Source organism: uncultured Bradyrhizobium sp., from assembly GCF_947648125.1.
Lineage (GTDB): Bacteria > Pseudomonadota > Alphaproteobacteria > Rhizobiales > Xanthobacteraceae > Bradyrhizobium.
On record NZ_CANSMR010000002.1, the window covers coordinates 224,122 to 339,464 of the forward strand.

Sequence of the window (115,343 nt, forward strand, 5' to 3'; positions counted from 1 at the left end):
GATGCCGACGCGCAGGCCGACGATCTCGGAATCGGCGCGCTTGGTCAGCTCGGTGATCCGCTCCGCCGCGGCATCGGTCAGTCTCATGACCTGCGGGCGCGGCCGCTTCGGCTTGGCTGGGGTCGGTGAGGCTTGTGTCATGTCACTCATGTGGTCAGTCCCAGCGGCAATTCAATCTCGAGCTTAGGCTCAATCCCCTGACGCATCACCACATATTGAGGACGAGGCGAGCCTCGTCCGACATCCGGTCCGGCGTCCAGGCCGGATCCCACACCAGATTGACGTTGATGACGCCGACGCCGGGGACGCTGGCAACCGCGTTCTCGACCATCTGCGGCAATTCGCCGGCGGCCGGGCAGTTCGGGGTGGTCAGCGTCATCAGGATGTCGACCGAGCGATCATCCTTGAGATCGACCTTGTAGATCAGGCCGAGCTCGTAGATGTCGGCCGGGATTTCCGGGTCGAACACCGTCTTCAGCGCCGCGACGATCTCGCCGCTCATGCGCTCGGTCTCCTCCGCCGGCAGTGCCGAGGTGGTTTCCATGGTGGCCGTCTTGACTTCGGCTGTATCGGTCATGCGAACAATTCCCGCGCCTTGATCAGCGCCTGCGCCAGATGGTCGACTTCTTCCCTTGTATTATACATCCCGAAGGATGCGCGGCAGGTGGCCGTGACGTTGAACCGCTCTAAAAGCGGCATCACGCAATGGGTGCCGGCGCGCACGGCGATGCCCTGGCGGTCGATCACGGTCGCGACGTCGTGGGGATGCGCCCCCTTCATCTCGAACGAGATCACCGGGCCCTTGTTGCGGGCGGTTCCGATCACCCGCAGCGAGTTGATCTCGCGCAAACGGTCCTGCGCGTAGGTCAGCAGCTCGTGCTCATGCGCGGCGATGCGCTCCTTGCCGATCGAATTGACGTAGTCGATCGCAGCACCGAGCCCGATCGCCTCGACGATCGGCGGCGTCCCGGCCTCGAATTTGTGCGGCGGATCGCCATAGGTGACCCAGTCCTTGGCCACTTCGCGGATCATCTCGCCGCCGCCGTTGAACGGCCGCATCGCCACCAGATGCTCGTGCTTGGCGTAGAGCGCGCCGATCCCGGTCGGCCCGTACACCTTGTGGCCGGTGAAGGCGTAGAAATCGCAATCGAGGTCCTGGACGTCAACAGGCAGATGCACCGCGCCTTGCGCGCCATCGACCAGCACCGGAATGCCGCGGGCGTGCGCCAGCCGAACCACTTCCTTGACCGGAACCAGGGTGCCGAGCGCGTTCGACATCTGGGTGATCGCGACGATCTTGGTGCGCGCCGTCAGGAGCTTCTCGAACTCCTCGATCAGGAAATTGCCCTCGTCGTCGACCGGCGCCCACTTGATCACGGCACCATGGCGTTCCCGGAGGAAGTGCCACGGCACGATGTTGGAGTGGTGCTCCATGATCGAGAGGACGATCTCGTCGCCCTCCTTGATGTTCACCCCGCCCCAGGACGACGCCACCAGGTTGATCGCCTCGGTGACGTTGCGGGTGAAGACGATCTCTTCGCTGCGGCGGGCGTTGATGAACTGCGCGACCTTGCCGCGGGCGCCCTCATAGGCCTCCGTCGCCGCATTGGCGAGGTAATGCAGGCCGCGATGCACGTTGGCGTACTCGCTCTTGTAGGCCTCGGTCATGCGGTCGAGCACCGCATTCGGCTTCTGCGCCGAGGCCGCGTTGTCGAGATAGACCAGTGGCTTGCCGTAGATCTGCATGGCGAGCGCCGGGAAATCCTGCCGCACCAGGGCGACGTCGTAAGAACCGTTGGCGACCGCCCTGTGCATGCTCACGCCCTCGCCTGAAGCCAGCGCTGCGCGGCGGCAATTGCGACCTCGCGCAACGCGTCGCTGGCAATCGTCTCGATCGCCTCGCCGACAAAGGCCTGGATCAGAAGCGCCTGCGCTTCCTTCTCGGGCAGTCCGCGGGCGCGCATGTAGAACAGCAGGCTCTCGTCGAGCGCACCGGTGGTCGCACCGTGACCGCAGGTGACGTCGTCGGCGAAGATCTCGAGCTCCGGCTTGTTGTCGGCTTCCGCGTCGTCGGACAGTAGCAGAGCGCGGGTCATCATCTTGGCGTCGGTCTTCTGGGCGTCCGGACGGACGATGATGCGGCCCTGGAACACGGAATGGGCACGGTCGTCGACGACGGCACGGAAGATCTCGCGGCTCGCGCAGTGCGGCACCGCGTGATCCATGAACAGCGTGGTGTCGGCGTGCTGCTTGCCGTTGATCAGATTGACGCCGTTGGTCTCGACCTTCGAGCCCTCACCGGCGCACGTGATCGTCAGCTGATAGCGGCTGACATGACCGCCCGAGGTCAGACCAAATGTGTTGAAATGGGCGTGCGCGCCGAGCGAAATCGTCGCCGAGGAAATGTTGAAGGCATCGGCGCTGTCTTCGACCAGACGCACGTGATCGAACCGTGCATTGTCGCCGATCGCGACAACCAGCCCATCATGGGTCTGGTAGGCCTTGGCGCCTTCGCCGGCAAGATAGCTCTCCACCAGCGTCACGCTGGTATCGCGGCCGAGCCGGAGCAGCGAACGCGTGAACATCGCAGCCGGCGCCGTGCCGGACGCGACATGCACGATGTGCAGCGGCTGGGCCAGCACCGCACCGTTGGCAACGTCGATGACGACGCCATCGGTCGCCATCGCGCCGTTCAGCGCGATCATGGGATTGGAGATGTCGGAGGCAAAGGCCTGCACGGAGAGCGCGCCGTCGCCGGCGTCGAGCACCTCGCGCAGCGGGCGGATGCTCAGCCCCTTTTCGAGATTGCCGAGATCGGACAGATCGGGCGCAAACGCGCCATCGACCAGCACCAGACGGCGCACGCCTTCGATCGCCCGCAGCTTGACCGCATCAGCGGCGCGATTCAGTGCCGCTGCATCCGGGGCCGGTGCCAGCGGCAGCACCTCGCGCATCAGCGCGCGCAGGTCGGTGTATTTCCAGTCCTCGATCCGGCGATGCGGCAGGCCAAGGCGCTCATAGGCATCGAATGCCTCGCGGCGCTGATCGGCGATCTTGCCCTTGCCCGGCAGACGGTCACGCACCACGGCGAATGCATCGCCCAGCGCGCGCCCGGTCTCGGTCTTTGCAACAACGTTCATCTGAGAACCCGCATTTGTCAGGCAGCGTCTTCGAACTGCGCGTAGCCGGACTCTTCCAGCTCCAGCGCCAGTTCCTTGCCGCCGCTCTTCACCACCCGGCCCTTCGACATCACGTGCACGACGTCGGGCACGATGTAGTTGAGCAGCCGCTGATAGTGGGTGATGACGACCATCGCGCGCTCCGGCGAGCGCAACGCATTGACGCCGTCCGCGGCGATCCGCAGCGCGTCGATGTCGAGGCCGGAATCCATTTCGTCGAGGATGCAGACGGCCGGCTCGAACAGCGCCATCTGCAGGATCTCGTTGCGCTTCTTCTCGCCGCCGGAGAAGCCGACATTGACGCCGCGCTTCAGCATGTCCTGCGGAATGTTGAGCGACTTGGCGACCTCGCGGACCTTCTTGAGGAAGGCCGGCGACGAGATCTCGTCCTCGCCGCGCGCCTTGCGCTGGGCGTTGAGCGCTGCGTGCAGGAAATTCCAGGTGGTCACGCCGGGGATCTCGACCGGATACTGGAACGCCAGGAACACGCCCTTGGCGGCGCGCTCGTTGGGCGCCATCTCCAGGAGGTCCTCGCCCTTGTACAAGATCTGGCCGCCGGTGACTTCATAACCGGGCTTGCCGGCGATGACGTGGGAGAGCGTCGACTTGCCGGAACCGTTCGGCCCCATGATCGCGTGCACCTCGCCCGGATTCACCGTGAGCGACAGCCCGTGGAGGATTTCGCGCTCCTCGACACGGACCTTCAGATCTTTCACTTCAAGCAGAGACATCTAATTTTTCCTGAGCATCATGCGCCAGGCGCGTCGGCCGCGCCGTTAGCGGGATGGATTAGCCAACCGAACCTTCAAGGCTGATCGAAATCAGCTTCTGCGCTTCCACCGCGAACTCCATCGGCAGTTGCTGCAGCACGTCCTTCACGAAGCCGTTGACGACGAGGCCGACGGCTTCTTCCTGCGAGAGCCCGCGCTGGATGCAGTAGAACAGCACGTCCTCGGAAATCTTCGACGTCGTCGCCTCATGCTCGAACGTCGCCGAGGAATTCTTGGCCTCGACATAGGGCACGGTGTGCGCGCCGCATTTGTCGCCGATCAGGAGCGAGTCGCAGGCGGTGTAGTTGCGCGCGCCGGTGGCTTTGCGATGCGCGCTGACGAGGCCGCGATAGGTGTTCTGCGACTTGCCGGCGGCAATGCCCTTGGAGATGATGCGGCTCGACGTGTTCTTGCCGAGGTGGATCATCTTGGTGCCGCTATCGACCTGCTGGAAGCCGTTCGAGATCGCGATCGAGTAGAACTCGCCGCTCGAATTGTCGCCGCGCAGGATGCAGCTCGGGTACTTCCAGGTGATCGCAGATCCCGTCTCGACCTGGGTCCAGGAGATCTTGGAGTTCTTGCCGCGGCAGTCGCCACGCTTGGTGACGAAATTGTAGATGCCGCCCTTGCCTTCCGAATTGCCGGGGTACCAGTTCTGCACCGTCGAATACTTGATCTCGGCGTCATCGAGCGTGACGAGCTCGACCACGGCAGCGTGCAGCTGGTTCTCATCGCGCTGCGGCGCGGTGCAGCCTTCGAGATAGGAAACGTAGGAGCCCTTGTCGGCGATGATCAGCGTGCGCTCGAACTGGCCGGTGTTACGCTCGTTGATCCGGAAATAGGTCGACAGCTCCATCGGGCAGCGCACGCCCGGCGGCACGTAGACGAACGAGCCGTCGGAGAACACCGCCGAGTTCAGCGTCGCGAAGTAATTGTCCGAGGTCGGCACCACGGTGCCGAGATATTTCTGCACCAGCTCGGGATGCTCGCGGATCGCCTCCGAGATCGGCATGAAGATCACGCCGGCCGCCTTCAGCTCCTTCTGGAAGGTCGTCGCGACCGAAACCGAATCGAACACGGCATCGACCGCGATCTTGCGGCTCGGCGACGGCGGTCCGCCGGGCGGCGGCTCGACGCCTTCGAGGATCGCGACCTCACGCAGGGGAATGCCGAGCTTCTCATAGGTCTTGAGGATTTCCGGATCGATCTCGTCGATCGAGGACAGCGTCTTCTTCGGCTTCGGCGCCGAGTAATAGTAGATGTCCTGATAGTCAATCTTCGGATAGTCGACGCGCGCCCAGGTCGGCTCGGTCATGGTCAGCCAGCGGCGATACGCCTCGAGGCGCCATTCCAGCATCCAGGCCGGCTCATTCTTCTTTGCGGAGATGAAGCGGACGGTATCTTCCGACAGCCCCTTCGGGGCCTTTTCGGACTCGATCTGAGTCTCAAACCCATATCGATACTGGTCGACGTCGATGCGCCGGACGCGCTCGACCGTCTCTTGTACAGCAGGCATTCAATCCTCCGCTCGCGGTTTCAAGGACCGCGGTGGATCTCAAGTTCAGAAAATCTCTTACGATGCTTTGAACACGAAATCACTGGCTTAGAACAGTTCAAGCTGTGTTTCGTCGTCCCCCCTTAACTAGGGTATCGGCGAGCTTTCGCCAAGCCTTGAGGGTGAAATCCACGTCTGTCTCGGTGGTAGACCAGCCAAGACTGAGCCGCACCGCTCCCTGGGACACCTCTGAACGGTATCCCATTGCCTCCAACACGTGGGACGGCTGAACCTTGCCCGAAGAGCAGGCGGAACCGGAGGACACCGCTACCCCCGCCAGGTCGAAGCCGATCACCGCCGTTTCGGCCTTCATGCCGGGCACCGTGAACAGAACGGTATTCGGCAACCGCTTCACGTCGTCGGAGAAGACCAGCACGTCCGGCGTCTGGCGAAGCCCGTGCTCGAGGCGGTCGCGCAGTCCCCTGACGCGGGCGGCGTCGGCCTTCAGCGCCACCATCGCGGCCTTTGCGGCCGCACCAAAGCCTGCAATCCCTGCGACGTTCTCGGTCCCTGCCCGCCGCCCGAGTTCCTGCCCGCCGCCGCGCAAAGACGCCTCCAGTCCTTCGATGCCTTCGGCAAGCACCAGTGCCCCTGCGCCCTTCGGTCCACCGATCTTGTGCGCCGACAGCGTCACGAGATCGGCCTGGGTCGAAGCGAGATCGAACGAGATCTTCCCGAACGCCTGGATCGCATCGACATGCAGCAGGCCACCGGCCGCGTGGACAATCTCGGCGACATCAGCCACCGGCTGGACGGCACCGGTCTCGTTGTTCGCCAGCATCACCGAGACCAAAGCGGGCGGACCGTCCGCCAGCAGCGCACGCAGATGATCGAGATCGGTCACCCCGGTGCGCGTGACATTGATGGCGAAGGTCGCCTCACGCGCAAACCGCCCGCCCGCGAGGACGGACGCATGCTCGATCGCGGACACCAACAGCCGCCTGACCGGCGCGCCGGCACCGCGGCGCAATCCCGGCGTCAATGCGAGCGCATTGGCTTCGGTCCCGCCGGAGAGAAACACGACGTCCTGCGGCCGGCCACCGACCGCCTTGGCCACCGCATTGCGGGCATCCTCGACCAGCCGGCGCGCGCGGCGTCCCTCGCTGTGCACCGAGGACGGGTTGCCGCTCAAGTCCCACGCCGCAGCCATCGCCGCCTTCGCCTCCTGGCGAAGCGGCGTGGTGGCATTCCAGTCGAGATAGACGCGATCGGCCATCGAGCTTGTCCGCAGCAACCATCGTGGTTGCGGCCTTCCAATGCGACATAACGACAGTCGGGCAGCGAGACCAGATCAGAGTCGCCGATGCCTGAGATTTTTCACGCTCGCCGGGAGCCCCGTCGTGTTGCCAGGCAAGACATCGCGCGCGATAGCAATATGACAAAGCAAAACTTCAGGTAGCCGAAGAACAGTTCGGCGTGCGCTGATCCGGATCGCCGCCGACGCACCGGCTGCGCGCGCGTCGCGTAGCGGATTAGCCTCCGCCAAGCGGCACAATTTCCTTGATTTTTGCCCCTTGCGTCATGCTAGAAGGCCCTCCAGCGTGCCGCCCGGCGGCGCCTATGCCGATTTCATCACGAGCCGCTCTGCTCGCGCCCGTCGCCGAAGATGGCTCCAACCGGTTGATTGATCGACGTCAATCAAGGGAACGCGTCAATCAAGGGAACACAATGCCTGAAGTCATTTTCACCGGCCCTGCTGGCCGTCTCGAAGGCCGCTACCATCCGGCCAAGCAGAAGAACGCGCCGATTGCGATGATCCTGCATCCGCATCCGCAGTTCCACGGCACGATGAACCACCAGATCGTCTACCAGTGCTACTACGCGTTCGCGCATCGCGGCTTCTCGGTGCTGCGCTTCAACTTCCGTGGCGTCGGCCGCAGCCAGGGCTCGTTCGATCACGGCACCGGCGAATTGTCCGACGCCGCGAGCGCGCTCGACTGGGCGCAGGCGATCAATCCGGAGGCGCGCGCCTGCTGGGTTGCGGGCTTCTCGTTCGGCGCATGGATCGGCATGCAGCTTTTGATGCGTCGGCCGGAAGTCGAGGGCTTCATCTCGATCGCGCCGCCCGCCAATCTCTACGACTTCTCGTTCCTCGCGCCCTGCCCGTCGTCGGGCCTGATCGTGCACGGTGACAAGGATGCCGTGGTGCCGCCCAAGGACGTCAACACGCTGGTCGAGAAGCTGAAGACGCAGAAGGGCATCGTGATCGACCAGCAGGTCATCCCCGGCGCCAACCATTTCTTCGACGGCAAGCTCGAGCCGCTGATGGAGACGGTGACCGGCTATCTCGACATGCGCCTCGCCAACGTGCGGTGAGCCGAGATCGCTCTTGTAGCCCGGATGGAGCGCAGCGAAATCCGGGACCACCCTCACCGCGGATAGTATTCCCCGGATTGCGCGGAGCCTGTCATCGGGCGCGCGTTCGCGCGACCCGTTGGCTCCATCCGGGCTACGGCACTGGCCTACTCCGGCGCGAATTTTAGCGCGGCGATGCCGACCAGCACCAGCGCAATCCCGGCGACTTTCATCGGGTTCACGGCTTCGTTGAACAACAGCACGCCCATGGTCAGCGTGCCGACCGCGCCGATGCCGGTCCATACCGTGTAGGCGACGCCGACCCCGAGCACCTGCAACGCGCGCCCGAGCAGGAACACGAACGCCGCGAGCAGCGCCAGCGAGATCAGCGTCCAGCCGAGGCGCGTATAGCCTTCGGCATATTTCATCGAGATGGCCCAGCCGACGTCGAGAAGACCGGCGACGACGAGCGCGATCCAGGCAATGGAATGCGACATGCTTACGCGGCAAGCTTCAGCATATGCGCGCGGTGGCCGACCAGGAACGCATGCAGCAGCGCGGGATATTCAGGTGAAACGGCGCTGCGCACGCTCGGCCGCTGCGCCAGCGCGCTACGCCACGCACGGAGCTTTGGCGTGTGGGTGAAAACTGCCAGATCGGTCAGCTGGTCGAACAGATCGAAATAGCGGAAGACCGGCGCGAACACCGCATCCACCAAACTGAATCTGTCGCCCGCGAAGAACGGGCCCGCGCCGAGCGCAGCCTCCACGCGCGCGAATTTCGCGGCGACCGCCTGCCGCTTGCTCTCGAAGGTCGCGGCATCGGTCGCAGTCTCGAGCCCCCAGAGATCGCCGAGAATGGCCGAGCCGAACTCCATCCAGGCGCGATGCTCGGCGCGCGTGAGCGCATTCTCGGGATGCAGCTTCGCGCCGCCCTGCGTCTCCTCGATGTACTCGCAGATCACGTTGCTCTCGAACAGCGCGACCTCCTTGCCGTCGTCGCCGGTCACGACCAGCACCGGCACCTTGCCGAGCGGCGAGATCTTCAGGAACCAGTCCGGCTTGTTGGCGAGATCGATGTCGATCCGCTCGAACGGCACGCCCTTCTCATGCAGCGCGATCACCGCGCGTTGCACGTAGGGACAGAGCTTGTGGCTGATCAGCTTCAGGGCGGCCATGACGAACCTCGCGTTCAATGCAACTGCATCGAATTAAATGCAGCGGCATGGAACTGTCAAGGTAGATGCATTTGCATCTAAATCACGGTCGCGCGATGATGCCCCCGGTCATCGGGATCGGCACCCCCGTGGTGGCGGGGTAGCTCAGCGGCAGCCCCTTCATGCCGCGCGCGGCCAGGAAACCGAAGGCCTGCGCCTCGATCGCATCCGCCGCCCAGCCGAGCGCCTCGGCGGGTTCGACGGTTGCCGGCGCCAGGCGCTCGCGCAGCATCCGCAGCATCGTGAGGTTGGAGGCGCCGCCGCCGCAGATGATCCAGCTCTTCGGGCGTTTCGGCAGCAGCGGCACCACGCGGGCGATCGCCGCCGCCGTGAAGGCGGTCAGCGTCGCCGCGCCGTCGGCCGGCGCCACGGCGCCGAGCTTCAGGCTGGCAAAGTCGTTGCGGTCGAGCGATTTCGGCGGCGGCAGTGCGAAGAACGGCAGCTTGAGCGCCTGTGCGATCCAACCCTCGTCGGGCCTCCCCAGCGCGGCGAACTTCCCGCCGGTGTCGAACGGCTGATGCATCTGGCGGAACATGAAGTCGTCGAGCAACGCGTTGCCGGGTCCGGTGTCGCAGGCGATCAGCGTGTCGGTGCCGTCGATATAGGTAATGTTGGAGACGCCGCCGATATTCGCCACGACGGTCGGCCCCTCGCGGTTCAGCGATTGCGCCAGCGCGCGGTGGTAGACCGGCACGAGCGGCGCGCCCTGCCCGCCGGCTTCGACGTCGGCGGCACGGAAATCATACATCACCGGAATGTGGATCGCTTTGGCGAGCGCCAGGGCATCGCCGATCTGCACGGTCAACTTCCGCTCGGGGCGATGCAGCACCGTCTGGCCATGGAACCCGACGATGTCGATGTCCTGGGCGGAGATCCGGGTCTGCGCCGTGAAGCTGGCGACCGCCTCGGCATGGGCGGTCGTGATGGCCTGCTCGGCCTGCCGCAAGACCCCCGGCCGGGCGTCGCGCCGCGACAGATGAACGGCCTCGGTCAGCGCCCGGCGCAGCAGGCTGCGCTCGCCGTCGGTATAGGGGCGATAGCCCGTCGGTCCGAAGGCCTTGATCTGGCGGCCGTCGGTCTCGATCAGTGCCACGTCGACCCCGTCGAGCGAGGTACCGCTCATCAGACCGAGTGCCATTAACATCATCGTGGAAGCGCCCCAGCCGGGAACCCCCGGCTTGTCTCAAACAAGTACATCCTATAATGCCACTGCGCGTCCGCCTGCGGCAGCCTCAAGCGTCAAGGTTCCGCAAATAGATGCAAAAACCGTAAAACAAGAATGATCTGGCTCGCCGACAAATGACTGCATTTAAATCGGATTTCCTGAACACTCTACAGGAACGCGGCTTCGTCCACCAGTGCTCCGATTTCGAGGGCCTCGACGCGCTTGCCGCGAAGGGCGAGGCGACCGCCTATGTCGGCTATGACTGCACCGCGCCGTCGCTGCACATCGGCAACTTCCTCACCATGATGATGCTGTACTGGCTGCAACGGAGCGGCAACAAGCCGATAACATTGATGGGCGGTGGCACCACGATGGTCGGCGACCCCTCCGGCAAGGACGAGACGCGCGCGATGCGCACCGTCGCGGAGATTGAATCCAACAAGGCGAGCATCCGCGGCGTGTTCGCCAAGGTGCTGCGCTATGGCAATGGGCCTTCCGACGCCATCATGCTCGACAACGCGGAGTGGCTGACGAAGCTGAACTGGATCGAGATGCTGCGCGACATCGGCCGGCACTTCTCGGTCAACCGCATGCTCACGATGGACTCGGTGCGGCTCCGGCTCGAGCGCGAGCAGGAGATGAGTTTCATCGAATTCAACTACATGGTCTGCCAGGCCTACGACTTCGTCGAGCTGTCGCGCCGCGCCGGCTGCCGGCTGCAGATGGGCGGCTCCGACCAGTGGGGCAACATCGTCAACGGCGTCGATCTCGGCCGTCGCATGGGCTCGCCGCAACTGTTCGCGCTGACCACGCCGCTGCTGACCACCGCCTCCGGCGACAAGATGGGCAAGACCGCCAAAGGCGCGGTGTGGCTCAACGCCGACCAGTTCTCGCCGTACGACTTCTGGCAGTACTGGCGCAACGTCGAGGACGCCGACGTCGTCAAGTTTCTCAAGCTGTTCACGATCCTGCCGATGAGCGAGATCAACAAGCTTGCAGCGCTCGGTGGCAGCGAGATCAACGAAGCCAAGAAGGTGCTGGCGACCGAGGCAACCGCCCTGCTCCATGGCCGCGATGCGGCCAATGAGGCTGCCGAGACAGCGCGCCGCACCTTCGAGGAAGGTGCGCTGGCCGAAACCCTGCCGACGGTGGAAATTCCGCGCGGCGAATTTGAAGCCGGCGTCGGCGTGCTCGCTGCCTTCGTCAAGGCCGAGCTCGTCGCGTCCAACGGCGAAGCGCGGCGGCAGATCAAGGGCGGCGGCCTGCGCGTCAACGATGTTGCGGTCACCGATGAGAAGATGCTGCTGACGCCGGCCAATCTGACGCCGGAAGGCGTCGTCAAGCTGTCGCTCGGCAAGAAGCGCCACATCCTGCTGAAGCCTGCATAGGCGCATTCGCATTTGTCGGTTGTAGGGAGCGCGGAAAACGCGCTCCCATCCTTTCCGATGGACCAGACCACACCTCCGAACGACAAGCTTGCGGCGCCCGCGAAACACTCGCGCATCGCACTGAACGTGCTGGCGCTCTGCTTCGTGCTGTCGGTGCTCGGGCGCGGCCTCAGCGACAGCTTCACGGTGTTCCTCAAACCGATCTCGGAAAATTTCGGCTGGGATCGCGCCTCCGTCGTGTCGGTCTATTCGCTGACCTGGCTCGCCAGCGGCCTCACCGCACCCCTGGTCGGACGCCTGTTCGACCGCTCGGGTCCGCGCGTGGTCTATGCGCTCGGCCTGTCGCTGCTCGGCTGCGCATTTCTGATCGCCTCACACGCCGAGCAGCTCTGGCAATTCCAGCTCAGCGTCGGCCTCTGCGTCGGCTTCGGCACCGCGCTGATCGGCAACGTCTCGAACTCGATCCTGCTCGGCCGCTGGTTCGGACCAAAGCTGCCGACCGCGATGGCCGTGATGTATTCGGCGACCGGCGCCGGCCTCCTCTTGCTGCTGCCGCTGTCGCAGGTGCTGATCGACCGGATCGGCTGGCGCGAGGCCTATCAGGTGTTCGGCGTCGGTGCGCTCTGCCTTCTCGTTCCACTCGTTTTCCTGCCATGGCGGCTGCTCGCCGGCGGATCGCCGCACATCGTCAGGAAGGCGCAAGCTGGCCTTGCCGAAGAAGGCTGGACGCTACTGGCCGCGATGCGCCACCACGCCTTCTGGGCGCTGTTCTCCACCTTCTTCTTCACGGCGGTTGCGATGTATGCGCTGACGGCGCAGATCGTTGCTTACCTGATCGATGTCGGATTCCCGCCGCTGCAGGCCGCCACCGCCTGGGGCTTCTCCGGCGTCGCGCTGTTCGTCGGCATGCTCGGCGTATCCACGCTGGACGGCATCATCGGCCGCCGTCCCAGCGTGCTGTTCAGCTACGGCGTTTCGATCCTCGGCATCATCCTGCTCTGGCTGTTGCAGTGGTATCCGAACTACTGGCTGCTGACCGGTTTCATCATCTGCTTCGGCAGCATGATCGGTTCGCGCGGCCCGCTGATCACCGCGACCGCGCTGAAAATCTTCCGCGGCGAGCGCGTCGGCACGATCTACGGCACCATTATGATCGGAAGCGGCCTCGGCTCGGCGCTCGGCTCCTGGGGCGGCGGCCTGATCCATGACTGGACCCACAGCTACAATCCGCTGATCGCCTTCGCGCTGGTCAACGTGGTGCTCGGCCTGATCCCGTTCCTGGTGGTGCCGGCGCTGCGGCGCTGACAAACGTTATTGGCTTCATAGCGCGAACAACGCCGGTTCACGCCCGGACGCGCCGTCGGATGTACACAGCGCGTCCGGGCTTTTTATTTTGAGACCAATTCCCGTGACGACTAGCGTGCGAACTCATAAACCAGGACACCCGCTTTCAGGGGCGAAGCGGACACGCGACCTGACGTCAGGGACATCGCCTTGTGACCCAAGGGCGACACTGCCCGAGAGCGGTGTAATCCTTCCTTGGAACGCCTTGTCCGAACGCAAGTCACTCCGGTTGGTCGGCGGCCAAGCGTAAGCCTTGCAGGTAGAACTCTCGATACCCAGGGTCGCGCCAGTGCGTAGCACTTGGCACCACGACCGGCGTAATGTCGCGCAGCCTTTTGACAATGGATCGTGCCTCGTCAAGGCGCCCCATGTGAGCATAGCAGGACGCAAGAAAGCGATATGTCGGCGCCCAGCTCGGTCTTTCTCGCAAGGCAAGAAGCAACATCGCTTCGGCTTCCTCAAAACGTCGAGCGAAAAGGTGCCCGATACCTATGCCGACGTGAGCTCCTGCCCCGGCAGTGCCTTCGCGCGGGCTGAGGCGAATGGCAGTCTTGAAATGCTCGATTGCGAGCTCGGGTTTTCCCGCAAACAGTCTGACCCAGCCGCTCCATATCCATCCGTAAGCGAAGCTCGGGTTGAGATGCAGGGCTCGATCGATCAACGTGGTGGCCGTGGCGAGGTCATCACCGAACTGAGCGAGAGCGTAGGCGCCTCTTGCAACAAGGGATGGATCGTCAACGATCAGGAGCACCCGTCGAGCAAGATCAAAGCCCTCCCGGCGCGTCAACTCCAGATCATCGGTCCAGTTGTTGACGTAGAGATTAGCATGGCAGGTTGCTGCCAGCGCGAGAGCGGGGCCATAGTTGGGGTCGCGATCAAGTGCTTGCTTGAGCAGATCAAGCGCGCGCAATATCCGGACCTTTTCCCACGATTGGGCCTCCGCTAATGCGCGAAGATATAAGTCATAGGCAGTAAGATCATCGGTCGGCTTTCGAAGAGACCGGCGCTGCTCTGCGGCTTCCAGCGCTGTGCCAATGATGCCGCAGACCTCGACGGCCACCCTATCCTGAAGGTCGAATATATCGTCGAGCGCGCCGTCGAAGTGATCGGCCCAAAGATGCGCTCCAGTCGCTGCATTGATGAGCTGCCCAGTTATGCGGACTCGGTTTGCCGATTTGCGCACGCTGCCTTCGAGCACGTAACGCACTCCAAGTTCACGTCCGACCTGCTTTATGTCCACAGCGCGGCCCTTGTAGGTGAAACTCGAATTGCGGGCTATCACGAACAGCTGGCGCACGCGCGATAGCGTCGTAATGATTTCTTCCACCATGCCGTCGGCGAAATACTCCTGCTCGGGGTCACCGCTCATGTTCTGAAACGGCAGGACCGCGATCGACGGCTTGTCGGGCAACGCGAGCGCCGGGACCTCACCTCTGGACGTCGCAGGCCACCCGTTGGGATCGATCATGATACGGTAAACGTGAACCGGCCGCGCGATATTCTTCAGAGTTTGCTCGCCCGCATCCTCAACGTTGAAAAGCACCTTGTCGCGTGAGTGATTGAGGACTGCCTGAGAAATACAGATGCCACCGGGTTCTGCGATGCTCTCAAGCCGCGCGGCGATGTTGACGTCGTCTCCAAAGATGTCGTGGGCCTCGATGATTACGTCGCCAATATTGACGCCCACGCGAAAGGCAATGCGCTTGTCCTCGGCTTCGCCGCTTGTGATTTCCTTGATGCGGGCCTGGAACTGCATGGCAGCGCGAACCGCTTCGACCGCACTCGGAAACTCCGCCAAAAACCCGTCGCCAGTGCTCTTCACGATGCGGCCACGATGTTCGGCAATCGCCGGATCGACGGCATCCGTCAAGAGCGCCGCCAGTTTGGCATGCGTCCCCTCTTCGTCGCCATGCATGAGCCGCGAATAGCCCGCTACGTCGGCGGCCAATATCGCCGACAACCTGCGCTCGACCCGGACTGGCCGCTCCTGCACCATCGCCGGCAATCCAATCAAATATATATTGTACGACGAATCGGACGGCCGGGCCAAATGGGTTTTCGGGGATGCCGCTAGGCGAATGTGTCGGCAACTGGCCCGTAGCCGACATGACGAAGCCCGTCTCCTTGGTCCGCTTCTGACGATAATGCGGACGTGCCGTCTAAATGGCGCTAGCGTTTTTGGCAGATGGGATAGCCGTCAGTCTATAAATGCAGATGATTAGCCAATAACATCAATGCGATTGTGTTGTTGCAGTGGTATCCGAACTACTGGCTTCTCCCCACAGGCACGTGGGGAGAGGCCGAAGGCTGCGACGTCTTTCGCTCAGTCGGTGTCGCGGCAATCGTCGCCGCGGTGGTCGCGGCCGCAGGAGCCGCGGTCATGGGCTTCTTCCTGGCCATCGCCGGTGCCCGGCGTGAACGACACGCCGCGCAGCGCCTCGCCGGAGTTCGCGGTCCGCAGCGTGACAAAACGCTCGCCGGCCGGCAGCGTGGCCGCGGAAAGCTTGTCGGTGATCATCACGAGCTTGTTCGGATCGGCACCCTGGTCGCCGCTGCCGCTCACCGTGGAGGTGATCGCCCAGATCGACACGCTGCCGTCGCGATTGACGCGGCCGGTGATGTTGCGCAGGCCGTCGGTCGCCGGCGACCACGGCTTGCCGGTCGCGGCATTGTTGCCGGTCGGATAGCCCTGCACCGTGTAGGGCACACCGAGGTCAAGTCCCGCCTGCAAGGTGTAGGCCTGCTTCCACGCGCCGGCGGTGCTGTCGAACACCCACTTCTGCAATCCGGCTGATGTCTGCGCCTTGGCAGCGGTATAGCTGTTCGATGTCGGATCGAACGTTGCGGTGCCGTTGCCTTCGTCGGCGACGTAGAGCGTGTTCGCGTCGGCGAACCAGATGCCGAACGGGAACGAGGTCGTGCTCTTGAGCGCAGTCGGGAAACCGCTCAGCACGCACATGTTGTACGGCGTGACGCCTTGCCCCGCCAACTTCGAGCCATCGTAGAAGATCTGCGTCGTCGGCAGCGACGCAGACGGAACCGGCAGGCCGACGCCGTTCGGGCACGCCTTCGGACTGCCGTTGGCGGCGTTGCCGGTGGTGTCGATGAAGTACACGGTGTTGATGCCGTTACCGCCGCTGCCCTTGGTCGTGTAGATCACGTTGTTGAACACGGTGAGACCGCGGAAATTGGTGTCCTTGCCGATCTTGTCGGCTTTCTGGCCGAGCTCGGTGATGTTGAAGCTGCCGAGCGGGAAAGGTCCGCCCGGGTCCGCTTGGCGAGCGAGCGGCGCGTCGGCCTCTCTCGCGATCTGCATGCCGGCGCCGGTGATGACCCCGGCAGGCTGCGGGTTGCCGCCATTGCCCGCGTTGCCGGCGGTGTAGAACACACCGGCACCATGCCGATCGTTGAAGACCGCAGCGCGGCCGTTGTTGCCGCTATAGCCATTCACCTTGGTGAAGTGGAAGCGACCGTTCTCGTCGACTTCAGCGACCAGGCGATAATAGGCGCCGGGCACCGGATTGGTCGGATCGATGACGTCAGGCGTATTGGAGTTCGATACGTCGATGGTGCCGATCGGAGCGAGATAGCCCATGAAGGTCACGCTGCGGTGATCGAGCGACAGATTGAGCGCCAGCTCGGATTTTGACGAGAAGCTGGTGACCATCTGGTCCTTGTTTTGGGAAACGCCGCGCTGGGCGCTGTTCGGGACCTCGAGCGACTGCACGTGTCTGCCGTCGAGATGCAGTTCGTCGAGCAAGATCTTCGCAGTCAGGCCGAACGAGCCGTCGACGCCGTCGTTGTTGAACACCGTCGGATAGGTGCCGTCCGCCGTGGCGGTCACGCAATTGGGCGACACGCAGTTCGGCGGCAATTGTGTCACGCCGGGCGTGATGGTGACGGCGTTGTTGACGAACACCGCGCGGCTCAACAACAGATGACCCGGCCGGAAATGAACGTCGTCGCCGTCGGCGTGCGCGAGACTGCCGGCGAGCGCCGTGGAGGCGAGCAGCGTCAACGCAAAAACCGGCCGAGACAGCGGAAGCCCCACAGGCGGGCGCAATCCTTTGGCGATCATTGCTTTTCTCCCAATGTAAGATTTTTTCAGAAAGTGAGGGTCGCGTAACCGCCCGCCGTGCCGGCGGTCGGCGCGCACAATCTGCGGGCGGACTGTTACCGGCGTGCGAACAAGATGCGACGGCCGTGGACAGCGCGGCTCATCATGACGGGATTCATGACGCCATCATGCCGGCTTCACACCTCCGAGTTTCCGCCCCAAGGCGGTAGAGGAATGGGGCCAACTCGGTGAAGCAGCCGAACGGTAGATCGTTTACGGCGATCTTCCTTCCTGCGCGCGTCGTGTCGTCAGAGCTTGAACAGGGGTGTTGAAGGAAATTCAGCGCTCGGCAACTTTTGTTTCGCTCCGTTGCTGAGGCACAAACTGCACTGGTAGGACGAGTTCCAGCGGGCGTAGGTTCAACCCCCAATGGAGGGTTTGTGCCGTGGGCAGGGACGTACTTGAAAGCGTTTGCCTTGTATTGCTCGGGCTGAGCCCGCTCGTGATCATCGGGATTGCGTTGTACGCAGAGTAATCGCAACCTGGCCCGCAACTCCAACCGGGCCCGGTAGATGGCCCCAGCAGCCAGCCTCCCTCAATGCACAGGCCCCCAAAGGTTGCTGGGGTCGCTCGTACTCGATCGCGTGGCGTTTGCGCGGCCGCTGCCGAGTGAGTGTATCGACGGCTAATTATTCGTCGTCGGCAGATCGTTCGGGCCGTACTGCTTGAACTCGAAGATTTTTCGCGTCAGGCCGGGCGCCAGTGCCGAGATCGGGTTGACGCGTAGTACTGGCTGGCTGGGCGTGCCGACCACTTCATAGGTCACGCCGATCAGGCCTTCGTTGCTGCCGGCGCCGAGGAAAATCCCGAAGAACGGGATCTGGCCGAACATGTTGTTCAACCCGTACATCGGAATGAAGGTGCCGTTCATCCGCACCTGATTGCCGAGATAATCGATGCTGCCTTCGATGGTCGCGCCGATGCTCGGTCCCTTGACCACGCCGTTGCGGATCGAAAGCTGGCCGCTCTGGCGCGTGAACTCGGCGCGCAACGCGTCGAACCCGATGCCGTTCTGGGTGCTGACCGGCCCGCCGGCGACGGCGCGGTCGAGCTGGGTTTCGCCCTTCACCGAGAAGCCGGTGATATTGATGAGTCCTTCCCTCGGGCTCGGCTCGGGGATCGGCGGCTCCATCGCCAGCGTGAGCTGGCCGCCCACCACCTTCGAATAGGTGTCGATGAAGCGCAGGAACGCGCCGGCGTCGCTGGTCTGCAGGTAGATCACCTCGCGGCCCTGCTGGCGTCCGCGCATGTCGACGCTGACGGGGGTGTCGCGGCCGACCCTGCCGCTCAGCGTGAACGCCTTGAAGAACCCGTTGCGCCGCGAGATCTTGGCGTCGACGCCGCGCAGCGCCTCACCGTTGAACCCGGCCACCGCGCCGAGCTTCAGATCGACATCGAAATCGGTGGTCTTGGTCTTGCTCTTGGGATCGCTGTCGCGGCCCGAGATCGCCGATTTCAGGAAGCCGCGGCCATCGAACACGTCGCCGCGCATCGTCACCTTGATCACGCCGTCGGGACCGCGATCGGCCCGCAACGATGTCTTGTCGCCGTCCGACGGCGCATAGGTCGGGAAGTTCGCATTCATCAGGTCGCCGTTCTGGTCGACCTCGAGCGCGCCCTTGATCGAGACGCCGCTGCCTTCGATCGAGATATCCTCGAACCGCGTCGACTGCCCCTTCGGCACCACGTTGAAGGTCGCCTTGCCGGCCCTGCCCTGCGCCTTGACCCATCCGGGCAGGACGTTGTCGAGCTTGAGCTGGGTCAGGTCGGCCTCGACGCCCATCTTGGTGGTGGGATTGTCGCCGCTGCCGATCTTGCCGCTCAGCTTGATCGGGATCGCGCCAGACACCGCCGGCCCCAGATCGAGCCCGAGGCGCGCGCGGCTCGCGTCGTCCAGCGTCGCCTGCAGCTTGACGTCAGCATCGCCGTCGGCCGGCTTGCGGTAGTCGAGCGAGGCCGCCTGCCCGTTGATCTTGACGTCGCCCTTGACCTGGAAGCCGGCGTTGCTCGCAATCACCTTCAGCGTGTTGGCCTCGAGCTTCTGGTTCATGACCAGCTTGTCGACGGCAACGCCGGAGATGTCGGCGGTGACGGAATATTGCGTGTCGGCCTTGGTCAGCCCGCCCGTCACCGGCATGCCGAGATTGATCGTGGCCGTGACGTTGCCCTTGCTGGCGTTGGGATCGATCGGTGGACCGGAGAGATCGCTGAGCCGGTCGGATGCGAGGATCTCTGCGGCGGCCGGCACCGGACAGTCGACCCGGAATTTGACCTTCGACGGCGATGGCTTCGGCGCCATGTCGGGCACCTCGAAGGTGAAATCCGACAGCGTGATCTTGCGGCCGGCCGGCGTGTCGGCAATGCCCTGGTTGATGGTCACGGTCGCGGTGCGGCCGGTCACCCTGGCCTTCAGATCCGCATCATGCACCGCGGGCATCTTGTCCACCGGACGCACCGTGACACCCGAAGCGACGATGTTAACCGAGAGGCCGTCATCCGGGATCGGCGGTCCCTTGCGCGACAGATTGTGCACCGGCGAGTTGACGCCGACATCGATGCGCTGGAGCGTGCCGCGGTCAATCCGCTCGAGCACCCATTCGCGCACCTCGGGAACGATGATGATCGGCCACATCCGCTTCAGGGCGGAGGCCGACATCGGCGTGCCGGCGAAGCCGAGCTGCAACCGCGGCTCGCCCGAATAGTCGATGCTGCCGGTGCCGGCGACCCCGATCTCGCCATTGCTGATATCGGCCTGGGTCAGCAGCACCCGCTTCTTCTCGGTGTCGAACCGGAAGCCGATGTTGATGCGATTGAAGATCAGCGGCGGTTCGTCCTTGTCGGCGCCGGCCAGCACGATGGTGCCGCCGGACAGGCCCGCCTGCCAGTCGGTGACGTTGTCGTTTGGCGGCTCGAGATGGCCGAGCAGCGTGATGCGGTTGGCGCCCGAGACGATCTTGATCGGCGCCAGCAGCACGCGGCGCCCCGAATCCCATTCGACGCTCATCTCGGCCGAATCGACCGGCATCGGATAGTCGGGCGTGTCGGTGTCGATGATGTTGCCGGCGCCGACATTGAGCTTGCCGCGGAAATAGGTCGGCAGGCCGTCGCGGCCGAGCTCGCCCTTCATCTCGCCCGAGAGCGGCAGGTCGGCGGTGTAGGTGAGGTCCTTGGTCCGCATCGCGAGCAGGATGTTGCGGGTGGAGACCTTGTCGGCCTTGATGTCGACCGAGCGCACGCCGTTCTGCTGCGGTCCAACCAGGACGCGCACCGACCAGGGCCTTGCGCCGTCCTCGCCGAAGCTGAGCGCAACCCCGCCGCCGCTCGGGCGCCGCAGGCTCAGGCTGATATTCTCAAAGCTCCATTTGTTGCCGCGCTGCTGGTCGTCGACGACGAGATTGCCGTTCTTCAGGCCGATCTCGTTGAGGTTCTGACCGTCGAGGCCGGTCATGCTGAGGCTGTCGAGCCAGTCGAGGCCGGCGAGCAGCCCGCTCTGGGCCGAATCGGGTGCGGCCGCCGGGGGCCCGGAGGCAACCGGAGGCAGGGCAACTGGAGGCAAGGCAACCGGCGGCGGCGGCGCAGCGGTCGCCGGCCGCGGGAATGTCGGCGGCAGCCCCGCCTCCCGCTTGGATGCAACGCCGGTGGCGAGCGGTTTTGCGGTGTCGCCGGCGGACACGGTGACATTGCCGTCGGGCGTGATGCGCACCGACAGCTCCGCATCGACCAGGTTGAGGCTCTCCGCCCGCAACTGGCCCATCAACAATGCCGTTCCGGACAAGCGCACTTCGGCTTTCGGCGCGCTGGCGACGACCGCATGGTCGCGATCGCGGACAATGATGTCGCGGATGCGCACCGCGATCCTGACGCGGCCGGCGCGCTCGATCTGCGTTCCGCCGACCTCGACCGTGTTGCCGTGGCCGATATTCTCCTCGATCGCCGCCGCAAGCCATGGCGTCGCCAAATCGAGATTGATCGGACCGGCGCCGAGCCGCCACCACAATGCGCCGAAGCAGGTCGCGAACAGCACGACCAGCACCACGAGGACCAGTCCGATGCGACGGATCCAGCGTTCGCCGTTCAGCCAGCGCTGCATGCCGGAGCAGAAGTCGGTGAATCGATGCAGGTTGGTATTGGAACGCGCCAGCAATTGCCGCGCACGGTTGCCCGCCGCCTCATCCTGCTCGTCCCACGCGTCGTCGTCTTCCCATTGCGAGAAGTCAGCCCCGGCGCGCGGATTTGGACCCTGCGGCGACGTGTTCCTTGCCATTGCCTCTCGGTGCTGACGGCGAAGCTGATCACCGCCATCGGGACGCCCGTCGACTGTTATCGAGCGCTCCCTTGCCGGCATCGCCGCCTATCCTCGCCTAATCATGTTACTCGCCGATGGCCCCCGGAACGGACCAAACCAACCAATCGAAAGCCAATTCAGCAAGCGGACGGGTAATGCGTCGAATTCCTTGTCACCATACTCCGTGGCCATCAAACTTGCCCAGCGGCCGATGCGAATCCGGCCGCTGCGAATGAGACCCGCAATACCCCAATGGTTGATCTGCGGAAAGCGACGAAAGGAAGGCGTATGTCCAAGAAAACGCGCAAGAAATCCTCCAACACAACCGGAAAGCGGGTCGCAACAAAGGTTGCGCGCGCCGCAAGCGCAAGCACTGGGAAGTCCGCGACGAAAACCCGCACAACGGTTGCGAAGAAGGCAGCGGCCAAAACCGCAAAGACCAAGAGCGCGGCGGGTGTTCGAGGCAAAGCCTCGCACAAAGCCGCATCGAAACCGTTAAAGCCGAAGGCGGCCGCGACCGTGACCAAGTCGTCCGCCGTCACACTCACTGAGGGCGCCGCGGCGCCTGACTTCGACCTGCCGCGCGACGGCGGAGGCAGCGTTTCACTGACGGATTTTGCCGGCAAGAAGCTGGTGCTGTTCTTCTATCCCCGCGCCGACACCCCCGGCTGCACAAGGGAGGCGATCGACTTCACCCGGCTCAAGAATGAGTTCGCGGCTTCAGGTGCCGAGGTGGTCGGCATTTCCGCCGATACGGTTAAGGCGCAGGAGTCATTTCGAAACAAACACCAGCTGTCGGTGCCGCTGGTCTCGGATCCTGCTCATCAGATGCTGGAGGCGTATGGCGCCTGGGGCGAAAAATCCATGTATGGCAGGACCTTCATGGGAATTATTCGCACCACGGTTCTGGTCGATTCCAGTGGAAAAGTCGCTCGTATCTGGCGCCATGTGAAGGTCGACGGCCATGCCGAAGCGGTATTGGAGGCCGTCCGATCGCTCTGACCGGAGGGTTCCGTTTCCTGAAAATTAACCATGGCGAGCTCAAATCGGCCCCGCAAATTAGCCGTACGGAGCTTGGTCCGACCGGCCGTGGGAGTACCGATGTCGAGCCGGTCCGGTCATCACCAGGAATACCAGAAACACCATCATCCTCAGGACCATGGCCGGACGCCGGCGCGCCGCCCGGTGGCCCAGCACGCCGCACCGGCGGCTGCCGTTACCGGCTCCGCCGAGGGCTATACGCTGGTCCATGCCGGCAAGCAGGTCCGGTTCGGGCCGGTGGTGTTCTGGATCGCGGTCGGCACCGTCGTCCTGCTCGGCATGTGGTCCGCTGCGACTGCGACCTATTTCGCGTTCCGTGACGACGTCCTGACCCGGCTGATCGCGCGCCAGGCCGAGATGCAATACGCCTATGAAGACCGCATCTCGGAGCTGCGCGCCAAGGTCGACCGCACCACCAGCCGCCAGCTGCTCGACCAGGAGCAGTTCGACCAGAAGCTCGATCAGATCATGAAGCGGCAGTCGGCGCTGGAATCGCGCGCCACCGCGCTCGGCGCGATGCCTGATGTTGCGACCACCGGATCGATCAAGCCGCAGGGCCGCGCCGACGCTGCGCCGTCATCCGGCACGCCAAAGCCCTCCCCGATCAGCGACACCGTGATCTTCGTGGCGCCGCCGGATCGCGAGGCGCGGCTGGAATCGCGCGCGCCGCTGATCGCCAAGGCGCAGCCGAACCAGTTCGCCAAGGCCCAGGGCGTCGACAACGTCCTGGTTCGTCTGCAGACCTCGCTCGATCAGGTCGAGCGGCGCCAGGTCGCTGCGCTGTCCTCGGTCGAGGACGGCATCGAGTCGCGGGTCCGCCGGATGCGCGGCGTGATCTCCGATCTCGGCCTCAACATGGCGCAGCTCGAAGCCGCGACGCCGCGCTCCGGCATGGGCGGCCCCTATGTGCCGGTGAAGCTCGCGCCCGACGCCGGCGCGTTCGAGCGCCAGCTCTACCGCATCAACATCAACCGCGCGCAGATGCAGCGCCTGAACCAGACGCTGGCGCTGGTGCCTTACCGCAAGCCCGTGGTCGGCGAGGTCGAGTTCACCAGCGGCTTCGGCGTTCGCTCCGATCCGTTCCTCGGCCGTCCGGCGATGCACACCGGGCTCGACTTCCGCGCCGCGCAGGGCGATCCGGTGCGCGTCACCGCCAACGGCAAGGTGGTGTCGGCGGGCTGGGCCGGCGGCTATGGCCGCATGGTCGAGGTCGATCACGGCAATGGGCTGTCGACCCGCTACGGCCATCTCTCCGAGATCGGCGTCAAGGTCGGTGAATACGTCAAGATCGGCCAGGTGATCGGCGCTGTCGGTTCGACCGGCCGTTCCACCGGCCCGCATCTGCACTATGAGACCCGCATCGACGGCGAAGCGGTCGATCCGCAGAAATTCCTCCGCGCCGGCGTCCGGCTCAGCGCGGGCTAGCTCAATCTCACAACGATCGATCTGAACATCGGCGCAAGCGGCCTCGCTTGCGCCGATCTCGTTTGTGGCTTGGAGCATCGGTTCTTATTGCATCAGCACCGATGCTCCAGTTTTTGTCTTGACGCGTTTTCTTCACGCGAACCGGCGTCCACTTCGCTCGAAAACGCTTTAGCGACGACCACCGCCGCCCATGCCGCCGGGCGGCCCGCCGCCACCGAATCCGCCACCGGGCCCGAATGGGCCACCGCCGCCGCCACCGGGGCCGAAGGGTCCGCCGGGCGAGCCGAAGCCACCCGGACCGGGGCCGGTCGTTCCGCCATTGAGGGGATCAGGCGCAGGACCGCCACCACCGGGCGGCCCGCCGCCGGGCGCGCCAGACGGCCCGCCACCTGGGCCGCTACCACCGGGGCCGCCGCCACCAGGCGCGCCGCGCCCGCCCGGTCCAGATCCATGTCCCGGCCCGGAGCCGCCGCCGCCTGACCCGCGGCCCGGCGTGCCGGGGCTCCGCACCGACGAGCCCGGGAATCTGGTGACCGCTTGCACCGACTCGACCCGCAGCTCATGCGTCCCCGACAGCTGCGCGTTGACGACCACGCGCGTATCGGCGGCCGGCGAAAAGCGCGAGTGGTCGCGAGCGACGAAGCCGGAGCCGAGCTGCAGGTCATTGCCGACCCGCCGCACATAGGCCTCGATCAACAGCCGCTTCGCGCCGGTGAGATCGGAGAAGTCGTCGGCGCGGCTGCGCGAGACCTGCATCACGCCCTGCGCGACATGGCCTTCGGCCTGCACGCGCTGACCGACCAGCGCCGCATCGACGCCGCTGAGCTTGAGCTCGCCGATCCGCAACGTCCCAGTGCGGTCGCGCTCGAGCGGACCTGCGACGCGCATCGCAGCGTCATGACGCTCCTGCACCAGGCTTGCGACGACGACGCCGTCGGTGCGGCGCAGCCCGAACACGGCGACATGCGCGCCGACCTTCAGCCAGCTCTCGCGGCCGCTCCAGGCAACCTTCTGGCCGAGCACCGTCAGCTCGCCCGCTTTCACCTGCTCGACCGGCCCGGTCACTTCGCTCATCACATCGATGCGCTTGGTCGACAGCGTGCCGCCGGCATCGCGCTCCGCCACGACGCGCGCGAGCTGTCCGATCCGCAGCGCCTTGGCGCTCGCCGCCTCGCCGTCGATCCGGACCGGCACGTCGGCCGCATAGGCGACGCGCTCGCCATTGACGTAGATCGAGCCGAACCGCTGGATCACGCCGACGATGCCGGTGCCACCGATGCCCTGGTCGGAGCCGGTGATCCCGGTGCCGCCGATGCCCTGATCGTTGCCGCGCTTCTTGACCTGCGCGCCCGCGAGCGACGTTCCGGCAAGCCAGAAGCCGATCAGCAGCGCGCGGCGGGAAATGACGGGCGGGCCTTTCATGCCGCACCGCCTTCATCGGCATCGTCATCGACCGGGCCGTCGGGGCCCTCGCGATAGATGTAGATGCCGAAATTCCAGCGGTAGTCGCCACCCTTGTCCTTCGCCAAGGCGCGGTTGGCCTCGCGGTTGGCGACCTTCAGCGCCTCCATCGCGAGCTCGCGCGAACGGCCCTCGAGCCGCTTTGCCAGCTTGGCCGACAGGCCATCGTAATGCACCGCGCGTTCGAGGAAGCGCGGTGTCGCCGACGACACGTTCATCTCGGCGGCCGCGACGTGGTCGTGCAGGTTACGGCCGAGATAATGCCATTTGCGATCGTCGTCGCCATGCGGGACGAAGGCCTCCTCGACCAGCATGATCTCGTCATCGTCATTGATGGTGACGAGCTTGCGGTCGAGCCATTCGTCGAGCACGGCGCGCGGCCGCACGTCCTTGGTGATCGATTCGACCAAGGTCTCGAACGACGGCGCGCCGCCGTCGGCGGTGCGCGGCAACGGCAGCGGATCGCCCTTCGTGTCGGTAAATTCTGGCGCGGCCAGCCAGCGCGCGATGATCGCGCTGGTGCGCGACAGCGTCGCCGGCACCGCATTGACCGGCGCGCCCGCGCCGCGCAGCCGCGCCACCTCCTTGCGGTGGATGCCGGTCAACAGGCTGACGCGGCTGTCGGTCTGCTCCTTGCCCTCGAGCGCGAAGTCGTGCTCGGCGACGTTGACATAGAGCTCGCGCAACAGCTGGGTCAGCGCCGGAAATGTCATGCCGCCGCGGACGCAAAGCCGCACCAGCGGGCGCAGCATCCGCGCCAGCGGCGCGTGCAGCTTCGCGGCGGCGATCGGCGCGGACGATCCCGGCTTCGGCTTCGGGGGCTTGGCATTCATGCCTAACTTTTAGCCGTCCGCTGCGTGGGACACAATCCCACCGTTTTGCCCACCTTACTTGACGTGTGACTTTTTCCCACTTATGGGAAACAAAAGTAACCTCCGGACACGGCGCGGCCTGCGGGCGCCGATATCCCTACGGACCGCTCCATGACGCCTGCCCGATTCGACCTTGCGATCGCGGAAGCCTGCCGGATCGCCCAGGTTCCTTACGAGGAGTTCGTGTCGACGGTGATGGCGGGCGGCTATCCCTGCCTGCCCGGCGTGGTGCCCGGCTCACCGCGCCGCTTCGGCGAAACCGACCTGCTGGCACTGTACATCTATGGCCGCCTGCTCGCCTTCGGCTTCGGCGGCTTGCGCGCCGGCGAATATGCCTGCCGCGCGCATGCCGGCCTCACCGCCGAGCCACGCGCGAACTCGATCTCGATCGCGCTGACAGCGGATGGCGGCAAGCGTGTCGTCATCGAGCAGTATCTGCAGCGGCCCGCAGCCGCGATGCTGCCCGAGCGGATCCATTTCGACATCCCCGCCATCCGGCGCCAGTTGCAGCCCTCTGCGACCGGCAGCGCGGCCGAACTGGCCTGACGTTTCCCTTAAGACTCGTCATGCCCGGGCTTGTCCCGGGCATCCACGTCTTCAGTGCCGCCGACCAGAAAGACGTGGATGGCCGGGACAAGCCCGGCCATGACGACATCTCACTACGCCCTGCGACCTCGCGGCGTGATCGCGCCGTCGTGCGCTCCCCCTTTCCCTACAAAAAGTTATCCACCGCCACACGTGGGACATAATCCCACATTTTAGTTGGACGTCATTGACGTGTGAAATTTTCCCACGTATCTAGAAATCCATTCAACAGGGAATCCGACGCAATGTCTCTTCGTTCGGCCCACGAACCCGGTTCGTCTTACGAACCCGGTCGGTTCGCCACCACCACACTCCGTTTCACGCCACAGGCGCCCTTCTGCTTCGCGCCGCAGGCGCCTTGCGGCCCGATCGAGCCGGTGCTTCCGGCGCTGCTGCGCTCGCTGGTGTTCGCCGCCGCGCTGGCGCTGCCGTTCGTCGTCGCCCTGTTCGTCGCATGATCCGGATCGAGCCGCCCATGATTGGTCTCAACGCGCCGGCCCGGCGTCCGTCGGTGCTCCACATCTTCAAGGTCTACTACCCCGATCTGTTCGGCGGCACGTTGACGGTGATCCGCGACATCTGCGCCTCCCTGAAGGACACGTTCGACGCCGCCGTGCTGGTCTGCTCGCGCTCCGGCGGCGAGCGGCAGATCGTGGTCAATGACGTTGCGGTGGAGCGCGTGCACTCGTTCGGCGACGTGCTGTCGCTGCCGGCGGCACCGACCTATCCGTGGCGGCTGTGGCGCCGCATCGCCGAGCACGATCTGCTGGCGCTGCACGCGCCCTTCCCGCTCGCCGACCTGGTGTTCGCATTCGGGCTCGGCCGCGCGCGTCCGCTGGTCGTGCACTGGCACGCCGATATCGTCTCGCACGCGGCGTTGCGCTTTCTGGTCGAGCCGATGATGCGGCGAACGCTGCGGCGCGCCGCCGCGATCATCGTCTCAGATCCGGTGCTGATCGAAACCACGCCGCTGCTGCAAGAAATCTCCGACAAGTGCCACGCCGTTCCGTTCGGCGTCGATGTCGAGAAATATGACCGGCCCGCCGCGCAAGCCGACGACGTCAACGCCCGCGGCCGCCTCGTGCTCGCCTGCGGCCGGCTGGTACCCTACAAGGGTTTTGACGTGCTGGTGCGCGCCGCGCACGCCCGCAATTTCGAGGTCTGGATCGTCGGCGAGGGCCGCGAGCGTGGCCATCTCGAGCAGCTGATCCGCGACTACGGTTTGCAGGACCGCGTCCGCCTGCTCGGCTCGGTGTCCGAGAGCGAACGCGTCAAGCTGATGCGCATCGCCGACGTCTTCGTGATGCCGTCGGTGACCAATGCCGAGACCTTCGGGCTGGTCCAGCTCGAGGCGATGGCGGCGAGCCGTCCGATCGTCAACACCGCGCTCGACACCGGCGTTCCGCATGTCGCCCGCGACGGCCTCGAGGCCATCACGGTGCCGCCTGGCGATCCCACCGCGCTCGCCGATGCCATCGAGACGTTGATCAACGATCCCGAGCGGCGCCGCCGCATGGGCCAGGCCGCGCGCCATCGCGCAATGACGAAATACTCGACATCAGCCTTCAAGGAGGGAGTGGAGACGGTGTACCGCAAGGTCGTTACCGAAGAGGCCGCCGCAAAGGACGCAGGGTCACTAGCCCCAGCCCCGCGCCCCCGAACGGCCGGTCTCGTCGGCGCGATCCAGATCGCAGCAGCGCTGGCCTGGTCAGACGTCCGCCATCGCTACGTCCGCTCCCTCCTTGGACCCTTCTGGATGTCGATCCAGATGGCGATCATGGTGGCCGTGCTCGGCTCGGTCATCGGCCATCTCTCGAACGCCAGCGCGGTGGCGCGGCTGCCGATGCTGGCGGCAAGCCTCACCGCCTGGACCTTCCTCAACAGCGTGGTGCTCGACGCCACCACCGCGCTGCAGGGCTCGGCCAGCCTGATCAAGGATCGCGCGCTGCCGCCGGTGATCTTCCTGCTGCAATGTACCTTCCGGCAGGCGCTGTTCGCGGCCCACAACGCGGTCGTGCCGCTGATCCTGTGGCTCGCGCTGACGCCGCGGGATGTCGGTGGTGCGATCGCAGCCCTGCCCGGCCTCGTCCTGTTCGTCGTCTGCACGCTCGGCGTCAGCCTCGTGCTCGGCGCGCTGGCGACGCGCTACCGTGACATCAAGCCGATCATCGAATCCTCGCTGACGCTGGCATTCCTGGCTTCGCCGATCATTTGGACGCCTGAGATGATCGATCGCGGCTCCACGGTGATGCGGCTCAATCCGCTGACGCATCTGTTCGCGGTCTGGCGCGACCCGCTGGCATCGGGCCATGTCGCGACGACGAGCGTGATCTACGTGCTGGCGTGTCTTGCCGCGCTCACGGTCGCCGCGATCGTGACGGTCGCTCAATTGCGCAAAGCGGCATTCTGGATCTAGCACATGGCAAGCATCGACCTCCGCGACGTCTGTCTCGATTATCCGCTATACGGCGCCTACGACTTCTCGCTGAAGCGCCGCCTGCTCGGCCGCCTGTTCCGCCAGACCAGCGAGATGCGCACCATCCGCGCGGTCGACAACATCTCGATCGAGGCGAAGGCCGGCGCTCGCATCGGCCTTGCCGGGCCGAACGGCTCCGGCAAGTCCACTTTGCTGCGGCTGATCGCCGGCGTGTTTCCGTCAACCAGCGGCGAGATCCAGATTTCCGGCAACATCGTGCCGCTGCTCGGCCTCGGCGCCGGCGTCAATCTCGATTTCGTCGCCGCCGACAACATCAACCTGCTGCTGCGGATCTCCGGCCGCAAGCCGACGCCGGCGATCCTGGACGAGATCTGGGCGTTCACGGAGCTGGAGGCACGGATGCAGCGGCTGCCGCTGCGCATGTTCTCGTCCGGCATGCTGATGCGCGTGCTGTTCGCGACCGCGACCGCCTTTCCCGCCGACATCCTGCTGCTCGACGAATGGCTCAGCGTGGTTGACGAGAATTTCTCGGCCAAGGCCGAGCAGCGGCTGCGCAAGATGGTCGAGGCCGCGGCGATCGTGATCATCGCCTCCCACGACCAGGGCCTGCTGCGCCGAACCTGCAACCGCATCGTCAATCTCGATCATGGCCGCATCACCAGCACCGTTACGCTGGATCCGCCCGTCCCGCATCACCTTGAGCTCAGAGAAATTAGCGCATGACAAAGATCCTGGTCGTCAGCGAGGCGCTCGGCGAACCCAACCACAAGCGCGGCATCTTCCATTTCACGCGTGAACTGATCCGCTCGCTGGCCGGCGACGGCCACGAGCTGACGCTGCTGGTCGAGACCACGCGCCGCTATCGCAAGCTGCGCCAGCGCCAGCAGCGCACGAGGCTGCTGCCCGACGGCTCGCGGCTGATCGAGCTGCTCGCACTCTATCGCTTCCTCGACGAGGCCGACATGAATGCGCCGGTCATGCGCAGCAGCGGCGGCCTGCGCCGCACCGTCGACTGGTTCCGCGGCAAGCTGCGTGCCGCGACCTCGCTGGAATTCGCGGTCAGCTTCCTGCGCGCGCTCCATCTGCTGCCGGCCGCCGTCAGCCTGATCGAGAACCATGCCGACGGCCTCGAATACATCCCGACCGACCTGCGCCATCTCAAGCTGTTCGGCGACTTCCTGCTCGAGCCCGGCTTCTACAGCTATCAGGACACGTCGGCGCTGCTGCGGCTGCCGCCGCCACGGGTCGATGCGCGCGGCTACGACGTCATCCTCGTCGACACGCCGACGCGGGTCGCGATCCAGCGCAAGCGCGGCGCCAAGGTGATCTGCGTCGTGCATGACCTGCTGCCGCTGACCGATCTCAAGCTCAGCGACGTCGCAACCCGGCTGTTCCTGTCGCGCCTGTTCACCAGCCTGCAACAGGCCGACGAGCTCGCTTTCGTCTCGAACTACAGCCTGGGCCGGTTCCGCGCTTTGCTGCCGCAGTTCGCACATCTGCCGGCGCGGGTGGTCTATCCCCGCACCAGGTTCGATGCACAGGCGCTGCCGGCAGTTTGTGCCCCGGGCGGACGGCCGTACTTCGTCGTGATCGTCTCCGCCGAGCCGCGAAAGAACCTCGCCGCGGTCATCCGCGCCTTCCGCAAATTGCCCCAGGCCGATCTCGTCGTGATCGGCTACACCGGCGCGCCCAGCCTGACCCGCAACGCACCGCCTAACGTCCGCTTCTCCGGCTATGTCGAGGAGCACGAGAAGGCCGCGCTGATTGCCGATTCCCATGGCCTGATCATGCCGAGCCTCGCCGAAGGCTTTGGCGTGCCGATCATCGAGGCGCTGGCCGCGAACACGCCGGTGCTGTGCTCCGACATCGCCGTGTTCCGTGAGGTCGCGGGCGAGCTCGCCGACTATTTCGACCCGTTCTCGATCGAGTCGATCGGCGCCTCGGTCAACCGGGTTCTGGCAGAGCAAGAGCAATGGCGGAACAAGATCCGCGCACGCCGGGCCGAGCTCGCCGAACGTTTCGGCCACCATACCCAGGCGCGCGACCTGCTGTCCCATAGAGTTGCCACGGAAAGCGTGACCTCGGTGCCGGCGCCGCCTGCCGCGATCGCCGCGTTCAACGGCGCCACCGTGTAGGCCGATCGTGACCACCGAATTCCACGCGTTCGGCGACGTCGTCGAGCCTGCACTACGATGGCGCGACCGCATCCGTGCCTGGTCCGGCTCAATCGCCTATGTCCGTACGACCGACATCCTGATCGTGCTGGCTGCCGCTGCGCTGCCGTGGTCGACGACCGCGCTCGCCGTCTTCATGCTGCTGTGGCTCGTCGCCGTGATCCCGACCATCGACTGGGAGCAGTTCATTCTCGACCTCGCGCAGCCGGCCTTTGCATTGCCGATCGCGCTGGTCGCGCTCGCAGTGCTCGGCGTGGCATGGTCGGAGGCCGGCTGGACCGAGCGGTTGCAAGGCATCAAGCCGCTCAGCAAGCTGCTGCTGCTGCCGTTCCTGCTCGGCTACTTCCAGCGCTCGCAGCGCGGGCTCTGGGTGTTCTCAGCTTTCCTGGTGTCGTGCATGCTGCTGATGATCCTGTCCTGGATCGTGCTGGCGCTGCCGCAGCTCAAGCTCGCGCACACCGCCTCGGACGGCGTGCCGGTCAAGAACTACCTCGACCAGAGCCAGGAATTCACGCTGTGCGCCTTCGCGCTGATGCTGCCGGCGTTGACGGCGCTCCGGGCCCGGCAATGGCGCATCGCAGCCGGCGCCATCGCGCTGATCCTGCTGTTCGCCGTCAACATGTTCTACGTCGTCTCGGCGCGGACCGCGCTGGTCACCATGCCGGTCCTGCTGGTCCTGTTCGCCTCGCTGCATTTGTCCCGCCGCGCCACGCGGCTGCTGTTCGCCGCTGTCGCGCTGGCGAGCCTGCTGGTGTGGACGACGTCCCCCTATCTGCGTCAGCGCATCGCCGACGTCGGCGTCGAGTATCGCGCACACGATACCTCCGGGATCGCCTCCACCGCGCAGCGCCTGACCTATTGGCGGAAGTCGGCGAAATTCATCACCGAGGCGCCGCTATTCGGTCACGGCACCGGCGCGATCAAGTACATGTTCACGCTGGATGCGACAGGACAAACCGGCCTCGACGCAGAGGTGATCAACAACCCGCACAACCAGACCTTCAATGTCGCCATCCAGTGGGGGCTCATTGGCGTCCTGCTGCTGTATGCGATGTGGACCAGCCACGTCCGGCTGTTCGCCGGCCGCGATCTCGTGACCTGGATCGGGCTCGCGATTGTCGTGCAGAACATCACGAGCTCGCTGCTCAACTCGCATCTGTCCGACTTTCATGAGGGCTGGATGTATGTGATCGGCGTCGGCGTCGCCGGCGGCATGGCGCTGCGCGCCCGGCGGCCGGAGAAGATCCTGGCGGACGCCTGCGGTGCGCCCCCGCGATAATACCGCGCAACATACTCGGCGTCGTCCCTGCGAAAGCAGGGACCCATAACCACCAGCATTCATTGTTGAGCGACTCTGGAACCACGAGTCCCTCAACAACAACCGCCTCGGCGTCGTCCCTGCTTTCGCAGGGACGACAGTGGTGTTTGCCGAGCTAGCGCGGGCTTTGTAGCGGCCAACCGCTTACCGCGTCGCGTCGTGCCCGACCTCGCCCGTGATCACATCGCCAAACAGCTCCCAGGCCTCGCCGTTAAATCGCATCAATTGCATCTGCTCGATCGGGTAGTAGTCGTCGGGCGAGGTGTTGACCATGATGCCCGGCAGCATCAAGTCGGAGTGGAAGTTCTTCAGGCTGGCCGCCTGCTTCATGACGTTCTCGCGCGTGAGATTGTCGCCGCATTGCTTCAGCACCTGCACCATGGCCTCCGACTGCACATAGCCATAGACGTTGTTGAAATTAGCCTTGTCCCCCTCGGGATAGTATTTGTCCATAAAGCCGCGCCACTTCACGACCGCGGGGTCCTTGTCCCAGGTTGGGTCGGTCGGATCCTTCAGGTACTGGGTCGAGATGATCCCCTTGGCATATTCGAGCCCCGCCGGCTTGAGCACCGAGGCGACCGTGGTCGCGGTGTTGGCGAGGAAGAACTTTGGCTTCCAGCCGAGCTCGCCGACTTTGCGGATCGCCTGCGCCGATCCCTTCGGCGCCGCCCAGGAGAAGAAGATGTCGGCGCCGGAATCGTGCAGCGCGACGATCTGCGAATCGATTGAGGGATCGGAGACCTCGTAGGACTTGTCGGCGATGATCATGTTCGCCTTGTCGCCGAGCCCGTCCTTCAGGCCCTTGAACTGATCCTTGCCGGCGTCGTCATTCTGCCAGAACACCGCGATCTTGCTATCGGGGAATTTGTCGCGAATGTATTTCGCATAGATCCGCCCCTCGCTCTGGTAGTTGGGCTGAAAGCCCATCGTCCAGGGGAAGTTCTTGGGGTCGCCGAATTTCGTGCCGCCGGAGGCGACGAACAATTGCGGCACCTTCTTGGCATTCATGTATTTCATGATTGCCGAATTCGACGGCGTGCCGAGTGCCTGGAAGATCAGCAGCACTTCGTCGCTCTCGACCAGCTTGCGCGCCTGCTCGATCGCCTTCGGCGGCGAATAGGCATCGTCGTAGCTGATGAAGTTGATCTTGCGGCCGTTGATGCCGCCCTGCTCGTTGATCATCCTGAAGAACGCGGCCTCGGTCTTGCCGATCACGCCGTAGGACGACGCCGGGCCGCTATACGGCATGATGTTGCCGATCTTGATTTCGCCATCACTTGCGCCGGGATCGTATTTCTTCTGTGCGGTGGCGGAGGTCGCGATCAATGCGGCACTTGCGAAGGCCACGATCGCGCCAATATATCCAGAACGAGCCGGCATCGTTTTCTCCCGATTATCGTCGTGGTTTTGACGACAAGTCTCGCAAGAGACGCATGTGCTGGCAAGCGCTGGGTTTTTCCGTTGGGCGAAACGGCATTGTTGCCTGGCGCTATTTATGATTGAAGTCGATCTGGGGATCACGAGTCGAGGCGTTCTGATTGCGTAAACCGGACATTCGTACCGGTCCGCGGCATCCGCGTATTGCGGCCGCGGGCTATGAGATCACGCGCCGCCTCAGCGAACGTGCGCTGGCGAAGCGTGGCCTGCACAAGGCCAACGGCGAGTTCGCGCAGCGCACGATCGCTTCGATCCGCGAGAGGCTGCAGCGCGGCGAGACCGTCTACATCGCCGGCCTCGCTTGTCCCGGCACCCACAACACCGGCGTCGCGCTGGTCGAGGTCACCCAGAAGGACGGACCGCGCCTGATCGTCAACAACGAGGAAGAGCGCTTTTCCGGAAACAAACACACCAATGAGTTTCCGCAACACGCGCTCGACGACATGCGCAAGGTGTTGCAACGGATGGGCCGCGACATCGGCGACATCGCGGCCTTCGTCACCACATGGGACTATCCGGCGCTGCTGGCGATGCTGATCCGCACCTCGCTCGAGGAAGCGCCGGCCAGCATCAAATTGCTGCGCGCGCCGATCGCCCCGGCGATCAACCTGCGCCAGATGGACCAGGTGCGGCGTATCGCGCGCAGGCTCGGCAGGATGTACGGGCTCGGCGAACAGCTGCCGCTGATCTGCATGCCGCATCACGACAATCACGCCTGGTACTCGTTCACCGCATCGCCGTTCGCCGACGTGCGCGAGCGTGTCGCGATTGCGGTGCTCGACGGCACCGGCGACGTCGGCTCGATTTCGCTCTATGTCGCCGAGAACGGCGAGATGAAGCAGCTCTATTGCAACGAGAGCCTGTTCGATTCGCTCGGCGCCTTCTACACCGTGATCTCGTCGAGCCAGGGCGGCTGGACCTGGCTCTCCAGCGAGGGCCGCTACATGGGCGCCGCCGCCTGGGGCGACATGAACCGCGCCACCAATCCCTATTATCAGCGCCTGAAGGCGGTGCTGCAGCTCGGGCCCAATGGCAGCGTGCAGCTCAATCGCGCGATGGCCAATTGGTACGCCGACCCCGCCGACACCCCCTATCATCAGCCGTTGATCGATATTCTCGGCCCGCCGCTACGGCCCGACCAGCTCTGGAATCCCGACGCCGTGCTGCGCGTCGAGGACATCAATCACCGCCCCGACACCAAGGACCGCGTCGACAAGGCTGCCGCCACGCAATTGGTGTTCGAGGACGCGATGATCCATGTCATCGATCATCTCCTGCGCATCACCGGCACCGACCGTTTGGTGCTGACCGGCGGCGTGGCGCTGAACGCGCTCGGCAACATGCGGCTGCTCGAGCACTTTGACGAGGCGTGGTTCGAACGCGTGCAGCAGCGCAAGACGCGGCTGCATATGTGGGTGCCGCCGGTGCCCGGCGATCCCGGCGTGCCGATCGGCGCGGCCTGGCTGTTCGCGCATTTGGCGGGCGCTGCGCGCGGTGCGCCGCTGTCGCACGCATTCTATTGCGGCCTGCCGCCCTCGAACGCCGACATCACCGCGGCGCTGCAAGCTGACGACATCGCCTCGACCGAGATCGGCAATGTCGCGACATCGGAAGGGCGCGATGCGGTTGCCGATCTGATGGCCAGCATGGTGGCGCAAGGCGGCGTCATCGCGATCTATCAGGGCGCGGCCGAAACCGGTCCGCGTGCGCTCGGTCATCGCTCGATCCTCGCCAACCCCTGCGACCCCGAAGTGCGCGAGCGGCTCAACGAGCGCGTCAAGTATCGCGAGGCGATCCGGCCGCTGGCGCCGATGGCGACGCTGCAAGCCGCGCGCGACTATTTCGAGCTGGAGGACGGCGCGTCCGACGCCGACTACAATGCCTACAACTACATGGTGCTCACGGCACATTCGAAACCGGAGGCGCGGGCCAAGATTCCCGCCGTGGTGCATGCCGACGGCACCGGCCGCATCCAGATCGTGCGCGAGGCCGACGATCCCCTCACCTACGCCTATCTGAAGGCGCTCGGCCGCCATATCGGCGTCGAGATGTCGGTCAACACATCGTTCAACGTCGCGGGCCCGATCGCGCAGACGCCGGCGCAGGCGATGGACACGCTGCGTCGCTCCAAAGGCCTCGATGCCGTGGTGCTGGTCGCCGACGACGGCACCGCCTATGCCGCCTGGCACGGCGGCGGGCGCGACAGCGGCCGCTTCAGCGGATGGTATGCAGCGTGGAAGCAGGCGCGCGGCTGAACCAGGTCAAGACGCGCCCGTCGATCAGGAGCAGCGCGCTCGCGATCACGAGCGCACCGATCATCTCGCGCGGCGCGACCGGCTCGCCGAGCACGAGATATCCGAGCAGCATCGCGGTCACCGGAAGCAGCAGCGTCACCAGCATCACATTGGTCGCGCCGGAGCGCTGCAGGATCTGAAAGAACACGATGTAGGCCAGCGCCGTCGACAGCGCCGCGAGCCCGAGCACGGCGAGCCATGTGGTCCGATGCGGCATCGGCAGCAGCCGGGGTCGTTCGGCCACTCCGGCGACGACCGCCATCATGACACTGGAGGCCATCATCTGGAACGTCGCCGTGCCTAAGGGCGGCACGCGCTGCGGCAGCCGCCGCCCGACCAGCGCCGCGATGCCGTAGCTGAAGGCGCCGGTGAGGCACAGCAGGATGCCGATGCCCTGCCGGCTCTCGAAGCCGAGCGCATCACCGTGCAGGATCGCGACCCCGATCAGCCCGACCACCACGCCCGCCACGCGGCGCGCCTGCAGCCGTTCCTCGCCGGCCGCAGCCATCACGACCACCGCAAACAGCGGCGTCGTCGCATTGAGGATCGAGGCCAGCCCGCTCGGAATATAGGTCTGCCCGAACACGATCAGCGAGAACGGCAGCGCGTTGTTGAACAGCCCCATCGCGGCGAACGGGGCCCAGCCGGCCAGGCCACGCGGGAACTCGATCTTCCGGGCCCGCAGCAACGGCAGCAGGATGAGCGCGCCGAGCAGGACGCGCAGCAGCACCAAGGTCAGCGGCGGCAATTCGCGCAGGATGACGCCGTTGAAGAAGAACGAGCCGCCCCACAGCACCGACAGAAAGAGAAGCAGCCCCCAGTCGCGGCGATCGATCCTGTTATCGGCGGAAGGCATGGCGGGCACTCATCTGCGCAGGCGCAGATGCCTAGCCGGGCGCGGCGACGATGGCCACCCGATTTCCGTGAATGGCGGCTCTGCTTATTTCGGCCGCGACACGATCTCGATCATCTGGCCTTCGTCGGCGTCTGGCGCGTGGGCCTTGGCCTTGTCGTAGGCGGTGAGCGCGGCGCGGCTGACGGGCACGCCGGGCAGCAGCGTCTCGGCGAGCCGCACGGCGTAGTCGGCATCCTTGTGGCGCAGCGCGGCCGTGAAGGACGCGCCGGAGAAGTTGCGGTCGATCATCCGCTTGCTGTGGCGGATCACCTGCGGGCTCGCGATCGCGCCGGTCGCCAGCGCCTCGGCCACCAATTGCATGTCAAGGCCGGCCTGCTCGGCGATCGCGACGCCCTCGGCGAGGCTTGCGATCTGCGCCGCGCCGATCAGATTGTTGATCAGCTTGAACACGGTGCCGGTACCGACCGCACCGAAATGCCGGATCGTGCTGCCGATCGGGGCGAGGAACGGCCGTGCCTTCTCGAGATCAGCGGCATCGGCGCCCACCAGCAGCGTCAGCTTTCCCGCGGCCGCCGCTTCGGGGAGCCCGGTAACCGGGCAATCGATGTAGATCAGGCCGCGGCTGTGCAGCTCGCGCGCCATGTCGAGCGTGTGCTGGTACGAGACCGTCGAGCATTCGATCGCGAGCGTGCCGGCCTTCATGGTGGCGGCGGCGCCGTCCCGGGTCAACCAGACCGCGCGCGATGCCTCGTCGTCGGCGACCATGGTCACGACGGCATCGGCATCGATCGCGGCATCCTCCGGCGAGGTCGCCCATTGCGCGCCACGCGCGATCAAATCCTCGGCCTTGGCCTTGCTCCGGTTCCACACCGTGACGGTGAAGCCGGCATCGAGGTAACGGCCGGCCATCCCGTGGCCCATGCGTCCCAATCCGATGAAAGCGACGCGCGGCATGGGCTAATCCACATCCTCGACGGAGCCGGGCCCGGTGCCGAAAGCACGCTGCGCCAGCGTCGCCGCCATGAATTCATCGAGATCGCCGTCGAGCACACCCGAGGTGTCGGAGGTCTGCACGCCGGTGCGCAAATCCTTCACCATCTGGTAGGGCTGCAGCACATAGGAGCGGATCTGGTGACCCCAGCCGATGTCGGTCTTGGCGGCCTGATCGGCTGCCGCCTGCTCCTCGCGCTTCTTCAGCTCGATCTCGTAAAGCCGCGCGCGCAGCATGTCCCAGGCTTGCGCCCGGTTCTTGTGCTGGGAGCGGCCGGCCTGACAGACCACCGCGATGCCGGTCGGAATATGCGTCAGGCGCACCGCCGACTCGGTCTTGTTGACGTGCTGACCGCCGGCGCCGCCCGACCGCATGGTGTCGGTGCGGACATCGGACTCCTTGATCTCGATCTTGATCGAGTCGTCGATCACGGGGAAAATCTGCACCGACGAAAACGAAGTGTGCCGCCGCGCGTTGGAATCGAACGGCGAGATGCGCACCAGCCGATGCACGCCGGCCTCGGTCTTCAGCCAGCCATAGGCGTTGTGGCCAGAGATCTGGATGGTGGCGGACTTGATGCCGGCCTCTTCACCCTGCGACTCTTCGAGGAACTCGATCTTGAAGCCGTGCTTCTCCGCCCAGCGCGTGTACATGCGCAGCAGCATCTGCGCCCAGTCCTGGCTCTCGGTGCCGCCGGCACCGGCATGGACCTCGAGATAGGAATCGAACTTGTCGGCCTCGCCCGAGAGCAGCGCTTCCAGCTCGCGCCGGGCGACCTCCTTCTTGAGGTCCTTCAGCGCCTTCTCGGCCTCGGCGACCACGGCCGCGTCGTTCTCGGCCTCGCCGAGCTCGATCATGCCGATATTGTCCTCGAGCTCGCGCTCGACCTTGCCGATGCCCGAGAGCGAGTCCTCCAATGAGGTCCGCTCCTGCATCAGCCGCTGGGCCTTCTGGGGATCGTTCCAGAGATTGGGATCTTCAGCGAGCTTGTTCAGCTCAGCGAGGCGTGCCGTCGATTGTTCGACGTCAAAGATGCCTCCTCAGCAGCCCGACTGACTGCTTGATCTCTTCAACAAGGCGTTCGATTTCCGCGCGCATGGTCTTTCAGGTGTTGGTGAAAAAGCGTGCCGGGGATGTAGCGACCGGCGCGGCAAAGCGCAATCGGCTTGGCCGCGCTATCCCGGCGATTTGGACGTGCAGATGGCTAATACAGCCCCCCGGTTCCCGGCCGCATGAAGAAGCCGCCGTCGGGCTGTCCACCACTCTGCGACGGCTGTGGGCCGGGCGGAGGGCCGCGGCCGTCGGCATCGGCGACGCCGATGACCGAGTAGTTGTCCGGCGGCGCGGTGCCAGGCTTGAAGGCTTCGAGGATAGTATTGCCGCCATCGCCCGGGCCGGCACGCATGCCGGTCTTGGCGTCGACGCGGATCAGCTTGATGCCCGCCGGAACCTTGAACGGGGTCGGCGGCTTGTCGGCGAGCGCAAGCTTGAGGAAGTCGCGGGCGATCGGAGCGGCCACGTGACCGCCGGTGGCGGTGCGGCCGAGATTGCGCGGCTTGTCGTAGCCCATATAGACGCCGACCGCGAGATCCGGCGAGAAGCCGACGAACCAGACGTCCTTCTCGTCATTGGTGGTGCCGGTCTTGCCGGCGATCGGCTTGCCGACCTCCCTCACGACGGTCGCGGTGCCGCGCTGGACGACACCTTCCATCATCTCGGTGATCTGGTAGGCGGTCATTGGATCGAGCACCTGCTCGCGGCGGTCCACCAGCTGCGGCTCCGGCTGGCTCTTCCAGCCGCCCGGCGCGTCGCAGCCGCGACACTCGCGGGTGTCGTGCTTGAAGATGGTATGGCCGTAGCGGTCCTGGATGCGATCAATCAGCGTCGGCTTCACGCGACGGCCGCCATTTGCGAACATCGAATAGGCCGTGACCATACGCATCACGGTCGTTTCACCGGCACCCAGCGCATACGACAGATAGTTCGGCAGTTCGTCATAGACGCCGAAGCGTTTGGCATACTCGCCGACCAGCGGCATGCCGATGTCCTGCGCGAGCCGCACCGTCACGGTGTTGAGCGAGCGCTGCAGCGCGTTGCGCAGTGTGGTGGGGCCGTAATACTTGCCGGTCGAATAGTTCTCCGGACGCCACACGCCGGCGCCCTGCCCTTGATCGATCTCGATCGGCGCGTCGATCACGGTGGTCGACGGTGTATAGCCGTTGTCCAGCGCCGACGAGTAAACGATCGGCTTGAACGACGATCCGGGCTGTCGGTAGGCCTGCGTCGCGCGGTTGAACTGGCTCTGGTCGAACGAGAACCCGCCGACCATCGCGAGCACGCGGCCGGTCCACGGATCCATCGCCACCATGGCGCCCGACACTTCAGGCAATTGCCGCAGGCGATACTGGCCCTCGACCGCAGTGCCTTCCTTGGTCACCAGCGGGTCGGCATAGATCACATCGCCGGGCTGCAGCACCTGCGAGACCGCCGTCGGCGCCTTGCCCTTGGTCTTGGCCCAGCGCACGCCATCCATCGTGATAATGCCGGTCTGCCGCTCCTTGCTGACCGCTCCGCCGAGCTCGCGGCCCGGCTGGAAGCCGATCCGCGCCGACTGATCGCTGGTCTCCAGCACCACCGCCATCCGCCACGGCGAGATGTCGGAGAGCGATTTGACGTCGGCAAGCTTGACGCCCCAGTCGCCGGAGACGTCGAGCTTGTGCACCGCGCCGCGCCAGCCCTGCGCTTCGTCGTAATTGACGAGGCCTGCGACCATGGTCTTGCGCGCCATCACCTGGATCTTGGGATCCAGCGTGGTGCGGACCGACAGGCCGCCCTCGTAAAGCTTCTTCTCGCCATAACGCTCGAAGATGTCGCGGCGGACTTCCTCGGCGAAATATTCGCCGGCAAAGATGTGCGCGCCGTTCGAGCGGCTGGTAACGTTGAGCGGGTCCTTGCGCGCCTTGTCGGCGTCGGCCTGCTTGATCCAGCCGTTCTCCAGCAGGCGGTCGATCACATAGTTGCGGCGCTCGATCGCGCGATCACGGTTGCGGACCGGATGCAGCGCGGCCGGCGCCTTCGGCAGCGAGGCGAGATAGGACGCTTCCGCGATCGTCAGCTCGTTGACCGACTTGTCGAAGTAGACCAGCGAGGCGGCCGCGATGCCGTAGGCGCCGAGCCCGAGATAGATTTCGTTCAGATAGAGCTCGAGGATGCGGTCCTTGGAATAGGCGCGCTCGATGCGCATCGCCAGCAAGGCTTCCTTGATCTTGCGCGCGAACGAGACCTCGTTCGTCAGCAGGAAGTTCTTGGCGACCTGCTGGGTGATGGTCGAGGCGCCCTGCGGGCGGCGGTTGGAGCCGTAGTTCTGCGCGTAGAGGATCGCAGCGCGCGCCATGCCCTGATAGTCGATGCCGCCGTGCTCGTAGAAGTTCTTGTCTTCGGCGGCGAGGAACGCGTTGATCACGAGCTTCGGCACCGCCTGGATCGGCAGATAAAGCCGGCGCTCCTTGGAGTATTCGCCGAGCAGCGCGCCGTCGACGGCGTGCACGCGGGTCATCACCGGCGGCTCGTAATCCTGGAGCTGTGAATAGTCGGGCAGATCCTTGGAGAAATGCCAGATGGCGCCGGCGACGGCGGCGACGCCGACCAGGAACACGACGGTTCCGGCGGCGAACAAGAAACCCATGAACCGCACGAGCAGGCGCATTATCGACGTTCCGTTCCTACCCTCCGGCGCTCAATCGTCAGAAGCGCCTGTCCAAAAGTGCGAAGCCTCACACAACGAAGGCTCACATAGCGAGGCCGGCCTTTACATCGAAGCATTGGCCCAGCGAGCCGCCCTACGCACGCGAATAAACAAAAGCCGCCGGACAATATGGTCGATTCTGCGGACCTGCGGTCCTCTGTCTATAGCGTCGCCGCTGTGGCCAAACTAGGGCTTCCGGGCAACGGCCCCGGCTTTTCAGGCGGCCAATTTCACTTTGCCGGTCCGGCAGTTGCCAGCCGTTTGGCGAAGAACGTGTCGATCGCCTGGACCATCGATCCGACGGCCTTGTTGCGCCAGTTCTCGGAGACCAGATGCTCGAGGTCGCCCTTGTTGGAGACGTAGCCGATCTCGACCAGAACGGACGGCACGTCGGGCGCCTTCAGCACCCGGAAGCCAGCCGATTTCAGCGGATGCTTGTGCATCCGCACCGTGGTCTTCATCTCGTCCATCAGCAGGCGCGCGAAGCGGTTGGAGAAGGTCTTGGTCTCGCGCTGGGCGAGGTCGATCAGGATGTCGGCGACCTCGGTCGGCTCGTCGGTCAGGTTCACGCCGGCGATGGCGTCGGCCTTGTTTTCCGCTTCCGCCAGCCGCTCGGCCTCGGCGTCGGACGCCTTGTCCGACACGGTGTAGATCGTGGCGCCCTGGGCGTCGCCCTCGCGGCGCGGCAAGGCATCGGCGTGGATCGAGACAAACAGCGCCGCGGATTGCGAGCGGGCGATCTTCACCCGGTCGTTGAGCGGGATGAAGGTATCGTCGGACCGGGTCATGACCACCCGGTATTTGCCCGACTTCTCGATCCGGTCGCGCAGGGCAAGGCCAAAGCCCAGTACCAGGTTCTTCTCGGTCTGGTCGCCGGACTGGGTGCCGTTGTCGATGCCGCCGTGACCCGGATCGATCACGATCAGCGGGCGCGAGTCGGTGGTCGTAACCGGTGGCAGCGCCAACGTGGTGACGGCCGGAATGGTCGCCGTGGTGGATTCGGAGATCGCCGGTTTCAATTCGGGCCGGCCCTCCGGCGCGAGCGACTGCACGAAGCTGGTGCGATCGACCTGCTCGAAGTCCAGCACCAGCCGCGGCGGCTGGCCGTTGGCGGCATCGAGCACATAGGAATTGGCGATCTTCACCGGGCCGGTCATGTCGAACACGATCCGGGAGCCGCCGGGCATCACGAGGCCATAGCGGAACGCCTTCACCAATCCCCGCGCCGCCGAGCCGGTGCCGGCAGCGAGCTGGAAATTGACCTGCGGGATATCGACCACGACGCGGTAGGGGTCGGCCAACGGGAAGGCGCGAAATTCGATCTTGCGGTCGAGATCGAGGATGAATCGGGTCTGCTTGTCGTCGCCAGCGAGCCTGGCGCCGGATGCGACCGGGAAATTCGGCGCACTGGCGGCGGAGGCATTTGCGGCCGGCGCCGACTGGCCGTCCGGTGGTCCCTCGGCCGCGCTCGGGGCGCTGGCCACGCCAAGCGCCAATGCTGCAGCGCACAACAGCCCGCATCCCAGGAAAATAAGGTGTTTTGCGCGGTTCTCCACCCGATTCGGAGCCTCCCAGCTGCTTCTTACCGCATTAGAACCACACGGTTAATCGCACCCTAATGACGCGCCGGCGAAAAGAATCGAGTGTTGCGGCGGCGTGACGCTTCCCTTGCACGCGGCGGGCAATCCACGTATGTACGGAGTGCTGACGGCTAGTACTCCCGGTTGTGTCGCGTTCAGCCTCTCGGTGCAGCGGTGGAACCTTCCAAGTCGAAGATCCCGCCGTGTTTTTCCGGTCCCTCCCCAGCCAGCGCCGCGCGCGGCTGACACGGAGAGGCGGATTCAAGCCCGAGCGGCGTCCGGTCCCAGACACACTCCCTCGCCAGAGGGACGGTTTGAGACACGGCGTAACCGATTATCCGGCCCCTTGGGGCCTCGATATGCGATGGCCGGCAGGCGCTTCGGCGCCAGGCGGGGCCTTCAGCAAAAGATACGGCGGTAAATTTCGCCGCCAACATGTTTAGACGGGCCGACGCTTAATGCGCCAGACTGCATTGCCGACCAGGATCCCCCGAATGATCGCGCTGACGCGAGGTGAAAACTTCGCCCGTCGCATCAACCCGGTGGGTTCCCGTCCGGCGCTGCGCCGCGAGACGCGTTTTGGCCTTCCCCTCACCCCCGAATCAGGTGGACCGTCGCGTCACCGGGCGGCGCAGTTTGCGCGCGCCATGATCCGCGCCCGCCGCCGTCAAGAGCTCCAAAATGCCCAACAAGATGTTGATCGATGCCACCCACCCGGAAGAGACCCGGGTCGTCGTGGTCCGTGGCAATCGCGTCGAAGAGTTTGATTTCGAGACCGCCCAGCGCAAACAACTGCGCGGCAACATTTACCTCGCCAAGGTTACGCGCGTAGAGCCGTCGCTGCAGGCTGCCTTCATCGAGTATGGCGGCAACCGTCACGGCTTCCTGGCCTTCAGCGAAATCCATCCCGACTACTACCAGATCCCGGTCGCCGACCGTCAGGCGCTGATCGAAGCCGACGAGCGCGCCCATCGCGAGGCCGAGGAAGAGCACGAGAACCGCGGCCATCGCCGCCGGTCGCGTCATCGCAATGCCCGCCGCCGCGGCCATGGCGACCGTGTCCAGAGCGAGGTGATCGAGGGTGCCGCCGACGCGCAGGCCCAGCCGGCGGTCGAGGCTCACGAGCATCCCGTCGATGCCGAGCATCGTGAGCACGGCGCGGTCGCCCATGAGGGTCACGAGCATGATGCGCATGATCATGCGCATCACGACGACCACGAGCATCACCACGATCATGAGCATCACCATGACCATGGTCACGACGATCATGGTCACGATGATCACGATCATGACCACCACGACCATGATCACGCGCACGATCACGACCACGCCCCCGTAACGAGCGAGGCGCCGGCCGCCGACGCGCCGTCCGACCCCGTCGTCGCGGTGGTCGAAGCCTCCGTTGCGTCAGCGGCGCCGGAATTCGTCGAGACCGCCGAGGTCAATCATGAGCCCGAGCGGACCCATGAGGAGCAGGTCGCGGAAAACACCGCGCATGCCGACGACGCGCCGCATGTGGCTGCCGACGACGTTCACGCCGTGGCCGACGAGCACGGCGTTGCCGACTACGCGACGCTTGCGGACGGCGCCGCGCCCGAGGCCCGGCATGGCGACGATGCCGGCGAAGACGATGATGAGGATGACGGCGAGGAAGGCGAGGAAGAGGATGTCGTCGAGTCCGTCGGCGGCGACGACGTGCTCGAGGAGGTTCCGGAGCGCGCGTTCCGCCCCCGTCGCCAGTACAAGATCCAGGAAGTGATCAAGCGCCGGCAGGTGATGCTGGTGCAGGTCGTCAAGGAAGAGCGCGGCAACAAGGGCGCCGCGCTGACCACCTATCTGTCGCTCGCCGGCCGTTATGCCGTGCTGATGCCCAACACCGCGCGTGGCGGCGGCATCAGCCGCAAGATCACCTCCGCCCAGGACCGCTCGCGGCTGAAGGAAGTGGTGCAGGACCTCGACGTGCCAGAGGGCATGGGGATCATCCTGCGCACCGCCGGCGCCTCCCGCAGCAAGCCGGAGATCAAGCGCGACTTCGAGTACCTGATCCGGATGTGGGAGACAGTGCGCGACTTGACGCTGAAGTCGCAGGCGCCGACCCTGGTCTACGAGGAAGGTTCGCTGATCAAGCGTTCGCTGCGCGACCTCTACAACAAGGAGATCGACGAGATTCAGGTGGCGGGCGAAGCCGGCTACCGCGAAGCGCGCGACTTCATGAAGATGCTGATGCCGGCCAATGTGCGCGCGGTGAAGCAATATCGCGACGGCCAGCCGCTGTTCTCGCGGATGGGTGTCGAAAGCCAGCTCGACGCGATGTTCTCGCCGACCGTGCAGTTGCGCTCCGGCGGCTACATCGTGATCAACCAGACCGAGGCGCTGGTCTCGATCGACGTCAACTCCGGTCGCGCCACACGCGAGCACCATATCGAGGACACCGCGCTCAAGACCAATCTGGAAGCCGCGGAAGAAGTTGCGCGTCAATTGCGTCTGCGCGACCTCGCGGGCCTGATCGTCATCGACTTCATCGACATGGACGAGAAGCGCAACAATCGCGCGGTCGAGCGCAAGCTGTCGGACTGCCTGCGCCAGGACCGTGCGCGGATCCAGGTCGGCCGCATCTCGCATTTCGGCCTCTTGGAAATGTCGCGCCAGCGCATCCGCGCCAGCGTGCTGGAGAGCTCGACCGAGCCCTGCCCGCAGTGCGGCGGAAGCGGTCACGTCCGCTCGGTCTCGTCGGTGGCGCTGCAGCTTTTGCGCGGCATCGAGGAAATCCTGATGAAGGGCGCGACCCACAATCTGGTGGTCCGCACCCGCACCGACGTCGCGCTCTACGTGCTCAACCACAAGCGCGGCCATCTGCGCGACCTCGAGGACTCCTTCCGGGTCTCGCTGTCGATCGTCGCCGACGCCACGGTGCACGGCCAGCAATCCTACATCATCGATCGCGGCGAGCAGGTGCATACGCTCGAAGCCGCCAAGGCGCTGCTTGCTGCGCAAGCGGCCGCTGCGCCCGCGCAGGCCGATGAGCCCGATGACGAGGAAGAGCTGTTCGAATACGAGGCCGAGATCGAGACCGACGAGACCGAAGGGCTCGTCGACGACCGGGCGGCCGGCGAGGAAGCAGGCGCCGCTGAGGGCGAAGGCGACGGCCAGCGCCGCAAGCGCCGCCGTCGGCGCCGCGGCCGTGGTGGCAGCGAAGCGCGCGAAGGCGCTCCGCAGCCGCGCGAGGACGGCGATCTGATGCATGTCCTGCCTGATGGCACCGAGGTGGTTGCCGCGGGCGAAGCCGAAGGCGATGAGGACGAAGGCGACGAAGCGCAGGGCGCAGCCCGCGACGACCAGGCCGCCAACGGAGATCGCCGCCCGCGGCGCCGTGGACGCCGTGGCGGTCGCCGGCGGCGCGGCAGTGGCGGACCGGATGACGGTCTCGCCGGATCGATCTCCGATGAGCTGAGCCCAGTGTCAGCACCTGAAGCCACGGACGCGGTCGCGGATTTCGATAGCCACGACGCGGAGCCGGCTCCCTCGCTCGCGCAGCCCGAGCTGGTCACCCAGCCGACGGAATGGCAGCCGATCGAGGCCGCACCGGTTGAGGCGATCGCGGCCCCCGAGCCCGAAACCGTTGCGGCGCCTGCCGCCGAGGACACCGCCGAAAGTGACCGCGCGCAGCGGCGACGCTCGACGGTGCGCGAAAAGGTCAGCTTCGCGTCGAGCCCGCAACCTGAGACAACACCTGCGCTGGCACAGAGCCCGGCGGAGGAACCTGCCCCCGCCCCTGAACCCGCGGCCACTGCCCCGCAGCCCGCACCGGAGGCCGCTACGGCCGAAGCTCCGGCACGCAAGGGCTGGTGGTCGCGCCGCTTCGGCGGCGGCGGCAACTAGCGCCACCTGAAAGTCAAAACGCCCGGTTCACGCCGGGCGTTTTTATTGGACAGGCCATCCGTTCGTCAGACGCCGGCGTGACGGAGCCTGACGGAGACGGATCCCAATGCAAAGCGCGATCGTTCTTGGCGGCGGCATGGTGGGCGTCAGCACGGCGCTGCATTTGCAACGCCGCGGCTGGTCGGTGACGCTCGTCGACCGCAAGGAGCCGGGCCGCGAGACCAGCTACGGCAATGCCGGCATCATTCAGAGCGAGGCGGTGCGGCCCTATCCGATGCCGCGCGATCCCGCCACGCTCGCCAGGATCGCGATGGGGCGCACCAACGACGTGCGCTATCGCCTGGCATCGTTGCCCCAGCACGCTGGTCCGCTGCTGCGTTATTGGTGGAACTCGACGCCCGAGCGGCACCGCGAAGCCACCATCGCCTGGGCGCGCCTGATCGCCTACGCCACGGCAGAGCACGACACGCTGATCCGCGATGCGCACGCCGACAATCTGATCCGCCGCGCCGGCTATCGCCTGCTGCATCGCGACCCGGCGGCACTGGAGCAGGCGATCGCCGTCGCCGAAGAAAACCAGCGTGACTTCGGCGTGCAGTTTCGCGTGCTTGACGGCAGCGCGCTCGCCAAGGCCGAGCCCTTGCTCCGCGACGACCTGCCCGGCGCCATTCACTGGCTTGGGCCCTGGACCGTGTCGGACCCTGGCGGTCTCGTCTCGGCCTATGCCGGATTGTTCGAGCGTCTCGGCGGGACGCTGCTGCGCGGCGACGCGCAGACGTTGACGGAGACCGCAACCGGCTGGTCGGTCGACACGACGGGCGGCCGGATCGACGCCGCCCACGTCGTGGTCACGCTCGGGCCGTGGTCACCGCAATTGCTGCGCAAGTTCGGCTACCGGATCCCGCTGGTGCGCAAGCGCGGCTACCATATGCACTATCAGGGCGGCCGCTCGCTCGACCTGCCGCTGGTCGACACCGCGAATGGGTATGCGATGGCGCCGATGGCCAAGGGGATCCGCATCACGACCGGCGCGGAGCTGACCAGCCCCGATGCGCCGGCGACGCCGATCCAGCTTGGCTATGCCGAAGCGGCCGCACGCGAGCTGATCGAGATCGGCAGCCGCGTCGAGCCCGAGCCCTGGTTCGGCACCCGCCCCTGCACCACCGACATGCTGCCGGTGCTCGGGCCTGCGCCGCGCCATCGCGGGCTATGGGTGAATTTCGGTCACGGCCATCAGGGCTTTACGCTCGGCCCCGCGACCGCGCGGGTGCTGGCCGAAACGATGAACGGCGAGGCATCCTCGGTGGACACCTCGCCGTATCGGCTGGATCGCTTCTGACAGCTGAGGCTGACTTAATCGGTCGTCAGCGCAGTCTCCATGTCGGTCGGGTCGATCTGCCGGGCAAGGTTGGCATTGAGCTTGTCGCGATCGAGCTCGCCCTCCCACCAGGCAACGATCACACAGGCGACGCCGTTGCCGCACAGATTGGTCAGCGCGCGGCATTCGCTCATGAACTTGTCGATGCCGAGCACGATCGCCATGCCCGGCACCAGCCGCGGATCGACCACCGCAAGCGTCGCCGCCAGCGTGATGAAGCCCGCGCCAGTGATGCCGGAGGCGCCCTTCGAGGTCAGCATCGCCACGACCAGGATCGTGAGCTGCTGGCTGAACGAGAGGTCGTAGCCCAGCGCCTGCGCAATGAACAACGTCGCCAGCGTCATGTAGATGTTGGTGCCGTCGAGGTTGAACGAATAGCCCGTGGGCACCACGAGGCCGACCACTGACTTCGAGCAGCCGAGCCGTTCGAGCTTCTCCATCAATGACGGCAGTGCGCTCTCGGAAGACGAGGTGCCGAGCACAATCAGCAGTTCGTCTTTGATGTAGGCCAGGAACCTGAAGATCGAGAACCCGGCGATCCGCGCGATGATGCCGAGCACCACGAGGACGAACAAGGCTGCGGTCAGGTAGAACGTCGCGATCAGCCCCATCAGATTGAGGATCGCGCCGGTGCCGAACTTGCCGATGGTGAAGGCCATCGCGCCGAACGCGCCGATCGGCGCCGCCCGCATCACGATCGAGATCACGCCGAACACCGCATGCGCGGCGTCGTCGATGAACGAGCGGATGGTGTGGCCGCGTTCGCCGAGGCCCATGATCGCAAAGCCGAACAGCACCGAGAACAGTAGTACCTGCAGGATTTCGCCCTGCGCGAAGGCGCCGACGACGGTGTCCGGAATGATATGCAGGACGAAGTCGACGCTCTTCTGCGCCTCGGCCTGCTTGGCATAGCCGGCAACCGCCTGGGCGTTCGCCGCCGCATTGCCGAAGCCCGCGCCCGGCTTCACGATATTGCCGATGAGCAAGCCGATCACCAGCGCAAAGGTCGAGACGACCTCGAAATAGACCAGCGCCTTGACGCCGATGCGGCCGACTTTCTTGGCATCCTGGATATGGGCAATGCCGGAGACCACCGTGCAGAAGATGATCGGCGCGATCACCATCTTGATCAGCTTGATGAAGCCGTCGCCGAGCGCCTTGATCCAGTCGTTGGTGGCAATGGCGGGCCACAACCAGCCAACCAACGCGCCGAGCACGATCGCGATCAGCACCTGGACATAGAGAATCTTGTACCACGGCTTGCTACCGGCGGACGCCGGTGAAGCCGTGGCAACGGTTGCCGCTGCCATGTGTCACTCCCCCTCAGAAATGGCGGAAATAGCCAAGATCAACTTGGCCGTTCAAGTCAAATGGAACTGTGTGGGCCCTGCCGTTTATCCGCGGCGATCTGTCGCGTGCTGATCCGCCGAAACCGGGGCCAGCGCTTCGAAACCGATCTAACCGACAAGGCGGAGGGCTCTTGAAGATTGCGGGCTATTTAAGCCAATGCGCGATCCGTGCAACCGCTTCCTGCATCTCGGCCGCCGAACGCGCATAGGAAAATCGGATGAAGGCGCGGCCGTGGATCGGATCGAAATCGACGCCCGGGGTCGCCGCGACATGCGCCTTCTCGAGCATCTCGCTGGCGAAGGCGAAACTGTCGGAGGTGAAGTCGGAGACGTCGGCATAGAGATAGAATGCGCCATCGGCCGGCAGGAACTTGGTCAGCCCGGCCTTGGGCAGGCCTTCGATCAGGATGCGGCGGTTCTCCTGATAGCCGCGCTTGATCGCCTCCATCTCCTCGCGGCCCTCGAAGGCCGCTTCGGCCGCGATCTGCGACAAGGTCGGCACCGAAATCGACAGGTTCTGCTGCAGCCGCTCGATCGGCCGCACCAGCACGTCGGACACCACCATCCAGCCGACGCGCCAACCGGTCATGCAGAAGTACTTCGAGAACGAGTTGATCACGAGCGCGTTCGGCGACAGCTCCGCCGCCGTCACCGCAGGGAACGCATAGTCGAGGCCGTGATAGATCTCGTCGGAGATGAAGCGGATGCCCGCGCTGTCGGCGGCCGCCATCAGGTTCGCCAGCGCCTCGCGCGACATCATCGTGCCGGTCGGGTTCGCGGGGCTGCCGACCAGCACGCCCTTCAGCGGCGCCTTGCGATGGGCGGCCAGCAGCGCCTCCCCGGTCAGCGCGTGGCGGGTGTCGCCGGAGGTCTCGATCAGCACGGGCTCGCAGCCGAGCGCGGTCAGGATATGCCGGTAAGGCGGATAGCCCGGCACGGTGACGGCGACCCGGTCGCCCGGCTCGAACATCGCAAGAAACGCCAGGATGAAACCGCCCGACGAGCCCGTGGTGACGATGATGCGCTCCGCATCGACCGCGCAGCCATACGTGTCGCGGTAATGCCGGGCGATGCGCGCACGCAGCGAGGGAATGCCGAGCGCGGAAGTGTAGTCGATCCGGCCGCCGGCAAGCGCGGCCTGTGCGGCCGCGATCGCCTCCTTCGGTGCCCCCTCGGCGGGCTGCCCCACCTCCATGTGGATGACATGGCCGCCCGCGGCCTCGATTCGCGCCGCGGCGGCCATCACGTCCATCACCATGAACGGCGGAACATCGCTCCGGCCGGAAGCTGTCAACAGGCTGTTCAGACGGTCTCTCGGTGTCGCTTCACGCATGGATTTCTGCTATGGCACGGCCGTTGCCGAATTCGGGTTCCACACCGGCTACCGCCCCAGACTGGCCGCATTCGGTGGCTCCTTATAACGCTTTCAGGCCAAGTGCATACCCGGTTCGCGTGAAGAAGAACTGCAAAAACAACAGACTGTGCCACGCGCCTGATCCGGTCCGGCCGGGAACCCGGCTTTGCGCCGGCGCGGCCGGCCATCGCCGATAGATCGCCCATGCTGTTCCGCCTCACGCTTCGCACCAGAACCGTCAAGCTGACTGCGTTCAAGCTGACCGCATTGCTCACCGCGGCTGCGCTCGCCGTTGGTCCCGTCGTCCCTGCGCGGGCCCAGCAGAAGGGCCCGCCGGTGCTGCGCGACACCGAGTCCGAGCAGCTGCTGCGCGAGTATACGCGGCCGATCCTGCGCGCCGCGGGTCTCGAGAAGCAGAACATCCAGATCGTGATCATCAACGACGGCTCGTTCAACGCCTTCGTCGCCGACGGCCGCCGCATCTTCGTCAACTACGGCGCGCTGCTGCAATCGGAGACGCCGAACCAGATCATCGGCGTGCTGGCGCATGAGACCGGGCATCTGGCCGGCGGCCATCTTGCCAAGATGCGCGAGCAGCTGGCGCAGGCGCAGACCCAGATGATCATCGCGATGCTGCTCGGCGTCGGTGCGCTGGCCGCAGGCGCCGCGGGCGGCGGCGTTGGCAACGGCCTCTCCAGCGCCGGAGCCGCCGCGATCTCGGCGCCGCAGTCGGTCATTCAGCGCACGCTGCTGTCCTACCAGCGCCAGCAGGAGGAGAACGCCGACCGCGCCGGCGTCAAGTTCCTCAACGCGACCGGACAGTCCGCCAAGGGCATGTACGAGACGTTCAAGCGCTTCACCGACGAGAGCCTGTTCGCCGCGCGCGGTGCCGACCCCTATCTGCAGTCGCACCCGATGCCGGTGGATCGCGTCTCGGCGCTGGCGGACCTGGCGCGCTCGAGCCCCTATTGGGACAAGAAGGACGATCCGGCGCTGCAGCTGCGTCACGACATGATGCGCGCCAAGATCTCGGGCTTCATGGAACGGCAGGACACGGTCTACCGCCGCTATCCGCTGTCCAACACCAGCCTGCCGGCGCGCTATGCCCGCGCGATCACCACCTACCTGCATGGCGATCTGCGTTCGGCGATCGCGCAGATCGACGGCCTGATCCAGGTGCAGCCCAACAATCCCTATTTCTACGAATTGCGCGGCCAGGCGCTGCTCGAAGGCGGCCGGCCCGCGGAGGCCATCGCGCCGCTGCGCCGCGCGGTGCAGCTCTCCAGCAGCTCACCGCTGATCGAGATGCTGCTCGGCCAGGCCCTGGTCGCCTCCGACAACAAGGCCTACACCGACGACGCGATCAGCATGCTGCGCAACGCCGTGGCGCGCGAGCCGGAGGCGCCGCTCGGCTATACCCAGCTCGCGATGGCCTACGGCCGCAAGGGCGACTATGCCCAGGCCGACCTTGCCTCGGCCCAGGCCGCCTATCTCCGTGGCGACAACAAGACCGCCCGCGAACTTGCCTCGCGCGCCAAGACGCGGTTCGCGATCGGCACGCCCGGCTGGGTCAAAGCTGACGACATTGTGAGCGCCAAGCCGATGCCGGGTCAGAAAAACAACTAGAAATAAACCGTAGTTCCATACAACGATCACCGAAACCGGCCCGCGGCCCTGCCGTATTTCGGGCCACCTCGAACAAGGATTTTGTCATGCCAGCGCTTCGTTTTCTCGCCCCTGCCCTGCTCGCGCTCGGCATTTGCGCCGCGCCGCTGACTGCGTCCGCGCAGAGCTTCAACGACACCCAGCGCGGCGACATCGAGACCATCGTGCGCAACTACCTGATCGCGCATCCCGAGGTGCTCGAAGAGGCGATGAATGAGCTCAGCAAGCGGCAGGCTGCCGCCGAAGCCGAGAAGCACGAGCAGAGCGTCGCCAAGAACGCCGACACGATCTTCAATTCGCCGCGCGGCGTCATGCTCGGCAACAAGGACGGCGACGTCACCTTCGTCGAGTTCTTCGATTACAATTGCGGCTACTGCAAGCGCGCGATGTCCGACATGCTCGACCTGATGAAGTCGGATCCGAAGCTGAAGGTCGTGCTGAAGGAATTCCCGGTGCTGAGCCAGGGCTCGGTCGAGGCCGCGCAGGTCGCGGTCGCCGTGCGCATGCAGGATCCGACCGGCAAAAAGTATCTCGAGTTTCACCAGAAGCTGCTCGGCGGCCGCGGCGCCGCCGACAAGGCCCGCGCGTTGGCGGTCGCCAAGGAAGTTGGTCTCGACATGACCAAGCTCGAGAAGGACATGGCAAGCCCCGAGGTCAAGGCGACCATCGAGGAGAACTTCCGCCTCGCCGAATCCATGGGCATGAACGGCACGCCGAGCTACGTGATCGGCAAGCAGGTCGTGATCGGCGCGGTCGGCGTCGACGGTCTCAAGGAGAAGATCGGCATTGCCCGCTGCGGCAAGGCGACCTGCTGATCGTCGCTTCGACAGCACTCATCCATTCAGAAAAATCCGGCTGCCAGGCAGCCGGATTTTTTATTTGCGGCGCCGAACCGCTTCCGCGCTGGCTGCAACCAAGGGGCATCACCAACAACGGAAGCCGCGCGCCATGTCCCTGGCCCCGCCAACCCTTGGCTACGATCTCACGCTGCTGAAGACGGCGCCACAGCGCGGCACCGACCACGATCACGGCTGGTGCTACGGCCTGCCGCCGGGCATTCGCACCGAGCAATGGCCGCTCAGTCCCCATGACGGCTTTCCGATGCAGCACTGCTTCACGCTGCGTGTCCCGGCGCAGTATCGCGCCAAGGGCGACGCCTATGTCGCGCTCGCGATGTTCGCCGATCAGCAATATGACGAACCCGTCGAGATCGACACGGTCGCGCAATATCTCGCGGCGGAGAGCATCGCGCGTCCGTCCGATCCCAATCTGCTGCCCTACTTCGCCTATCGGCAGAACCGTCATCCGATGGAATTTCGGATGAAGGACATCATCGACCACAATTTCGCGGCGATCTGGCTCACGGACACCGAGTTCGCAGGACCGCTGTGCCAACCGCCGGAGCTTGCCGGCAATCCGCTGCTTGAAGCCAATTCGCCTCCGCGCTGGCTCGCGAAGGGCACGGCGCGCACGGTGTTCGACGTCAACGCCAGCCGCACCAGCCGCATCGACGAGCTGGAGAAGACATACTGGTACCGCCTATTCGGCGGCGTCCCCGAGACCGGGCACCACGCCTACGGCATCGCCCTTGCGCCGCGCGACGACGATCCCAATATCGGCAAGCCGCCGCGCGATGATCTGCTGCACAAGGATGAGCTCGGCGATTACATCGCGCCCTACGGCGAGCAAGGCAATGCACGCGGCCTCGAGCGGTTGCACGGCCGCAACCATCTCGGCGGCACGATGTTTTCGAACCAGTGGACGCCGAAATACAGCGCGACCTATCTCGAGATCGAAGAGCATTTCGGCGGTTTCAATTTCGGCGGCGGCAACGGCCAGCTCGATCTTGCGAGCATGGAGTTCGACTGGGCTTGCGGTTGAAGCGCAGATTGTTCATCGCGCATTCACACAAGAAACAAACCGCAAGGAACCGCAAATCAACAGGAACATCGCACATCCTCTCCCGTTGTCGGCGCGGGCAATGCTGAAGAACGAGGAGAAATATGATGATGAACCGCTTTCTGATTTCGGTTGCTGCGGCGGCTTTGATCACTGGTACTGGATTTGCGAATGCACAGGGCGCCGGTGGCGCCAACAAGGAATCCGGGGCCGGTGGCGGCGCGACCGTGCAGCACAGCGCACCGTCCGGTGGCGCATCGTCGGGCACCATGCAGCGCGATACGGGCGGCATGAACGGTTCCGAGCACTCCACGACCGGTGAGTCTTCTTCAGGAATGAAGGGTGACCAGTCGGGCATGAAGGGCGCCGAGTCCGAAAAGTCCGGCGCCGCCACCAAGGGTGCGCAGGACAATACGCAGAAGTCGAAGGGCATGAGCTCGGAGAACGATGCGACCAAGGGCGCCAAGGAAGGTTCGAAGGAAGGCCCGAAGGACATGAAGGCCGAAGGCCGCGACAAGACCGGCAACATGAAGGCCGAGGAGCATGACAAGAGCGGCAAGATGAACAACGCCGCCGAGAGCCGCGAGAAGAGCGGCGCCACCACCAACCAGAACGCTCAGACCAAGAGCCCGACCGACACCAACCGCGCCCAGACCAACGACACCAGCCGCACCCAGACCACGACCGGCAACGCGGCAACGTCGGCCACCGCGGCTCCGCCGGCCGAGAAGCGCACCCAGATCTCGACCGCGATCAGGTCGGAGCATGTGACCGAAACCACCAACGTGAACTTCAACGTGTCGGTGGGCACCCGCGTCCCGGCTGACGTGCACTTCTATCCGGTGCCGGAGCGCGTGGTGACGATCTACCCGCAGTGGCGCGGTTACGAGTTCATCTTGGTCCACGGCCGCTACATCATCGTGCAGCCGGAGACCCACGAGATCGTCTACATCATCGAGGGCTGACCGGCCCCGGCGCGAGGACCCCATGACGGGCCCTCGCATCAATCTCAGCCCCGCCCCCTCAGGGGCGGGGTTTTGCATTCGGCCCCCATCACAGCGGTGGACGGCGGGCGGGAAGTGTCGCCCTGGAGCGTCTTCCGTCAGATTTGGTTAATCAGCAATTTCCGTAGGTTACGGCAGCTATCTAACAGAGCGGAGGAAGCTGTTGAAGACGTTCCGATTTCACCTAAAGACTTCCCCTGCGGCCGGTTGTTACCTATAACCCGGCCCACTTTCCCCTTCGCCGGAACCCTTGGCAGGAATCTCTGGAATGGCTGCTGCCGGAACGATCTATGTGCTGAACGGCCCGAACCTCAACCTGTTGGGGACGCGCGAGCCGGAGATGTACGGCCATGCCACCCTCGCCGACGTCGAGAAGCTGTGCGCGGACACCGCGCGGCAGTTCGGGTTGACCGCCGATTGCCGGCAGTCCAACCGCGAGGGCGAACTGATCGACTTCATCCATGAGGCCCACGCCAAGAAGGCGGTCGGCATCATCATCAACGCCGGCGGCTACTCCCATACCTCGATCGCGCTGCATGACGCGCTGGTCGCGGTCAAGATCCCCGCCGTCGAGGTTCATGTCAGCAACATCCACGCCCGCGAGAGCTTCCGGGACCACTCGTTCACTGCTAAAGCCGCCTTCGCGTCGCTTTGCGGCTTCGGCATCGACGGCTACCGGCTTGCGATCATCGGCCTCGCCACCAGGATCGGTGCGAAGGCAAAGACTTAATCGTCAATCCTGACGTTCCCCGTCACCAGACAGAGATTTCGGATCAAATAACATGGCGCGCCAGCCAGACGACAAATCAGCCGCAAAGTCCAAGAACGACTCCAAGAGCGACGACAGCGTCCTCATTCGCGAGCTCGCGCTGCTGCTTGCTGAGACCAACCTCACCGAGATCGAGATCGAGCGCGCCGGCCTGCGCGTCCGGGTCGCACGCAACATCAGCATCGCCGCATCCGTGCCGTCAGCCGGGCATGCGGTTGCCGCCCCGGTGGCAGTGCCGGCTGCCGCCGTTGCTGGCGCCACCGACCTCGCCAAGCACCCTGGCGCCGTGCCCTCGCCGATGGTCGGCACCGCCTATTGGGCTCCGGAACCGGGCGCCAAGCCGTTCATTGAAGTCGGCACCAAGGTCACGGCCGGCCAGACGCTTCTGATCATCGAGGCGATGAAGACGATGAACCAGATTCCGTCGCCGCGCGCGGGCACCGTGACGCAGATCCTCGTCGAGGACGGCCAGCCCGTCGAATTCGGCGAGCCGCTCGTGATCATTGAATAGCTTCCGTCAACGTCAGGCGCTGCGATGTTCGACAAGATCCTCATAGCCAATCGTGGCGAGATCGCGCTTCGCGTGCTCCGGGCCTGCAAGGAGCTCGGCATCTCCACCGTCGCGGTGCATTCCACCGCCGACGCCGATGCCATGCATGTGCGGCTCGCCGACGAGAGCGTCTGCATCGGGCCGCCGCCGTCGAAGGATTCCTATCTCAACATCCCGGCGCTGCTGGCCGCCTGCGAGATCACCGGCGCCGACGCCGTGCATCCCGGCTACGGCTTCCTGTCCGAGAACGCGCGCTTCGCCGAGATCCTCGCCGACCACAATCTCGGCTTCATCGGACCGAAGGCCGAGCATATCCGCCTGATGGGCGACAAGATCGAAGCCAAGAAGACCGCCAAGCGCCTCGGCATCCCCGTGGTGCCCGGCTCGGACGGCGCAGTGACGCCGGACGACGACGCCATGGCGATCGCCAAGGAGATCGGCTTCCCGGTGCTGGTGAAGGCGGCGGCCGGCGGCGGCGGCCGCGGCATGAAGGTCGCCCACACCGAGGCCGACCTCGCGCTGGCGCTCACGACGGCGGCCAACGAGGCCAAGTCGGCATTCGGCGACGCCTCGGTCTATCTGGAGAAATACCTGCAGAAGCCGCGCCACATCGAGATCCAGATTCTCGGCGATGGCCGCGGCGGCGCCATCCATCTCGGCGAGCGCGACTGCTCGCTGCAGCGTCGTCACCAAAAGGTCTGGGAGGAAGGCCCCTCGCCCGTGCTCGCGGCCGCGGCGCGCGCCAGGATCGGTGAGACCTGCGCCAAGGCGATGCGGGACATGAAGTATCTCGGCGTCGGCACCATCGAATTCCTCTACGAGGACGGCGAGTTCTATTTCATCGAAATGAACACGCGCATCCAGGTCGAGCATCCCGTCACCGAAAGCATCACCGATATCGATCTGGTGCTGGAGCAGATCCGGATTGCCGCCGGCGGCGAGCTTCCGGCCAAGCAAAGCGATATCGCGATCATCGGCCACGCCATCGAGTGCCGCATCAATGCGGAGAACCCGCAGACCTTCCGTCCCTCGCCCGGACGGATCACGCAATTCCATCCGCCGGGCGGGCTCGGCGTGCGGATCGATTCCGCCGTCTATCAGGGCTACGTGATTCCGCCCTATTACGACTCGCTGGTCGGCAAGCTGATCGTGCACGGCAAGACCCGCGGCGAATGCCTGATGCGGCTGCGCCGGGCGCTGGACGAGATGGTGGTCGACGGCATCGAGACGACGCTGCCGCTGTTCCGCGCTCTGGTGCGCGAGCCCGACATCATCGAGGGCGACTATCACATCCACTGGCTGGAGCAGTACCTCGCCGGCCAGCCACCCGACGCCCCGAAATAGTTTGGAACTCAGTGGAACCCAGCGCCCCGCTCAAACGTACTAACGTACTGAAGGGTTATTGGCTTTCCACGGGGACGCATTGAATCCCACTCCCGCGAAGAGATCGTCGTGACACCGGTTTCACGACGCCGGTCCACGTTGCAGATCCTGCTGCTCTCGGCGGGATTTTTCGTGCTGGTCGCGGTCAGCGTGGCGTCCGTCCTGCTGGTCAACAAGGCGCGTGAAGACAACGCCCTGGTGGTCCATACGGTCGAGGTCGAGAGCCAGGTTGCCAGCCTGCTGGTCGACATCAGGCGCGCCGAAAGCGCGACCAGGGCCTATCTGCTGACGTCAGCACCACAATACCTGTCCGAGTACCAGTCGGCCGCGGCAGCGCTCCCGGCCGCGCTCGGCCATCTCCAGATGATGACCGTCGACAATCCGGCGCAGGTCGCCAATGCCGCGAAGCTGAAAGCCGCCGTCGAGCAGCGGCTGGCCGAGTTCGCCCTCAGCATCGAACGCGTCAACAACAACGACACCGCGACCAGCGTCGACGTCCTGCGCAAGAGCACATCGACCGACGCGCTGGAAGCGATCGCCCGGATCGGCCGCGACATGCGCACCGAGGAGGATCGCCTGCTGGCGGCGCGCACCGCGACCGCGGACCGGACCCAGGTGCTCGCCTCCTCCGTCACCATCGCCGGCTCCTGCATGGTGCTGGCGCTCGCCGTGCTCTCTCTCGTGCTGCTGCGGCAATCGTCGCGGGCGCGCGACGAAGCCGAGGCCAAGCTGCGCGACAACTACGTCAATCTTGAAACCATCGTCGACGAGCGGACCGCCGACCTGCGCGAGGCCAACGAGGAAATCCAGCGCTTCGCCTATATCGTCAGCCACGACCTGCGCTCGCCGCTGGTCAACATCATGGGCTTCACCAGCGAGCTGGAGGAATTGCGCGGCGACATCTTCAAGCGCATCGCCACGCTCAATCGTACCGCATCGCTGGCGCCGGCGATGGAAGACGCGACCGACTTGGCCGAGCCCGAGCTCGAGGGCTCCGACAAGCAGCTCTCCGACGATTTCAACGAATCGCTCGGATTCATCAAATCGTCGATCGCCAAGATGGACCGCCTGATCAGCGCCATCCTCAATCTCACCCGCGAGGGCCGCCGCGAGTTCAAGCCGGAGCGGATCGATCTCCGCGAGCTGATCGAGGGCATCGTCAAGACGGTCGCGCATCAGGCGGCCGAGGCCAATGCGGCCGTCGAGGTCGGCGCCTTGCCGAATATCGTCAGCGACCGCCTCGCGCTGGAGCAGATCTTCTCCAACCTGATCGACAATGCGCTCAAGTACCTCAAGGACGGTGTCCCCGGCGAGATCTCGATCGAGGGCCGCACCAAGCTGGGCTTTGCGATCTTCGAGGTGACGGACAATGGCCGCGGCATCGATCCGAAGGACCACCAGCGCATCTTCGATCTGTTCCGCCGTGCCGGAACCCAGGACAAGCCCGGTCAGGGCATCGGGCTTGCCCATGTCCGCGCACTTGTGCGCAGACTGGGCGGCACCATGTCGGTAGCATCGGAACTTCACAACGGTAGCACGTTCACGATCACGCTGCCTATCAAATGGTCAGGCAAGAACTCAGGCAAGAACCGGGACAAGGAATCATGAGCGATCCAGTCACCATCATCATGATCGAGGACGACGAGGGCCATGCCCGCCTGATTGAGCGGAATATCCGGCGCTCAGGTGTCAACAATGAGATCATCCCGTTCACCAACGGTACAGAGGCCGTGAACTACCTGTTCGGCAAGGATGGCAGCGCGGTCGAGCGCAAGGGCCAGGCCCTGCTCATCCTGCTTGATCTCAATCTGCCTGACATGACCGGCATCGACATTCTGAAGCGGGTCAAGGAGAACAAGCATCTCAAGTCGACGCCGGTAGTCGTGCTGACCACCACCGACGACTCCCATGAGATCAAGCGTTGCTACGAACTTGGTTGCAATGTCTACATCACCAAGCCGGTGAACTACGAAAGCTTTGCCAACGCCATTCGCCAGCTTGGCCTGTTCTTTTCCGTGATTCAGGTGCCGCCAGCTTCCCTATGACCAGCGCAACGCCGACACTGCTCTATATCGACGACGACGCAGCGCTGGCGCGCCTGGTCGAACGCGGGCTGACGCGCGCAGGCTACAAGGTCGTGCACGCCGCAAGCGGCCAGGACGGCCTCGACCGGCTCGCCCAGGGCGGCATCGACGTCGTCGCGCTCGACCAGTACATGCCCGGCCTCGATGGGCTGGAGACGCTGGAGCAGATCCTCAAGATTGCGGACGCACCGCCGGTGGTGTTCGTCACCGCCTCGCAGGATTCGGCAATTGCCGTCACCGCGCTCAAGGCCGGCGCGGCGGACTATCTGGTCAAGGACGTTAGGGGAGAATTCATCCCCCTGCTCCAGGTCGCGGTGAACGGCGCGGTCCGGCGCGCCGCGATCCAGAAGGCGCGCGACGAGGCCGAGGCCGAGGTGCACGCCTCGCGCGACCGCTACGCCGCGCTCGCTGCCGAGCGCGAGGTTCTGCTTCGCGAGGTCAACCATCGCGTCGGCAATTCGCTCCAGATCATTGCCTCGCTGCTGCATCTGCAAGCCAATTCCTCGACCCAGCAGGATGTCAAGGCAGCGCTCACCAATGCGATGGGCCGCGTCGCCGCCGTCGCGCAGGTGCACCGACGCCTCTACACTTCGCACGACTTCAAGACGGTGATGCTCAACCAGTATCTCGAGGCGCTGCTCGAGGATCTCAGGCGATCGGCCGAAGGCAACAAGATGTCGCGGCTGACGCTGAAGGCCGACCCGGTCGAGATCGATCCCGACCGTGCGGTCGCGATCGGCATCATCGTCAACGAGCTGGTGATGAACGCCGTGAAATACGCCTATCCCGACGGCGCCGGCCCGATCCATGTCGAGCTGAAGCCGGACGCGGACGATTTGCAGCTTGCGATCAGCGATGAAGGCGTGGGCTTCTCCGACAAGGCCGATCCACGCGGCACCGGCATGGGCCAGCGCATCGTCGCGGCGATGGCCGTCAAGCTCGACGCCAGCGTCGAGCGCGACCCCAGCCGCAAGGGCACCCGCTTCGTGGTGCGGTTCGCCCGCGTCACCCCGGCGCCGGCGAAATCGACAAGCGCGGCTGCCAGTTAGAGCGTGGAATCATTCGGCTTGACGGCGGTCCATTCGTAGTCGCTGAGTTCGTAGCGCAGGATTCGAGGCTCCTGTTTTGGAGCGTGAATCACGTCTCCGGCAGCGCCACCAACCCGCAATGGCCGGTTGCGGTCCTGCTAATGCTCTGAATTTACTTCAGCTTCCGGCGGCATAACGGACATTGCCGGACTTGCTGCTGGCCCGGCCCTGTCGCGAATGCCCGCTCTCGGACGTGGAGGCCTCGCCCCGCATCCCGGGGTCATCTCGATGTTTGAAGTGTCATGACACGTCATCCCGCGATAGGCTGCGAGCCGGAACAGGGAGCGCATCTTGGCCAAGCCCATCGACGCTGAGCGCAGGCTGGTCGCGATTTTTGCGGCTGATGTCGAGGGATATAGCCGCCTGATGGGGGCCGACGAGGTCAGAACCCTCAGGGATTTGACAGAGCGGCGCGCCATTCTCGACGAGTTGATTGCTTCCCATCGCGGCCGGATCGCCAACACCGCGGGCGACAGCGTGCTGGCCGAGTTCGGCAGCGCCGTTGATGCCATCCAATGTGCGGTCGAGGCGCAGGCTGCGCTGGCCGGAGCCAATGTCCCCCTGCCACCCGAGCGTCACATCAATTTCCGGATCGGAATCCATGTCGGCGATGTCATGGTCAAAGGAGGCGATCTCTTTGGCGATGGCGTCAACATCGCCGCACGGCTGCAAGCCATCGCCAGCGCCGGCGGCACCTGCATCTCCAGCGTTGCCTATGATCAGGTCAGAAAAATTCTGCCCCTGACGTTCACCGACCTTGGCGCCCGGCAGGTCAAGAACATCGAGGAAGCGGTCAGGGCTTATGCCGTCACCTCGAAGGGAGCGACGACGGCGGACACAGCGAGTTTCGCGGCGGCGCCCGGCAGCGACAGCGCACTGCCGCTCCCGGACAAACCCTCCATCGCCGTCCTGCCATTTCAGAACATGAGCGGCGATCCGGAGCAGGAATACTTCGCAGACGGAATCGTCGAGGACATCATCACTGCACTGTCGCGCTTCAAGTCGCTGTTCGTCATCGCGCGCAACTCGAGCTTCACCTTTAAGGGCAAAGCGGTCGACATCAAGAAGGTCGGCCAGGAGCTCGGCGTTCGTTATGTGCTCGAAGGCAGCATCCGCAAGGCGGGAGGAAGGGTCAGGATAACCGGGCAGTTGATCGATGCCGCGAGCGGCGCGCATCTGTGGGCCGACAAGTTCGACGGATCGCTCGAAGATGTGTTCGATCTTCAGGACAGGATTACCATGAGCGTGGTTGCCGCGATTGCACCCAAGCTCGACCAGGCCGAGATCGAACGCTCCAAGCGAAAGCTGACCGAAAAGCTGGATGCCTATGATTACTACCTTCGCGGGCTGGCGGTCGTCGAAGGCGCAACCAAGGACGAGAACGAGGAAGCGCTTCGGCTCTTCTACAAAGCCATTGAGATCGACGCCAATTTTGCACTGGCACACGCGATGTTGGCGCGATGCTTTACCTTGCGAAAAGCAAACGGCTGGATGGCCGATGTTGCAATGGAATCGGCCGAGACCGCCAAGCAGGCTCGGCGGGCCGTGGAACTGGGAAGAGACGACGCGGCAGTTCTGTCCCGGACCGGGTACGCTCTCGCGCGGGTCGTTTTCGAACCGGAGGAAGGCGCTGACCTGATTGAACGGGCGCTTGCGCTCAATCCGCATCTCTCCTCCGCGTGGCAATTCGGCGGCCTGCTCAAGGCATTCCGCGGAGAGCCAGAAACGGCGATCGAGCATTTGGCTCACGCCATGCGGTTGAGCCCGCTCGACCCCAGTCTCTACTCGATGCAGACGGCTACGGCGCTCGCCCATTTTGTCGCCGGCCGATATGACGAGTCGGTCTTGTGGGCTGAGAAAGCCTCGCGGGAAGATCCGAACTTCTTGCCCGCCATTAGAATTATCGCGACCAGCGCCGGAAATTCCGGTCAACTGGAGCGGGCCCAGAAAGCGGCGAAGCGAATGCTGGAAATCGATCCTGCGTTCAGAGTGTCCAGATTGACCGATCACGTACCGCTGCGCCGCCCCGACGATCTTGCGAGATATGCGGAAGGCCTGCGACGCGCCGGATTGCCGGAATAGCCACGCGCCAGCTACGTTTGGGGTGTCTCGAGATCGTTACGACCGTGGCGAGCCACTTCCGCAATTGGCCCATCACGTCATTTTCGCTGCGATGCGGAATTTTGATTGCTACCAGGACATAGCGGACTCTCGCGAGCCGTCAGCTCGGCCGATTTATGGGTTCACGGCCCAGGCCGCTGCCGCCGGCGGATTGATCGCATTTTCGCGTTGGCCTTAACGGCCGCGCCACCCTGTTGTTCGATCGCAGCCGCTTGCCCTGACCGGTTAAGACAAATCTGGGCGTTGTTTGCCATGCTTTTCCCCCAGCTTGGCAGGAACGGCACGATGTTCGAGCGCAGGGTGGTTTTTGGAAAGAAGCAGGCGGCGTTAAGCGATCCTAGGGAGCCCTTGCGTCCGGCACCGGGTGCCGGCGGCGCGGCACCCGCTTTTCACAAGAGGCAGTGGGAGGATCCGCGGATCGGGCCGATGCTGCGCGATGCGGGGTTCGCGCCCGACGACGCAGCCAGCATCGTGCCGACGGCGGACAATCGCCTCGCCGTGTTCGCTGCGGCCAACCAACGGCTGCAGGAGCGCACCGAGAGTTTCAACCGCGACATGACGGCGCGCCACGGCCACTGCCGTGCGTTGCCGTTCCTGGTCATCGACCACAAGATCTGGGACGGGCCGCACGGCGCGTTTCTCTACGCGCAGCTGGATCTGATCGGCTACGACGAGTGGAACGTGATCATGCTGGCGGAAGATCCGCAGACCACGGAAACATGCGGCCTGGCAGGCCATCCCGGCTTCCTTCCGGCGGTGACGCAGCTCATGACCGAGCATGTGGTCGGGTGGGAGGCGCGGCACAACGCCTTGCTCAAGACGTTCGGAGACACCGCGAGCGCCGACCGCGACATCTCGCGCGACCAATATGAGATGGAAAAGGACACGCTGCGCAGGGAGATCATCGACAAAGCCGGCTGGATGAAGCTGCGCATTATCGACGACCTTCTGCGCAAGGGCTAAACCCTTATTCAGACCGATCGCGGTGCCGCCGCGTGCGATGCGGACGGCAATCCTGACATGGCGCGCCGAAGATCACCTGCGACGGATAGGGCCGCGCGGAGTGATACGGCGTCGAGCCGAACAGACCCGCCGCGCCGAAGCCCGCGCTGAAGGGATCGGCGGCAAAGCTGCCCGGAAACGAGCCGTTGCTGCGGAAATCGCGGTTGTCGTCCCTGCCGTCGAAATACGCACCGCCGGTGCTGCCGTAACGCAGCGGCCGTTGCGGTGCGAGGTCCTGGGCCAAGTTCTGGGCCGAGGCTGCGGCCGTGCCGAGCGCGATGGCGGCGCAGGCGATCAATGCTCTGATGGCGGTCATGGCTATGGCCCTCATTGCGGAATGGTCCCCCAGTCGCCCTTCCAGGCGATCAGGCGCCCCTTGCCGAACTGCAGATAGAGCCCGTCGCTGCGTCGCGACAGCACGCTGCCCCTGACATTGGGCAGCGCGACGAACAATTCATTGCCCGGCGTGCCGCGAACGTAGTTCAGCGGAACGCCCAGCGACTGGCTGGCCTGGTCGGCGCTCATGCCGAAAGCGAGCGGAATGCTGTTGGGTGGCCGCTGCTGCGCACGGGCCGCGCCGAGCGCGATGACGAGAGTAACGACGAACAGTGTGACGAACCGCTGCATGACCGACCTCATGGCACTGCCGCCGCGAGCGTGCCGGCCGGCGTCCAGCCGCCGCCGAGCGCCTGGAACAGGCTGCTCGCTGCCAGCAGCTTGTTGAGCCGCACCGACACCAAATTGAGTTCGGCCGTGAACAGCGTCTGCTGTGTCTGCAGCACCGTGATGAGATTGACCGTGCCGCCGCGCAGCTGCGTCTCGGAGACTTCGAACGCCTTGCGCGAGCTCGCCACCACGTCGGACTGCAGCCGCTCCTGCAACGTATACTTCTGCAACGCGATCAGCGCCTTCTCGACATCGGCGAAGGCCGACAGCACCGCCTTGCGATAGGCTTGCAGGTTTTGCAATTGCTGGCCCTTGGCGAGCTTGAGCTGGCTCTCCAGCAGGAAGCCGTCGAACAGCGGCTGGGTCAGCCCGGCGGCGAGCGTGTAGTACCAGGCGCCCGGCGCAAACAGCGAGGCGAGCGCCGCGCTCTGGAAGCCCGTGGTGCCGGTCAGCTGGATCTGCGGGAAGAACGCCGCGCGCGCCGCGTCGACGCTGAAATTGGAGGCCGCGAGCTGCGCCTCGGCCTGGCGGACGTCGGGCCGCTGGTAGAGCAGTTCCGACGGCATCCCCGGCGTGATGCGCGGCACCGAGATCTGCGTGGTGCTGCCGCCGCGCACCGCGAAATCAGCCGGTGCGCGCGCCACCAGCAGCGCGAGCGCCGCGGTGTTCTGTCCCAGCGTCACCTCGAGCGGCGGGATCGCCGCGCGCTGCGTGGCGACCAGCGCCTCCTGCTGCGACAGGTCGAGTTGCGAGGCGGTGCCGCCGGCGAATTGCGACTTGATCAAAGCCAGGATGCGCTCGGCCGCCGCCAGATTGCGCCGGGTGGCCTTGATCTGGTCCTGCGCCGCCAGCACCTGGAAATAGGTATTGGCCACTGTCGCCATCGTGGTCAGTGCGACCACCTCGCGATTGTAGCGGGCGACCGTCGCGCTCTCTTCCGACGCCGACAGCGTCGCGCGGTTCTTGCCCCAGAAGTCGACGATATAGCTCGCGCTCAGCCCCAGATTGAACTGCGAGAACGTGCCGCTACTGCCGCCAAGCGCCGAACTCGATCCCGTCGCGACCTTCTGACGCTCGGCATTCGCCGATCCCGAGATCGACGGCAGCAGCGCGGCGCCGGACACGCCGGCCTGCGCGTCGGCCTGCACGATCTGGGCGATCGCCACCGCGATATCGAGATTGTACTGCTGTGCGGATTCCATCAACCCGGTCAGCTCGGGCGAGCGGAAGCCGCGCCACCAGGCGAGCGCCGGAACGGCGGCGTCGGCATCGCCCTTGGCTGCGGCGCGATAGCTCGCCGGCACTTCGAGGCTGAGCTCGGGTTTCTCCACCCCGGGGATGCAACCGGTCAGGCCAAGGCTCAGACCAAGGCCGAGCCCGCCGAACGCCGCCACGCGGCGAAACCGGACCGGTTTCCGCAATATTCGAAGACTATGCAACGCTGCACCTGTCGGCATTTACTCGCCCGGTTGAAGTGAGGAGCCCGGCATCCGCATGGCGCCGCCGCGGCGGACGCGCTGGGCCCACAAGCGGAACCGGTCGAGATAGAGGTAGATGACCGGCGTCGTGTAGAGCGTCAGGACCTGGCTCAGGATCAGGCCGCCGACGATGGCGATGCCGAGCGGCTGCCGCAGCTCGCCGCCGTCGCCCATCCCGATGGCGAGCGGCACCGCGCCGAGCAGTGCGGCCATCGTGGTCATCATGATGGGACGGAAGCGCAGCAGGCATGCCTCCTTGATCGCCTCGAGCGGCTCCAGCCCGCGCCTGCGTTCCGCGTCCAGCGCAAAGTCGATCATCATGATCGCGTTCTTCTTCACAATGCCGATCAGCAGGATGACGCCGATCAGCGCCATGATACTGAACTCGGTCTTGAATGCCATCAGCGCCAGCAAGGCACCCACACCTGCCGAGGGCAGTGTGGACAAGATGGTCAGCGGATGGACGTAGCTCTCATAGAGCACGCCCAGCACGATGTAGATCGTGACAATCGCGGCCAGGATCAGGAACGGCTGGTTGCTGAGCGAATCCTGGAACGCTTTCGCGGAGCCCTGGAATGTGCCGCGGATCGTGGCCGGAACGCCGATCCGGTTCATGGTCGCCTCGATGCTGCCGACCGCGGTGCTCAGCGACACGTTCGGCGGCAGGTTGAACGAGATGGTGTTGGCGACCAGGAGGCCCTGGTGATTGACCGCAAGCGGCGTCGCACCCTGCTTGAACGCCGCCACCGCCGACAGCGGAATCATGGTCTCGCTGTTGGTCGAGACGGCCGATCCGGTCGAGGCCACGCCCTTCCCGGTCGAGCCGATCGAATTGGTGGCCTGGTTGCGCGCGGCCTGGGCATTGGCCGAACTGGCCGCGCTCGAGGCTCCCGGCGCCACCACGGTGCCGGCCACCGCGTTGGTCGATTGCGAGCCGCCGACCGATCCGCCTGACGTGCTGATGTAGACGTCTTTCAGCGCCTCGGGGTTCTGCCAGTAGCGCGGCGCGACCTCCATGATGACGTGGTACTGGTTGCGCGCGACATAGATCGTCGATACCTGACGCTGGCCGAAGGCGTCGTAGAGCGTGTTGTCGATCTGGCTCACCGTGATGCCGAGCCGAGCCGCGGCGTCACGGTCGATCACGAGGTCGGATTCGAGGCCCTTGTTCTGCTGGTCGCTGTTGACGTCGGCAAGGTTCGGATCGCGCTGCAAGGCCGCCGCGATCTTCGGCGTCCAGTCATTGAGCTCCTCCAGCGTCGAGCCCTGCAGCGTGTACTGATACTGCGCGTTCGAGGCCCTGCCCCCGACCCTGATATCCTGCACCGCCTGCAGGAACAGGCTCGCGCCGGGCACCACCGCCATCTCGCGGCGCAGCCGTGAAATCACGCCATCGGCGCCGATCTTGCGCTGGTCGAGCGGACGCAGCGAGACGAACACGAAGCCGGAATTGGTCTGGCCGCCACCGGTGAAGCCGACCACCGTCTCCACCGCCGGATCCTTCTGGATGATGCCGACGAACTGCGCGAGCTTCTGCTGCATCAGCTGGAACGACACGCTCTGGTCGGCCTGGATCGAGCCGACCAGCCGGCCGGTGTCCTGCTGCGGAAAGAAGCCCTTCGGGATCACGTCGTAGAGATAGAAGTTGAGGCCGAACACCGCCGCCAGGATCAGCATCACCGACAGCGGATGCTGCAGCGCCGCGGTCAGCGTCCTGCGATAGAAATTCAGCATCGCCTCGAAGAAGCGCTCGCTGGCCCAATAGAGCCGGCCGTGGCCACCGCTGTCCGGCTTGAGCAGCACGGCGCACATCATCGGCGTGGTCGCCAGCGACACCGCGAGCGAGATCAGGATCGAGATCGAGATCGTCATCGCGAACTCACGGAACAGCCGCCCGACGATGCCGGCCATCAGCAGGATCGGGATGAACACCGCGATCAGCGAGATGCTCATCGACAGCACGGTGAAGCCGACCTCGTTGGCGCCCTTCAGCGCCGCCTCGAGCGGACTCAGGCCATCCTCGATGTAGCGCGTGACGTTCTCCAGCACGACGATGGCATCGTCGACCACGAAGCCGGTCGCCACCGTCAGCGCCATCAGCGACAGATTGTCGAGGCTGTAGCCGATCAGGTACATCGCCCCGAAGGTTGCGACCAGCGACACCGAGACCGCCACCACCGGAATGAAGGTGGCGCGCAAATTGCGCAGGAACGCGAACACCACGATGATGACGAGTATCACCGCCAGAACCAGCGTCCGTTCGACGTCGCGGAGCGAGGTGCGGATGGTCGTCGAGCGATCCACCGCAAGGCCGATGTCGATCGCCGGCGAAATCGAGGCCTGCAACTGCGGCATCAGCGCCTTCACCAGGTCGACGGTACTGATGATGTTGGCGTTCGGCTGCCGGTAGAGGATGAGCAGCACCGCGGGCTTGCCGTTGGCGAGCCCGGCATTGCGGAGGTTCTCGACGCCGTCGGCCACCTCGCCGACGTCGGAGAGGTGAACCGGGGCGCCATTGCGGTAGGCCACGATCAATGATCTGTAATCGTCGGCCTTGTTGGCCTGGTCGTTGGCGTAGACCTGGTAGCGCTGGTCGCCGACGTCGATGCCGCCCTTGGGGCTGTGGGCGTTGGCGCTCGACAGCGCCGCGCGGACGTCTTCCAGACCGATGCCGTATTTGTAGAGCGCCTGCGGGATCAGATCGACGCGCACGGCGGGCAACGAGCTGCCGCCGACCACGACCTCACCGATGCCCTCGACCTGCGACAGCTTCTGCGCCAGCACCGTGGAGGCGGCATCGTAGAGCGCGCCGCGCGTCAGCGTATCCGACGTCAGCGTCAGGATCAGGATCGGCGCATCGGCCGGGTTGACCTTGCGGTAGGTCGGATTGCTGCGCAGGCTGGTCGGCAGATCGGCCCGCGCGGCATTGATTGCGGCCTGCACGTCCCGCGCCGCGCCGTTGATGTCGCGGTTGAGACCGAACTGCAGCGTAATCCGGGTCGAGCCGACCGAGCTCGACGACGTCATCTCCGTCACATCGGCGATCTGGCCGAGATGCCGCTCAAGCGGACTGGCAACCGTGGTCGCGACATCCTGCGGGCTGGCGCCGGGCAGCGTCGCCTGCACCGAGATGGTCGGAAAATCCACCTGCGGCAGCGGCGACACCGGCAGCTTGAAGAACGCGACAAGGCCGGCCGCCGCAAGCCCGAACGTCAACAGCGTGGTTGCGACCGGCCGGCGAATGAAGGGCGTTGACGGATCCATGGCTCAACGCGACCCGCTCGCCTCGCCGACCTCGTCCGCCCGCCCGGCAAACCGCAGCGCCAGGCGATCGAACCAGAGATAGATCACCGGCGTCGTGAACAGGGTCAGCAGCTGGCTCACCAAGAGACCGCCGACGATCGAGATGCCGAGCGGATGCCGGAGCTCGGAGCCGGCGCCGCTGCCGAGCATCAGCGGCAGCGCGCCGAGCACAGCTGCCATCGTCGTCATGATGATCGGCCGGAACCGCAACAGGCAGGCCTGGTAGATCGCCTCCCGCGGCGGCTTGCCCTCGTTGCGCTCGGCATCGAGCGCGAAGTCGATCATCATGATGGCGTTCTTCTTCACGATGCCGATCAGGAGGATGATGCCGATGATCGCGATGATGGTGAGGTCTTGCCCGGCCATCATCAGCGCCAGCAGCGCGCCGATGCCGGCCGAAGGCAGCGTCGAGAGGATGGTCAACGGGTGGATGAAGCTCTCATAGAGCACGCCGAGCACGATATAGACCGTGATGATCGCGGCCAGGATCAGGAACAGCTGGTTGGACAGCGAGGACTGGAACGCCAGTGCCGCACCCTGGAAGCTCGTGATCATGCCGAGCGGCTGATTGATGTTCGCCTGCGCCTGCTTGATCGCGGTCACCGCCCCGCCGAGCGAGGCGCCCGGCGCCAGGTTGAACGAGACGGTTGCCGACGGGAATTGGCCGAGATGCGAGACCTGCAGCGGCGCGGTCTCGACTCGCATCTTGGCCATCACGGACAGAGGCACCGGCGTCGAGCCCACCGATGACGGCAGATAGATCGACGACAGCGAATCCAGCGAGTTCTGCAGCGACGGATCGGCCTCGAGGATGACGCGGTACTGGTTCGAATTGGTGAAGACGGTGGAGACGATGCGCTGGCCGTAGGAATCGTACAGCGCGTTGTCGATCGTCGCCGGCGTGATGCCGAACCGCGCGGCCTGGTCGCGGTCGATGTCGACGAACACCGAAAGCCCCTGCGCGGAGATGTCGCTGGTGACGTCGCTGAGCTCGGGCAATTCCCTAAGCTTGTCGACCAGCTTCGGCGTCCATTCCGCGAGCTCGTTCGGGTCGGCATCCTGCAGGATGAACTGATACTGCGTGCGGCTCACCGTGCCTTCGATGGTGAGGTCCTGGACCGGCTGCATGTAGAGCGTGATGCCGGTCAGATCAGCGGTGCTGGCCTTGATCCGGTCCATGATCGTCGAGACGCCAGCCTTGCGCTGCTCGTGCGGCTTCAGGTTGATCAGGATGCGGCCGCTGTTGAGCGTGGTGTTAGTGCCGTCGACACCGATGAACGACGACAGGCTCTCGACATCAGGGTCCTTCAGGATCGCGCTGGCGAGCCGCTGCTGCCGCTCGGCCATCGCCGCATAGGACACCGATTGCGGCGCCTCCGAGATCGCCTGGATCACGCCGGTGTCCTGTACCGGAAAGAAGCCTTTCGGAATGACGACGTAGAGCAGCGCCGTGAGACCAAAGGTGGCGAGCGCGATCAGCAGCACGAACGTCTGGCGATCCAGCACCCAGTTGAGCATCCGGGCGTAGATCGCGATGACATGGTCGAACCCTTCGCGGCTGAGCCGCTGGAAGGTGTTCTCGCGCGTCATGCTTTCCGGCTTCAGGAGCTTGGCGCAGGCCATCGGCACCAGCGTCAGCGACACCACGGCGGAGATCAGGATCGTGACCGACAGCGTGATGGCGAATTCGCGGAACAGCCGGCCGACGACGTCGCCCATGAACAGCAGCGGGATCAGCACCGCGATCAGCGACACCGTCAGCGAGATGATGGTGAAGCCGATCTGCTCGGAGCCGCGCAATGCCGCCTCGAGCGGCGACTCGCCCCCCTCGATGTAGCGCGAGATGTTCTCGATCACGACGATGGCGTCGTCGACCACGAAGCCGGTCGCGATCGTCAGTGCCATCAGCGACAGGTTGTTCAGGCTGAAGCCGAACAGATACATTGCGCCCAGCGTGCCGACCAGCGAGAGCGGCACCGACAGGCTCGGGATCAGCGTGGCGCGGGTCGAGCGCAGGAACACGAAGATCACCAGCACGACCAGGATCACCGCAAGCGCCAGCTCGTATTCGACGTCGCGGACCGAGGCCCGGATCGTCACGGTCCGGTCGGTCAGGATGTTGAGATCGATCGCGGCCGGCAGCGTTGCCTGCAGTTGCGGCAACAGGTCCTTGATACCCTGGACCACCGAGATCACGTTGGCGCCGGGCTGGCGCTGGATGTTGAGGATGATCGCCTGCGTCTCGTTCATCCAGGCGCCGAGCTTGTCGTTCTGCGCGCCGTCGACGACGTTGCCGACATCGCTGAGGCGGACCGGTGAGCCGTTCTTGTAGGCGATGATCAGCGAGCGGTAGTCGCTGGCATTGCGGATCTGGTCATTGGCGTTGATGGTGTAGGCACGCATCGCGCCGTCGAAATTGCCCTTCGGCGTGTTGACGTTGGCGTTGCCGAGCGTGGTGCGGAGATCGTCGATGTTGAGGCCATAGGCCGCGAGCTTACGGATGTCGGCCTGGATGCGCACCGCGGGCCGCTGGCCGCCGCTGATGCTGACGAGGCCGACGCCGGGCAGCTGCGAGATCTTCTGCGCCAGCCGCGTGTCGACGAAGTCCTGCACCTGCGTCAGCGGCATGGTCTTCGAGGTCAGGCCGAGAGTGAGGATCGGCGCGTCAGCCGGATTGACCTTGGCGTAGATCGGCGGCGCCGGCAGGTCCGACGGCAAGAGATTGCCCGCAGCATTGATCGCGGCCTGCACCTCCTGCTCGGCGACGTCGAGCGAGATCGACAGACCGAACTGCAGCGTGATGACAGACGACCCGGCAGAGCTCACCGAGCTCATCTGGTTCAAATTCGGCATCTGGCCGAACTGCACCTCGAGCGGCGCCGTCACCGACGACGTCATCACGTCGGGGCTGGCGCCCGGATAGAAGGTCTGCACCTGGATGGTCGGATAATCGACTTCCGGCAGCGCCGCGACCGGGAGGAATCTGAACGCCAGCATGCCCGACAGCATGATGGCGATCATCATCAGGGTCGTCGCCACCGGCCGCAGGATGAATGGCCGCGACGGGTTCATTTCTTCTGCCCGTCCGCGGAACCCTTATGGTCGCCGCCTCCCGCCTTGTCGGGAGCAGCGCCGCCTCCCTTGGCGGCCCCATTCGCCGCGCCGCTCGCCGTCCCCTTGGCCGCGCCGGCCGGGCTCGCGGCATCGGCGGCGGAGCGCACCACCACCTTGGCGCCCTCGCGCAGCTTGTCGGCGCCGTCGATCACGATGCGATCGCCGGCGGTCAGCCCCGAGAGCACCTCGACACGGTCGCCGTCGGTGACGCCGATTTTCACCGGCCGCACCGAGACCGTGCTGTCGGCGTTGACGAGATAGACGAAGGTGCCGGGGACGCCGCGCTGGATGCCGGCGGTCGACATCGTCGTGGCATCCTTGTGGGTGTCGAGCAGCAGGCGGATGTTGACGAACTGGTTCGGATAGAGCGTGCGTTTCTCGTTCTCGAACTGGGCGCGCAGCTTGATCGTGCCGGTGGTCGCATCGATCTGGCTGTCGAAGGTCTGCAGCGATCCCTCGGCGAGCTTGTTGGCGCCGCTGCGGTCATAGGCCGCCGTCGGCAGCACCGCGCCGTCCTTCAACCGCTTCGCGACCGCCTGCAGATTGTCCTCCGGCAGCGTGAACAGCACGCTGATTGGCTCGAGCTGCGTGATCACGACAAGGCCGTTGGTGTCGCCAGGCGTCACGTAGTTGCCGAGGTCAACCTGGCGCAGTCCGACCCGCCCGTTGATCGGCGAGACGATGTGACAATATTGCAAATTCACTTCGGCCGATTTCACCGACGCGCGGTCGGCCTCGACCGTGCCCTGATACTGCGCGACAAGCGCGATCTGGGTATCGAGCGTCTGATGCGGCACAGCGTTCTGCGTGGCGAGGTTCTGGTAGCGAGCGAGATCGACCTGGGCGCCCTTCAGCTGCGCCTCGTCGCGCGCCAGAGTGCCCTTGGCCTGCGCCAGCGTCGCTTCATAGGGTCGCGAATCGATCTCGGCGATCAGGTCACCCTTCTTGACCTCATCGCCCTCCTTGAAATCGATCTTCATCAGGTAGCCGCTGATCTGGCTCCTGATCGTCACGGTGGCGAGCGATGTCACGGTGCCGAGCGCATTCAGGCTGACGCCGATATCGCCCTTGCCGACGGCCTCCGGCACGATCGACATCGGCCCGGCGTTGCGCCCGCCGCCGGCCTGCGGCGGCGCGGCCTGCTGCCGCGTCCACCAGACGATGCCGGCAAGCACCGCCAGCACGACACACCCTGTCAGAAAGCCTCGCCCGCGCGACGGCCGCCTGGTTTGCTCGGGCGTCATAATCGACGGGTCTTTGATATGCTGGTCCATAAACTTGCCCACGAAGAAACACGAACGAGCTCGCGCCGCTCTATGTGTCCCCTGAAGTCCGCGCGCGCCACATCCGAAGAAGCATTTTGAACGCTTCGGTCCGACAAAGCGCGTTAAGAATCGGAAAGGATAGCCCTCCTTCCCGGTCGGGCGCTGTTTCTCGCTGGATTGTGGCTATTTTACCCGATCGTCTGTAGCCAGGGCAACACGATCAGCAACAATCCGGCAAAGTAGATCACGCCGAAGATCAGCCCGAATTTCCAGAAGTCGCCTTTGCCGATATAGCCGCTGCCGTAATACATCGGCGCCGGACCCGTGGCGTACGGCGAGATCACCCCCATCAGGCCGAGCGAATAGACGCACAGCAGCATCAGGATCTGCACCGACAGGCCGGGAATGCTGGAGCCGACCGCGAGCACCACCGGCAGCACCGCGGCGGTATGCGACGTAATGCTCGAGAAGAAATAGTGGATCCAGAAGAAGAACGTGACGAGCAGGATCATCCCGACCAGCGGCGACGTGCCTGCGAGCGGCTTCGCATAACCCTCGGCCACCCATTTGATGAAGCCGATCTCGTTGAGACCCGACGACAGCGTGAGCAGCGAGGTGAAATAGAAGAATACCTCCCACGCGCTCTTCTCGGCGACGATGTCCTCGAACGCGATCACGCCTGACAGCAGCATCAGGGAGATCACGACGAACACCACCGTGGTCGCGTTGATGAAGTTCGAGCCGAGCAACGGCACGCTGATATTGGGATTGGAGCCGCAGATCCACAGGAACATCGCGAGCAGCACCAGCACTGCCATGATCCATTCGTGGCGCGACGGCGGTCCCATCTTGGCGAGTTCGCCCTCGCTCCAGGTCACGATCTCGGGGCTCTCCTTGATCTCGGGCCGGCAGACCACGTAGCTCAGCAGCGGCACCAGCAGCAGCAAGAGGATGCCGAGCGGCGCGAAGCCGATGAACCATTGCGACCAGCCGACCTCGATATTGACGAGCTTCTTGGCGATCGAGAGCGCGGCGGCGTTCGGCGCCAGCGCGGTCAGAAACAGCGAGCTGGTCACGGCGGTCGTCGCAAACGCGGTCCACATCACGAAGGTGCCGATCTTGCCCGCGGTCGGACCGGGCTCCGAGCCATAGATGCGCGGGATGTTGCTGACGATCGGATAGATGGTGCCGCCCGAGCGCGCGGTGTTGGACGGCGTCGCCGGCGCCAGCACCAGATCGGAGAACGCCACCGCGTAGCCGAGCCCGATGGTGCGGCGGCCGAGCCCGCGCACCAGCAGCAGCGCCAGCCGGCGGCCGAGCCCGCTCTTGCGGTAGCCGATCGAGAACACGAAGGCGCCGACGATCAGCCACACCGTGCTCTCGGAGAAGCCGGCGAGCATCCAGCGCAGCGACTTGTTCGGGTCGGGCTCGACATAACCGCCGACGCCGGCGACCGTGAGGCCAATCAGGCCGACCGCGCCGACCGGCATCGATTCGAGGATCAACCCGGTGATCACGGCGGCGAACACCGCAAAATAGTGCCACTGATTGGCGTTCAGCCCTGATGGCACCGGCACCAGATAGATCACCAGCCAGACCAGCAACGGCGCAAACGTCCGCCATGACGATTTCATGCAGCGTCCCCCTCACCCGTGTTGATTGTCGGCGCGCAAGCCGCCATGTCCCGGGCGGCAGCGCCATCTTTTCGTGGCAATCTAGCATGGCCGCGCAGTCCGTCTCGGGAAACTGCGGCGGAATGGCGCGGCTTGTGGAGGAACCGGCGCGTTTCGTCAACACGTCGCGACCCCGTGGGGCCCCCATCGCAAGACGGCCCGCGCTTTGCTATCTTCGCCCGCATGACCTCACGCGACTCCGCCTCCTCCGAGATCACGCCCGAGGTGCTGCTGCGCGCCTATGCCTGCGGCATCTTCCCAATGGCGGAGAGCGCCGACGATCCGACCCTGTTCTGGGTCGAGCCCGAATTGCGCGGCGTGATTCCATTCGACGGCTTCCGTGTCGCCTCCCGCCTGGCGCGCACCGTGCGCTCGGATGCGTTCACCGTCACCGTCGATACCGCGTTCAAGGCCGTGATCGCCGGTTGCGCGGCGCCGCAGCCCGGCCGCGACGACACCTGGATCAACAAGCGCATCCGCGACCTCTATGTCGGGCTGCACATGTCGGGCCATTGCCACAGCGTCGAGGTCTGGCAGGACGACAATCTGGTCGGCGGCCTCTACGGCGTCAGCCTCGGCCGCGCCTTCTTCGGCGAAAGCATGTTTCACACCACGCGTGACGCATCGAAGGTCGCGCTGGTGCATCTGGTGGCACGGCTGATCGCCGGCGGGTTCGAGCTGCTCGACACGCAATATGTGACCGAGCATCTGAAGACGTTCGGCGCGGTGGAGATTTCGCGACGCCGCTATCGCGCGCTGCTCGACAAGGCGATCGCAGGCGCGCCGGCGGAATTCCGCAAGCTCGACGCCACGCAGCCGGTCAAGGGTGCTGACGCGCTGGCGATGATCGCCGCGCGCAATTGATCTGGCGGGACGCGTAGCCCGGATGAAGCGCAGCGAAATCCGGGGCCGTAACATCCGCGGAGAAAGAACCCGGATTTCGCTAACGCTCCATCCGGGCTACGAAGTGCCAATCAATTCCCGAACAAGCCGCCGAACAATCCACCCGGCCGCTGCTGCTGGGGCGGCGGAGGTGGCGGCTGCTGCTGGTATTGCGGCAGCGGCTGCGGCGGCGGACGCGGCGCGGCCTGCTTCGGCGGCGCCCGCTTCTGGGCCGGCGGCGGAGGTGGCGTCGGCGCCTTCGGCGGATCGGGCGCGGCGGTCACGATGGTCTGGTCCGGCCCTTTGCAGTCGGTCAGCCAGATGTCGTAGATCGGATGCTCGACGCCATGCAGGCCGGGGCTCGCCGCGAACATCCAGCCCGAGAAGATCCGCTTCACCTCGCCCTGCAGCGTGATCTCGTCGACCTCGACGAAGGCGTCGGTGTTGGCGGCTTCGGTCGATGGCCTGGTGTAGCAGGCGTCGGTCTTCACCCGCAGCGCGCCGAACTGCACGGTCTCGCCGATATCCTCGTCGAAATTGATGATGCGTCCGGTGATCTTGTCGAGGCCGGAGAAGCTCGCCTTCTTGTTGGTGATCTTGGTCGACGGCGGCTCCTGCACGACCTCATCGCCCGGCTGCAACGCGGCAGGCGTCTGCGGCGCCGTGCCCTGTGGCGTCCCCTGCGGAGTCCCCTTGGGCTGACGCTGCCCCGGCGGCAGGCCAGGCAGCGGATTGGCGCCGGGCGGCGTGTTGGCAACGGCGGGCCCGCCGGGCTGCGGCGGCTGCACGGCAACGCCGGGCGGAGCGACCGTGCTGCCGGGCGGCGGCGCCAAAGGCTGCGACTGCACGCTGCCGGGCGGCGGCACCGCCTGGCCCGGCGGCAACGCCCGCGGCTGGGTCGGCAGCAGGCGGCCGCGCGGCAATTCCGGCACTTCCTCGTCGTCGTCGCTGGGAGGCGCCACCTGGCCACGCGGTATCGAGCCGGGCGGACGCGGCGCGGGATCGGAGAAAATCGTTCCGATCTGCGCGCGCGCGGGCGGCGCAAGCGAGATGGTTGAGGCGGCAACCAAGGCCGCAAAGCCAGTCAGGGCAATGGTTCGAAGCATCTCGCGGGCTTTAAAGGGCGAATCGGGCTCGCGACAGTCTACCTTGATATCGGCCGCTCGCAGGCCACCGGTTAACACGCCGAATACGGCGGGGAAAGGGCGCGCGGACACCCGTCCCCGGCCCACCGGCCAGGCACGGTTCAGCCTCTGGTCACCCTCTAGTCACTCCTGGGAACACGTGTGATAGTCCTCACGCTGAAGGCGCGCGGCACCGCGTGAAAACCTGAGAAAATCCGGATCGAACCGGACCAGCCAGAGGAAACCCAAACATGCCAGATCGCATCAGGCTCGACGGCCGGGTCGCCGTCGTCACCGGGGCTGCGGGCGTCATCGGAACCGCCACGCTCCAGCTGCTCGCCGAACGCGGGGCGCGGATTGTCGCAGTCGACCGCGAGGGAGCCGATCTTGCGGCCGCCATCAAGGACTTGCCCGCCTCGGCCGAGGCCTTCGCGATCACCGCCGACGTCACCGATGAGGACGAGGTCAAGGACTATGTCCGCGCCGCCATCGACCGCTTCGGCACCATCGATGCCTTCTACAACAACGCCGGCATCGAGGGCGACATCAGGCCGATCCCTGAATATTCGCTGGAGAGTTTTCGCCGGGTGCTCGACGTCAATGTCGTCGGCGTCTTCCTCGGCATGAAACATGTGCTGCCGGTGATGCTGAAGCAGAGCAAGGGCAGCATCATCAACACCGCCTCGATCGCAGGCCTGATGGGATCGCCGATGATCGCGGTCTACAGCGCCAGCAAGCATGCGGTGATCGGATTGACCAAGAGCGCGGCGTGGGAATGCTCCGGCACCGGCGTGCGCGTCAATTGCGTCTGTCCCGGCATGATCGAGAGCCGGATGCTGAGCACCATCCTGCAGGGCCGCTCCGGCGGCAACGCGCCGCTGCCGGTCGAGAAGATCGTCGACCGCATCCCGGCGCGCCGGCTCGGCCTCGCGAGCGAAGTCGCATCCATCGTCGCCTTCCTCGCTTCCGACGAGGCGAGCTACGTCTCCGGCTCCGCCTACACGGTCGACGGCGGCCGCACCGCCGCCTGACACTTCAGTTCAGCATCACAAGAAGGTTTGTCGTCTATGCCCGTCGTTCTCGATCCCGATGCCGCTGCCGTCTACAAGGCCTTCCAGGAGGCCGGCCGCCCGGCCTATGAATCGCTGACCGCACCGGAAGCGCGCGAATATTATCGCGCCGCCCGCATCGTCTCCAATCCCAAGCCGCCGGCGCTTGAATCGAGCAAGGCGCTTGCGATCCCGGCGCCGCACGGCGCGATCCCGGCCCGCATCTACACGCCGAAGACGCTGCGCAGGAAGGACGGGCTCGCGCCCTGCCTGGTGTTCTTCCACGGCGGCGGCTGGGTGATCGGCGATCTCGATACCCATGAGGTGGTTTGCCAGAAGCTTGCCCATGAGGGCGAGTTGATCGTGATCTCGGTCGACTACCGGCTGGCGCCCGAACACCGCTTCCCGGCCGCGGTGGACGACGCCGTCACCGCGACCAGATGGGTCGCCGCCAACGCTGGGGATCTCGGCATCGATGCTACGCGCCTGATCGTCGGCGGCGACAGCGCCGGCGGCAATCTGGCTGCGGTGGTTGCCCTCACCGCCCGCGACGGCGGACCGAAGCTCGCCGCCCAGCTGCTGGTCTATCCCGCGACCGATTTCTCGCGGAAGCATCCCTCGCACCGCGAGCCCGAGACCAGCATCCTCCTGACGCATTCGGTGATCGGCTGGTTCGGCAACCACTATCTCGGCGATGCCGACAACAGCGACTGGCGCGCCTCGCCTGCGCGCGCGAAAAGCTTTGCCGGATTGCCACCGGCCTATGTGCTGACCGCCGGCGCCGATCCGCTGCGCGACGAAGGCGACGAGTACGCGAAATTCCTCAAGGACGCTGGCGTGCCCGTGACCTACCGGCATTTCTCCGGCCAGTTCCATGGCTTCTTCACCATGGGCAAGCTGCTCAACCAGGCCAATGTCGCGGTGACCGAGATCAGCGCCTGGCTGAAGACGCTGGGCTAGCGATCGGGATCGGGGGCGACGCGCTTGCAGCGTCGTCCCCTCGAGGCTCGGAGCGGATGGCGCGCGCAGCTTGCGGCGTTAGCGCGCCTTGAAGTTCCCTGCGCCGCGCGATAGTGCGGCCGGACGCGCTTTATGCCACCGGGCACTCCAGCCATCGAGATCGTCTTGTTCACGCCCATCCTCGTCTACGGTATCCCGCTCGATTTCATCCTGTTCGCGCTGACGCTGCTCGGCGTCGCGATCTTCCATCATCATACGCTCGCCGTTGCGTTGACGGGCCTTGCCGCGATCGTCGCCTACAAGCTGATGTTCACGGGCTTCGCAAGGTTCGGCGCGGGCCTGCCCGGTCTCGTGCACCAAATGGAGCATGAGTGGGTCACGCTCGCGAACCTGTTCCTGCTCCTGATGGGATTTGCGCTGCTGTCGCGGCATTTCGAGGAGAGCCGCATCCCGGACGAGATGCCGGCGCTGCTGCCCGACGACTGGAAGGGCGGACTGATCCTGCTGGTGATCGTGTTCGTGCTGTCGGCTTTCCTCGACAATATCGCGGCGGCGCTGATCGGCGGCACCGTCGCGCGTTCCGTATTCCGGGGCCGCGTCCATATCGGCTACCTCGCGGCGATCGTTGCCGCATCGAATGCCGGCGGCGCCGGCAGCGTCGTCGGCGACACCACGACCACGATGATGTGGATCGACGGCGTCAGCCCGCTCACCGTCGTCGACGCCTATGTCGCGGCCGTCGTGGCGATGCTGGTGTTTGCGGTACCGGCCTCGCTGCAGCAGCACCGCTATTCCCCGATCGTGAAGGATGCGCCGTCCGGCCTCAACATCGACTGGGCCCGGGTTGCGATCGTGGCGGTGATCCTGCTCGCTGCGCTCGCGGCCAATGTGACAGCCAATCTGAAATTCCCCGCGCTGCTCGACGCGCTGCCGGTGCTCGGCCTCGCGGTCTGGGCCGCGATCCTCGTCACCTCGCTGCTGCGCCGGCCGGACTGGTCGGTGATGCCCGAGACGTTCAAGGGCACCCTATTCCTGCTCGCGTTGGTGACGGCGGCCTCGATGATGCCGGTTGAGAAACTGCCGACCGCATCATGGCAGACCGCGCTCGGGCTCGGCTTCATCTCGTCGGTGTTCGACAACATTCCCCTGACCGCGCTGGCGCTCAGGCAAGGCGGCTACGACTGGGGCTTTCTCGCCTACGCAGTCGGCTTTGGCGGATCGATGGTCTGGTTCGGTTCGTCCGCGGGCGTTGCGGTGTCCAACATGTATCCGGAAGCCAAGTCGGTGGTCCGCTGGATCACCCAGGGCTGGCCGATCATGGTGGCCTATGTCGTCGGCTTCTTCGTGATGCTGGCCCTGCTCGGCTGGCATCCCGACGCGCCGCATTGAGGCAAATGTGGGATTCGCCATGCTGCGATGCACAATCGGACTGCTTCAAACTTGTGGAAAAGCGAGACAAATCCGTTGACATTGATAAACTCCATTTGCCGTAACAACTTATGGAGCGTTCGCATGAGTGTTAGTGCAGAAGTCCTCGCCCGCGCCCCGCTGGAACAGTTGCAGAGCGAAGTCGACACGATGACTTCGCCTCGACCACGCAGCAACGTCAGGCCTCTCTCACCGATGCCGGACTACGTCGAGCACCGCAACGGCGTCAACGAGGTGGGCAAGCTGTCGGCCGAGGCAGTGGTGCGCGAATACGAAGCGGCGGTGAAGGAGATCGAGGCCCTAGGAACGGAACTGCAGTTGGCCGCCAAGAACTGTGAGGCAATGGTGGCAGGCGTCCATGAGATGATCGCGGAAATCAAGGAGTTCGCCGCGGGTTACCGCGATCAGGGCAAGCGCTTCTTCCTGCAGATCGAGGCCGTCTCGTTGATGACCACCGAGGTCAGGGATACCTGCGAAGCACTCAAGAAGAAGATCGCGACCGATACATTGAGCAATTGATATTTCGGCTCGGGCACGTTTCGCGCTCAGCCATCCGTGGATTTTCGGCGTGCATAGGTGAAGGGTTGCGCTATTCCGGCGCGGCCGAACCATTATTTCTATTCGAGACCACGTCGTTTTAAGATTAAGTCGTTCAACATCAAGTGGTTCAACATCCGGCCCCGCTTCGGCGGGACCTTTGTGCTGCGGTGAACTCTGCGCGCGGCGCGTCCGCGACTGGGCCGGATCTGCGTCGATGACCGGCTTAACGCACGTCAGGTGCGCGCTCAGTCATGTCCATTGCCGGAGGCAAAGCTGAAATCGGGGACCAGCGGTCGCTGAAATCCCTGGCCGGGAGCGCGTCCGCGTCGGAGACGACAACGCCCTCGGTCCGGGGCGCGTGCGACCTCATCGTCGCGGCGGTTGCGGTGACAGCCAGCAGGGCGACGGCCACGAACCCGGTAATCGTTCGATGCTTTGTCATGTAGAACCTCCTCGGGTCCCCAATGCCCACTTAAGGTGGGTCACAGGAACCTTCGCGCTGGTTCATCGGTGCAACGACGGCATGGATCGTGTGAGATCGGACAACGAGCTTGTCCCAAACTCGAATTGCCTCTGCCGGCAGCGCTGGTGAGTTTGGCGACGGTCCCTCGTCGGCAGCTGTGTTCGCTTCGCCGTTGGAATCACTCCCCTTCTTTCCAACAACACGCCGGAGTTCCGCAAGTCCACGACCTAGCCCGCGCGCGATGCCCGGCGCAGCGATTGCGGCGGCTGGCCGAAGGCGCGGATGAAGGCGCGGCGCATCCGTTCGGGATCGCGGAAGCCGGTGATCTCGGCGACGCGCTCGATCGCCTCGCCCGACGACTGCACGCGCTGCCGCGCAACTTCGATCCTCAGCCGCTCCACCGCTTTCGATGGCGTGGTGCCGGTCTCCGCGATGAAGGCGCGGGTGAAATGCCGCGAGCTCATCCCGGCCTTGTCGGCGAGGTCGTCGACCGTCAGCGGCGCGTCGAGATGCTCGCGCGCCCAGGCGAGCAGCGGCCCGAACCGGCCGTTCGGCGCCTTCAATTCCAGCAGCGAGGAAAACTGCGACTGCCCGCCGCTGCGCCGATGGTACAGCACGAGCTGCCGCGCGGTGTTCTGCGCGACCTCGTCGCCGTAGTCTTCGGTGATCATGGCGAGCGCGAGATCGATGCCGGCGGTGATGCCGGCCGAGCTCCAGATGTTGCCGTCACGGACGAAGATCTGGTCCGGCTCGAGCTTGACCTTCGGATAGGTCTTCACGAAGTGCGGCGTGCGCTGCCAATGCGTGGTGGCACGGCGGCCGTCGAGCAGGCCGGCCTCGGCCAGCACATAGGCACCCGAGCAGACGCTGGCGACGCGGATGCCACGGCTCGCCATCCGCCGCACGAATGACAGCGTGACCGGACAGGTCGCCGGCGTGCCCACGCCGTTGCCGCCCGCGATGATCAGCGTCGTGATCGCCGCCGAGGGCTTGAAGCCGCGCGCCAGCATCTCGACGCCGGATGAAGAGCGCACCGGCCCGGCCTTCACCGCGATCGTCCTGATCGCCGGCGGGTTGTTGGCGAACCGCGCCGCGATCTCGAACGCCGCGATCGGGCCGGCCGCGTCGAGCAGCTGGAAGTCGGGAAAGATCAGGATGCCGATCATCTGCCAAATCCTCGCAATGCCGGATCTTCGGAGGTGGCGGCCACGTCCGAAAATGAGGGAATTACGCCATTTTGGACAAGAGGCCATCATGGCATCGTGGTTCCGTCAAGCGCTATTTGGAGACCTCCGATGTCCGAACCCCTGCAGATTGGATTGCTCGTCTTCCCGAAGGTGACCCAGCTCGACCTCACCGGGCCGCTGCAGGTGTTCTCCTCGGTCCCCGGCGCCAAGGTGCATCTGATCTGGAAACGGATCGAACCCGTTCCGACCGACTCCGTCATGGTCCTGACACCGACCACGACCTTTTCCGACTGCCCGCAACTCGACGTGATCTGCGTGCCCGGCGGGTTCGGCACCGACGACATGGTCGGCGACGAGGAGATGCTCGCCTTCCTGCGCAAGCAGGCCGAGGGAGCGAAATACGTCACGTCGGTCTGCACGGGCTCGCTGGTGCTCGGCGCCGCCGGTCTGCTGAAGGGCTATCGCGCCACCACGCATTGGAGCGCGATCGATTTCCTGTCGGGCTTCGGAGCCATCCCGACCAAGACGCGCGTCTGCGTCGACCGCAACCGTTTCACCGGCGGCGGCGTTACCGCCGGCATCGATTTCGCACTGACGCTGGTGTCGGAGCTCGTCGATCGCAAGACCGCGGAAGCGATCCAGCTCAGGCTCGAATACAACCCGGCCCCGCCGTTCAATGCCGGCTCGCCCGATACGGCACCCGCCGAGATCCTCGCGTTCATGAAGGAGCGGATGGGACCGGCACACGCGCGCCGGGGCGAATTGATGCGCGGTGCCGCGGCACGGCTCGGCCAGGGGGCGTCCTGATCATTCCTCGCGACGATCGTCGTCGGCCGCGAGCGCAGAGCTTCAGGGGGCAACGGGCTCCAGTCCCCTGCTCCGTATCGCAGCAACCGCCATCGGCGAGTGCAGGAATGCGATCAGTTGCTCGGCGGCCTTCGGCTCGCTGGCGTTGGCGCTGATACCGACGCTGAACGTGGTGTAGTTCTGCAGCTCGTCTGGTAGCACCCCTGCGAGAGCAACGCCCTCGACACCCACGATGTTCGGCACGGTAATCACCGTGAGCTCCGCTTCGCCGCGCGCGACGGCATCGACCGGGCTCCGCCCTGTGACAGCCAAAAGCCTCGGCTTCACTTCGCCTTCAATTCCGAGGCGATCGAGCAAGCGAAGAAAATAGCTTCCGCTCACGCTGTCGCTCGAATAGGCGATCGTTGTCGCCGCCAGCAATGTTCGCTTGAGGTCATCGCGGGAGGCGACCTGAGGCTTCGGCGCACCCGCGCGAATCGCCACACCGGCAGCCGTGCGGGCGAAGTCCGATCGCGAACCCGCGGCGATCCTGCCCAGCCGCGCAAGATCATCGACCGCCGCAGGCAGCAAGACGGCGGCATCGAACCTCTCGCCCGCTTCGATCTGCCGCTTCAGCACCGGCACACCTTCAAAGGTCAGGACAAGCGTATGGCCGGTTGCGCGCGTGAACGCCGGTGCTAGCTCATTGAAGGCCCCCTTCATGGTCGGCGTGCTGAGAACGGTGACCTCGGCCGCGCCGCAGGCCGTGGCGCCCATCGCCAATACAAACGCCGTGGCCACGACGCGAATGTGCCCCATCACCATCTCCTGTGTATCGAGCGGGTCCGGGCCGAGAATTCAGGCCCGGAGCTGGAGTCAGCGCGAAAACAGGAGTATCCACAAGATCGATTATTCGACAGGCCGGTAGCCGTTTAGGTACGTCATATGCGCTGGGCCGACAGGGTTGGGCGTTCTCTCAAGCCTCGCGACCTCCACGTCTTCATGACGGTGGTCGAGGAGAGCAGCATGGCGAAGGCTGCCGAGCGCCTGGCGATCTCGCGGCCGGTGATCTCGCGCACGATCGCCAATCTCGAACACATGCTCGGCGTGACACTGCTCGACCGCACGGCTCGCGGCGTCGAGCCGACGCTGTTCGGCAAGGCGCTGCTCAAGCGCGGCACCGCGGTGTTCGATGAACTTCGGCAAAGCGTCGAGGAGATCGCGTTTCTTGCCGATCCCGAGGCGGGCGAGCTGCGCATTGCCTGCACCGAGGTGTGGGCCGCCGGCCTCGTGCCGGCAGCCATCGAGCGGCTGTCAAAGCGACTGCCGCGTCTGCGCGTCAGGCTGGAGCAAGGCACTGCGCTCCATCAGTTCAACCTGCTCCGGGAGCGTCAATGCGAAATCGTAATCTCGCGGCTGCTGACGGAGACGCCGGACTACGACATCGACATGCAGCCGCTGTTCTACGAGCCGCTGGCCATCGTCGCCGGCCCGCAAAGCCCCTGGTCGCGCCGCCGCAAGCTGACGCTGTCAGAGTTCGTCGACGCACCGTGGATCCTGTCGACGCTGGAAGTGGAGTCCGGCTCGCCGTTCGTCGAAGCATTCCGTGCCGCGAACCTGCCGATCCCCACCGCAACGATCTTCAGCAACTCGTTACACCTGCGCATCAGCCTGCTCGCCACCGGGCGCTACCTCACGCTCGTTCCGGGCTCGGCGCTACGATTCGGCCCCGGAGCTGCTCTGCTCAAGGCGTTGCCCGTTGCATTGCCGCGATGGCATCTGCCGACGGCGATTTTCACCCTGAAGGGCCGGATGCTGAGCCCGGTCGCGCAAGTGTTTGCCGATTGCGTTCGCGAGGTTGCGAGGCCGTTTGCCCAAAGCAAGGGGGCGCCCTGACGCCTTCAGCCCGTCCTGCGAAAGAAAAAGGCCGCCCGGTTTCCCGAGCGGCCCTTCCTGTCTCACGGCAGCCTCACATTTGCGGGCGATTTCCGGACGTCTGCACCGGGGGCCTATCTCCCGGCCGCATCCAACTCGGAGGCCGCTGCTCATCGGGACAGTCGCGATCTGGAGCCCGATCCGACGCGATGGTTCCCCATCTCCGTAAGATGGCTTCATTGAGCCGCGAAGGCGCGCACAGCGCAAGCGGACAGCATCGGATGCGGCGCACCTGTCCCCGCTGTTACCGTTGTCCACAGGCACGCACTTGCGTTGCCACAGGCGAGCGTGCGCTGCACGCGCGGCGTTACGCACGCGCGTGGCAGAAACAACAATGCGTGAAGCTCAGCTTCCCGGCGTCCAGGCGTGATAGTCGCCGGTCGCCTTGGGGCGGCGGCCGCTCGCCAGCGTCGAGCCGGATGGACGGTAAGCCTGCGCGGTGCCGGTCATATTCGGCAGATGCGGCTTTTCCCATTCCCGCGGCGCGTACTTGTCCTCGGTCGGGGGCACATCGACCGTGTGATGCAGCCAGCCGTGCCAGCCGGCCGGGATCCGGGACGCTTCGGCATAGCCGTTATAGACCACCCAGCGGCGCTCGAAATGCAGCGTCGGATCGATCTCGCCGCCCTTGGTCCGGTAGTAGCGATTGCCCTGCTCGTCCTCGCCGACCAGCTCGCCGTAGCGCGAGGTCCAAAACTGCGTGCCAAAGGTCTGGCCGTTCCACCAGGTGAAGAATTTCAGCAGGAATTGTTTCATGCGCGGCCGGTCGGTTCGAGGCAGTCTGGCTCTGATGCCACCTGAATCTCCAAATGTCCAGCCGCCGCCAAGGTAGCCGGACACTCCCGGAATAAACCCGGGTTGCGGGCCCTTGGGCGGCCAAATGACGCGGTCACGATGAGTTTTGTTCACCTGCCATACATGCGCCGCCGGTCAAGCAAAGATGACGGACAATCAATGTGGAACGCGGGAACGTCCAACCGCAGAGATGGTTAGACATTGTCCGTTTTGATGGAGTCCAAAATGATCAATATGAAGGTTCTGAGCACCGCCGCGGCGCTGGCGCTTGCGCTGCCGTTGGCTGTGGCGCCGACCGTTTCGTTCGCCCAGTCTGCCGCACAGATGGGGGCGATGGGCGGTGGCGGTGGTGCACGCGGCGGCGGCGGCGGTGGCGGTGGCCATGTCGGCGGCGGCGGTGGTGGCTTTGGCGGCGGCCGTGGTGCTGCGATGGGCGGTGGCGGCGGCTGGCAAGGCGGTGGTGGCGGCGGCCACTGGGCCGGTGGCGGCGGCGGTGGTTGGCACGGCGGCGGTGGCGGCTGGCACGGCGGCTATCACCGTGGCGGCGGCTTCTGGCCGGGCGCGGTTGCCGGTGCAGTCGTCGGCGGTGCCCTCGCCTCGGGCGCGTATTACGGCTCCGGCTATTACGGCTATGGCCCGGGATACTATGACGACAGCTACGGCTATTACGACGACAGCGCGCCTGTCGCCGTGGAGGCCGCGCCAGGCGGCGATGCGAGCTACTGCGCGCAGCGCTACAGGTCCTACGATCCGGCCTCGGGCACCTATCTCGGCTTTGACGGCCTGCGGCACCCCTGCCCGTAATCACGGCCTGAATGTTTGAAGGCATGATCCGGAAAAGTGTGAAGCGGTTTTCCCTCGCGACAAACGCGGAACGCGTTTGCGCGGAGATCATGCCCAGAAGCTAAAGGGCGGCGGCAACGCCGCCCTTTTTCATGTCCGCAACGCTACCCCGACGGCGGCGAACGTCACCACCAGCGCCGCGATGTCGCTCGTGCTGAGCGGCTCGCGCAGCATGGCCGCGGCCGCCAGCACGCCGACGACAGGCACCAGCAGCGTGCCGATCGACGCGGTCGCCGCCGGCAGCCGCTCCAGCGCCGCGAACCAGCAGACATAGCAAAGGCAGAACTGGATCAGCGTCATGTAGACCATCGACGCCCAGCCGAACTGCGACAGCGCGGCAAGCTGCGGCTGCTCGATCAGGACGCCGGCGATCGCGATCGGCACGCAGCCGATCGCGAGCTGCCAGGCTGCGAGCGACAGCGGCGGCATCGCGAGCTTGAAGGACTTGGTCAGCACCGTGCCAAGCCCGACGCAGAGCGCGCCCGCGAGCGCGAACAGGATGCCCGGCAGCTTGCCGAGGCTCGCGTCGAGACCGCCGCCGCCGATCAGCGCGGCGATCCCAACCAGCGCCACGCCAAGCGCGAGCGCACGCGGCAGCGACACGCGCTCGCCGAGCACCGGCCAGGCCACCAGCGCGACCCACACCGGGATCGAGATCCCGAGCACGGCCGCCTCGCTGGCCCGCAGCCAGATCAGCGCCAGGCCCATCGACGCGACCCAGCCGCCGATCGACAGCGTCGACACCAGCGCAAGCCGCAACCACATGCCGTCGGGGACACGCAGCCTCTCGCCGCGTACGACCGCCACCAGACCGAGCGCGATCGCGCCGACCACGCCGCAGAGCCCGCGCGACGACAGCGGCGGCCACTCCGTGAGCAGGAACTTCATGATCGGGAAATTGAGGCCCCAGCCGGTCGACGCGACCACGAGGAATGCGAGGCCGAGCGGTGACAGCGGGGCGCGGCCGGCGACTGGAACTGCGGTCATGGACCCGTCGTAATATGGGCGGACAAATACAAGTGATGGTGTCAGGGCTAGCTGGAAATCCGCTTGTCAGCAAACAGCATATGCATTCTATGATACAGACTTTCCGTCTAGGTTCCGCCTTAATCGGCAGACAGGCCAAGCGAGTCGCCGGCACGCGAGGCCGCAGATAGAGGATGCATCGTGCCGAGCGTTCTCGTGGTCGATGACGACCCGATGGTGTGCGTCGCCATCGAGGTGTGTTTGCAGCGCCAGGGCTTCGACGTCACCGTCGCGGATGGCGGTGAAGCGGGCATGCGCGCGCTGGACAAGGCGTCGTTCGACGTCATGCTGGTCGACGTCTTCATGCCGCATATGCGCGGATTCGAGGCGATCCGCGTCTTCCACGAGCGTGCGCCGCATATTCCCGTGATCGCGATGTCGGGCTATGCCTTCGCCAATGCCGACCGTGCGCCGGATTTCCTGCGGATGACGATCGAACTCGGCGCGTCGGCCTGCCTGCGCAAGCCGTTTACCCCGCAGGCGCTGATTGCCGCCGTTAACGAATGTCTTGCGAAGTCCGCTCCTTCTGCTCGTCTTTCCAAATAATTGCTCGTACTAATCGTCGATGGCTTCCCAGCGTCTCATCCTCGGCAGCGGCCTTGCGATCCTCCTCGTCATCAGCGCGGCGTCGATCGGGCTGGATGTCAAGTCGCGCAGCGAGATTGATTCGGTCGACCGCACCCTCAGAATCCTCAAATGCATTTCGGATGCGCGTCCGCTGCCGCGGGGCGTCGAGAGCGCGGCGCGCGGCTTCGCGCTGACCGGCGACGCCTCCTTTGCCGACGAATTCCGCCAGCAGAGCACCGCCCTCACCGCCGCCTTCGACGAATTGATGGCTGCGGTGAAGTCGGCCCCGGAAGAAGGGCAGCTGATCGCGGGCACCAGAGGACAGGTCGAGCGCGCCATTGCGGTCGGTGCCGAACTGATCAGGCTGCGCACGGCGGGCGACATGGCCGGGGCCGCGGCGCTGATCTCCGCGGACGAGAGCCGCGCGCTGATGGACAAGGTCGGTGCGGCGCTCGACCGCCTGGTCGCCGAGGAGCGCCGCCTGCTCGGGATTCGCACCGAACAGTCGAAGACCAATGGGCGGCTGTTGCTGGCGGTCGACCTTGCCGGCGTGGTGATGATCCTGCTGCTCGCGGTCGCGCTGACGCTGGCGGCCCGGCGTGCCAGCCGCGAACTGCAGGGCGCACTCAGCGCGACCAAGGCGACCAATCTGTCGCTCGAGGGCAAGGTGGCCGAACGCACCAAGGATCTCGGCGCCGCGCTCGAAGGGCTCCGCCGTTCCACCTCGGTGATGGAAACCACGTTCCGCAGCATGGCGGAGGCGGTGCTGGTGATCGACGGCGGCGGCACCGTGCTGCTCTCGAACCCGGCCGCCGAGAAGATGCTGCGCTACAAGCCGGGCATGACGGTCCGCCAGCTGCGCGCCATGAGCAACGTGTTCCAGGCCGACGGCCTCACGCCGATGCAGGCCAATGACATGCCCTCGGCCAAGGCGCTGCGCGGCGAGGAATTCGACGGGCTGGAATTCATCGCCAAGCCGATCCGGGGCGCCCCCGCAATGCACCTCGTGGTGTCGGGCCGGCCGCTGCGCGACGGCGACAACACCATCACCGGCGCAGCGCTGATCTATCACGACATCACCGCCTCGCGCGAAACCGAGCACAAGCTGCAACAGGCGCAGAAGCTCGACGCCATCGGCAAGCTGACCGGCGGCGTCGCGCACGACTTCAACAACATGCTGACGGTCATCACCGGCACCACCGAGACGCTGGTCGACAGCCTGCGCAGCCAGCCGAAGCTTGCGCAAACCGCCGAGCTGATCGACCGCGCCGCCGAGCGCTGCCGCGAGCTGATCCAGCATCTGCTGGCCTTCGCCCGCCGCCAGCCGCTGGAGCCGCGCACCGTCGACATCAACGGCACCGTGGTCGATATCGCCAAGCTGCTGCGGCCGACGCTCGGCGAGCAGATCGAGATCAGTTCGGTGCTCGCCTCCGACGTCGCCAGCGTCCATATCGATCCGTCGCAGCTTGCCAATTCGCTGCTCAACATGGCGATCAACGCCCGCGACGCGATGCCGAACGGCGGCAAGCTGTTGTTCGAGACCAGCAACATCGTGCTCGACGACGCCTATGCTGCTGTTAATCCCGACATCACGCCGGGCCGTTATGTGCTGCTCGCGGTCAGCGACACCGGCACCGGCATGTCGCACGCCGTGCAAGACAAGGTGTTCGAGCCGTTCTTCACCACCAAGGAGGTCGGCAAGGGCTCCGGCCTCGGCATGAGCATGGTGTACGGCTTCGTCAAGCAGTCCGGCGGCCATATCAAGATCTACAGCGAGGAAGGCCACGGCACCACGATCAAGCTCTATCTGCCCCCTGCCCGCGGCCAGGTCGAGGTCGAGGCGCCTGCGCCGGAGCCGGTGCGGCGCGGCAGCGAAGTCATCCTGGTCGTGGAAGACGACCAGCTGGTGCGCAACTACGTGGTCACGCAGCTTGGCGCCCTCGGCTACAAGACCATTGCCGTGCCCGACGCCCGCGCCGCGCTGGCGCTGGTCGACAAGGGCGAGAAGTTCGACCTCCTGTTCACCGACGTCATCATGCCCGGCGGCATGAACGGCCGCCAGCTCGCCGACGAGGTCGCCAAGCGTCGCCCCGGCATGAAGGTGCTCTACACCTCGGGCTATACCGAGAACGCGATCGTGCATCACGGCCGCCTCGATGAAGGCGTGCTGCTGCTGGCAAAGCCCTATCGCAAGGCGCAGCTCGCCAGCATGCTGCAGCAGGCGCTCGGCGAGTGATCAGCGCTACCTCGTCGCCAGCGCAACGCCGGCGAGCGTGAACAGCAGCGCTGTGATCTGGGTCGGCCCGAGCGGCTCGTGCAGCGCGACGGCGGAGGCAATGACGCCGATGACCGGCACCGCCATGGTGCCGATCGCCGCCACCGAGGCCGGCAGGCGGGCAAGCGCGGCGAACCAGGCGACATAGGCGACGCAGAACTGGATCAGCGTCGAATAGACCAGCAGCCACCAGCCGACCGTCGTGACGCGGTCAAGATGCGTGGTCTCGATCAACAGGCCGACGATTGCGATCGGCACGCAGCCGAGCCCGATCTGCCAGGCCGCGGCCGGGATCGGCGGCATCACCAGCGGGTATTTCTTCGCCAGCACCGTGCCGAGCGCAAAGCCGAACGCGCCGCCGAGCGCCATGATGATTCCCGGCAGCTTGTCCTTGCTCGCGGAAATGCCGTTGCCGCCCATGATCGCCGCGAGCCCCGCGAATGCCATCACGAGGGCGATGGTCCGCAGCAGCGTCGGCCGCTCACCGAGCACCGGCCAGGCCAAGAGCGACGCCCACACCGGCATGGTGTAGGCGATCAGCGCAGTCTCGCTCGCCGGCAGCCAGAGCAGCGCGAGCCCCATCAGCACCATCCAGCCGGAGACGTTGAGCGCCGCATACAGCACGAGTCGCGGCCACAGCCGGGCCTCGACATGCAGGCTCTGGGCACGGAGCAGCGCCAGCACGGCCAGCAGCACGGCGCCGATCACGCCGGTGATGCCGCGCAGGGTCAGCGGCGGCAGCTCGCTGAGCAGGAACTTGGTGGACGGCCAGTTGAATCCCCAGCCCACCGAGGTAATGGCGAGGAACATCAGGCCGGCGGGCGCAAGGCGCGGCCGCCCGTGAGGCTTCGGATCTGTCATGGAACCCGGCAAGGGTATGAAGAGCAAGGGTCTGAAGAGGAGTGAGTCGGCCGCACCTTGCCCGCGATTTTGTCGCCCGACCATCACGCCTCTGACATGCCTGATCCGTAGTTTGCCCGTAGGCCTACGTGAGTCCCCAAAATTCAATCCGCCACGGCGAATAAAATCTTCGCCTGTGAACAGCGGGGCGAAACTCCAATCCACAGGCGGAGCGAATTTTTTTGGCTTGGGAATCCCTGAGGACTCACCGATAGTTGGCTCGATCACAGGCGCGGCACCGACCCCTGTTATCCCCCTCCTTCCACCATATTTAGTGTTTGATTCAGAAACTCGTACTAGTCCTTGACGGGCGCAGCGGACATGGCCTAGCTTTCAACCTGTTCGGCGCGAGTGTGTTTGGGTCCCCGCCGGTCGCTCCCACAAGGGTTCCAAAATGACCACTCCGCCAGGCCTTCGGGCCGCGGGTGAAGGGCTTGTCTGCCCTGATTTTGGGCCGCTGTAGGGACGACAGAACGGGCCGAGAAGGACCCGGAAACAGAGGCCGTAACCGGCCCGCAAGAAGCGTACGCGTGACGTGTCGCGTGAGCGTTTGGGGCGTTGAATGCATGACCCGGAGGACCCGACCAGTCGGGCGCCGCCCCGGGATCATGCCGCCGCCGGGCCGGGTCACACCGGCGCCTGACGGATGAGAGAAACAGGCCGGATCCACCGGCTGAGCTGCGGACGACGGGAGGCGTGCCCACACGCGTTCCGAAGTCCGCGAACAGACAACATTCCGGCAACCTGCGAATAACGTGGGGCCGGGCAGAAGAAGAGACGGGGCTCGACCATGCGAATCGAACGACGCAACACCACCAGCGGACAGTCTCCCTATGCCGGGATCAATTTCCGCCTGACCACATCTGAGATCCGCAATCCGGACGGCTCGGTCGTGTTCCGCGCCGAGAACGTCGAGGTTCCGGAGTTCTGGTCGCAGGTCGCCTCCGACGTGCTAGCGCAGAAGTATTTCCGTAAAGCGGGCGTTGCTGCGCGCCTGAAGAAGGTCGAGGAAGAGACCGTGCCGTCCTGGCTGTGGCGTTCGGTGCCCGACACCGACGCACTCGCCACCCTGCCCGAGAACGAGCGCATCGTCGGCGAGACCAGCGCCAAGCAGGTGTTCGATCGCCTCGCCGGCTGCTGGACCTATTGGGGCTGGAAGGGCGGCTACTTCTCCACCGAAGAAGACGCCCTCGCCTTCTTCGACGAGCTGCGTTTCCAGCTCGCCAAGCAGATGGTCGCGCCGAACTCGCCGCAGTGGTTCAACACCGGTCTCCATTGGGCCTATGGCGTCGATGGTCCCGGCCAGGGCCACTACTACGTCGACTGGAAGACCGGCAAGCTCACCAAGTCGAAGTCGGCCTATGAGCATCCGCAGCCGCATGCCTGCTTCATCCAGGGCGTCGGCGACGACCTCGTCAACGAGGGCGGCATCATGGACCTCTGGGTGCGCGAGGCGCGCCTGTTCAAGTATGGCTCCGGCACCGGCTCCAACTTCTCCAGCCTGCGCGGCGAAGGCGAAAAGCTGTCCGGCGGCGGCCGCTCGTCCGGCCTGATGAGCTTCCTCAAGATCGGCGACCGTGCCGCGGGCGCGATCAAGTCGGGCGGCACCACTCGCCGCGCCGCCAAGATGGTCGTGGTCGATGCCGATCATCCCGACATCGAGACCTATATCGACTGGAAGGTGAAGGAGGAGCAGAAGGTCGCAGCGCTCGTCACCGGCTCCAAGATCAACCAGAAGCACCTCAAGGCCGTGATGAAGGCCTGCGTGAACTGCGAAGGTTCTGGCGACGACTGCTTCGATCCCGAGAAGAACCCGGCGCTGCGCCGCGAGATCAAGCTCGCGCGCCGCAACCTCGTGCCCGACAACTACATCAAGCGCGTCATCCAGTTCGCCAAGCAGGGCTACAAGGACATCCAGTTCGACATCTACGACACCGACTGGGATTCCGAGGCGTACCTCACCGTCTCCGGCCAGAACTCCAACAACTCGGTGTCGCTGAAGGATGATTTTCTGCGCGCAGTCGAGACCGATGGTGACTGGAATCTGGTCGGCCGCACCACGAAGAAGGTGACGAAGACGCTGAAGGCGCGCGACCTCTGGGAGAAGATCGGTTACGCCGCCTGGGCCTCCGCCGATCCCGGCCTGCACTTCAACACCACGATGAACGACTGGCACACCTGCAAGGCGTCCGGCGACATCCGCGCCTCCAATCCGTGCTCGGAATACATGTTCCTGGACGACACGGCGTGCAACCTCGCTTCGGCGAACCTGCTGACGTTCTACAGCACGACCACCAAGCGGTTCGACATCGAGTCCTACGAGCATCTCTGCCGGCTCTGGACCATCGTGCTCGAAATCTCCGTCATGATGGCCCAGTTCCCGTCGAAGGCGATCGCCGAGCTCTCCTACGAGTTCCGCACCCTCGGCCTCGGCTTCGCCAACATCGGCGGCCTGCTGATGACCATGGGCCTGCCCTATGACTCGAAGGAAGGCCGTTCGCTCTGCGGCGCGCTGACCGCCGTCATGACCGGCATCTCCTACAAGACCTCGGCCGAGATGGCGGCCGAGCTCGGCACCTTCCCGGGCTACAAGAAGAACGCGGCCCACATGCTGCGCGTGATCCGCAACCACCGCCGCGCCGCCCATGGCAACGCGTGCGGTTACGAGGCGCTCGCGGTCAACCCGGTGCCGCTCGATCACGCCTCCTGCCCGCAGGCCGACATCGTCGCGCATGCCAAGCTCGCGTGGGACGACGCGCTGGCGCTCGGCGAGGTCAACGGCTATCGCAATGCCCAGACCACGGTGGTGGCGCCGACCGGCACCATCGGCCTCGTGATGGATTGCGACACCACCGGCATCGAGCCTGATTTCGCGCTGGTGAAGTTCAAGAAGCTCGCCGGCGGCGGCTACTTCAAGATCATCAACCAGGCGGTGCCGGCGGCCTTGCGCGCGCTCGGTTATCGCGAAGCTGATATCGCCGAGATCGAGGCCTATGCCGTCGGCCACGGCTCGCTGTCGAATGCGCCCGGAATCAACGCCTCGACCCTCAAGGCAAAAGGCTTCACCGATGAAGCCATTGCCAAGGTCGAGAAGGCCCTGCCGACCGCGTTCGACATCAAGTTCGCCTTCAACAAGTGGACGTTTGGTGAAGACTTCATCCGCGACCAGCTCGGCATCGGCGCGGAAGCCATTGCCGCGCCGGGCTTCGACCTGCTCTCGGCGGTCGGTTTCTCGAAGCGCGAGATCGAGGCCGCCAACGTCCACATCTGCGGCGCGATGACGGTGGAGGGAGCGCCTCACCTCAAGGCAGACGATTATGCGGTGTTCGACTGCGCCAACCCCTGCGGCAAGATCGGCAAGCGCTATCTCTCGGTCGAGAGCCACATAAGGATGATGGCAGCCTCCCAGCCGTTCATCTCGGGCGCGATCTCCAAGACCATCAACATGCCGAACGACGCCACGGTGGAGGACTGCAAGTCCGCCTATTTGCTGTCGTGGAAGCTGGCGCTGAAGGCCAACGCGCTGTACCGCGATGGCTCAAAACTGTCGCAGCCGCTCAACTCGCAGCTCATCTCCGACGATGAGGACGAGGACGATGCGGTGGAAGCGCTCTACGAGAAGCCGATGGCGGCGCGTGCCGCCCAGGTCTCGGAGAAGATCGTCGAGAAGCTGGTCGAGCGCATCGTCGTGATGCGCGAGCGCGAGAAGATGCCGGATCGCCGCAAGGGCTACACCCAGAAGGCGGTGGTCGGCGGCCACAAGGTCTATCTCCGTACCGGCGAATATGACGACGGCCGGCTCGGCGAGATCTTCATCGACATGCACAAGGAAGGCGCGGCGCTGCGCTCCTTCATCAACAACTTTGCGATCGCCGTCTCGCTCGGTCTGCAATACGGCGTGCCGCTGGAAGAGTATGTCGACGCCTTCACCTTCACCCGCTTCGAGCCCGCAGGTCCCGTCCAGGGCAACGACTCCATCAAGTACGCGACCTCGATCCTCGACTATGTCTTCCGCGAGCTCGCGGTGAGCTATATGAGCCGCTTCGACCTCGCCCATGTCGATCCGAACGAAAGCGGCTTCGACGCGCTCGGCAAGGGCGTCGAGGAAGGCAAGGAGCCGGATGAGGCCCCCGCCCAGCACCAGGCGACGAAGTATGTGTCGAAGGGCCTGACCCGGTCGCGCACCGACAACCTCGTCGTCATGCGCGGCGGCTCGGCCGCGGTGAGCCAGAACGCCGACAACGCCCCCGCCGGCGGCAGCCGCGTCACGGCTCTCGCCCCGCACGGCGCCACCGCCCGCGGCGTCTCCGACACCATCGAAGGCGCGGTCGCCCTGAAGCAGGAAGTCAGCCACGACCTCTCGCCGACCGAGAAGCTCGAGGCCCTGAACTGGAGCAAGCCCGGCACCGCCGCAGCCGCAGCCCCGTCCAAGGCGGAGCGTCGCGCCGAAGCCAAGGCCAAGGGCTACGAAGGCGAGATGTGCTCGGAGTGCGGCAACTTCACGCTGGTGCGGAATGGCACGTGCATGAAATGCGATACTTGCGGCAGCACGACGGGGTGTTCGTGAGGCGAAACGACACGTGTGAAGTGCGCGGAAAGCTGTCCATTTCGTAACTTCCGTGTCCAGTAAAGCCAGACTTAGTTGCCTGAAGTAAACTGTTCTCGCCGGCAGTCTATCGACCGTCGGCGAGTTCGATTCGTAGCTCGCTCGGCTGCTTGTCCGGAGAGAAATCTAGTCAAGCAGCAACTGCCGATGAGGGTTCAGATGCCCCACTGCCAACCATCCGGCCAGCCAGTAGGACATCAATTTATCACCTCTACGGGTCTTACGAGTCGATCTTCGATACTTCCCAGTTCCAATCTGCATCAACTGGTCCGCCGGGATCATGTTGGCGGTCTGCTCCGCCGCTATCTCCTTGCTTCGCGTTCCAGCTGGCTCCACGCAACAGAAGAGTTGTTCCTCCTTGGCCATCCGAACAGGCTAGGCCGTTTGCGGTGGACGTAACACTATCACCCTGCGTGATGTTACTTATCTCGCGACCGGCTGGACTCTGGTCCTCCCAAGTCCGCGGCTCCTTCTTCAAATCGACCGCATATGCCTCGCCCGCGCCGTCAGTCAAAGAGACATGCAACACTGTAAAGGCCATGAGACGCCCCTTTTCAAATCTCTCAATTCTCACAATGCAACGACAATGATTACGAATGTGACGCACACAAGGAGGGAGCGCCGTCATGCTCTCGCCCTAGTCCGCGGCTGCCCTCCATTATTTTCCATTCGGGAACGGAGGAGTGAAGTTGTAGCATGTGAATACTACATCAACGTAGCCACACTGATTGCCCGATCGACTGTTAAAAGCCGTCCAAGAGTGACGGAACGAGTCCATTGCCTTCTCGCAAAAGAGACGTGCACGCGCCTCGAAATCTCGTTGGTCACAGCTTAGATGATTTTGATCATAGGGTTGCCCGCATGATCCTGGATTCTCCCCGGCACATGCGTAAACGTACGACGGAACGACGTTGTACGTAATCGTGGGCGGGACAATAGTAGCGACCACGTCCGTGTATTCCTGATCCTGCTCGTCCTTGCCGAGGCACTCAAAAAACAATCTGCACCGGACCTGATCAGTTCTTTCAATCCAATATCGGTACAACGCCTGCGCGAAAGTCCTCTGACGCAGCGGAGTTCCCGACGCGCCACTGAAATCCGTGATTATTTTCAGGTCCTTTTCTGAAACGCCATCAAGTGGAAGCGGCAATGTGATCCAGAAGCGAAAATCATTGAAGTTCTTCAGGTCATTTTTTACTTTCTTAGAGACCAATGCCTCACAATTCTTTTGGTGCGTCCCAAGCTCGCGAAGGCGCTCTCGTCGGCTTGGCGTATTTCCCGATACCGGAGGCGCTTTGCAGTCGGGGCCATCAAGTATCTTCAGCAACTGATCAACCTGGTCCATTTCGTTCCGGACGAGGTCGCTTGTCTCGCCAAGGTTGTCCTCCCTCAACTGGTGAGCATAGTCGAAAAGATACTTATCTCCCTTAACTCCGTCGTCTCTGAAATAGTTCTCACGCATGTTTCTCACTTCGTAGAGTATGGACTGCAACCGCTGGAAGTATCTGGTTGCGCGTTGCCGCATATCGGACGTGTCCAACATATAGAGGGCGGGCCAATTTGGCAGCTCCGAGTAGGGAATCAGATTTACATAGAGGGCACGCGGTCCATCCTTTTCTTCGCCCATAAAGGTTTGCACTTTTTTCCTGACTTCATCCAAATTTGTAGGAACAGTTGTGAATATCCCGCCCTGTTGCACAAACTCGATATCCAGAGAGTGTTTCTTTATGAGATCGTCGATCTTTGTGCTGAAGCTGCCGGAAGCTCCGCCACTGAAGACGTCTCCGATACCTGCCGACGCCTTAGCCGATGTCTCTAGATCAACTTTGTCCTCGGTTGTCAGATCATGCGCATGAAGCATCACGTACAAATCCGCGCCCTTCCCTATCGTTGCAACATAGCCGTCCCCGCACTTGTCGCGAAACGCCTCTCCGTCTGTCGCAGCTAACTTAGCCATGTCGGATCGAAGCAGGATGCCATTGGCTTTCGGTCCTGCGTAGACGATGCCATTGGTCGCAGATTCGTGTGCGATGAACGTGGTATCGCTAGTTGACATGTGATGCGACGCGTTCAGCGAGAATTTGGCTTCACCTGAGGCTTTTACTACCTCAATGGTCGCTTTTGCGGACACATCAAATGACGTATTCAGGCTGATGTCTAAGGTTTCCTCGTCAACAGTCTGCTGAATTCTCGAGTCAACCGTCTGATACTTATCGTCATGCACTGCATTAAATTCGACGCAGGACATAAGCTTCTTCTGATTTGATAGAAAATCCCATCCGTAGCCCAACTCCGCGCCGTCTCCGCTTGGATATGCGACCGTGCGGCGACTGAAGAGGTTTGCAAACGTGGGATCTTGCGCAGCCAACGCAGCCTCTGTGGTCCCGACCTTTGTACCGAAGAGATTCTTTCGATCTGCCTCCGATGGACTTGGGGGATTGCGCAGCTTAATAGCTGGTTGGTTGTACGGCGCTTGCGTGGATGGCCGCACTGGACCGCTGGGATAGTTTGCTTCCCACGCATCGGCCCCGGAAAAAGAAGAGAGCAGTACGACGAACAGAACAATTGACATTGCCAAGCGTTGCATGATCCCACCCATCTTTGCGTCATGACGATTGAAACAAATCAGTACTGCTGAGCGCACATAGGCAAGGTCTTCGCCTACTTTTTGCTTGCTCGGTCAACGGAGGGCATAGGCGGACACGTAATGCTCGCTCCAATATCACTGTTGGAACCGTTGACCTTCGTCGACCATATGGCGGATGGCGGATTAGTGCTGAGAACACAGACCATCGCAGACGAGAGGTCTTTTTGAATTTGTGGACAAAGCTGCGCTCCAATCGAATACAGTTGCCCCTCGAAGAAGCAGTATCGACTGAGGTCGCTTGGTAGGTTCTGCGAATGCGCAGGCGCAGCAATTAAAGCCAATGAAAGCAATAGCAAGTTGTTAAGCCGCAACATTCGCACCTCCCCAAGAACGGTTCAGTAGATCGTTTCGAATGTAACTTCCGTCAGTTTTAATTCTTATTCTTCAACCGAGCGATCGCCCGTTCGATAGCACCGCGATTGGCACCTTTCGCTACAAACGACGCGTTCATGCGCGGTGTGGCTCGTGCACTCTTTCCTTCACCGGTGCACGTCGTGGAGCAGCAATGATCTCCGCACTCCCCACTTTCGTCATAGAGCGCAACGCACCCTTGGCCCGGCTTGCAGGTGATGGTGCAATCATCATGACCGGGTGCCGTGCAAGTACAATCAGGATCACCGGACTGTTTGCATTCGGCGCTAGCGGGACTTGCAAACATGAGGCATGCAAAAATGATTGAAAAGACAGCGGCATGCATCAGGAATGCTCCACTGAAGAAATTTCATACAATATCTAACGATAACGGGCGAACGAGGCGTTCGTCAACCTCTGGTTCATACAATTCGACGTTGAGCCGTCAATCCGGCGCTCTGGGCCGGCTGCTTCCCTATAACGGCTATCGCTGCCAACTGCGGCCGCCCCGGTCTGGCCCATTAGCCCCCGCTCCTGTCCGCAGGCATACTGAGTCCAACTGGGCAGCCTATTCTGATTATTCGAACGGCTTCGAGAAGCGCCCCATGTGACGTTCGGCACCGCGAACGCCTACCCGGCGATCTCGCGCTGCCCGAGGCAGATGGTTGGGAGGTCCATTGTGCCATCAAGGCAGGTATCGCGAGTGGCGCGGCGTCGGTCGGGATCGGGCATGTCGCGGAGAGCATCAAGACCACCCGCGTCGGCGCCAGCGGCATCATACTGCCTAACCACGCACCATTCGCCAAACGTAGGACGGATTAGCCTTGGGCGTAGTCCGCCGCTTCGGTAGCAACAGTTACGGCGGGTTAGGCTACGCTAACCCACCCTACGCAGCTATGCTGTTGAACGACAGATCAGCGAGCTAGCCTACGCCTCAGCCAACACGCCACCAGACGAAACCCCGCCCGCCTCGACCCGCCGGTTCTTCTCGTCCACCATCACCACGCGCGGACGAAACCTGCGCGCTTCCTCGGCATCGAAGCCGGCATAGGCGACGATGATGACCTTGTCGCCGGCCATGGCGAGGCGCGCGGCGGCGCCGTTGAGGCCGATGGTGCCGGAGCCCGCCGGCGCCTCGATCACATAGGTCGAGAAGCGCGCGTCGGTGTCGATGTTGTAGATGTCGACGCGTTCGTTGATTAGGAAGCCGGCGGCCTCGATCAGGTTGCGATCGATCGAAATCGAGCCCTCGTAGTGCAAGTCCGCTTCGGTGACACGCGCGCGATGAATCTTGCCCTTCATCAAAGTCACTTGCATCGAGCCCATCCCGTATCGTTGCGTCGGAATTCTCCGCGCCCGCCAATAGGGACCGCGCGGCTCGCGGTCAATATGTGCCGCACGACCGGGTGTATCCTTGCGTCGGTAGGTTTGTTCTGAGATCGCCGCCTGCTTCGGTCGGAATCGGCTTCATGTCGCGGTGCACCTGGAATAATTGCGCTGCAATTCGCCCGTAAGCGAGCATAGCATTATCTTGTCATGGATTGCCTGGCAGCGAGCATAAGGCGGATCAGCCCACCGGGTCCGCCCGTGGCGCGGCCCGATGATAGGCTCCGGCGTAGTCCCCTTCTTCGCTGGCAATGGTCGCGGCGGGTTGTACTCCGCTTCAGACGCCAAGCGTGGTGAGGCGATCGAGTAATTCGACAATCGCTGCTCGCCCTCGGGGAATGTAGGCGATTAACTCTTCCTCTTTCCCATGAGGATATCCGATCAGATTGGCCATTGAGTTGAATACGATGGAGCGAAAGGCTTCTTGCCCGACGGTCCGTCGAGGCCAAGCCGCGTAGACTTCTCGGACCTCAGCGTGATTGGCGCCGATCAAGGTTTCAAACTCCCAATCAGGAAAGAAGCTGCCCTCTATCGTTGCCCGAAGGGAGCATCTACCTATGTCGATCTCCTCGGGAGAAAGAGCTTCGGCAAGAGACTTCATCGAGATCCCACGACCGTTACGATACGCGGGGCGCATATCGCCTCGCTCATAGCCCTACTGGCCGGCACGCTTTTCAAGAAGCAGCGTGCGGTCGGAGATGTCCTGCAATTCGAACGCCTGGGAGTCGAGGAACGCGACGGACCCGTTGTTGGGGTCCGCGGCGAGGCGATGGGTTTCACCCAGATGGTGCTTCAGCCAGGCCCGCTGCTCGGTCTGCAATTGCGCGTGCGCCTCGCCCTTCGACTTTGCGAGCAGCGTTTGATAAGCGGCGTTGAGCCTGATGTCCCACTGCGCGATTGCGGCCTTGCCGCAATCGAGCATCTTGGTTGACACCCCTTCGGCCTTGTCCATGCACGCATCGTACTCGGTGCTTTGCTGCGCGCGCACCGACAAGGTCCCGAGCACGAGCGTAGCTGCAACAATGACAAGCCTTCGCGAATACATGACCACGTCCAAATCACCCCACCCGCATTTGCGGACAACCATCGTCGCACGAGAGCAGTGCGTAGGGCGGATTAGCCGAAGGCGTAATCCGCCACCTCGCTCGCAACAGTCGCGGCGGGTTACGCTTCGCTAACCCGCCCTACGGCGTCACGCCGCCTTCGCTTCCTTCTCCACCGGCGCGGTTTCCATCGCGCGCATGTAGAGATCGAGCAGGGATTCACGCTCGTCGCGTTCGTCCTGGTCCTGCTTGCGCAGCTTGATGATCTCCTTGAGGATCTTCACGTCAAAACCTTCGCCCTTCGCCTCCGAGAAGACTTCCTTCTTCTGCTCGCTCAGTTCCGCCATTTCAGTGTCAAGGTTCTCGATCCGCTCGACGAAGGAACGAATTTTTCCGCCGGGAATGGTGATGTCAGACATGGTGCCTCTTTGCTGAATGAGGCCGTGAAAATGAAAGCAAAGAGATGACCAATGTCTTAAGCATGCGCGATCGCCGCGGCGTCTCGATAGCGGAGGTATTTGCGTGAAGGTGGTGTAGGATGGGTAGAGCGCAGCGAAACCCATCGATTTTTACCCGCGGCGCCAATGATGGGTTTCGCTTCGCTCTACCCATCCTACGAATCCGGAGGGAAGCTCGTCACTCACGCGTCGCCCGCCACCCGCAAAGTGATCCGCGTCAATTCGGACGGGCGGCCGAGCCGCAAGGCAAAGCCCGGCCATAGCGCGGTGCCGTTGTTGACATAGAGCGTCATGCCGTCGACGTCGTAGCGGCCCGAGACGAAGCCGGCATTGGCGGGCGCGGCCAGGCGGTCGATGCCCAGGATCAATCCGCCATGGGTGTGTCCGGAGAGTTGCAGCGCGACGCCGAGCGCAGCCGAGTTTCGTGCGTCGCTCGGCTGATGATCGAGCAGGACGGCGGGCGCGCCCTTGGGGGCGCCTTCGAGCACCGCGGCAAGGTCGCGGACGGGATGCTTCCTGCGGCGCGACGCGCGGTCGGTAATCCCTGCGATCACCAGGCGGCCGCCGCCGCGTTCGAGCACGATGTGCCTGTTCTCGAGCGAGCGCAGGCCGAGCGCAGCGTAGTGCGCCATCCAGGCGTCATAGCCGAAGATATATTCGTGATTGCCCGAGATCACGTAGACGCCATCGGCGGCCACAAGATCCCGCAACGGCTCGATGTCCTTGCGCCGCGCATCAATGGTGCCGTCGATCAGGTCGCCGGTGATCGCGATCAGGTCCACGCCGAGCTTGTTCGATCGCGCGACGACCTCGCGCGCCCATGACGCCGGAAACAGCCGGCTGATGTGCAGATCGGTCAGTTGCAGGATGGTGTAGCCGTCGAACTGTCGCGGCAGCCCGCTTATGCCGACTTCGATATCTTTCAGCGGCGGAATTCGCATGGCCTGATGGACGCCGATCGCGGCGGCTGCGGCCGCCACGGCAGCAAATGCGTAGCGGACGCCGTCAGGCGCGCCGACGAAGCCGCCGTGGATCAGGGCCGCGACCAATAGGCCAGCATCGAGCGCCAGTTGCAGCAGCGCCAGCAGCATGATCGTGCCGAACGCCCAGTTGAACAGGACGACCACCGGACGCGGAAACTCCGGCGAGAATTCCGATCCCGACGACCATCGGTTCCAGCGGTGAAACTGCAAGGCGACCAGCACGAGCAACGCTGCGACGATCTTTGCCGGGAGCGGCCAGTCGAGCGGCCAGATGAAGCGGGCCAGGATCAAGAGACTGGTCAGGCCGAAAATGAGTTGGGGAATAGGTTCGCTCCGGATCGGATCGGTGGGTGCTGGGCGGTCTGCGCACAGCGAAGGTAGGGTGGATCGGCCGCGCGCGTAACCCGCCGTCATCAGCACATTTTCGGCAAGTAATGCCTCGCTGAAGCGCGCTGCGCGCTCAGCTTTGCTGTGGAGCAAGGCGGACATCGCCCCAGCAAGGCCGGAGACTGCGTCGAAGCTTCGATGGCTCCAGGCACCTGCCCCATCAGCGGCGGCCAAAACTCCCCTCAAAATAGAACTTGAACATTGCTCATTTTCCTGATCAATTATTGAACAATGTTCATTTATGCTGGGAGCCGACGATGCAGACGACCTTCCGGATGGACGGATTGACCGGGTCCGAGCGGCCCGCGAAACCTTGGATGAAAGTCGCCCCGACGATCATCACGCTCGGCATCATTGCGGCATTCGCGGTCCACGGACGCATCGCGCAGCCGGCCAACTACAACCATTTCGCCGACCACTCGGCCGTCTTCGGCATCCCTCACGCAGCCGACGTCCTCTCGAACGCAGGCTTCGCCCTGGTCGCGATCTGGGGCTGGCTGGCGCTGCGCCCTCACCGCAATAGCGATCAGCTTCGCGCCGGATGGCCGGGCTACCGCCTGTTGCTGATCGGATTGTTCCTGACCGCCTTCGGGTCCGCTTTCTTTCACCTTGCGCCCGGCAATGGCCGGCTGACCTGGGACATGCTGCCCATCGCGCTCGCCGGCGCGGGCTTGCTCGTCGGCGTTCGCGGCGACACCCGGCCGGTATCGAAGACGAACCTGGGATCGAAGACGAACCTGGGATCGAAGACGAACATCGAAGCGATCGTGCTCGCCCTTTACGCCACCGCCAGCGTCGCATGGTGGGTCACGACCGACAGACATGGTGCGGGCGACCTGCGGCCGTACCTGTTGTTGCAGATCCTCCCGCTGATCCTGATTCCGCTCTGGCAGTCGATCTATCGCGCGCCGCGCGCCGAGCGCATCGCCTTCGCCGCCGCGATGGGGCTGTACGTTGTGGCGAAGATCGCCGAGGTGCTCGACCATCGGATCGCAGACTCGCTTGGCTTCGTCAGCGGACACACGTTGAAGCATCTGATCGCGACGGCAGCCACGGCTGCGATCGTCTGGGGGCTCACGCGACGATTTTCCGGCGGCGGCGGTCGATCAGGGCCGTAGGATGGGTAGAGCGAAGCGAAACCCATCAACTTTATATCCGCGTGGAGGAATGATGGGTTTCGCTTCGCTCTACCCATCCTACACGGCAGCCATCTCACCTGGGTGGCGGCCGCCCGCATTTTTTTCGGAATAATAGAAAATATCATTGAGTTGCCCGACGCGTCAAGTCGCTTCTCCGGGTCGCGGCGGCCACAGCTACTTTGCATGGGGTTGTTTTCGATATTTTGGGGCGGGCAGCTTTGCCGCTTCAGCGCACCTCGGTCGGATCAGGCGGATTGACCCGCGTGGCGACTGTATCCATATGCATCTGCATGAAACGGCAGCCCAGCCGTTTCGCACCCACCGTGGACACAGCCTGATACCACCGGCCTCGTCCCTTGCGCACCCTCCTCTAGTTCCGGAGCTCCCGTGGCCGCCCTCTCCATTCTCGATCTCGTCCGCGTCACCGAAGAGACCGACGCGCGCGGCGCGCTCTACAATGCGCGCGATGTCGCTCGCCATGCCGAGTCGCTCGGCTATCGCCGGATCTGGGTGGCGGAGCACCACAACATGGCGGGCATCGCGAGCGCCGCGACATCGGTCGTGATCGGGCATATCGCGGCGGGAACGAAGACCATCCGGGTCGGCGCCGGCGGCATCATGCTGCCGAACCATGCGCCTTACGTGATTGCCGAACAGTTCGGCACGCTGGCGCGGCTGTTTCCTGATCGTATCGACCTCGGGCTCGGCCGCGCGCCCGGCACGGACCAGCTCACCTTGCGCGCGCTGCGCCGGACGCCCGAATCCGCCGAGAACTTTCCGCAGGACGTGCTCGAGGTGCAGGCCTTCCTCGCCGCCGCCGGTCCCAACCAGCGCATCCAGGCGGTGCCGGCCGCGGGCACCGACGTGCCGCTGTGGATTCTCGGATCAAGCAATTTCGGCGCGATGCTGGCCGGCGAGCTCGGCCTGCCCTACGCCTTCGCCTCGCACTTTGCCCCCGAGCTCCTGATCCAGGCGCTGCAGATCTATCGCGCGCGCTTCAAGCCGTCGGAGCAGCTCCAGCAACCGTACACCATGGTCGGCGTCAACATCATCGCCGCCGACACCGACGCGGAAGCGCGGCGGCTTGCCACCACGCAGCAGATGTCGTTCACCAACATCTTCCGCGGCGCGCGCGGCCTCAGCCAGCCGCCGATCGACGACATCGAGAGCTACTGGTCGCCATCGGAAAAGGTCCAGGCGATGCGGATGCTCGCCCGCACCATCATCGGCTCGCCCGAGACGGTGCGTGCCGGGATCCACGCGCTGGTCGCGGAGACCGGCGCCGACGAATTGATGATCGTGTCCGACGTCTACGATCACCAGAAGCGGCTGCGATCGTTCAAGCTGATCGCCGAGGCCGGCGGCATCACGCCGCAAGCGTAGCGTCACGCAGCCGACCGCTGCCGCTTCGTGCGCGGCAGCGGTTCAGGGTTCGCAAGTCTGCTCAGTGCGCGGCGACGGCTTGCGGCACGGCATGGCTGGCGCGGTTGTCGAGGCTGAGCGCGCCGGCGCCGAACGCTGCGATCTGCAGCAATCCGCCCGCCATCATCACGTTCTTCAGGAAGTGGATCATCTGGTTCTGGTCGGCGAAATTGCTGTGGAACGCGATCGCGGTTGCGACCGAGAACACCGCCAGCGCCAGCGCCACGGCGCGGGCCTGATAGCCGGCGATCAGCAGCAGACCGCCGCCCAGTTCGACGACGACCGCGACCGCAAAGGCCACCAGCGGAAACGGCAGGCCGACCGCACCGATCAGACCGGTGGTGGCCGCATAGGAGCCGAGCTTGCCGAGGCCGCTCATGGCGAACGGGAGGCCGATCAGAAGCCGGCCGGCGAAGGGAAGATATTTGGAAGCGCTCATGGTCGTGATCCTTTCTTGCGTGAATGAGTTCGGCGTGCCGTCCGTGGCCTCGCCGGTCGCGAACCGTCTTGCTGTCCGCTTCGTCCCTGTTATCGCCCCGCAGCCGCCGATCGATTAGTCGGCCGATTTCAGACGGATCGTTCCACTGGGAGAACGATCGCGGGGCATGCGCCGGGGCATCCCCGCTCCGGAATCCGGATCGCGCAGCGTCGTTCAGTCAGTGGAACGCTCCGTCTGACAAATGCCGGCTAATGCAGCCGATCGATCGTCTCTACGATCCCATGCATCGAAGGAGACGGACCATGTGCGACATCCTCAAACACAACCTGCTCAAGGCCCTGCGCGGCTTCCAGCACGCCTACCTCACGCCGGTCGCCCGGGACGATGACGAGGACGATGGCGACATCGCAACGCCGAAGACCAGCCTGGACGACGGCTGGTGAGGCCGCTCGCGAGGCCCCCTCGCCGCCATGCAGGCTTTCGCGGCACCGCCTGTCGAACGGCTTTCCGGTCGACAGGTGGCGATTCGGCGTTGAAAATCGAAGGGAACTATGATGCGGATGAATGATCTGGTCCCGCCCGACGCGGGCGGAATTGACCTGGCAGTGCCCTTCATGCGGGACTTCAACGATCTCTATTTCTTCGCGGCGGTGGTCAAGCACGAGGGGTTTTCCGCCGCGGCCCGCGCGCTCCGCCTGCCGAAGTCCAGGATCAGCCGCCATGTCGCGCTGCTGGAGGAGCAACTCGGCGTTCGCCTGATCGAACGCTCGACGCGCCGCCTAAGCATCACGGCGATCGGCCGCGACGTCTATCGGCATGCCCAGACCGTGGTCGACGCCGCGGAGGCCGTCGATGAAGTCGCCTTGCGGATGAAATCCGAGCCGCAGGGCCTGATCCGCATCGGCTGCCCGGTCGGCGTGCAGCGGGCGCTGGCGCCGAAATTGCCCGAGCTGTTCGCCAAATATCCGCGCCTCAGGGCGCAATTCCTTATCACCAACCGGCCGATCAATCTGATCGAGGAGCAGGTCGACGTCGCCATTCGCATCCGCGACAGCCTTGATACCGACAGCGAGATGCAGATGCGCAGGATCGGGACCAGCCGCAGGCTCCTGGTCGCGAGCCCGGCCTTGCTCAAGGCGCACGGCGCGCCCAAGGCGGCAGGCGATCTTGCCGGACTGCCGATCCTCGATGCCACGGAAACGCCGGGCCCGCGCATATGGGAACTTTCAGGCCCGCGCGGGCAAAAGGCTTCGGTCGCCGTCGAGCCGAAGATTTCGGCGGGTGACTTCACCATTCTCATTCATGCGGCCCAGGCCGGGCTCGGCATCGCGCTGCTGCCCGAGCTTCAATGTCAGGCCGCACTCAGCGAGGGCAAGCTGGTTCGCGTTCTGCCGGACTGGAGCGCCAGGGAGGGCATCATCCACCTGGTGTTTCCGTCCCGCCGCGGCATGTTGCCCGGCGTCCGCGCCACCATCGATTTCCTGGCCACCGCGCTCAAGGCGCAAATTTAGCCGACTCAGGTCTGGCGCGCTCAAGGCTGGCTGGCCCAAGCCCGGCTGGTCCGTCCTGCGCGCTTGCCGCTCCGCCGCACACGGCGCGGTTTTTTCTTGCTTTGCCCGCGCCCGCCCCTACGGTGCGCCCGTCACAACGGAGACGATTTCGACAATGGATGCGGCCATGAACTGCCCGAAATGCAATTCCGAGCATGCCTATCAGGATGCTGCTCTCTGGGTCTGCCCGGAATGCGCCCATGAATGGAGCGCCGAGGCGGCCGCGGTAGCCTCGCAGGAGGCAGGCGTGCGTGATGCCCACGGCAATCCGCTGGCGGACGGCGACAGCGTCATCGTGATCAAGGATCTCAAGGTCAAGGGATCGTCATCGGTCGTCAAGGGCGGCACCAAGGTCAGGAACATCCGCCTCACCGAGGGGAGCGACGGACACAACATCGCCTGCAAGATCGACGGCATCGGCGCGATGAACCTTAAATCCGAGTTCGTGAAGAAGGCCTAGCGAGCATAGCGTGTAGAGCGGATTAGCCGACTACGTTCGCCGTAGCTCAACGAGCGAAGACGGAAGGCGTAATCCGCCGTTTCTCGCGCGCCATCGGCGGGTTACGTTGCGCTAACCCGCCCTGCGCATTTCCCTACACCCTGCTCAATGCCTGCGCGATGTCGGCGACCAGATCGGATGGATGCTCGATCCCGATCGAGAGCCGGATCGTCGTATCAAGCACCCCGATCTTCTTCCTGATATCGGCCGGCACGCCGGAATGCGTCATCGTCGCCGGCAGGCTCGCGAGCGACTCGGTGCCGCCGAGGCTCACCGCGAGCTTGAATATCTGCAAGCTGTTGAGGAATTTTTCCGCGGCTGACTGCCCGCCGACGATGTCGAACGAGAAGGTCGAGCCGGCGCCGCTGCTCTGGCTTGCGAACACACGCCCCGCCGGTGACGCCGCGTCGTGATGGCCAAGATAGTGCACCTGCGCCACCTTGGGATGGTCGCGCAGATAGTCGGCGACGATGTGCGCATTGCGATCGGCCTTCTCCATGCGCAGGCTGAGCGTTTCCAGCGAACGGCTGATCATCCAGCAGGAATGCGGATCGAGCTGGGTGCCGATCGCGCCGCGCAGCGCCTTGACGTCCTTCATCAGCTTCTTCGATCCGAGCGCCGCGCCCGCGATCAGGTCGGAGTGGCCGCCGACATATTTGGTCAGCGAGTACAGCGACAGATCGGCGCCGTGCTCGATCGGGCGCTGAAACACCGGCCCGAGCAGCGTATTGTCGCAGGCGATGATCGGGGTAAAGCCCTGCGCCTTGCCGATCGCGTCGGCGACGCGCCTGATAAGCGCGATATCGACCTGGCCGTTGGTCGGATTGGCCGGTGTCTCGATGAAGATCATCGCGACGCGGCCCTTCTTCATCGCCTCGTCGGCAGCGGCGCGGATGATGGTCTCGTCGAGGCCGTCGGCAAAGCCCACGGCTTGAATCGAGAACCCCGCCAGCGTCTTGGCGAATAGCGTTTCCGTGCCGCCATAGAGCGGCTGCGAATGCAGGATGACGTCGCCGGGCCGCGCGAAAGCCAGCACCGTGGTCGAGATCGCCGACATGCCGGAGGAGAACAGCGCGCAGCTCTCGGTGCGCTCATAGATCGCAAGCCGGTCCTCGACGATCTCGCTGTTCGGATGATTGAAGCGCGAATAGACCAGCCCCGCTCCCATGCCTTCCGGAGGCTCGCGCCGGCCCGCGACGAAATCGAAGAAGTCCTTGCCGTCCTCGGCAGTCCTGAACACGAAGGTCGAGGTCAAAAAGACCGGTGGCTTGACGGCGCCCTCCGACAGCTGCGGATCGTAGCCGTAGTTCAGCATCTGGGTTTCCGGATGCAGCAGGTGATTGCCGATGTGGGTTCTGGACGGAAACGGTTTGACCACGGCCAGTCTCCTTGTCTCGAGGATCGCCGCATCGGCTGATCCATAAGAATCTGCCGCAAGCATACTCCACCTTTGTGCCATTCCGCCAAAACACTGCATCGAACACCCTGGAAAACGAACGGCCGGCGTGCGCCCTGCGCCGCCGGCCGTTCGGAAAACCATGGCTCGCATCGTGCGTGCGTGATGTCACTCAGCTGACGACATCAGGATAGATCGCCGACACGGGCTGCGCACGCAGCAGTGAATACGCGGCTACCAGCTGCGATCCACATTGCGCACCTCGCCGGTTCGCGCGTCGACATCGACTTGCATCCAGCGGCCGCGATAATCCCGGCCTTCGATCTCCCATTCGTCACCAAGGAACTCGGTGTTGGACACTGTCACGATGCCGATGCCAGTCGCAACGTCGAGCGCGGCCTGCATCGAGAGCTGGCTGGCGGAATCATAGGCCATCGCCGGCGTCGCTGCGCCGATCGCCAACGCCGCTATGGCGGGAAAAATGAAGCTTCGCATCAGTCACTCCTCATGGAACGGGATGTCATGCCGCATAAACGAACGGCGCACCCAATCAGTTCCGACAACAGGGGTGACAGAGCAGCGCGAAACTTCAGCAGTTGCGGCAATTTGGTGGCAGTTTTGGTTTCACCTACGCGCGCTGCGTGGCTTGTGCGCGCTCTTCTTCCACATCCGGAATCCACCCTCGAACGCGTTGGCGTTGTCGCCGAACCTCACCTTCGGTGGCGGGTTGTCGACCTTGTCGGCATTGCCGCCGCCGAGCACGATGTAATCGGGCTCCAGCGCCGCCGACAGCCGCGCGATGACGTCGTCGACGCTCTTGCGCCATTTCTTCCGGCCGCGCCGCTCGAGGCCGGCGGCGCCGACATAGTCCTCGAACGTCCCGTCCTTGCGATAGGGCAAATGACCGAGCTCCATCGGCTCGTAAATCCCCTCCACGATCATCGCCGAGCCAAGCCCTGTACCGAGGCCGAGAAACAGCATCCGGCCGCCCTGATAGCTGCCGATCGCCTGCATCAGCGCATCGTTGACGACCTTCACCGGCCGGCCGAACGCGCCGTGAAAATCGAAGCCGGCCCAGCCGCGGCCGAGATTGTGCGGCTCCGTCAACGGACGGTCGTGCACGACCGGTCCGGGATAGCCGATCGAGATCACGTCATAGGACCAGTCCTTGGTCAGCGCCTTGACCTGCCGCACCATCTCGGTGGCGGACAGCGTTGGACCCGACTCGAATTCGCGCTTGATGCGCTCCTTGTCGGTCATGACCTTCACATGGGTGCCGCCGATGTCGATCGCCAGCACCGTCCGGCGCGACGCGGGCCTTTGCGCCTTCTTGCCTGTCTTCCTGCTTGTCTTCTTGCCTGTCTTCCTGACCATCAGTGCGATCTCTTTTGCGCGCGCCGAGTGGAGCAGAGAAACGCATCGCGCGCTACAGCTCCGTTCTGCATCTGACTCCAATTTGTTCACGAGGAACGAATCGGAATCGAGAAAATCGGCGCGGCTCAGGCGTTAACAAGACGTGTGCGCCCGACGCGTCCGAGCGACTGATGTTGTCCCGAGATGGGATAATTGCTCCCGGCGCGGAATATCTCCGCGCATTTCGGGCGCGCTGCGGTCGATCGCTTCCCCGATCAAGCGACGACTCGCATCGCAGCCACGTTCCCCATCCGACTCCAGTTTGTTCGCGAGGAACGAATCGGAATCGAAAAATCAGCGCGAAGCGATTCTTAACAACGCGTTTGCATAACTTGCCGCGGATGCATTTCGTAGCGCGGATCAGCGTAAGCGTAATCTGCCATTTCTCGACAACGTCGTACCGGCGCGCTACGGCTCGCGCCTCATCGGCGACGCTTTGCGCGGAGCCGTTTGCTGCCCCGCCCTGCGCGCTGCGCGAGCCGCCACTCTTCGACATGAAGCCAAAGCGCTTCCGCGACCGGTCCGCGCGCATGCTGCCGATGGCGGATCGCCGCCAGGTGTTCCTCGCGGCCCGGAAAATTCGGTCCCGCGATGCTGATCAGCCGACCATCGCTGAGCTCATCCTCGATCAGCCACGCCAGCAGATGGCCCCAAGGAATCGCTGAAGGATTCATGCGCAACTGGTTTCCCGCAACGATGCTGGCTGCGCCGAACGAGATTGTCGACGAATTCCGCAACCTGGCGCTCACCACTCCGCCGCGCGGCCTCGCCGGCTGTTACGCCGCACTGCGCGACGCCGATCTTCGTCGCATCATCTCGCTGATCGCGGCGCCGACCTTGGTCATCGGCGGTGAGAGCGACACCGTCACGCGGGCCAGTCACAGCGAAGAGATTGCGGCGACCATCACCAATGCAAAGCTCGTTCTGCTGCCCGGCGTTCACATTCTCAATGTCGAACAGGCGGATCGATTCAACGATGAAGTCGTGAGCTTCCTGCAAGGCGCACCCTAACTGTTCTCCATCCGACTCCATTTTGTTCGCAAAGAACGAATCGGAATCGAGCAAATCGGCGCGAAGCAAATCCTAACAACACGTTTGCAATTTCGAACCGTGATCGACTTTGTAGGGCGGATTAGCGAAGCGTAATCCGCCCTCGGTCTGTAGCACCTGAGCGGCGGGTTACGCTTCGATAACCCGCCCTACGCATCGTCCAGCCTCATACGCAAGCCCAGGCCGCAGCGCGCGCATCTTCTCGGCAAGCCTGTGGCTTGACGTCTCCGCCGCATGCGCGAGCCGGTTGACGAGCGCGACATAGTCCGCGTCGCTCTTGTGCTGGTTGAGCTTCGACTGGCCCTCGATCTGGTCGACAACGAGATCGATCACCCGGATTCCCGCCAGCATCGCCTCGCGCTTGCCGGGCTCCATCTGCGTGAGGTCCCAGGGTTGCTTCGGCAGCCGTGCCTCGGAGACAGCGAGCAGCGCGTCGCCGTGGCCGCGGTTCTCGCCGTGATCGCGTAGATGCGCGACGCCCGACAAATGCACCGCCTCGTAGAGCCAGGTGGAGACGTTATCGCGCGAGACGTACCAGTCGTTCGAGATGTAGGCGTCGTCGCCGGAGACGATCAGCAGGAAGCGCCTGACGCCGTCGGCAAGCTCGACCAGCGGATTCTTCGCGGTGAGATGGATCTGCACGATGACGCGATCGTCGCGCCGCTCGATCACGAACGGCACATGGGATGCCCGCGGGCCGCGCGCATCGGCGGCGACGATGGCGCCGAAGCCGCGCGCCGCCGCAAAGGCCAGCGCGTGGTCGTCCTCGATGCGAAATTGGGGACGGAGGATGTGCATGGCGGCGGCGCTCGCGGCTGGAGGGAGACGACCCAGCGAAGCTAGCGCAACTTTTGCCGGAGATCACCGCCATGCACCGTCCGGCTCAGCAGATCATGGCATTGTCGCCATGATCGCAGACGCCGCCGGGCTGGTCCCGGGGCAGCGTTTCGAACTCCCCGAAGCGCGGCACGGCCATGCGCGGCGGTCCGCCACCTAAGCGGCCGGTGGCCGCGGCATGTCCCTTCACGAATGCGGATGGGCCGGCCGGGACTTCGCGCGTCATGGCCGCTGTCGTCAGCATGCCGAGGGCGAGCAAGCCCGCCGCGACGTGTTTGATCATGGTCATCGAGCGTCTCCTGCTGGATTCAACAGGATGGGACCTTCTCGCCGGCCTGCTGAAGCGTTTTCGCTAGAACCATGACGAGCGGCACCATCCGATTATTCCGCGACGACGCAGCGAATTTGCCTGTGCTGCGGCTC

Annotated in this window: 92 protein-coding genes and 1 pseudogene (1 of these 93 running past the window's edge); 44 read left to right on the forward strand and 49 right to left on the reverse strand. The window is 64.6% G+C overall.

Annotation, left to right across the window (positions count from 1 at the left end; all coding sequences use genetic code 11):
- The 7 genes from Q0030_RS04670 to Q0030_RS04700 form a co-directional block, all read right to left on the reverse strand.
- Window positions 1–141: the 5' portion of an iron-sulfur cluster assembly accessory protein gene (locus tag Q0030_RS04670; protein WP_018271449.1), read on the reverse strand. The gene continues 249 nt to the left of window position 1, outside the view; the window shows 141 of its 390 coding nt (coding positions 1–141); the start codon lies at window positions 139–141; the stop codon falls past the left edge of the window.
- Between the two features lie 64 nt (window positions 142–205).
- Window positions 206–577, reverse strand: coding sequence for an SUF system Fe-S cluster assembly protein (locus Q0030_RS04675; RefSeq protein ID WP_298363507.1), 372 nt, complete (start codon window positions 575–577; stop codon window positions 206–208).
- Window positions 574–1,821: a cysteine desulfurase gene (locus Q0030_RS04680; protein WP_298363509.1), complete on the reverse strand. Its 1,248-nt coding sequence runs from the start codon at window positions 1,819–1,821 to the stop codon at window positions 574–576. Before Q0030_RS04680 ends, Q0030_RS04675 begins: the two co-directional genes overlap by 4 nt.
- Window positions 1,818–3,140: a Fe-S cluster assembly protein SufD gene (sufD, locus tag Q0030_RS04685; protein WP_298363510.1), complete on the reverse strand. Its 1,323-nt coding sequence runs from the start codon at window positions 3,138–3,140 to the stop codon at window positions 1,818–1,820. The genes Q0030_RS04680 and sufD overlap by 4 nt, the downstream gene beginning before the upstream one ends.
- Before the next feature lie 17 nt (window positions 3,141–3,157).
- A complete protein-coding gene (sufC, locus tag Q0030_RS04690) occupies window positions 3,158–3,910 on the reverse strand; it encodes a Fe-S cluster assembly ATPase SufC (protein ID WP_298363511.1) in 753 nt (250 codons plus the stop codon).
- A 58-nt stretch (window positions 3,911–3,968) separates the two neighbouring features.
- Entirely contained in the window at window positions 3,969–5,465 is a 1,497-nt protein-coding gene (gene sufB / locus Q0030_RS04695) for a Fe-S cluster assembly protein SufB (protein ID WP_298363512.1), read from the reverse strand.
- Window positions 5,466–5,562: 97 nt separating this feature from the next.
- Window positions 5,563–6,720, reverse strand: coding sequence for a cysteine desulfurase family protein (locus Q0030_RS04700; protein ID WP_298363514.1), 1,158 nt, complete (start codon window positions 6,718–6,720; stop codon window positions 5,563–5,565).
- Between the two features lie 452 nt (window positions 6,721–7,172).
- Here Q0030_RS04700 and Q0030_RS04705 point away from each other — a divergent pair, with 452 nt between their 5' ends.
- Entirely contained in the window at window positions 7,173–7,820 is a 648-nt protein-coding gene (locus Q0030_RS04705; RefSeq protein ID WP_016843213.1) for an alpha/beta hydrolase, read from the forward strand.
- Window positions 7,821–7,966: 146 nt separating this feature from the next.
- Here Q0030_RS04705 and Q0030_RS04710 read toward each other — a convergent pair whose 3' ends face one another.
- The 3 genes from Q0030_RS04710 to Q0030_RS04720 all read right to left on the reverse strand — a co-directional run bounded on the left by Q0030_RS04710 (window position 7,967) and on the right by Q0030_RS04720 (window position 10,162).
- A complete protein-coding gene (locus Q0030_RS04710; RefSeq protein ID WP_298363515.1) occupies window positions 7,967–8,296 on the reverse strand; it encodes a multidrug efflux SMR transporter in 330 nt (109 codons plus the stop codon).
- Window positions 8,297–8,298: 2 nt separating this feature from the next.
- Window positions 8,299–8,976, reverse strand: coding sequence for a glutathione S-transferase family protein (locus Q0030_RS04715; RefSeq protein ID WP_298363517.1), 678 nt, complete (start codon window positions 8,974–8,976; stop codon window positions 8,299–8,301).
- Between the two features lie 82 nt (window positions 8,977–9,058).
- On the reverse strand, window positions 9,059–10,162 hold the full coding sequence (locus tag Q0030_RS04720; protein WP_298363519.1) for an anhydro-N-acetylmuramic acid kinase: 1,104 nt from the start codon (window positions 10,160–10,162) through the stop codon (window positions 9,059–9,061).
- Between the two features lie 152 nt (window positions 10,163–10,314).
- Here Q0030_RS04720 and tyrS point away from each other — a divergent pair, with 152 nt between their 5' ends.
- Both tyrS and Q0030_RS04730 read left to right on the forward strand, forming a co-directional pair.
- Entirely contained in the window at window positions 10,315–11,568 is a 1,254-nt protein-coding gene (gene tyrS, locus Q0030_RS04725; RefSeq protein ID WP_298363521.1) for a tyrosine--tRNA ligase, read from the forward strand.
- A 57-nt stretch (window positions 11,569–11,625) separates the two neighbouring features.
- Window positions 11,626–12,873, forward strand: coding sequence for an MFS transporter (locus tag Q0030_RS04730; protein ID WP_298363522.1), 1,248 nt, complete (start codon window positions 11,626–11,628; stop codon window positions 12,871–12,873).
- A gap of 259 nt (window positions 12,874–13,132) precedes the next feature.
- Here the strand turns inward: Q0030_RS04730 and Q0030_RS04735 are convergent, their stop codons facing one another.
- The 3 genes from Q0030_RS04735 to Q0030_RS04745 form a co-directional block, all read right to left on the reverse strand.
- Window positions 13,133–14,908: an adenylate/guanylate cyclase domain-containing protein gene (locus Q0030_RS04735; protein WP_298363523.1), complete on the reverse strand. Its 1,776-nt coding sequence runs from the start codon at window positions 14,906–14,908 to the stop codon at window positions 13,133–13,135.
- 327 nt (window positions 14,909–15,235) lie between these two features.
- Entirely contained in the window at window positions 15,236–16,990 is a 1,755-nt protein-coding gene (locus Q0030_RS04740; protein WP_298363524.1) for a hypothetical protein, read from the reverse strand.
- Window positions 16,991–17,654: 664 nt separating this feature from the next.
- The gene (locus Q0030_RS04745; RefSeq protein ID WP_298363525.1) at window positions 17,655–21,374 is read right to left on the reverse strand and encodes a DUF3971 domain-containing protein; all 3,720 of its coding nucleotides are present in this window, start codon (window positions 21,372–21,374) and stop codon (window positions 17,655–17,657) included.
- 228 nt (window positions 21,375–21,602) lie between these two features.
- Between Q0030_RS04745 and Q0030_RS04750 the strand changes: the two genes are divergently transcribed.
- Entirely contained in the window at window positions 21,603–22,316 is a 714-nt protein-coding gene (locus Q0030_RS04750) for a peroxiredoxin (protein ID WP_298363526.1), read from the forward strand.
- Window positions 22,317–22,415: 99 nt separating this feature from the next.
- Window positions 22,416–23,780, forward strand: coding sequence for a peptidoglycan DD-metalloendopeptidase family protein (locus Q0030_RS04755; RefSeq protein WP_298363527.1), 1,365 nt, complete (start codon window positions 22,416–22,418; stop codon window positions 23,778–23,780).
- 168 nt (window positions 23,781–23,948) lie between these two features.
- On the opposite strand, the gene Q0030_RS04760 is transcribed toward Q0030_RS04755, so the two are convergent.
- Window positions 23,949–25,202 carry a DUF5666 domain-containing protein gene (locus tag Q0030_RS04760; RefSeq protein ID WP_298363528.1) on the reverse strand — a complete coding sequence of 418 codons (1,254 nt, stop codon included), beginning with the start codon at window positions 25,200–25,202 and terminating at the stop codon, window positions 23,949–23,951.
- Window positions 25,199–26,074: a DUF6502 family protein gene (locus tag Q0030_RS04765; RefSeq protein ID WP_298363530.1), complete on the reverse strand. Its 876-nt coding sequence runs from the start codon at window positions 26,072–26,074 to the stop codon at window positions 25,199–25,201. Before Q0030_RS04765 ends, Q0030_RS04760 begins: the two co-directional genes overlap by 4 nt.
- Window positions 26,075–26,224: 150 nt before the next feature.
- Between Q0030_RS04765 and Q0030_RS04770 the strand changes: the two genes are divergently transcribed.
- From Q0030_RS04770 to Q0030_RS04795, 6 genes are all read left to right on the forward strand, one after another.
- A complete protein-coding gene (locus tag Q0030_RS04770; RefSeq protein ID WP_298363532.1) occupies window positions 26,225–26,659 on the forward strand; it encodes a hypothetical protein in 435 nt (144 codons plus the stop codon).
- Between the two features lie 284 nt (window positions 26,660–26,943).
- A complete protein-coding gene (locus Q0030_RS04775) occupies window positions 26,944–27,156 on the forward strand; it encodes a hypothetical protein (protein ID WP_298363533.1) in 213 nt (70 codons plus the stop codon).
- Window positions 27,157–27,173: 17 nt separating this feature from the next.
- The gene (locus Q0030_RS04780; protein WP_298363535.1) at window positions 27,174–29,114 is read left to right on the forward strand and encodes a glycosyltransferase; all 1,941 of its coding nucleotides are present in this window, start codon (window positions 27,174–27,176) and stop codon (window positions 29,112–29,114) included.
- A 3-nt stretch (window positions 29,115–29,117) separates the two neighbouring features.
- On the forward strand, window positions 29,118–29,858 hold the full coding sequence (locus Q0030_RS04785; protein ID WP_298363536.1) for an ABC transporter ATP-binding protein: 741 nt from the start codon (window positions 29,118–29,120) through the stop codon (window positions 29,856–29,858).
- The gene (locus tag Q0030_RS04790; protein ID WP_298363537.1) at window positions 29,855–31,270 is read left to right on the forward strand and encodes a glycosyltransferase family 1 protein; all 1,416 of its coding nucleotides are present in this window, start codon (window positions 29,855–29,857) and stop codon (window positions 31,268–31,270) included. Before Q0030_RS04785 ends, Q0030_RS04790 begins: the two co-directional genes overlap by 4 nt.
- 7 nt (window positions 31,271–31,277) lie before the next feature.
- The gene (locus Q0030_RS04795) at window positions 31,278–32,588 is read left to right on the forward strand and encodes an O-antigen ligase family protein (protein ID WP_298363539.1); all 1,311 of its coding nucleotides are present in this window, start codon (window positions 31,278–31,280) and stop codon (window positions 32,586–32,588) included.
- Window positions 32,589–32,771: 183 nt separating this feature from the next.
- Here the strand turns inward: Q0030_RS04795 and Q0030_RS04800 are convergent, their stop codons facing one another.
- Complete coding sequence (locus Q0030_RS04800) at window positions 32,772–34,007, reverse strand: ABC transporter substrate-binding protein (protein ID WP_298363541.1); 1,236 nt, start codon at window positions 34,005–34,007, stop codon at window positions 32,772–32,774.
- A gap of 158 nt (window positions 34,008–34,165) precedes the next feature.
- On the opposite strand from Q0030_RS04800, the gene Q0030_RS04805 reads away from it, so the two are divergent.
- On the forward strand, window positions 34,166–36,319 hold the full coding sequence (locus tag Q0030_RS04805; RefSeq protein ID WP_298363543.1) for a carbamoyltransferase C-terminal domain-containing protein: 2,154 nt from the start codon (window positions 34,166–34,168) through the stop codon (window positions 36,317–36,319).
- Here the strand turns inward: Q0030_RS04805 and Q0030_RS04810 are convergent.
- The 5 genes from Q0030_RS04810 to Q0030_RS04830 all read right to left on the reverse strand — a co-directional run bounded on the left by Q0030_RS04810 (window position 36,279) and on the right by Q0030_RS04830 (window position 43,506).
- Window positions 36,279–37,214, reverse strand: coding sequence for a DMT family transporter (locus Q0030_RS04810; protein ID WP_298363545.1), 936 nt, complete (start codon window positions 37,212–37,214; stop codon window positions 36,279–36,281). The two genes, Q0030_RS04805 and Q0030_RS04810, sit on opposite strands and share 41 nt — an antisense overlap.
- 84 nt (window positions 37,215–37,298) lie before the next feature.
- Window positions 37,299–38,168, reverse strand: a complete 870-nt coding sequence (locus tag Q0030_RS04815) for an NAD(P)-dependent oxidoreductase (protein WP_298363546.1) — start codon at window positions 38,166–38,168, stop codon at window positions 37,299–37,301.
- Window positions 38,169–38,171: 3 nt separating this feature from the next.
- Window positions 38,172–39,303 (reverse strand): peptide chain release factor 2 gene (prfB, locus tag Q0030_RS04820; protein ID WP_298363547.1). Its coding sequence is split into 2 segments (ribosomal slippage): window positions 38,172–39,233 and window positions 39,235–39,303, totalling 1,131 coding nucleotides; the frame shifts between segments, so codons are not numbered across the junction.
- A 106-nt stretch (window positions 39,304–39,409) separates the two neighbouring features.
- Entirely contained in the window at window positions 39,410–41,911 is a 2,502-nt protein-coding gene (locus Q0030_RS04825; protein WP_298363548.1) for a penicillin-binding protein 1A, read from the reverse strand.
- A gap of 269 nt (window positions 41,912–42,180) precedes the next feature.
- On the reverse strand, window positions 42,181–43,506 hold the full coding sequence (locus Q0030_RS04830) for an N-acetylmuramoyl-L-alanine amidase (protein ID WP_298363549.1): 1,326 nt from the start codon (window positions 43,504–43,506) through the stop codon (window positions 42,181–42,183).
- A gap of 705 nt (window positions 43,507–44,211) precedes the next feature.
- On the opposite strand from Q0030_RS04830, the gene Q0030_RS04835 reads away from it, so the two are divergent.
- Both Q0030_RS04835 and Q0030_RS04840 read left to right on the forward strand, forming a co-directional pair.
- A complete protein-coding gene (locus tag Q0030_RS04835; RefSeq protein WP_298363550.1) occupies window positions 44,212–47,409 on the forward strand; it encodes an Rne/Rng family ribonuclease in 3,198 nt (1,065 codons plus the stop codon).
- 106 nt (window positions 47,410–47,515) lie between these two features.
- Complete coding sequence (locus Q0030_RS04840; protein ID WP_298363552.1) at window positions 47,516–48,748, forward strand: FAD-binding oxidoreductase; 1,233 nt, start codon at window positions 47,516–47,518, stop codon at window positions 48,746–48,748.
- A 14-nt stretch (window positions 48,749–48,762) separates the two neighbouring features.
- Here Q0030_RS04840 and Q0030_RS04845 read toward each other — a convergent pair whose 3' ends face one another.
- Window positions 48,763–50,097 (reverse strand): dicarboxylate/amino acid:cation symporter, encoded by a 1,335-nt coding sequence (locus Q0030_RS04845; RefSeq protein WP_298363553.1) that lies wholly within the window; start codon window positions 50,095–50,097, stop codon window positions 48,763–48,765.
- Between the two features lie 184 nt (window positions 50,098–50,281).
- Window positions 50,282–51,469, reverse strand: a complete 1,188-nt coding sequence (locus tag Q0030_RS04850; protein ID WP_298363554.1) for an aminotransferase class I/II-fold pyridoxal phosphate-dependent enzyme — start codon at window positions 51,467–51,469, stop codon at window positions 50,282–50,284.
- A 225-nt stretch (window positions 51,470–51,694) separates the two neighbouring features.
- Here Q0030_RS04850 and Q0030_RS04855 point away from each other — a divergent pair, with 225 nt between their 5' ends.
- The 12 genes from Q0030_RS04855 to Q0030_RS04910 all read left to right on the forward strand — a co-directional run bounded on the left by Q0030_RS04855 (window position 51,695) and on the right by Q0030_RS04910 (window position 65,016).
- Window positions 51,695–53,116 (forward strand): M48 family metalloprotease, encoded by a 1,422-nt coding sequence (locus Q0030_RS04855; protein WP_298363555.1) that lies wholly within the window; start codon window positions 51,695–51,697, stop codon window positions 53,114–53,116.
- 86 nt (window positions 53,117–53,202) lie between these two features.
- Window positions 53,203–53,970, forward strand: coding sequence for a DsbA family protein (locus Q0030_RS04860; RefSeq protein WP_298363556.1), 768 nt, complete (start codon window positions 53,203–53,205; stop codon window positions 53,968–53,970).
- Window positions 53,971–54,103: 133 nt separating this feature from the next.
- The gene (locus Q0030_RS04865) at window positions 54,104–55,036 is read left to right on the forward strand and encodes a hypothetical protein (protein ID WP_298363558.1); all 933 of its coding nucleotides are present in this window, start codon (window positions 54,104–54,106) and stop codon (window positions 55,034–55,036) included.
- A gap of 125 nt (window positions 55,037–55,161) precedes the next feature.
- Entirely contained in the window at window positions 55,162–56,019 is an 858-nt protein-coding gene (locus Q0030_RS04870; RefSeq protein WP_298363560.1) for a DUF1236 domain-containing protein, read from the forward strand.
- A gap of 307 nt (window positions 56,020–56,326) precedes the next feature.
- On the forward strand, window positions 56,327–56,788 hold the full coding sequence (aroQ, locus tag Q0030_RS04875; protein ID WP_298363562.1) for a type II 3-dehydroquinate dehydratase: 462 nt from the start codon (window positions 56,327–56,329) through the stop codon (window positions 56,786–56,788).
- Window positions 56,789–56,840: 52 nt separating this feature from the next.
- Window positions 56,841–57,338 (forward strand): acetyl-CoA carboxylase biotin carboxyl carrier protein, encoded by a 498-nt coding sequence (gene accB / locus Q0030_RS04880; protein WP_298363564.1) that lies wholly within the window; start codon window positions 56,841–56,843, stop codon window positions 57,336–57,338.
- 24 nt (window positions 57,339–57,362) lie between these two features.
- The gene (gene accC / locus Q0030_RS04885; protein WP_298363566.1) at window positions 57,363–58,721 is read left to right on the forward strand and encodes an acetyl-CoA carboxylase biotin carboxylase subunit; all 1,359 of its coding nucleotides are present in this window, start codon (window positions 57,363–57,365) and stop codon (window positions 58,719–58,721) included.
- A 108-nt stretch (window positions 58,722–58,829) separates the two neighbouring features.
- The gene (locus Q0030_RS04890) at window positions 58,830–60,368 is read left to right on the forward strand and encodes a CHASE3 domain-containing protein (RefSeq protein WP_298363568.1); all 1,539 of its coding nucleotides are present in this window, start codon (window positions 58,830–58,832) and stop codon (window positions 60,366–60,368) included.
- Entirely contained in the window at window positions 60,365–60,805 is a 441-nt protein-coding gene (locus Q0030_RS04895) for a response regulator (RefSeq protein ID WP_298363570.1), read from the forward strand. Before Q0030_RS04890 ends, Q0030_RS04895 begins: the two co-directional genes overlap by 4 nt.
- Window positions 60,802–61,893, forward strand: coding sequence for a response regulator (locus Q0030_RS04900; RefSeq protein ID WP_298363572.1), 1,092 nt, complete (start codon window positions 60,802–60,804; stop codon window positions 61,891–61,893). The genes Q0030_RS04895 and Q0030_RS04900 overlap by 4 nt, the downstream gene beginning before the upstream one ends.
- Window positions 61,894–62,223: 330 nt before the next feature.
- Entirely contained in the window at window positions 62,224–64,014 is a 1,791-nt protein-coding gene (locus Q0030_RS04905) for an adenylate/guanylate cyclase domain-containing protein (RefSeq protein WP_298363573.1), read from the forward strand.
- Between the two features lie 324 nt (window positions 64,015–64,338).
- On the forward strand, window positions 64,339–65,016 hold the full coding sequence (locus tag Q0030_RS04910; protein WP_298363575.1) for a hypothetical protein: 678 nt from the start codon (window positions 64,339–64,341) through the stop codon (window positions 65,014–65,016).
- Window positions 65,017–65,020: 4 nt separating this feature from the next.
- On the opposite strand, the gene Q0030_RS04915 is transcribed toward Q0030_RS04910, so the two are convergent.
- The 7 genes from Q0030_RS04915 to Q0030_RS04945 form a co-directional block, all read right to left on the reverse strand.
- Window positions 65,021–65,371 carry a BA14K family protein gene (locus Q0030_RS04915; protein ID WP_298363577.1) on the reverse strand — a complete coding sequence of 117 codons (351 nt, stop codon included), beginning with the start codon at window positions 65,369–65,371 and terminating at the stop codon, window positions 65,021–65,023.
- Between the two features lie 11 nt (window positions 65,372–65,382).
- Window positions 65,383–65,682 carry a hypothetical protein gene (locus Q0030_RS04920; protein WP_298363578.1) on the reverse strand — a complete coding sequence of 100 codons (300 nt, stop codon included), beginning with the start codon at window positions 65,680–65,682 and terminating at the stop codon, window positions 65,383–65,385.
- A gap of 8 nt (window positions 65,683–65,690) precedes the next feature.
- Window positions 65,691–67,178 carry an efflux transporter outer membrane subunit gene (locus Q0030_RS04925; protein WP_298363579.1) on the reverse strand — a complete coding sequence of 496 codons (1,488 nt, stop codon included), beginning with the start codon at window positions 67,176–67,178 and terminating at the stop codon, window positions 65,691–65,693.
- Window positions 67,179–70,463, reverse strand: a complete 3,285-nt coding sequence (locus Q0030_RS04930; RefSeq protein WP_298363582.1) for an efflux RND transporter permease subunit — start codon at window positions 70,461–70,463, stop codon at window positions 67,179–67,181.
- 3 nt (window positions 70,464–70,466) lie between these two features.
- Entirely contained in the window at window positions 70,467–73,574 is a 3,108-nt protein-coding gene (locus Q0030_RS04935; RefSeq protein ID WP_298363586.1) for an MdtB/MuxB family multidrug efflux RND transporter permease subunit, read from the reverse strand.
- Window positions 73,571–74,800 carry an MdtA/MuxA family multidrug efflux RND transporter periplasmic adaptor subunit gene (locus tag Q0030_RS04940; protein ID WP_298363588.1) on the reverse strand — a complete coding sequence of 410 codons (1,230 nt, stop codon included), beginning with the start codon at window positions 74,798–74,800 and terminating at the stop codon, window positions 73,571–73,573. The genes Q0030_RS04935 and Q0030_RS04940 overlap by 4 nt, the downstream gene beginning before the upstream one ends.
- A gap of 269 nt (window positions 74,801–75,069) precedes the next feature.
- Window positions 75,070–76,515, reverse strand: a complete 1,446-nt coding sequence (locus Q0030_RS04945) for a DASS family sodium-coupled anion symporter (protein ID WP_298363589.1) — start codon at window positions 76,513–76,515, stop codon at window positions 75,070–75,072.
- Window positions 76,516–76,737: 222 nt separating this feature from the next.
- Here Q0030_RS04945 and aat point away from each other — a divergent pair, with 222 nt between their 5' ends.
- Window positions 76,738–77,418: a leucyl/phenylalanyl-tRNA--protein transferase gene (aat, locus tag Q0030_RS04950; RefSeq protein WP_298363591.1), complete on the forward strand. Its 681-nt coding sequence runs from the start codon at window positions 76,738–76,740 to the stop codon at window positions 77,416–77,418.
- A gap of 110 nt (window positions 77,419–77,528) precedes the next feature.
- Here the strand turns inward: aat and Q0030_RS04955 are convergent, their stop codons facing one another.
- Window positions 77,529–78,542 (reverse strand): DUF2155 domain-containing protein, encoded by a 1,014-nt coding sequence (locus Q0030_RS04955; RefSeq protein ID WP_298363592.1) that lies wholly within the window; start codon window positions 78,540–78,542, stop codon window positions 77,529–77,531.
- A gap of 269 nt (window positions 78,543–78,811) precedes the next feature.
- On the opposite strand from Q0030_RS04955, the gene Q0030_RS04960 reads away from it, so the two are divergent.
- The 4 genes from Q0030_RS04960 (at window position 78,812) to Q0030_RS04975 (ending at window position 82,516) form a co-directional block, all read left to right on the forward strand.
- Window positions 78,812–79,591, forward strand: coding sequence for an SDR family oxidoreductase (locus Q0030_RS04960; RefSeq protein ID WP_298363593.1), 780 nt, complete (start codon window positions 78,812–78,814; stop codon window positions 79,589–79,591).
- Window positions 79,592–79,627: 36 nt separating this feature from the next.
- A complete protein-coding gene (locus Q0030_RS04965) occupies window positions 79,628–80,569 on the forward strand; it encodes an alpha/beta hydrolase (protein ID WP_298363594.1) in 942 nt (313 codons plus the stop codon).
- Window positions 80,570–80,734: 165 nt separating this feature from the next.
- Entirely contained in the window at window positions 80,735–81,958 is a 1,224-nt protein-coding gene (locus tag Q0030_RS04970; protein ID WP_298363595.1) for an SLC13 family permease, read from the forward strand.
- A gap of 123 nt (window positions 81,959–82,081) precedes the next feature.
- Window positions 82,082–82,516, forward strand: coding sequence for a hypothetical protein (locus Q0030_RS04975; RefSeq protein WP_298363597.1), 435 nt, complete (start codon window positions 82,082–82,084; stop codon window positions 82,514–82,516).
- 711 nt (window positions 82,517–83,227) lie between these two features.
- Here the strand turns inward: Q0030_RS04975 and Q0030_RS04980 are convergent.
- A complete protein-coding gene (locus Q0030_RS04980; protein ID WP_298363598.1) occupies window positions 83,228–84,166 on the reverse strand; it encodes a GlxA family transcriptional regulator in 939 nt (312 codons plus the stop codon).
- A 129-nt stretch (window positions 84,167–84,295) separates the two neighbouring features.
- Between Q0030_RS04980 and Q0030_RS04985 the strand changes: the two genes are divergently transcribed.
- Window positions 84,296–84,994 carry a DJ-1/PfpI family protein gene (locus Q0030_RS04985; RefSeq protein ID WP_298363599.1) on the forward strand — a complete coding sequence of 233 codons (699 nt, stop codon included), beginning with the start codon at window positions 84,296–84,298 and terminating at the stop codon, window positions 84,992–84,994.
- Window positions 84,995–85,036: 42 nt separating this feature from the next.
- On the opposite strand, the gene Q0030_RS04990 is transcribed toward Q0030_RS04985, so the two are convergent.
- Window positions 85,037–85,798, reverse strand: a complete 762-nt coding sequence (locus Q0030_RS04990; RefSeq protein ID WP_298363602.1) for a substrate-binding domain-containing protein — start codon at window positions 85,796–85,798, stop codon at window positions 85,037–85,039.
- A gap of 120 nt (window positions 85,799–85,918) precedes the next feature.
- Between Q0030_RS04990 and Q0030_RS04995 the strand changes: the two genes are divergently transcribed.
- Complete coding sequence (locus Q0030_RS04995) at window positions 85,919–86,869, forward strand: LysR family transcriptional regulator (RefSeq protein WP_298363603.1); 951 nt, start codon at window positions 85,919–85,921, stop codon at window positions 86,867–86,869.
- A gap of 384 nt (window positions 86,870–87,253) precedes the next feature.
- Here Q0030_RS04995 and Q0030_RS05000 read toward each other — a convergent pair whose 3' ends face one another.
- The gene (locus Q0030_RS05000; RefSeq protein ID WP_298363605.1) at window positions 87,254–87,664 is read right to left on the reverse strand and encodes an NADH:ubiquinone oxidoreductase subunit NDUFA12; all 411 of its coding nucleotides are present in this window, start codon (window positions 87,662–87,664) and stop codon (window positions 87,254–87,256) included.
- Between the two features lie 264 nt (window positions 87,665–87,928).
- On the opposite strand from Q0030_RS05000, the gene Q0030_RS05005 reads away from it, so the two are divergent.
- Window positions 87,929–88,507, forward strand: coding sequence for a BA14K family protein (locus Q0030_RS05005; protein WP_298363609.1), 579 nt, complete (start codon window positions 87,929–87,931; stop codon window positions 88,505–88,507).
- Window positions 88,508–88,636: 129 nt separating this feature from the next.
- Here Q0030_RS05005 and Q0030_RS05010 read toward each other — a convergent pair whose 3' ends face one another.
- Entirely contained in the window at window positions 88,637–89,533 is an 897-nt protein-coding gene (locus Q0030_RS05010; RefSeq protein WP_298363612.1) for a DMT family transporter, read from the reverse strand.
- A gap of 180 nt (window positions 89,534–89,713) precedes the next feature.
- Here Q0030_RS05010 and Q0030_RS05015 point away from each other — a divergent pair, with 180 nt between their 5' ends.
- Window positions 89,714–90,118: a response regulator gene (locus Q0030_RS05015; protein WP_092113679.1), complete on the forward strand. Its 405-nt coding sequence runs from the start codon at window positions 89,714–89,716 to the stop codon at window positions 90,116–90,118.
- Window positions 90,119–90,137: 19 nt separating this feature from the next.
- Window positions 90,138–92,375 (forward strand): CHASE3 domain-containing protein, encoded by a 2,238-nt coding sequence (locus Q0030_RS05020; RefSeq protein ID WP_298363614.1) that lies wholly within the window; start codon window positions 90,138–90,140, stop codon window positions 92,373–92,375.
- Between the two features lie 6 nt (window positions 92,376–92,381).
- Here Q0030_RS05020 and Q0030_RS05025 read toward each other — a convergent pair whose 3' ends face one another.
- Window positions 92,382–93,275, reverse strand: a complete 894-nt coding sequence (locus Q0030_RS05025; RefSeq protein ID WP_298363616.1) for a DMT family transporter — start codon at window positions 93,273–93,275, stop codon at window positions 92,382–92,384.
- A gap of 829 nt (window positions 93,276–94,104) precedes the next feature.
- On the opposite strand from Q0030_RS05025, the gene Q0030_RS05030 reads away from it, so the two are divergent.
- Complete coding sequence (locus Q0030_RS05030) at window positions 94,105–97,881, forward strand: vitamin B12-dependent ribonucleotide reductase (protein WP_298363618.1); 3,777 nt, start codon at window positions 94,105–94,107, stop codon at window positions 97,879–97,881.
- A gap of 697 nt (window positions 97,882–98,578) precedes the next feature.
- Here the strand turns inward: Q0030_RS05030 and Q0030_RS05035 are convergent.
- Window positions 98,579–100,519 carry a hypothetical protein gene (locus Q0030_RS05035; protein ID WP_298363620.1) on the reverse strand — a complete coding sequence of 647 codons (1,941 nt, stop codon included), beginning with the start codon at window positions 100,517–100,519 and terminating at the stop codon, window positions 98,579–98,581.
- 1,092 nt (window positions 100,520–101,611) lie between these two features.
- Between Q0030_RS05035 and Q0030_RS05040 the strand changes: the two are divergent.
- Window positions 101,612–101,716: pseudogene (locus Q0030_RS05040) on the forward strand (alkane 1-monooxygenase); the annotation flags it as partial.
- 129 nt (window positions 101,717–101,845) lie between these two features.
- Here Q0030_RS05040 and panD read toward each other — a convergent pair.
- From panD to Q0030_RS05065, 5 genes are all read right to left on the reverse strand, one after another.
- Window positions 101,846–102,235, reverse strand: a complete 390-nt coding sequence (gene panD, locus Q0030_RS05045; protein WP_298363622.1) for an aspartate 1-decarboxylase — start codon at window positions 102,233–102,235, stop codon at window positions 101,846–101,848.
- 346 nt (window positions 102,236–102,581) lie between these two features.
- Complete coding sequence (locus Q0030_RS05050) at window positions 102,582–102,905, reverse strand: hypothetical protein (RefSeq protein WP_298363625.1); 324 nt, start codon at window positions 102,903–102,905, stop codon at window positions 102,582–102,584.
- A gap of 54 nt (window positions 102,906–102,959) precedes the next feature.
- On the reverse strand, window positions 102,960–103,391 hold the full coding sequence (locus Q0030_RS05055; protein ID WP_298363627.1) for a lysozyme inhibitor LprI family protein: 432 nt from the start codon (window positions 103,389–103,391) through the stop codon (window positions 102,960–102,962).
- 105 nt (window positions 103,392–103,496) lie between these two features.
- The gene (locus Q0030_RS05060; protein ID WP_298363629.1) at window positions 103,497–103,766 is read right to left on the reverse strand and encodes a DUF2312 domain-containing protein; all 270 of its coding nucleotides are present in this window, start codon (window positions 103,764–103,766) and stop codon (window positions 103,497–103,499) included.
- 221 nt (window positions 103,767–103,987) lie between these two features.
- Window positions 103,988–105,112, reverse strand: coding sequence for a metallophosphoesterase (locus Q0030_RS05065; RefSeq protein WP_298364575.1), 1,125 nt, complete (start codon window positions 105,110–105,112; stop codon window positions 103,988–103,990).
- 320 nt (window positions 105,113–105,432) lie between these two features.
- On the opposite strand from Q0030_RS05065, the gene Q0030_RS05070 reads away from it, so the two are divergent.
- Both Q0030_RS05070 and Q0030_RS05075 read left to right on the forward strand, forming a co-directional pair.
- Window positions 105,433–106,293, forward strand: a complete 861-nt coding sequence (locus tag Q0030_RS05070) for a hypothetical protein (protein WP_298363630.1) — start codon at window positions 105,433–105,435, stop codon at window positions 106,291–106,293.
- 408 nt (window positions 106,294–106,701) lie between these two features.
- On the forward strand, window positions 106,702–107,697 hold the full coding sequence (locus tag Q0030_RS05075) for an LLM class flavin-dependent oxidoreductase (RefSeq protein ID WP_298363631.1): 996 nt from the start codon (window positions 106,702–106,704) through the stop codon (window positions 107,695–107,697).
- A gap of 61 nt (window positions 107,698–107,758) precedes the next feature.
- Here the strand turns inward: Q0030_RS05075 and Q0030_RS05080 are convergent, their stop codons facing one another.
- Window positions 107,759–108,175, reverse strand: a complete 417-nt coding sequence (locus Q0030_RS05080; protein ID WP_298363633.1) for a DoxX family protein — start codon at window positions 108,173–108,175, stop codon at window positions 107,759–107,761.
- A gap of 302 nt (window positions 108,176–108,477) precedes the next feature.
- Between Q0030_RS05080 and Q0030_RS05085 the strand changes: the two genes are divergently transcribed.
- The 3 genes from Q0030_RS05085 (at window position 108,478) to Q0030_RS05095 (ending at window position 110,185) form a co-directional block, all read left to right on the forward strand.
- Window positions 108,478–108,618 (forward strand): hypothetical protein, encoded by a 141-nt coding sequence (locus Q0030_RS05085; RefSeq protein WP_298363634.1) that lies wholly within the window; start codon window positions 108,478–108,480, stop codon window positions 108,616–108,618.
- Window positions 108,619–108,735: 117 nt separating this feature from the next.
- Window positions 108,736–109,686 (forward strand): LysR family transcriptional regulator, encoded by a 951-nt coding sequence (locus Q0030_RS05090; protein ID WP_298363636.1) that lies wholly within the window; start codon window positions 108,736–108,738, stop codon window positions 109,684–109,686.
- A 154-nt stretch (window positions 109,687–109,840) separates the two neighbouring features.
- On the forward strand, window positions 109,841–110,185 hold the full coding sequence (locus Q0030_RS05095) for a zinc ribbon domain-containing protein YjdM (RefSeq protein ID WP_298363643.1): 345 nt from the start codon (window positions 109,841–109,843) through the stop codon (window positions 110,183–110,185).
- A gap of 133 nt (window positions 110,186–110,318) precedes the next feature.
- On the opposite strand, the gene Q0030_RS05100 is transcribed toward Q0030_RS05095, so the two are convergent.
- The 4 genes from Q0030_RS05100 to Q0030_RS05115 all read right to left on the reverse strand — a co-directional run bounded on the left by Q0030_RS05100 (window position 110,319) and on the right by Q0030_RS05115 (window position 113,713).
- A complete protein-coding gene (locus tag Q0030_RS05100; protein ID WP_298363645.1) occupies window positions 110,319–111,602 on the reverse strand; it encodes a cystathionine gamma-synthase family protein in 1,284 nt (427 codons plus the stop codon).
- A gap of 252 nt (window positions 111,603–111,854) precedes the next feature.
- A complete protein-coding gene (locus tag Q0030_RS05105; RefSeq protein WP_298363646.1) occupies window positions 111,855–112,115 on the reverse strand; it encodes a PepSY domain-containing protein in 261 nt (86 codons plus the stop codon).
- A 129-nt stretch (window positions 112,116–112,244) separates the two neighbouring features.
- A complete protein-coding gene (locus tag Q0030_RS05110; protein ID WP_298363647.1) occupies window positions 112,245–112,994 on the reverse strand; it encodes an ROK family protein in 750 nt (249 codons plus the stop codon).
- A gap of 461 nt (window positions 112,995–113,455) precedes the next feature.
- Window positions 113,456–113,713 (reverse strand): hypothetical protein, encoded by a 258-nt coding sequence (locus Q0030_RS05115; protein WP_298363648.1) that lies wholly within the window; start codon window positions 113,711–113,713, stop codon window positions 113,456–113,458.
- Here Q0030_RS05115 and Q0030_RS05120 point away from each other — a divergent pair.
- A complete protein-coding gene (locus Q0030_RS05120; RefSeq protein WP_298363649.1) occupies window positions 113,706–114,044 on the forward strand; it encodes an alpha/beta hydrolase in 339 nt (112 codons plus the stop codon). The genes Q0030_RS05115 and Q0030_RS05120 overlap by 8 nt on opposite strands.
- A 168-nt stretch (window positions 114,045–114,212) precedes the next feature.
- Here the strand turns inward: Q0030_RS05120 and Q0030_RS05125 are convergent, their stop codons facing one another.
- Window positions 114,213–114,881: an FMN-binding negative transcriptional regulator gene (locus tag Q0030_RS05125; RefSeq protein WP_298363650.1), complete on the reverse strand. Its 669-nt coding sequence runs from the start codon at window positions 114,879–114,881 to the stop codon at window positions 114,213–114,215.
- 85 nt (window positions 114,882–114,966) lie between these two features.
- Window positions 114,967–115,209 carry a hypothetical protein gene (locus Q0030_RS05130; RefSeq protein ID WP_298363652.1) on the reverse strand — a complete coding sequence of 81 codons (243 nt, stop codon included), beginning with the start codon at window positions 115,207–115,209 and terminating at the stop codon, window positions 114,967–114,969.
- Window positions 115,210–115,343: the final 134 nt, after the last annotated feature.

Bases quoted from the DNA above. Each gene is read 5' to 3' on its own strand.
- Q0030_RS04675 (WP_298363507.1), bottom strand. From the start codon at position 577: ATGACCGATACAGCCGAAGTCAAGACGGCCACCATGGAAACCACCTCG.
- sufD (WP_298363510.1), bottom strand. From the start codon at position 3,140: ATGAACGTTGTTGCAAAGACCGAGACCGGGCGCGCGCTGGGCGATGCA.
- sufC (WP_298363511.1), bottom strand. From the start codon at position 3,910: ATGTCTCTGCTTGAAGTGAAAGATCTGAAGGTCCGTGTCGAGGAGCGC.
- sufB (WP_298363512.1), bottom strand. From the start codon at position 5,465: ATGCCTGCTGTACAAGAGACGGTCGAGCGCGTCCGGCGCATCGACGTC.
- Q0030_RS04700 (WP_298363514.1), bottom strand. From the start codon at position 6,720: ATGGCCGATCGCGTCTATCTCGACTGGAATGCCACCACGCCGCTTCGC.
- Q0030_RS04705 (WP_016843213.1), top strand. From the start codon at position 7,173: ATGCCTGAAGTCATTTTCACCGGCCCTGCTGGCCGTCTCGAAGGCCGC.
- Q0030_RS04710 (WP_298363515.1), bottom strand. From the start codon at position 8,296: ATGTCGCATTCCATTGCCTGGATCGCGCTCGTCGTCGCCGGTCTTCTC.
- Q0030_RS04715 (WP_298363517.1), bottom strand. From the start codon at position 8,976: ATGGCCGCCCTGAAGCTGATCAGCCACAAGCTCTGTCCCTACGTGCAA.
- Q0030_RS04720 (WP_298363519.1), bottom strand. From the start codon at position 10,162: ATGATGTTAATGGCACTCGGTCTGATGAGCGGTACCTCGCTCGACGGG.
- tyrS (WP_298363521.1), top strand. From the start codon at position 10,315: ATGACTGCATTTAAATCGGATTTCCTGAACACTCTACAGGAACGCGGC.
- Q0030_RS04730 (WP_298363522.1), top strand. From the start codon at position 11,626: ATGGACCAGACCACACCTCCGAACGACAAGCTTGCGGCGCCCGCGAAA.
- Q0030_RS04735 (WP_298363523.1), bottom strand. From the start codon at position 14,908: ATGGTGCAGGAGCGGCCAGTCCGGGTCGAGCGCAGGTTGTCGGCGATA.
- Q0030_RS04740 (WP_298363524.1), bottom strand. From the start codon at position 16,990: ATGATCGCCAAAGGATTGCGCCCGCCTGTGGGGCTTCCGCTGTCTCGG.
- Q0030_RS04745 (WP_298363525.1), bottom strand. From the start codon at position 21,374: ATGCCGGCAAGGGAGCGCTCGATAACAGTCGACGGGCGTCCCGATGGC.
- Q0030_RS04750 (WP_298363526.1), top strand. From the start codon at position 21,603: ATGTCCAAGAAAACGCGCAAGAAATCCTCCAACACAACCGGAAAGCGG.
- Q0030_RS04755 (WP_298363527.1), top strand. From the start codon at position 22,416: ATGTCGAGCCGGTCCGGTCATCACCAGGAATACCAGAAACACCATCAT.
- Q0030_RS04760 (WP_298363528.1), bottom strand. From the start codon at position 25,202: ATGAAAGGCCCGCCCGTCATTTCCCGCCGCGCGCTGCTGATCGGCTTC.
- Q0030_RS04765 (WP_298363530.1), bottom strand. From the start codon at position 26,074: ATGAATGCCAAGCCCCCGAAGCCGAAGCCGGGATCGTCCGCGCCGATC.
- Q0030_RS04770 (WP_298363532.1), top strand. From the start codon at position 26,225: ATGACGCCTGCCCGATTCGACCTTGCGATCGCGGAAGCCTGCCGGATC.
- Q0030_RS04775 (WP_298363533.1), top strand. From the start codon at position 26,944: ATGTCTCTTCGTTCGGCCCACGAACCCGGTTCGTCTTACGAACCCGGT.
- Q0030_RS04780 (WP_298363535.1), top strand. From the start codon at position 27,174: ATGATTGGTCTCAACGCGCCGGCCCGGCGTCCGTCGGTGCTCCACATC.
- Q0030_RS04785 (WP_298363536.1), top strand. From the start codon at position 29,118: ATGGCAAGCATCGACCTCCGCGACGTCTGTCTCGATTATCCGCTATAC.
- Q0030_RS04790 (WP_298363537.1), top strand. From the start codon at position 29,855: ATGACAAAGATCCTGGTCGTCAGCGAGGCGCTCGGCGAACCCAACCAC.
- Q0030_RS04800 (WP_298363541.1), bottom strand. From the start codon at position 34,007: ATGCCGGCTCGTTCTGGATATATTGGCGCGATCGTGGCCTTCGCAAGT.
- Q0030_RS04810 (WP_298363545.1), bottom strand. From the start codon at position 37,214: ATGCCTTCCGCCGATAACAGGATCGATCGCCGCGACTGGGGGCTGCTT.
- Q0030_RS04815 (WP_298363546.1), bottom strand. From the start codon at position 38,168: ATGCCGCGCGTCGCTTTCATCGGATTGGGACGCATGGGCCACGGGATG.
- Q0030_RS04825 (WP_298363548.1), bottom strand. From the start codon at position 41,911: ATGCGCCTGCTCGTGCGGTTCATGGGTTTCTTGTTCGCCGCCGGAACC.
- Q0030_RS04835 (WP_298363550.1), top strand. From the start codon at position 44,212: ATGCCCAACAAGATGTTGATCGATGCCACCCACCCGGAAGAGACCCGG.
- Q0030_RS04840 (WP_298363552.1), top strand. From the start codon at position 47,516: ATGCAAAGCGCGATCGTTCTTGGCGGCGGCATGGTGGGCGTCAGCACG.
- Q0030_RS04845 (WP_298363553.1), bottom strand. From the start codon at position 50,097: ATGGCAGCGGCAACCGTTGCCACGGCTTCACCGGCGTCCGCCGGTAGC.
- Q0030_RS04850 (WP_298363554.1), bottom strand. From the start codon at position 51,469: ATGCGTGAAGCGACACCGAGAGACCGTCTGAACAGCCTGTTGACAGCT.
- Q0030_RS04855 (WP_298363555.1), top strand. From the start codon at position 51,695: ATGCTGTTCCGCCTCACGCTTCGCACCAGAACCGTCAAGCTGACTGCG.
- Q0030_RS04860 (WP_298363556.1), top strand. From the start codon at position 53,203: ATGCCAGCGCTTCGTTTTCTCGCCCCTGCCCTGCTCGCGCTCGGCATT.
- Q0030_RS04865 (WP_298363558.1), top strand. From the start codon at position 54,104: ATGTCCCTGGCCCCGCCAACCCTTGGCTACGATCTCACGCTGCTGAAG.
- Q0030_RS04870 (WP_298363560.1), top strand. From the start codon at position 55,162: ATGATGAACCGCTTTCTGATTTCGGTTGCTGCGGCGGCTTTGATCACT.
- aroQ (WP_298363562.1), top strand. From the start codon at position 56,327: ATGGCTGCTGCCGGAACGATCTATGTGCTGAACGGCCCGAACCTCAAC.
- accB (WP_298363564.1), top strand. From the start codon at position 56,841: ATGGCGCGCCAGCCAGACGACAAATCAGCCGCAAAGTCCAAGAACGAC.
- accC (WP_298363566.1), top strand. From the start codon at position 57,363: ATGTTCGACAAGATCCTCATAGCCAATCGTGGCGAGATCGCGCTTCGC.
- Q0030_RS04895 (WP_298363570.1), top strand. From the start codon at position 60,365: ATGAGCGATCCAGTCACCATCATCATGATCGAGGACGACGAGGGCCAT.
- Q0030_RS04900 (WP_298363572.1), top strand. From the start codon at position 60,802: ATGACCAGCGCAACGCCGACACTGCTCTATATCGACGACGACGCAGCG.
- Q0030_RS04910 (WP_298363575.1), top strand. From the start codon at position 64,339: ATGTTCGAGCGCAGGGTGGTTTTTGGAAAGAAGCAGGCGGCGTTAAGC.
- Q0030_RS04915 (WP_298363577.1), bottom strand. From the start codon at position 65,371: ATGACCGCCATCAGAGCATTGATCGCCTGCGCCGCCATCGCGCTCGGC.
- Q0030_RS04920 (WP_298363578.1), bottom strand. From the start codon at position 65,682: ATGCAGCGGTTCGTCACACTGTTCGTCGTTACTCTCGTCATCGCGCTC.
- Q0030_RS04925 (WP_298363579.1), bottom strand. From the start codon at position 67,178: ATGCCGACAGGTGCAGCGTTGCATAGTCTTCGAATATTGCGGAAACCG.
- Q0030_RS04930 (WP_298363582.1), bottom strand. From the start codon at position 70,463: ATGGATCCGTCAACGCCCTTCATTCGCCGGCCGGTCGCAACCACGCTG.
- Q0030_RS04935 (WP_298363586.1), bottom strand. From the start codon at position 73,574: ATGAACCCGTCGCGGCCATTCATCCTGCGGCCGGTGGCGACGACCCTG.
- Q0030_RS04945 (WP_298363589.1), bottom strand. From the start codon at position 76,515: ATGAAATCGTCATGGCGGACGTTTGCGCCGTTGCTGGTCTGGCTGGTG.
- aat (WP_298363591.1), top strand. From the start codon at position 76,738: ATGACCTCACGCGACTCCGCCTCCTCCGAGATCACGCCCGAGGTGCTG.
- Q0030_RS04955 (WP_298363592.1), bottom strand. From the start codon at position 78,542: ATGCTTCGAACCATTGCCCTGACTGGCTTTGCGGCCTTGGTTGCCGCC.
- Q0030_RS04960 (WP_298363593.1), top strand. From the start codon at position 78,812: ATGCCAGATCGCATCAGGCTCGACGGCCGGGTCGCCGTCGTCACCGGG.
- Q0030_RS04965 (WP_298363594.1), top strand. From the start codon at position 79,628: ATGCCCGTCGTTCTCGATCCCGATGCCGCTGCCGTCTACAAGGCCTTC.
- Q0030_RS04975 (WP_298363597.1), top strand. From the start codon at position 82,082: ATGAGTGTTAGTGCAGAAGTCCTCGCCCGCGCCCCGCTGGAACAGTTG.
- Q0030_RS04980 (WP_298363598.1), bottom strand. From the start codon at position 84,166: ATGATCGGCATCCTGATCTTTCCCGACTTCCAGCTGCTCGACGCGGCC.
- Q0030_RS04985 (WP_298363599.1), top strand. From the start codon at position 84,296: ATGTCCGAACCCCTGCAGATTGGATTGCTCGTCTTCCCGAAGGTGACC.
- Q0030_RS04990 (WP_298363602.1), bottom strand. From the start codon at position 85,798: ATGGTGATGGGGCACATTCGCGTCGTGGCCACGGCGTTTGTATTGGCG.
- Q0030_RS04995 (WP_298363603.1), top strand. From the start codon at position 85,919: ATGCGCTGGGCCGACAGGGTTGGGCGTTCTCTCAAGCCTCGCGACCTC.
- Q0030_RS05000 (WP_298363605.1), bottom strand. From the start codon at position 87,664: ATGAAACAATTCCTGCTGAAATTCTTCACCTGGTGGAACGGCCAGACC.
- Q0030_RS05005 (WP_298363609.1), top strand. From the start codon at position 87,929: ATGATCAATATGAAGGTTCTGAGCACCGCCGCGGCGCTGGCGCTTGCG.
- Q0030_RS05010 (WP_298363612.1), bottom strand. From the start codon at position 89,533: ATGACCGCAGTTCCAGTCGCCGGCCGCGCCCCGCTGTCACCGCTCGGC.
- Q0030_RS05020 (WP_298363614.1), top strand. From the start codon at position 90,138: ATGGCTTCCCAGCGTCTCATCCTCGGCAGCGGCCTTGCGATCCTCCTC.
- Q0030_RS05025 (WP_298363616.1), bottom strand. From the start codon at position 93,275: ATGACAGATCCGAAGCCTCACGGGCGGCCGCGCCTTGCGCCCGCCGGC.
- Q0030_RS05030 (WP_298363618.1), top strand. From the start codon at position 94,105: ATGCGAATCGAACGACGCAACACCACCAGCGGACAGTCTCCCTATGCC.
- Q0030_RS05035 (WP_298363620.1), bottom strand. From the start codon at position 100,519: ATGGGTGGGATCATGCAACGCTTGGCAATGTCAATTGTTCTGTTCGTC.
- panD (WP_298363622.1), bottom strand. From the start codon at position 102,235: ATGCAAGTGACTTTGATGAAGGGCAAGATTCATCGCGCGCGTGTCACC.
- Q0030_RS05050 (WP_298363625.1), bottom strand. From the start codon at position 102,905: ATGAAGTCTCTTGCCGAAGCTCTTTCTCCCGAGGAGATCGACATAGGT.
- Q0030_RS05055 (WP_298363627.1), bottom strand. From the start codon at position 103,391: ATGGTTGTCCGCAAATGCGGGTGGGGTGATTTGGACGTGGTCATGTAT.
- Q0030_RS05060 (WP_298363629.1), bottom strand. From the start codon at position 103,766: ATGTCTGACATCACCATTCCCGGCGGAAAAATTCGTTCCTTCGTCGAG.
- Q0030_RS05070 (WP_298363630.1), top strand. From the start codon at position 105,433: ATGCAGACGACCTTCCGGATGGACGGATTGACCGGGTCCGAGCGGCCC.
- Q0030_RS05080 (WP_298363633.1), bottom strand. From the start codon at position 108,175: ATGAGCGCTTCCAAATATCTTCCCTTCGCCGGCCGGCTTCTGATCGGC.
- Q0030_RS05085 (WP_298363634.1), top strand. From the start codon at position 108,478: ATGTGCGACATCCTCAAACACAACCTGCTCAAGGCCCTGCGCGGCTTC.
- Q0030_RS05090 (WP_298363636.1), top strand. From the start codon at position 108,736: ATGAATGATCTGGTCCCGCCCGACGCGGGCGGAATTGACCTGGCAGTG.
- Q0030_RS05095 (WP_298363643.1), top strand. From the start codon at position 109,841: ATGGATGCGGCCATGAACTGCCCGAAATGCAATTCCGAGCATGCCTAT.
- Q0030_RS05105 (WP_298363646.1), bottom strand. From the start codon at position 112,115: ATGCGAAGCTTCATTTTTCCCGCCATAGCGGCGTTGGCGATCGGCGCA.
- Q0030_RS05110 (WP_298363647.1), bottom strand. From the start codon at position 112,994: ATGGTCAGGAAGACAGGCAAGAAGACAAGCAGGAAGACAGGCAAGAAG.
- Q0030_RS05120 (WP_298363649.1), top strand. From the start codon at position 113,706: ATGCGCAACTGGTTTCCCGCAACGATGCTGGCTGCGCCGAACGAGATT.
- Q0030_RS05125 (WP_298363650.1), bottom strand. From the start codon at position 114,881: ATGCACATCCTCCGTCCCCAATTTCGCATCGAGGACGACCACGCGCTG.
- Q0030_RS05130 (WP_298363652.1), bottom strand. From the start codon at position 115,209: ATGACCATGATCAAACACGTCGCGGCGGGCTTGCTCGCCCTCGGCATG.